94 protein-coding genes and 1 pseudogene (2 of these 95 running past the window's edge) are annotated in these 115,343 nt (G+C 31.3%); 65 read left to right on the forward strand and 30 right to left on the reverse strand.

Annotated features, from left to right (window positions below):
- From OYT91_RS06025 to OYT91_RS06110, 18 genes are all read left to right on the forward strand, one after another.
- Nucleotides 1-1,049: the 3' portion of an HNH endonuclease family protein gene (locus tag OYT91_RS06025; RefSeq protein ID WP_281239913.1), read on the forward strand. It extends 34 nt beyond the left edge of the window; 1,049 of the gene's 1,083 nt are visible here — the last part of the coding sequence; its start codon lies beyond the left edge, outside the window; its stop codon occupies nt 1,047-1,049.
- Between the two features lie 1,342 nt (nt 1,050-2,391).
- Complete coding sequence (locus OYT91_RS06030; RefSeq protein ID WP_281239914.1) at nt 2,392-2,988, forward strand: hypothetical protein; 597 nt, start codon at nt 2,392-2,394, stop codon at nt 2,986-2,988.
- Nucleotides 2,989-3,152: 164 nt separating this feature from the next.
- Nucleotides 3,153-3,818 carry a hypothetical protein gene (locus tag OYT91_RS06035; protein WP_281239915.1) on the forward strand — a complete coding sequence of 222 codons (666 nt, stop codon included), beginning with the start codon at nt 3,153-3,155 and terminating at the stop codon, nt 3,816-3,818.
- Between the two features lie 4,022 nt (nt 3,819-7,840).
- Entirely contained in the window at nt 7,841-8,680 is an 840-nt protein-coding gene (locus tag OYT91_RS06040) for a DUF4339 domain-containing protein (protein ID WP_281239916.1), read from the forward strand.
- 204 nt (nt 8,681-8,884) lie between these two features.
- Nucleotides 8,885-9,772, forward strand: a complete 888-nt coding sequence (locus OYT91_RS06045) for a toxin-antitoxin system YwqK family antitoxin (RefSeq protein ID WP_281239917.1) — start codon at nt 8,885-8,887, stop codon at nt 9,770-9,772.
- Nucleotides 9,773-9,922: 150 nt separating this feature from the next.
- Entirely contained in the window at nt 9,923-10,195 is a 273-nt protein-coding gene (locus tag OYT91_RS06050; RefSeq protein WP_281239918.1) for a hypothetical protein, read from the forward strand.
- On the forward strand, nt 10,180-10,656 hold the full coding sequence (locus OYT91_RS06055; protein WP_281239919.1) for a macro domain-containing protein: 477 nt from the start codon (nt 10,180-10,182) through the stop codon (nt 10,654-10,656). Before OYT91_RS06050 ends, OYT91_RS06055 begins: the two co-directional genes overlap by 16 nt.
- Nucleotides 10,657-10,854: 198 nt before the next feature.
- Nucleotides 10,855-11,493: a hypothetical protein gene (locus OYT91_RS06060; RefSeq protein ID WP_281239920.1), complete on the forward strand. Its 639-nt coding sequence runs from the start codon at nt 10,855-10,857 to the stop codon at nt 11,491-11,493.
- A 45-nt stretch (nt 11,494-11,538) separates the two neighbouring features.
- Nucleotides 11,539-12,531: a T9SS type A sorting domain-containing protein gene (locus tag OYT91_RS06065; RefSeq protein ID WP_281239921.1), complete on the forward strand. Its 993-nt coding sequence runs from the start codon at nt 11,539-11,541 to the stop codon at nt 12,529-12,531.
- 245 nt (nt 12,532-12,776) lie between these two features.
- Nucleotides 12,777-13,259: a hypothetical protein gene (locus OYT91_RS06070; RefSeq protein ID WP_281239922.1), complete on the forward strand. Its 483-nt coding sequence runs from the start codon at nt 12,777-12,779 to the stop codon at nt 13,257-13,259.
- A gap of 162 nt (nt 13,260-13,421) precedes the next feature.
- Nucleotides 13,422-14,078, forward strand: a complete 657-nt coding sequence (locus OYT91_RS06075; protein WP_281239923.1) for a hypothetical protein — start codon at nt 13,422-13,424, stop codon at nt 14,076-14,078.
- Between the two features lie 183 nt (nt 14,079-14,261).
- On the forward strand, nt 14,262-15,113 hold the full coding sequence (locus OYT91_RS06080) for a tetratricopeptide repeat protein (protein WP_281239910.1): 852 nt from the start codon (nt 14,262-14,264) through the stop codon (nt 15,111-15,113).
- 147 nt (nt 15,114-15,260) lie between these two features.
- Entirely contained in the window at nt 15,261-15,926 is a 666-nt protein-coding gene (locus OYT91_RS06085) for a hypothetical protein (RefSeq protein WP_281239924.1), read from the forward strand.
- Between the two features lie 178 nt (nt 15,927-16,104).
- Nucleotides 16,105-16,716: a hypothetical protein gene (locus tag OYT91_RS06090; RefSeq protein WP_281239925.1), complete on the forward strand. Its 612-nt coding sequence runs from the start codon at nt 16,105-16,107 to the stop codon at nt 16,714-16,716.
- Between the two features lie 161 nt (nt 16,717-16,877).
- Nucleotides 16,878-17,588, forward strand: a complete 711-nt coding sequence (locus OYT91_RS06095) for a DUF3761 domain-containing protein (RefSeq protein ID WP_281239926.1) — start codon at nt 16,878-16,880, stop codon at nt 17,586-17,588.
- Between the two features lie 175 nt (nt 17,589-17,763).
- Entirely contained in the window at nt 17,764-18,249 is a 486-nt protein-coding gene (locus tag OYT91_RS06100) for a hypothetical protein (protein WP_281239927.1), read from the forward strand.
- An 852-nt stretch (nt 18,250-19,101) separates the two neighbouring features.
- Nucleotides 19,102-20,208 carry an adenine-specific methyltransferase EcoRI family protein gene (locus tag OYT91_RS06105; protein ID WP_281239928.1) on the forward strand — a complete coding sequence of 369 codons (1,107 nt, stop codon included), beginning with the start codon at nt 19,102-19,104 and terminating at the stop codon, nt 20,206-20,208.
- Between the two features lie 2 nt (nt 20,209-20,210).
- Entirely contained in the window at nt 20,211-21,293 is a 1,083-nt protein-coding gene (locus OYT91_RS06110) for an HNH endonuclease family protein (RefSeq protein ID WP_281239929.1), read from the forward strand.
- Between the two features lie 1,095 nt (nt 21,294-22,388).
- Here the strand turns inward: OYT91_RS06110 and OYT91_RS06115 are convergent.
- Genes OYT91_RS06115 through OYT91_RS06125 form a run of 3 tightly spaced genes read right to left on the reverse strand, consistent with a single transcriptional unit; the run spans nt 22,389 to nt 23,771 of the window.
- On the reverse strand, nt 22,389-22,883 hold the full coding sequence (locus tag OYT91_RS06115; RefSeq protein WP_281239930.1) for a hypothetical protein: 495 nt from the start codon (nt 22,881-22,883) through the stop codon (nt 22,389-22,391).
- Nucleotides 22,884-22,906: 23 nt separating this feature from the next.
- Nucleotides 22,907-23,611 (reverse strand): N-6 DNA methylase, encoded by a 705-nt coding sequence (locus OYT91_RS06120; RefSeq protein WP_281239931.1) that lies wholly within the window; start codon nt 23,609-23,611, stop codon nt 22,907-22,909.
- Entirely contained in the window at nt 23,595-23,771 is a 177-nt protein-coding gene (locus OYT91_RS06125) for a hypothetical protein (RefSeq protein WP_281239932.1), read from the reverse strand. Before OYT91_RS06125 ends, OYT91_RS06120 begins: the two co-directional genes overlap by 17 nt.
- Nucleotides 23,772-24,541: 770 nt before the next feature.
- Between OYT91_RS06125 and OYT91_RS06130 the strand changes: the two genes are divergently transcribed.
- Nucleotides 24,542-24,952, forward strand: a complete 411-nt coding sequence (locus OYT91_RS06130) for a hypothetical protein (RefSeq protein WP_281239933.1) — start codon at nt 24,542-24,544, stop codon at nt 24,950-24,952.
- A gap of 1,068 nt (nt 24,953-26,020) precedes the next feature.
- Here OYT91_RS06130 and OYT91_RS06135 read toward each other — a convergent pair.
- Nucleotides 26,021-26,191, reverse strand: coding sequence for a hypothetical protein (locus OYT91_RS06135; RefSeq protein ID WP_281239934.1), 171 nt, complete (start codon nt 26,189-26,191; stop codon nt 26,021-26,023).
- Nucleotides 26,192-26,581: 390 nt separating this feature from the next.
- On the opposite strand from OYT91_RS06135, the gene OYT91_RS06140 reads away from it, so the two are divergent.
- From OYT91_RS06140 to OYT91_RS06185, 10 genes are all read left to right on the forward strand, one after another.
- Nucleotides 26,582-27,133 carry a GNAT family N-acetyltransferase gene (locus OYT91_RS06140; protein WP_281239935.1) on the forward strand — a complete coding sequence of 184 codons (552 nt, stop codon included), beginning with the start codon at nt 26,582-26,584 and terminating at the stop codon, nt 27,131-27,133.
- Between the two features lie 800 nt (nt 27,134-27,933).
- Nucleotides 27,934-28,266, forward strand: coding sequence for a hypothetical protein (locus OYT91_RS06145; protein WP_281239936.1), 333 nt, complete (start codon nt 27,934-27,936; stop codon nt 28,264-28,266).
- A 333-nt stretch (nt 28,267-28,599) separates the two neighbouring features.
- The gene (locus tag OYT91_RS06150) at nt 28,600-28,899 is read left to right on the forward strand and encodes a nucleotidyltransferase family protein (protein WP_264563944.1); all 300 of its coding nucleotides are present in this window, start codon (nt 28,600-28,602) and stop codon (nt 28,897-28,899) included.
- Nucleotides 28,892-29,245 (forward strand): HepT-like ribonuclease domain-containing protein, encoded by a 354-nt coding sequence (locus OYT91_RS06155; RefSeq protein WP_264563943.1) that lies wholly within the window; start codon nt 28,892-28,894, stop codon nt 29,243-29,245. The genes OYT91_RS06150 and OYT91_RS06155 overlap by 8 nt, the downstream gene beginning before the upstream one ends.
- A 160-nt stretch (nt 29,246-29,405) precedes the next feature.
- A complete protein-coding gene (locus tag OYT91_RS06160; protein ID WP_281239937.1) occupies nt 29,406-29,873 on the forward strand; it encodes a hypothetical protein in 468 nt (155 codons plus the stop codon).
- Nucleotides 29,874-30,052: 179 nt separating this feature from the next.
- Nucleotides 30,053-30,631: a hypothetical protein gene (locus OYT91_RS06165; protein ID WP_281239938.1), complete on the forward strand. Its 579-nt coding sequence runs from the start codon at nt 30,053-30,055 to the stop codon at nt 30,629-30,631.
- A gap of 631 nt (nt 30,632-31,262) precedes the next feature.
- Complete coding sequence (locus OYT91_RS06170; RefSeq protein WP_269222598.1) at nt 31,263-31,733, forward strand: hypothetical protein; 471 nt, start codon at nt 31,263-31,265, stop codon at nt 31,731-31,733.
- Between the two features lie 145 nt (nt 31,734-31,878).
- Nucleotides 31,879-32,148, forward strand: a complete 270-nt coding sequence (locus tag OYT91_RS06175; protein ID WP_269222599.1) for a hypothetical protein — start codon at nt 31,879-31,881, stop codon at nt 32,146-32,148.
- Complete coding sequence (locus OYT91_RS06180) at nt 32,145-32,612, forward strand: macro domain-containing protein (protein ID WP_269224624.1); 468 nt, start codon at nt 32,145-32,147, stop codon at nt 32,610-32,612. Before OYT91_RS06175 ends, OYT91_RS06180 begins: the two co-directional genes overlap by 4 nt.
- 193 nt (nt 32,613-32,805) lie before the next feature.
- The gene (locus OYT91_RS06185) at nt 32,806-33,042 is read left to right on the forward strand and encodes a hypothetical protein (RefSeq protein ID WP_281239939.1); all 237 of its coding nucleotides are present in this window, start codon (nt 32,806-32,808) and stop codon (nt 33,040-33,042) included.
- A 476-nt stretch (nt 33,043-33,518) separates the two neighbouring features.
- Here OYT91_RS06185 and ltrA (OYT91_RS06190) read toward each other — a convergent pair whose 3' ends face one another.
- Nucleotides 33,519-34,781, reverse strand: coding sequence for a group II intron reverse transcriptase/maturase (gene ltrA / locus OYT91_RS06190; protein ID WP_281239940.1), 1,263 nt, complete (start codon nt 34,779-34,781; stop codon nt 33,519-33,521).
- A 1,359-nt stretch (nt 34,782-36,140) separates the two neighbouring features.
- Between ltrA (OYT91_RS06190) and OYT91_RS06195 the strand changes: the two genes are divergently transcribed.
- Nucleotides 36,141-36,578 carry a hypothetical protein gene (locus OYT91_RS06195; RefSeq protein WP_281239941.1) on the forward strand — a complete coding sequence of 146 codons (438 nt, stop codon included), beginning with the start codon at nt 36,141-36,143 and terminating at the stop codon, nt 36,576-36,578.
- 143 nt (nt 36,579-36,721) lie between these two features.
- On the opposite strand, the gene ltrA (OYT91_RS06200) is transcribed toward OYT91_RS06195, so the two are convergent.
- Nucleotides 36,722-37,984 carry a group II intron reverse transcriptase/maturase gene (ltrA, locus tag OYT91_RS06200; RefSeq protein WP_281239942.1) on the reverse strand — a complete coding sequence of 421 codons (1,263 nt, stop codon included), beginning with the start codon at nt 37,982-37,984 and terminating at the stop codon, nt 36,722-36,724.
- A 939-nt stretch (nt 37,985-38,923) separates the two neighbouring features.
- Between ltrA (OYT91_RS06200) and OYT91_RS06205 the strand changes: the two genes are divergently transcribed.
- The 14 genes from OYT91_RS06205 to OYT91_RS06270 all read left to right on the forward strand — a co-directional run bounded on the left by OYT91_RS06205 (nt 38,924) and on the right by OYT91_RS06270 (nt 54,272).
- Nucleotides 38,924-40,189, forward strand: coding sequence for a MutS-related protein (locus OYT91_RS06205; RefSeq protein WP_281239943.1), 1,266 nt, complete (start codon nt 38,924-38,926; stop codon nt 40,187-40,189).
- Between the two features lie 306 nt (nt 40,190-40,495).
- Nucleotides 40,496-41,047 (forward strand): hypothetical protein, encoded by a 552-nt coding sequence (locus OYT91_RS06210; protein WP_281239944.1) that lies wholly within the window; start codon nt 40,496-40,498, stop codon nt 41,045-41,047.
- Nucleotides 41,048-41,270: 223 nt separating this feature from the next.
- The gene (locus OYT91_RS06215) at nt 41,271-41,612 is read left to right on the forward strand and encodes a type II toxin-antitoxin system RelE/ParE family toxin (protein ID WP_281239945.1); all 342 of its coding nucleotides are present in this window, start codon (nt 41,271-41,273) and stop codon (nt 41,610-41,612) included.
- Between the two features lie 2 nt (nt 41,613-41,614).
- The gene (locus tag OYT91_RS06220; RefSeq protein ID WP_034100191.1) at nt 41,615-41,905 is read left to right on the forward strand and encodes a type II toxin-antitoxin system RelB family anti-toxin; all 291 of its coding nucleotides are present in this window, start codon (nt 41,615-41,617) and stop codon (nt 41,903-41,905) included.
- A gap of 686 nt (nt 41,906-42,591) precedes the next feature.
- Complete coding sequence (locus OYT91_RS06225) at nt 42,592-43,083, forward strand: phosphoribosylaminoimidazolesuccinocarboxamide synthase (protein ID WP_281239946.1); 492 nt, start codon at nt 42,592-42,594, stop codon at nt 43,081-43,083.
- A gap of 190 nt (nt 43,084-43,273) precedes the next feature.
- Nucleotides 43,274-43,864 (forward strand): hypothetical protein, encoded by a 591-nt coding sequence (locus tag OYT91_RS06230; RefSeq protein ID WP_281239947.1) that lies wholly within the window; start codon nt 43,274-43,276, stop codon nt 43,862-43,864.
- A 2,449-nt stretch (nt 43,865-46,313) separates the two neighbouring features.
- Nucleotides 46,314-47,075: a hypothetical protein gene (locus tag OYT91_RS06235; RefSeq protein ID WP_281239948.1), complete on the forward strand. Its 762-nt coding sequence runs from the start codon at nt 46,314-46,316 to the stop codon at nt 47,073-47,075.
- Between the two features lie 165 nt (nt 47,076-47,240).
- Entirely contained in the window at nt 47,241-47,723 is a 483-nt protein-coding gene (locus OYT91_RS06240) for a cbb3-type cytochrome c oxidase subunit I (protein WP_281239949.1), read from the forward strand.
- 198 nt (nt 47,724-47,921) lie between these two features.
- Nucleotides 47,922-48,401 carry a hypothetical protein gene (locus OYT91_RS06245; protein ID WP_281239950.1) on the forward strand — a complete coding sequence of 160 codons (480 nt, stop codon included), beginning with the start codon at nt 47,922-47,924 and terminating at the stop codon, nt 48,399-48,401.
- 189 nt (nt 48,402-48,590) lie between these two features.
- Nucleotides 48,591-49,181, forward strand: coding sequence for a hypothetical protein (locus OYT91_RS06250; protein WP_281239951.1), 591 nt, complete (start codon nt 48,591-48,593; stop codon nt 49,179-49,181).
- Between the two features lie 194 nt (nt 49,182-49,375).
- Nucleotides 49,376-49,759 carry a hypothetical protein gene (locus OYT91_RS06255; protein WP_281239952.1) on the forward strand — a complete coding sequence of 128 codons (384 nt, stop codon included), beginning with the start codon at nt 49,376-49,378 and terminating at the stop codon, nt 49,757-49,759.
- A gap of 1,360 nt (nt 49,760-51,119) precedes the next feature.
- Entirely contained in the window at nt 51,120-51,785 is a 666-nt protein-coding gene (locus tag OYT91_RS06260; RefSeq protein ID WP_281239915.1) for a hypothetical protein, read from the forward strand.
- A gap of 1,218 nt (nt 51,786-53,003) precedes the next feature.
- Nucleotides 53,004-53,600: a hypothetical protein gene (locus OYT91_RS06265; protein WP_281239914.1), complete on the forward strand. Its 597-nt coding sequence runs from the start codon at nt 53,004-53,006 to the stop codon at nt 53,598-53,600.
- 144 nt (nt 53,601-53,744) lie between these two features.
- Nucleotides 53,745-54,272: a hypothetical protein gene (locus OYT91_RS06270; protein WP_281239953.1), complete on the forward strand. Its 528-nt coding sequence runs from the start codon at nt 53,745-53,747 to the stop codon at nt 54,270-54,272.
- 108 nt (nt 54,273-54,380) lie between these two features.
- Here the strand turns inward: OYT91_RS06270 and OYT91_RS06275 are convergent, their stop codons facing one another.
- On the reverse strand, nt 54,381-54,872 hold the full coding sequence (locus tag OYT91_RS06275) for a thermonuclease family protein (RefSeq protein WP_281239954.1): 492 nt from the start codon (nt 54,870-54,872) through the stop codon (nt 54,381-54,383).
- Between the two features lie 97 nt (nt 54,873-54,969).
- Between OYT91_RS06275 and OYT91_RS06280 the strand changes: the two genes are divergently transcribed.
- The 9 genes and pseudogenes from OYT91_RS06280 to OYT91_RS17780 all read left to right on the forward strand — a co-directional run.
- Nucleotides 54,970-55,773, forward strand: a complete 804-nt coding sequence (locus tag OYT91_RS06280; RefSeq protein ID WP_281239955.1) for a hypothetical protein — start codon at nt 54,970-54,972, stop codon at nt 55,771-55,773.
- Nucleotides 55,774-55,841: 68 nt separating this feature from the next.
- Nucleotides 55,842-56,294, forward strand: a complete 453-nt coding sequence (locus OYT91_RS06285) for a DUF5675 family protein (RefSeq protein ID WP_281239956.1) — start codon at nt 55,842-55,844, stop codon at nt 56,292-56,294.
- 12 nt (nt 56,295-56,306) lie between these two features.
- Nucleotides 56,307-56,570, forward strand: coding sequence for a hypothetical protein (locus OYT91_RS06290; protein ID WP_281239957.1), 264 nt, complete (start codon nt 56,307-56,309; stop codon nt 56,568-56,570).
- Entirely contained in the window at nt 56,560-56,802 is a 243-nt protein-coding gene (locus OYT91_RS06295; protein ID WP_281239958.1) for a hypothetical protein, read from the forward strand. Before OYT91_RS06290 ends, OYT91_RS06295 begins: the two co-directional genes overlap by 11 nt.
- A 1,310-nt stretch (nt 56,803-58,112) precedes the next feature.
- On the forward strand, nt 58,113-60,242 hold the full coding sequence (locus OYT91_RS06300) for a leucine-rich repeat domain-containing protein (protein WP_281239959.1): 2,130 nt from the start codon (nt 58,113-58,115) through the stop codon (nt 60,240-60,242).
- A 191-nt stretch (nt 60,243-60,433) separates the two neighbouring features.
- Nucleotides 60,434-61,033, forward strand: coding sequence for a hypothetical protein (locus OYT91_RS06305; protein ID WP_281239960.1), 600 nt, complete (start codon nt 60,434-60,436; stop codon nt 61,031-61,033).
- Nucleotides 61,034-61,038: 5 nt separating this feature from the next.
- On the forward strand, nt 61,039-61,302 hold the full coding sequence (locus tag OYT91_RS06310; protein WP_281239961.1) for a hypothetical protein: 264 nt from the start codon (nt 61,039-61,041) through the stop codon (nt 61,300-61,302).
- A 13-nt stretch (nt 61,303-61,315) separates the two neighbouring features.
- Entirely contained in the window at nt 61,316-61,792 is a 477-nt protein-coding gene (locus tag OYT91_RS06315) for a hypothetical protein (RefSeq protein ID WP_281239962.1), read from the forward strand.
- Nucleotides 61,793-62,050: 258 nt separating this feature from the next.
- Nucleotides 62,051-62,161 (forward strand): annotated as a pseudogene (locus OYT91_RS17780) (YkvA family protein); the annotation flags it as partial.
- Between the two features lie 241 nt (nt 62,162-62,402).
- Here OYT91_RS17780 and OYT91_RS06325 read toward each other — a convergent pair.
- The 19 genes from OYT91_RS06325 to OYT91_RS06415 form a co-directional block, all read right to left on the reverse strand.
- On the reverse strand, nt 62,403-63,476 hold the full coding sequence (locus OYT91_RS06325) for a hypothetical protein (RefSeq protein ID WP_281239963.1): 1,074 nt from the start codon (nt 63,474-63,476) through the stop codon (nt 62,403-62,405).
- Between the two features lie 144 nt (nt 63,477-63,620).
- Nucleotides 63,621-64,388: a nucleotidyl transferase AbiEii/AbiGii toxin family protein gene (locus OYT91_RS06330; RefSeq protein WP_281239964.1), complete on the reverse strand. Its 768-nt coding sequence runs from the start codon at nt 64,386-64,388 to the stop codon at nt 63,621-63,623.
- A 3-nt stretch (nt 64,389-64,391) separates the two neighbouring features.
- Nucleotides 64,392-64,679 (reverse strand): DUF6922 domain-containing protein, encoded by a 288-nt coding sequence (locus OYT91_RS06335; protein ID WP_432419417.1) that lies wholly within the window; start codon nt 64,677-64,679, stop codon nt 64,392-64,394.
- Nucleotides 64,680-64,922: 243 nt separating this feature from the next.
- A complete protein-coding gene (locus OYT91_RS06340) occupies nt 64,923-67,475 on the reverse strand; it encodes a tetratricopeptide repeat protein (RefSeq protein ID WP_281239966.1) in 2,553 nt (850 codons plus the stop codon).
- Nucleotides 67,475-70,456 carry a hypothetical protein gene (locus OYT91_RS06345; RefSeq protein WP_281239967.1) on the reverse strand — a complete coding sequence of 994 codons (2,982 nt, stop codon included), beginning with the start codon at nt 70,454-70,456 and terminating at the stop codon, nt 67,475-67,477. Before OYT91_RS06345 ends, OYT91_RS06340 begins: the two co-directional genes overlap by 1 nt.
- Before the next feature lie 18 nt (nt 70,457-70,474).
- Nucleotides 70,475-72,031 (reverse strand): reverse transcriptase domain-containing protein, encoded by a 1,557-nt coding sequence (locus OYT91_RS06350; RefSeq protein WP_281239968.1) that lies wholly within the window; start codon nt 72,029-72,031, stop codon nt 70,475-70,477.
- A 442-nt stretch (nt 72,032-72,473) separates the two neighbouring features.
- A complete protein-coding gene (locus OYT91_RS06355; protein WP_281239969.1) occupies nt 72,474-75,503 on the reverse strand; it encodes a type I restriction endonuclease subunit R in 3,030 nt (1,009 codons plus the stop codon).
- Nucleotides 75,496-77,736, reverse strand: coding sequence for a DUF262 domain-containing protein (locus OYT91_RS06360; RefSeq protein WP_281239970.1), 2,241 nt, complete (start codon nt 77,734-77,736; stop codon nt 75,496-75,498). The genes OYT91_RS06355 and OYT91_RS06360 overlap by 8 nt, the downstream gene beginning before the upstream one ends.
- Before the next feature lie 2 nt (nt 77,737-77,738).
- A complete protein-coding gene (locus OYT91_RS06365; RefSeq protein WP_281239971.1) occupies nt 77,739-79,607 on the reverse strand; it encodes a DUF262 domain-containing protein in 1,869 nt (622 codons plus the stop codon).
- 6 nt (nt 79,608-79,613) lie between these two features.
- A complete protein-coding gene (locus tag OYT91_RS06370) occupies nt 79,614-80,405 on the reverse strand; it encodes a restriction endonuclease subunit S (RefSeq protein WP_281239972.1) in 792 nt (263 codons plus the stop codon).
- Nucleotides 80,402-82,168, reverse strand: coding sequence for a type I restriction-modification system subunit M (locus tag OYT91_RS06375; protein ID WP_281239973.1), 1,767 nt, complete (start codon nt 82,166-82,168; stop codon nt 80,402-80,404). The genes OYT91_RS06370 and OYT91_RS06375 overlap by 4 nt, the downstream gene beginning before the upstream one ends.
- A gap of 136 nt (nt 82,169-82,304) precedes the next feature.
- Nucleotides 82,305-87,440, reverse strand: a complete 5,136-nt coding sequence (locus tag OYT91_RS06380) for a DEAD/DEAH box helicase (RefSeq protein WP_281239974.1) — start codon at nt 87,438-87,440, stop codon at nt 82,305-82,307.
- Nucleotides 87,440-88,219 (reverse strand): hypothetical protein, encoded by a 780-nt coding sequence (locus OYT91_RS06385; RefSeq protein ID WP_281239975.1) that lies wholly within the window; start codon nt 88,217-88,219, stop codon nt 87,440-87,442. Before OYT91_RS06385 ends, OYT91_RS06380 begins: the two co-directional genes overlap by 1 nt.
- Nucleotides 88,220-88,299: 80 nt before the next feature.
- Complete coding sequence (locus OYT91_RS06390; RefSeq protein WP_281239976.1) at nt 88,300-90,027, reverse strand: hypothetical protein; 1,728 nt, start codon at nt 90,025-90,027, stop codon at nt 88,300-88,302.
- Nucleotides 90,014-91,483 carry a hypothetical protein gene (locus tag OYT91_RS06395; RefSeq protein ID WP_281239977.1) on the reverse strand — a complete coding sequence of 490 codons (1,470 nt, stop codon included), beginning with the start codon at nt 91,481-91,483 and terminating at the stop codon, nt 90,014-90,016. The genes OYT91_RS06390 and OYT91_RS06395 overlap by 14 nt, the downstream gene beginning before the upstream one ends.
- Before the next feature lie 469 nt (nt 91,484-91,952).
- Nucleotides 91,953-94,052, reverse strand: coding sequence for a VapE domain-containing protein (locus tag OYT91_RS06400; RefSeq protein ID WP_281239978.1), 2,100 nt, complete (start codon nt 94,050-94,052; stop codon nt 91,953-91,955).
- A gap of 97 nt (nt 94,053-94,149) precedes the next feature.
- Nucleotides 94,150-94,431, reverse strand: coding sequence for a helix-turn-helix domain-containing protein (locus tag OYT91_RS06405; protein WP_281239979.1), 282 nt, complete (start codon nt 94,429-94,431; stop codon nt 94,150-94,152).
- 89 nt (nt 94,432-94,520) lie between these two features.
- Nucleotides 94,521-95,420, reverse strand: a complete 900-nt coding sequence (locus OYT91_RS06410; RefSeq protein WP_281239980.1) for a hypothetical protein — start codon at nt 95,418-95,420, stop codon at nt 94,521-94,523.
- Between the two features lie 302 nt (nt 95,421-95,722).
- Nucleotides 95,723-96,940, reverse strand: a complete 1,218-nt coding sequence (locus tag OYT91_RS06415) for a site-specific integrase (RefSeq protein ID WP_281239981.1) — start codon at nt 96,938-96,940, stop codon at nt 95,723-95,725.
- Between the two features lie 1,533 nt (nt 96,941-98,473).
- Between OYT91_RS06415 and OYT91_RS06420 the strand changes: the two genes are divergently transcribed.
- The 10 genes from OYT91_RS06420 (at nt 98,474) to OYT91_RS06465 (ending at nt 108,144) form a co-directional block, all read left to right on the forward strand.
- Nucleotides 98,474-98,959: a hypothetical protein gene (locus OYT91_RS06420; RefSeq protein WP_281239927.1), complete on the forward strand. Its 486-nt coding sequence runs from the start codon at nt 98,474-98,476 to the stop codon at nt 98,957-98,959.
- A gap of 174 nt (nt 98,960-99,133) precedes the next feature.
- Nucleotides 99,134-99,745: a hypothetical protein gene (locus tag OYT91_RS06425; RefSeq protein ID WP_281239925.1), complete on the forward strand. Its 612-nt coding sequence runs from the start codon at nt 99,134-99,136 to the stop codon at nt 99,743-99,745.
- A gap of 161 nt (nt 99,746-99,906) precedes the next feature.
- Complete coding sequence (locus OYT91_RS06430; protein ID WP_281239926.1) at nt 99,907-100,617, forward strand: DUF3761 domain-containing protein; 711 nt, start codon at nt 99,907-99,909, stop codon at nt 100,615-100,617.
- Between the two features lie 206 nt (nt 100,618-100,823).
- Nucleotides 100,824-101,207 carry a helix-turn-helix domain-containing protein gene (locus tag OYT91_RS06435; RefSeq protein WP_269222574.1) on the forward strand — a complete coding sequence of 128 codons (384 nt, stop codon included), beginning with the start codon at nt 100,824-100,826 and terminating at the stop codon, nt 101,205-101,207.
- Nucleotides 101,159-101,563, forward strand: coding sequence for a hypothetical protein (locus OYT91_RS06440; RefSeq protein ID WP_281239982.1), 405 nt, complete (start codon nt 101,159-101,161; stop codon nt 101,561-101,563). Before OYT91_RS06435 ends, OYT91_RS06440 begins: the two co-directional genes overlap by 49 nt.
- A 50-nt stretch (nt 101,564-101,613) precedes the next feature.
- Nucleotides 101,614-102,783: an alginate lyase family protein gene (locus tag OYT91_RS06445; RefSeq protein ID WP_281239983.1), complete on the forward strand. Its 1,170-nt coding sequence runs from the start codon at nt 101,614-101,616 to the stop codon at nt 102,781-102,783.
- Nucleotides 102,784-103,300: 517 nt separating this feature from the next.
- A complete protein-coding gene (hemG, locus tag OYT91_RS06450; RefSeq protein WP_281239984.1) occupies nt 103,301-103,828 on the forward strand; it encodes a menaquinone-dependent protoporphyrinogen IX dehydrogenase in 528 nt (175 codons plus the stop codon).
- Between the two features lie 381 nt (nt 103,829-104,209).
- Nucleotides 104,210-105,292 carry a glycine cleavage system aminomethyltransferase GcvT gene (gene gcvT / locus OYT91_RS06455; RefSeq protein ID WP_281239985.1) on the forward strand — a complete coding sequence of 361 codons (1,083 nt, stop codon included), beginning with the start codon at nt 104,210-104,212 and terminating at the stop codon, nt 105,290-105,292.
- 7 nt (nt 105,293-105,299) lie between these two features.
- Nucleotides 105,300-107,345, forward strand: coding sequence for a S41 family peptidase (locus OYT91_RS06460; RefSeq protein WP_281239986.1), 2,046 nt, complete (start codon nt 105,300-105,302; stop codon nt 107,343-107,345).
- 88 nt (nt 107,346-107,433) lie between these two features.
- A complete protein-coding gene (locus OYT91_RS06465) occupies nt 107,434-108,144 on the forward strand; it encodes a YebC/PmpR family DNA-binding transcriptional regulator (protein WP_269222567.1) in 711 nt (236 codons plus the stop codon).
- A 95-nt stretch (nt 108,145-108,239) separates the two neighbouring features.
- Here OYT91_RS06465 and OYT91_RS06470 read toward each other — a convergent pair whose 3' ends face one another.
- The 3 genes from OYT91_RS06470 to OYT91_RS06480 form a co-directional block, all read right to left on the reverse strand.
- Nucleotides 108,240-109,196, reverse strand: coding sequence for a LamG domain-containing protein (locus OYT91_RS06470; RefSeq protein WP_269222566.1), 957 nt, complete (start codon nt 109,194-109,196; stop codon nt 108,240-108,242).
- Between the two features lie 418 nt (nt 109,197-109,614).
- Entirely contained in the window at nt 109,615-110,655 is a 1,041-nt protein-coding gene (gene capA, locus OYT91_RS06475) for a cysteate synthase (RefSeq protein ID WP_269222565.1), read from the reverse strand.
- Nucleotides 110,656-110,728: 73 nt separating this feature from the next.
- Entirely contained in the window at nt 110,729-112,789 is a 2,061-nt protein-coding gene (locus OYT91_RS06480) for a S9 family peptidase (RefSeq protein WP_281239987.1), read from the reverse strand.
- Between the two features lie 139 nt (nt 112,790-112,928).
- On the opposite strand from OYT91_RS06480, the gene OYT91_RS06485 reads away from it, so the two are divergent.
- Nucleotides 112,929-113,249 (forward strand): YbaB/EbfC family nucleoid-associated protein, encoded by a 321-nt coding sequence (locus OYT91_RS06485; RefSeq protein ID WP_281240366.1) that lies wholly within the window; start codon nt 112,929-112,931, stop codon nt 113,247-113,249.
- A gap of 172 nt (nt 113,250-113,421) precedes the next feature.
- Here the strand turns inward: OYT91_RS06485 and OYT91_RS06490 are convergent, their stop codons facing one another.
- Nucleotides 113,422-114,447, reverse strand: a complete 1,026-nt coding sequence (locus OYT91_RS06490) for a threonine aldolase family protein (protein WP_281239988.1) — start codon at nt 114,445-114,447, stop codon at nt 113,422-113,424.
- 180 nt (nt 114,448-114,627) lie between these two features.
- Between OYT91_RS06490 and prfB the strand changes: the two genes are divergently transcribed.
- Nucleotides 114,628-115,343 (forward strand): peptide chain release factor 2 gene (prfB, locus tag OYT91_RS06495; protein WP_281239989.1). Its coding sequence is split into 2 segments (ribosomal slippage): nt 114,628-114,690 and nt 114,692-115,343, totalling 1,098 coding nucleotides; it runs 383 nt beyond the window's last position; the frame shifts between segments, so codons are not numbered across the junction.

A 115,343-nucleotide genomic window follows, 5' to 3' on the forward strand; every position in this document is an offset into this window, starting at 1 on the left:
AACTAATTCAAAATTATGAAGACAATAACGAAAATGGTGTTATAGGATATGATGGAAAATTAGACATTCGCCCTCCATATCAACGTGAATTTATCTACAAAGACAAACAACGAGAGGCTGTAATTGATACAATTACTAAAAATTTTCCACTAAATGTAATGTATTGGGCAGTTCGTGAAGATGGTAATTTTGAAGTTATTGACGGACAACAAAGAACTATTTCAATTTGTCAGTTTGTCTCAGGTGAATTTGCCTATATGTTTAGATTTTTTCACAATTTGCAAAAAGATGAACAAGAGCAAATCTTAAACTACAAATTAATGGTTTATTTATGTAGCGGTACTGATAGCCAAAAGTTGGAATGGTTCAAAACCATCAATATTGCAGGAGAAAAATTAACTGAACAAGAATTGCGTAATGCCGTTTACTCAGGTAGTTGGGTATCTAGTGTAAAACCAATCTTTAGTAAACGTAATTGTCCCGCTTTTGGTTTAGCAAGTGATTATATGACTGGTAGTCCGGACAGACAAGAATACTTGGAAACAACTATAAAATGGATTTCAAATGGAAACATTGAAGTTTATATGTCCAATCACCAACACGACCCTAATGCTAACGAAATTTGGTTGTACTTTCAATCTATAATAAATTGGGTAAAAGCTACTTTCCCTAAGTATCGCAGAGAAATGAAAGGTATTGGTTGGGGCTTTTTATATAACGAATTCAAAACTAAAAACTTTGACCACAAAAAACTCGAAGAAGAAATTGCAACTTTGATGCAAGATGAAGACGTTACCAACAAAAAGGGAATTTACGAATACGTCTTAACTAGAAAAGAAAAATTTCTTAATATTAGAGCTTTTACTGACAATCAAAAACGTGAAGCCTATGAAAGACAACAAGGTATTTGCGTGAAATGTGGAGAACATTTTGAATTATCAGGAATGGAAGCAGACCACATTACACCTTGGCACGAAGGCGGAAATACTTCTGCCGAAAATTGCCAAATGTTGTGCAAACACGACAACCGAATTAAAAGCGGAAAATAGGAATAAACAAGAAGTCCAGCCACCAACACACGCTACAACGGATTTGGGCAATTGGCTTAATGGAAAGTTGGTTTTGTATTTGGAAGATTTGGCAAATCCGAAGATAAGGCTTAATTTAGTCCCAAACCCGCTGTAGCGCGAGAACGTTACTGGCTAGTTGCGAAATAAGAAGGAAAATTTCGATAAAAACAGCTTTTATAATTCTATTATGATGACAAGAAATAGTCGTTCGGAAACTTGATAAATTTGAATTTTAAAGTCTGAAATACTAAAACTTGAACTTGAACTTGAGTTTCGAAGCTTCTAAACTGAATCTGATAAGCGAAGCGTGAATTTCGAACTTGAGTTTCGAAGTTTCTAAACTGAATCTGAAAACATAATCTGAATTTCTAACTTGAGTTTCGGAGTTTCTAAACTGAAAAGTAGAAGTTTAAGGTTGGATTTTTTTTAAATTAAAAATGGGTTTTTACCAAAAAAACAAGAATGAAATTAATGCCGAATTTGGATTTAAAATTGCCAATATTAGGCTGAAAATCGAATATAAAATGGAATAAAATTAGCTGAGATTAAGGCTAGAATTGGGTTTTGTGCCAGCTAAAAATTGGAATAGAATCGGGTTTTAATTGGAACATCAGCTAGAAACAACCAGCCAGTAACACACGCTACAAGCAATTTGGGGATTTGGCTTAATTTAAAAATGGTTTTGTATTTGGAAATATTTGGCAAATCCGAATAATGGGCTTAATTTAGTCCCAAACTGCTTCTAGCGCGGGGACGTTACTGGCTAGTTATGCCGAAATTACGCAGGTAATTTCGATTTGGATTAAAGTTTGCAACTCGCAGAAACTTAAAAAGCAGAAGCGTGAAAGTTGGGATCGCCAACGGAAACTTGAAAAGTTGAAACCTGAAAAGCGAAAGCGTGAAAATAGAAACTTGCCAACAGAAACTTGAAAATTGGAATCTGAAAAGCAGAAACTTGAAAGTTGAAACTTCCCAGCAGAAACTTGAAAAGCAGAAACTTGAAAAATTTTGTGCGGAAAATAAAAAGTGACTAATTGAAAATAATACGCCGAAAATTACAAGCTAAAAAACAGAAACTTGAAAGTTGGATTCAGCCAACAGAAGCGTGAAAAATTTGCGCTTAAATTGTAATTTCGACAAAATAACCAGCCAGTAACACACGCTACAAGCAATTTGGGCATTAAGCTTAATGGGAAGTTGGTTTTATATTTGGAAGATTTGGCAAATCCGAAAAATGGGCTTAATTTAGTCCCAAACTGCTTTTAGCGCGGGGACGTTAGCGGTAATTAGCCGAACGAAACGAAAATTTAACAACATAATAATGATAGAAGAAATAATTTTTAAATTACAACTAATACAAATAGATTTTTTTACAGCTTTTGGATTATTTACTTTCCTATACTTCATTTCCTCAATCTTTATTAGAAAACCTATTGTCAAAAATATTGATGAAGAATCTAATCGCTTTATTTCCTTCATTGGAATACTATATTTATTATTATGGATTATCGGAATATTTGTTGAATTAAATATTTTAAACCAAGAAGACAAAACCGAATTTTTAAACAGAATGTTTGGAAAATATTGGTTTGGATTTTGGATTCAACCTTTACTTTGGGTATTAATCACCCAATTATTGCGATTCAAAAGTATTAGGAAAAACATTTTTTTACGAATATTATTTAGTGTTTTATTGATGATATCAATAGAAAGAATGATTATAATAATTACATCGTTTCATCGTGATTATCTCCCAAGTTCTTGGACAATGTATAATGAAGTTGGAATTTACCCTTCGAATTTGGTGCTTTCATTATTTCTAAAAATCATTGTGTTTTTAGTTTTCGTCGGAATATTTTACTCAATCAATGAAAAAATAAAAAATTTTAAACTACGCAGAGAAAATAACTACCGCTAACACACGCTACAAGCAATTTGGGTATTAGGCTTAATTTAAAATTGGTCTTGTATTTGGAAGATTTGGCAAATCCGAATAATGGGATTAATTTAGTCCCAAACTGCGTGTAGCGCGGGAACGTTAGTGGTAACTCTAAAGAACGACACGTGAAACTATTCAACCTTATGAAACAACAGAAAATAGATTTGACACCTGAACAGACAATTAGGCGTTTGGTTGACTATATGCCTGACTTTTATAAAACCCATAAACAATTCATCAATTGTGTTGAGTATTTAAATCATAGAGAATGGGAACTTGCACTTGAAAGTTTAATAGAACTAGCGGACGAAACTGAGCATTATTTTTCAGAAGAGTTTTGGTTTGGACTTGCAGACTCTGCCGAAAAAATGCGTTTGTCTGATAAGGCAGATTATTGCAGAAAGCAAATCAAAAAAAACGAACAACATATAAAAACAACGACACCATTTGGTTGGACAACTATAAAATATGATGACACCCTTTTTCAACACCACATTTCGGAGAAGCTTAAAGAAGAATGGTCGACAACAAGACGTGAAAAGGATAACGTTCACGAGTTCCTAACAAAAGAAGGAGTTCATTTAAAATCTCAAGGACGAAGCGGATTTTTATATATTTCTGAAAAAGGAAAAATTGCCGAAGTTGAATTTGAATTAGGAATTAATGGGCTTATTCTTTATTTCAACAGTTTGACAAATTGGTCTTTACCAACAAAGCAAATATTAATGGCTGACGAGAAACAGAAAATAAAAATTGATATTAATAATTGGGCACTAAAGACAAAGAACGCAATCGAGTTTGATGACTAAGAAAAGAGCTACCACTAACACACGCTACAAGCAATTTGGGTATTAGGCTTAATTTGAAGTTGGTTTTGTATTTGGAAGATTTGGCAAATCCGAATAATGGGCTTAATTTAGTCCCAAACTGCTTGTAGCGCGGGGACGTTATGAGCTAGTTGAAAAATGAAAATTTCGGTTTAAATCAGGTTTTTAAAAGCCATTTAGTTGCGCTGAAAATCGAAATACAGAAACTTGAAAATTGGATTTTTAATTGGAAACTTGAGAAGCTGAAACTTGAATATTGGAGTTTCTAAACGGAATCTGAATTGCAAAACTTGAAATGCAGAAACTTGAATTTCGGAGTTTCTAAACTGGATCTGAAAAGCGGAACTTGAAAATTGGAGTTTTAAATTGGATTGCAAAAACTGAAACTTGAATGTTGAAGTTTCATAGAAAATAAACAGAAACAATCGTTTTGGTTTTTAAACTGAAACGAAAAAAGGGAATAAAATTTAGTCGAGATTTGGGCAAGAATTAGGTTTTAAGTCGGCCAAAATTAGGCTAAAAATCAATTAATAATAAGGAATATTTGCTAGAAACAACCAGCTCATAACACACGCTACAAGCAATTTGGGTATTAGGCTTAATTTGAAATTGGTTTTGTGTCAGTAAGATTTGGCAAATCCGAAAAATGGGCTTAATTTAGTCCCAAACTGCTTTTAGCGCGGGAACGTTATGAGCTAGTTGAAAAAAGTGCATTTCATTTAAAATCAGTCTTTTAAAAATTATTTAGTTGCGCAGAAAATAAAATTCTGAAGCTTGAAAAATGGAGTTTTTAATTGGAAGTATATCACGAAAAGCAAAAAACACAGTTTGATGTTTAGAATCTGAAATGCAGAACTTGAATTTTGGAACTTCTAAACTGAATCTGAAATTGAAGGTTTGAAATTCGGAACTTGAAAAGCAAACTTGAATTTCGGAGTTTTAAACTGAATCTGAAATGAAGAACTTGAAAAGCGAATTTGAATTTCAGAGTTTTTAATGGAAATAAACAATCGTTTTGATTCTCAAATTGAGATGAAAAAATAAGAATGAAAATTGGCTGAAATTTAGATTCGAATTAGTTTTTAAATTTGCCAATAATTGGATGAAATTAGATTAAAAAAGGGAATGAAATTAGCTGAGATTTGGGCAAGAATTGGGTTTTGTGCCTGCCGAAAATTGGTTTAAAATCGATTAATAATTAGGAATATCAGCTAGAAACAACCAGCTCATAACACACGCTACAAGCAATTTGGGCAATTGGCTTAATTTAAATATGGTTTTGTGTCAGTAAAATTTGGCAAATCCGAATAATGGGCTTAATTTAGTCCCAAACTGCTTTTAGCGCGGGGACGTTATGCGGGAGTTGAGCGAAAAAAAAACATTTCAGTTAAAATTACGTTTTAAAAAAGAATATAGTTACGCTGAAAATCGAAATAAAGAAACTCAAAATTGGAGTTTTAATCTGGAATTTGAAAAGCTGAAAATAGAATTTTGGAGTTTCTAAACTGAATCCTAAATGTAAAACTTGAAATGCAGAAACTTGAAAAGCAGACTTGAATTTCTGAGTTTCTAAACTGAATCTGAAAAGCGGAACTTGAAAATTGGAGTTTTAAATTGGAATGCAAAAACTGAAACTTAAATATTGAAGTTTCATTGAGAATAAAAATAAACAATCGTTTTGATTATGAAATTGAAACGAAAAAAGGGAATAAAATTTAGCTAATATTTAGACAATAATTTGGCTTTTAATTTGCCAATAATTGGATGAAAATCAATTTTAAAAAGGAATGAAATTAGCTAGAATTTGAGCAAGAATTAGGTTTTGTGTCTGCCAAAAATAGGCTTAAAATCGATTAATAATTGGAACTATCGGCTAGAAACAACCCCCGCATAACACACGCTACAAGCAATTTGGGTATTTGGCTTAATTTAAAAATGGTTTTGTATTTGGGAATATTTGGCAAATCCGAAAATAGGGCTTAATTTAGTCCCAAACTACTTGTAGCGCGGGAACGTTATGCGGGAGTTGAGCGGAAAAAAAACATTTCAGTTAAAATTACGTTTTAAAAAAGAATATAGTTACGCTGAAAATCGAAATACAGAAACTCAAAATTGGAGTTTTAATCTGGAATTTGAAAAGCTGAAAATAGAATTTTGGAGTTTCTAAACTGAATCCTAAATGTAAAACTTGAAATGCAGAAACTTGAAAAGCAGACTTGAATTTCTGAGTTTCTAAACTGAATCTGAAAAGCGGAACTTGAAAATTGGAGTTTTAAATTGGAATGCAAAAACTGAAACTTAAATATTGAAGTTTCATTGAGAATAAAAATAAACAATCGTTTTGATTATGAAATTGAAACGAAAAAAGGGAATAAAATTTAGCTAATATTTAGACAATAATTTGGCTTTTAATTTGCCAATAATTGGATGAAAATCAATTTTAAACAGGAATGAAATTAGCTAGAATTTGAGCAAGAATTAGGTTTTGTGTCTGCCAAAAATAGGCTTAAAATCGATTAATAATTGGAACTATCGGCTAGAAACAACCCCCGCATAACACACGCTACAAGCAAGCTGGGGATTTGGCTTAATTTGGAAATGGTTTTGTATTTGGAAAATTTGTGTTTAACCGAAAAAATACGCATCTTTAACCCCAGCCTGCTTTTAGCGCGGGGACGTTATGCGGGAGTTGAGCGGAAAAAAAACATTTCAGTTAAAATTACGTTTTAAAAAAGAATATAGTTACGCTGAAAATCGAAATACAGAAACTCAAAATTGGAGTTTTAATCTGGAATTTGAAAAGCTGAAAATAGAATTTTGGAGTTTCTAAACTGAATCCTAAATGTAAAACTTGAAATGCAGAAACTTGAAAAGCAGACTTGAATTTCTGAGTTTCTAAACTGAATCTGAAAAACGGAACTTGAAAATTGAAGTTTTAAATTGGAATGCAAAAACTGAAACTTAAATATTGAAGTTTCATTGAGAATAAAAATAAACAATCGTTTTGATTATGAAATTGAAACGAAAAAAGGGAATAAAATTTAGCTAATATTTAGACAATAATTTGGCTTTTAATTTGCCAATAATTGGATGAAAATCAATTTTAAACAGGAATGAAATTAGCTAGAATTTGAGCAAGAATTAGGTTTTGTGTCTGCCAAAAATAGGCTTAAAATCGATTAATAATTGGAACTATCGGCTAGAAACAACCCCCGCATAACACACGCTACAAGCAATTTGGGTATTTGGCTTAATTTAAAAATGGTTTTGTATTTGGAAATATTTGGCAAATCCGAATAATGGGCTTAATTTAGTCCCAAACTGCTTGTAGCGCGGGAACGTTATGGGTAAATTGCGAAGAAAATCAGATTTTTAAAGGCATTTAGTTGAGAAGAAGTCGAAATTCATAAACTTTGAAACTTGAATTTTATGTTTAGAAGCTGAAAAGCAAAACTTGAAATACAGAACTTGAATATTGGAGTTTCTAACCGAATCTGAAATATAGAACTTGAAATTGAAAACTTGAGTTTCGCAGTTTCTAAACTGAATCTGAAATACAGAATATGAAAAGCAAACTTGAATATTGGAGTTTTAATGGAAATAAACAATCGTTTTGATTCTCAAATTGAGATGAAAAAATAAGTATGAAAATTGGCTGAAATTTAGATTCGAATTTGGCTTTTAATTTGCCAATAATTGGATGAAAATCGATAATAAAAGGGAATGAAATTAGCTGGGATTTAGGCAAGAATTAGGTTTTGAGCCTGCCAATAATTGGTTTAAAATCGATTAATAATTAGAAATATCTGCCAGAAACAATCTACCCATAACACACGCTACAAGCAATTTGGGTATTTGGCTTAATTTAAATATGGTTTTGTATTTGGAAGATTTGGCAAATCCGAATAATGGGCTTAATTTAGTCCCAAACTGCTTTTAGCGCGGGGACGTTAGTGGCAAGCAATCGAGAAATTGAGAAAAAAAGAAACATAAAATAATACTAAATGAAGAAATTCTACATTATGAATGGACAAAACCAAGAAGGTCCATTTGAAATTGAACAACTAAAATTATTAAACATAAAAAAAGATACTCCTATTTGGTTTCAAGGAATTGAAAATTGGACAACTGCAGAAAAAGTTGAAGATTTGAAATCGATATTATCAATAAATACAACTCCCCCAAAATTTGAAAATCCAATTCAAAATAATTTTTCAACAACTCCGCCGAATTATTACAATTCTTCCAATTATAATAATCAAAATTATAATTCCCAAAATGATTATCCGAAAAGTAATTTAAAAAGAAATCTATTAATTGTTGGTGTAATATTAATAGGTTTAGCAATAATAAGCTTTTTATCAAGCAGTTATCAATCTAACAGTTATGACTCAGAACCGTATAATGCAGACGAAACTCAAAACAGTGCTGTTTCAGCAGAAGAAACCGAAAGACAAAGAATAAATGAAGCAATTACTAAAAAGAATATGAATTTTAGAAATAATTGGCAATCTTATTTAACTGCAACAACAAACCAATATCAATATAGAGAAATTGGTGGAATTTTTAATCTAGCTGTTATTTTCACTAATAATACTGATTGCAAAATGGATGAAATTAAAGTAAATGTAAATTATATAAAAGATAGTGGCGGTATCTATAAAACTGAAACTGTTGTTTTCTATAACGTTTTACCTGGAACACAACAGACGGCACAAGCGCCGGATAGTGAAAGAGGTACATCAGTTGAATTAGAAATTTCGCAAGCATATTCAGATAAAATGAATTTTTATTATCCAAGTGATAGTGGTAATTATAAAGACCCATACTTTTATAAACAATAGAAATAGAAAACATCACACATATTTTGCCAGCCACTAACACACGCTACAAGCAAGCTGGGCAATTGGTTTAATTTGAAAATAGTTTGTATTTGATACATTTGTTTTTAACCGAAAGATTACGCATCTTTAATCCCAGCCTGCGTGTAGCGCGGGAACGTTAGCAGTAATTGAACCGCAGAATCAGAAAATAACAACCTTAAAAATATGAAAAAAACACTTTTAACATTAGTAATAATCTCATTTACAAATTTTTCATTCAGTCAACAAATAGAAAAACTTGATTACTGTAATTGCATAGAAAATATCGAGAAGAACTCCCCTATTTATGATGGGAAATATGAACGAATTTGTAAAGAAAAAACAACAGATGTTGGGAGTTTTAAAAATGACCTTCCAGATGGAGAATGGATTTCATATAATTATAAAGGCGGATTAATAAATAAAATAAATTATTCCGAGGGTAAATTAAACGGTTTGTTTGAATTATATTTTCTTAATGGCAAAGTACAATTTAGCGGTAATTTTATAAATGGTAAAAAAAATGGTGCTTGGAAATATTATAATGAAAAAGGAATTGTCATAATTGATGGCGAATATGAAATGGATAAGCCTATTAATTTATGGACTATCAAAGACAAAAAGGGAAAAAAAATAGTAGCACAGTACGATTACGCAAATTCAAAATATATCGTAAATGAAGTAGATGAAAAATTTAAATTTAAAGGTTCAGCACTTTTAGGAGGAGCATCGTTATCATACGATTTATTTATTGAAAATGCAGAAGTTCCAAGAGATTTTTGGGATACATATGCGGATTTAAAATATTTAGCAAAATTTAAAATTGAAGAAAATAGTTCAAGTACATTTATTCTTGATGAAGTAAATGAAAAAAGTTCAAATATTACAATTACGTTTGGTAGTAATGTCCAAACTGACCCTGCCAGTCAATTACATAAAATTGAGCATAGCAGATTATCTAAAAAATTACTTTACTATAAAATATCGGAAGCGTTAAGCGTCTTGCCTCCTTGGGTTTATAAAGGTGAAAAAGAAACAAAAATTTACATTCCATATCAAGTAAATATCAGGTAAATCAACTACTGCTAACACACGCTACAACGGATTTGGGCAATTGGCTTAATGGAAAGTTGGTTTTGTATTTGGGATGATTTGGCAAATCCGAAAATAGGGCTTAATTTAGTCCCAAACCCGCTGTAGCGCGGGAACGTTAGCAGTAACCCTATGACAGAACTATATTATAAAAGACATTTTAATGAAAATCGGATTGAAAAATCCGAAACTTGGGGAACTTGTATTTATTATTTTGAATCCAATCAGAAAGGAGAAATACTTCGACAAATTGAAATTTATGAGAATGGCAAAAGATTAAAATACAGTGAAGAATTTATTGAAGACGAATTTGGATTTCTTGCTGACCAAACAATTAATCTTTTGGAATTTGAAGAATACGCAATAAATAAAAATGATTTTGAATATCAATGGACAATGAAATAAATTATCTTATTGGAGATGCCACACAGCCGAAAATAACTGACAATAAAATCATTGTACATATTTGTAATGATATTGGAGCTTGGGGAAAAGGTTTTGTAATGGCAATTTCTAAACGTTGGAAAGGACCGGAAAAAGAATATAGAAATTGGTTTAAAAATCAATACAATTTTTCACTTGGACAGGTACAATTTATAAAAGTTGAAAATGACATTTGGATTGCAAATCTAATTGGACAGCATAAAATATATAAAGACGAAAATGGCAATGCTCCTATTCGCTATGACGCAATAAAAGTGGGTCTTAATAAAGTTGCAGAATTTGCAAAAGAAAATAATGCGACCGTTCATATGCCTAGAATCGGTTGTGGACTTGCAGGCGGAACTTGGGACAAAATAGAACCCATTTTGAAAGAAACTCTATTGAAAAATGAAGTCGCAACTTATGTTTATGACATTGCGTAAAAAAGGGCTACTGCTAACACACGCTACAAGCAAGCTGGGCAATGGGTTAAATTTGAAAATAGTTTGTATTTGATACATTTGTTTTTAACCGAAAGAATACGCATCTTTAATCCCAGCCTGCGTGTAGCGCGGGAACGTTAGGCGTCAGCTTAACAGTGCAGACAACGACAAATCTATAAAAACAACCAAAATTATACGATGGAAGAGCTTACAGACAAACAAATAAAGAATCGTTGGGTTGACATCAAAAAGCATATTAATGAACGACAGCTTTTAGCTTATAGAGTCGGAATACCTCTTGAAAAATGGGATATATATATGCACTCAATTCCATCCACAGAAGAAATAAATAGAATATATTTATGCATCCAAGAAGACAGAATAAATAAAACTTTAAGAATAAAAGAAGGACTTTCTAAAATCGTAGGATATAGAGAATCTGTTGAATTTAGCCGAAAAAGCGGAGTTTCAAGCACATCTATTCGTGAAATAATAGAAGGTAAAAAAATAATGGCAGGCTACGATATTATAAATAAATTAGAACTCTTTTTAAATTCAGTAATAGAAGACTTTGAATTATCAATCGAAAACCCACTAACTCTAAAAAGTTACTCACAAGATTATATTGGAGATATTGCATCTGAAATAAATCGAATAGCAGATGGATTGAAACATTATTGTTTTAGGCTGAGTGAAATGGCTCGAAAACAAGAATCTGAATCAGGTTGGGATGGGAAGAAAATTGAACCATCAAATCATTTAGACTACTCAATAAAGAATTTAACTGAACTTAAAGAGAAAATCGATACTTTTTGGAAAGTATATATAGAAAAATAAAACAAGCATAATCTATTAAAATCTATAAAAAAACAGAATATTAAAATGAAAAAAACTACCCTAATTTTATTACTTATATTTACAATTACAAAAATGAATGCTCAATTAGTTACGGAAGAAATTAACTTTAATAATTTTACATCAACAACTAATAATGATTTATCGAATAAATTTGTACAACCAATAACTTATGGTTATACCCAAGTTTCAGATGGAAATAATGGTTATTATTTAACTACAAGTCTACAAGGAACAGCTACACAACCTCTAAAATTATGCTCAAGATTCAACGGAATCGATACTGAAACTATGCTTATTTCAATAGACTATAAAGTTGAAACCTATCCAACAGTAATCTCAAATGTTTATAATTCTGTTGGTCTTTTTATTGCAAAAGACAATGGAGAAACTATTTTATCTTCGGCTATTTCAAATACCGTTAGTGACCCTTATGGAAAAATTTTATCTATCAATGGATTGTCTAATCCAAATTCAACTTATAATCCTTCCATTTTTGGTAATAATTTTATAAGTGGAAATTGGTATAGATTAGTATTTGAATTAACTAAAATTGCTACAAGTAAATTTTCTGTTTCTTCTAAAATTTATGACATTGGAACAGATGGTACATTAAGTCCTGTTTTAAAAGTAACAAATACAAAAGAAGGCTTTAACTATAATTTCAGTTCAACAAATAACATAAATATTCATATAGTTGGTGGTTATTGGGGAGACGTCAAGTATCTTGATAATTTTAAAGTTTATGGTTTTAAAAATGGAAGTAATTGTTCAAATTTATCAAACGATGATTTTCAAATAGAAAACAATATATTGGTATATCCGAATCCATTTAAAAACCAAATAATTATAAATGAAGAAGTTACAAAAATAAATATCTATAATTTAAATGGTCAATTAATTTCAACTCATTCAGATATAAATAAGGAAATTCGTCTTGACAAATTAGCAAATGGAACATATATTTTTGAAATATTTTCAAGTAAAGGTGTCCAAATAAAAAAAATTATAAAACAATAATTGTAAATAGCAAAAATTTGTAAACTAATCTAAAACTTAATAAAACTTGCTAAATGAAAAAGCCGCACGCCTAACACACGCTACAAGCAATTTGGGGATTTGGCTTAATGGAAAAATTGGTTTGTATTTGGAAGATTTGGCAAATCCGAAGAATGGGCTTAATTTAGTCCCAAACTACTTGTAGCGCGGGAACGTTAGTGGCAAGCTTACGTGAAAAGCAAGAAAACAAGAACTTAATCCAATAAATGAGAAAGCTTATTAAAATATTAGTTGGAATAATAGCAGTCTATTTTTTGGCTGTACTTGTATTTGCTTACGAAGAAAACTACAGAGAATTAATCCGAAATCTATTTCAACAATTAACAGAAAATAAAATTTCATTTAAGAATTATGGAAAGTATTTTCACTTTGCAAGTGGTGAATTTATTTCAGCATTTTTAATTTTTATAATTTCAATAATTTTATTGTTAAAAAGGCAAGAAAATAGACAACGCATAAAAAATATTTCACTTGGCACGTTGCTTATAATAATTTCGACAATTATTTTTTGCTACATAGATGCTAATGGAAAATTAATTGAATGTACTGCTTGTGACGATGGAAAAAGAGTTTTGGCTTTTAATGATTTAAACTATGATTTGATATTTATTTCAAGTTTAATCTTTGGAATTTTACCAGCAATTGTAACAGAAATCAGAAATCGCAACAGAAAAAAAGCCAGCCACTAACAGCCACTACAACGGATTTGGGCATTTGGCTTAATGGAAAGATGGTTTTGTATTTGGGATGATTTGGCAAATCCGAATAATGGGCTTAATTTAGTCCCAAACCCGCTGTAGTGCCAGAACGTTAGCGGTCAGGCAACCGCAGACACTAAGAAAACAAAGACAATGAGAAATATTTTGATACTAATATTGGTAGCTTTTCTTTTAACAAACTGCAATAATTCCCAAACAAAAATTGTGGACAAAGATGAAAGGCTTGAACTTGTTCCTGAACAAAACAAACACGCTAGATTATTAGCTAAAGTAATTGAAAAACTCAAAACTAAAAATTGTGATTTTTTAGAACCTGACACTTCCCTTTGTGGAATAACATTAAGAAATTCTATAAGTGCAGACAAAGTTATTGGAACAGATAACAAAACTGATGAAAGAGAGCAATATCATTTTTATTCTCTAATGAATGCAGAAACGCTTACACTAACACAACATCCGGGTGATGGGAAAAATCAAATTTCTATTTTTAGTATTTCATATTCTGACAAAGCTGACCACAGATACAAACAACTAAATTTTGATACCTTTCAAACAGAAAAAGGAATTAAACTTGATTTGACAAAAGAACAAGTTGTTGAAAAACTTGGTAATTGCTATACTGTGGTTGATAGCACAAAAGACCGTCTTGAGCTTTATTACAGGATTGAAAATCCAAAAGACAGCAAAACAAAAATTTTAGAAAGTAACAATATGCCTATTTATTATGCAATATATACTTTCTGCAAAAACAAATTGAGATATTATGAATTTGGATTTGAATATCCGTAAAAAAATGCCCGAACCGCTAACATCTACTACAACGGATTTGGGTAATTGGCTTAATGGAAAATTGGTTTTGTATTTGGGAAGATTTGGCAAATCCGAAAATAGGGCTTAATTTAGTCCCAAACCCGCTGTAGTAGAGGGACGTTGGCGGTTATATTACCGCAGAACTTTAAAAAACAACATTTTATGAAATATATTTTAATCCTTTTTACATTTTTTTCAATTAGTTTAAATGCTCAAAATATTTTAAAGTTTGACAAAACAAACGTTCAATGTGAAGATAAGTGGATTGCATACCAAATGGAAAAAGATAGTACTTATACATTAGGATTTATTTATATCGATTCACAAGCAGGATTAACATTAAACTATGAAGGAAAATTTAAAATTGAAAAAGATGGTAAATTTATTCTAATAGATAGTGAAACTAAAAATGAAGTAGGTTTTATAAAAGCAAGGCTTCAACCAAACAGAACTGCAATAGCTGAAATTCCTGAAGCAAAATTTAAAGAACTAAATATTGAAAAAACACCTAGTTGGTTAAAAACATATAAAACTGATGAAAATTCTGTCGAAAGATTATATCGTTGGGGTTATATGTATAATGGCTGGAACGAATGCGAGAAGGCTTTAACTTTTTTAGAAAAAGCAGATAAAATTAATCCGAAATTTAAAGGATTACAAACTGAATTAGCATTTTCTTATAATGCTTTACAGAAATTTGATAAGGCAGAAATATCATTAAAAAAAGCAATTATAGAAAATCCAGAAGACTGTTATACTTATAAAGAATTGGCTTATACTTATACAAAACTTTTGAATTTTGAAAAAGTAGCAGAAACTTATTCAACAATGTCTAAAATTTGTAAGGAACAAAATTTCATTCAAGAAACTGCATATAATTTAGCATATGAATATTTTAAAACAAAAGATGTAATTAAGTTTAATAAGTGGAAAAGTGAGGCTGAAAAATGGTCTAAATCTGAAAATCAGTACACACAAAACTTAAATAAAATGGAATCTGAATTAAATAAATAAAAAATACAACCGCCAACACACGCTACAAGCAATTTGGGTATTAGGCTTAATTTGAAATTGGTTTTGTATTTGGAAGATTTAGCAAATCCGAAAATAAGGCTTAATTTAGTCCCAAACTGCTTGTAGCGCGGGGACGTTACCAGCAATATGAAAAAAAACGCACCTAAATACACGATAATTCTATTTTTTATTTCATTTATTTCTTGTTTTAGTCAGGATAATAAAAGAATAGAACTTATTAAAGCACCACAATCTTTTGAAAATATTGGCGAAGCAGAAGGAGATTTAGACAAAGATGGAATTGCTGAAAAAGTTATAGTCTATAATACTAAAAAAGAAACTGATTTCGGAACTGAAAGACAAATATATATTTACAAAAAGAATATTGATAAGTGGGAATTGTGGCGAAAATCTATTGGAGCAATACAACCAAGTGAGCACGGTGGTCCGATGGGAGACTCATTTGAGGGAATTTCAATTGAGAGAAATTGTATTGTAATTTATCATACTGGAGGAGGTAGGCAAAAATGGAGCTATACACATAGGTTTAGATATCAAAATGAGGATTTTTACTTAATCGGAGCAACTGTTAATTTTGGTTCACCTTGCGACTATTGGGAAAATTTTGACTATAACTTATCAAGTGGCAAAATTAAATACGAAAAGGAAACAGAAAATTGTGAAAAGAACAGTTCGAAAATTGAAAAAAAGGAAATAAACAGAAAACTAAAATCTTTACCGAAAATGGATGGTTTCAATCCTGGAGATAATGAATTAAAGTTTCCAAATTCTGAAATCACAATGTACTATTAAAAACATACTGCTGGTAACAGCCACTACAACGGATTTGGGCATTGGGCTTAATGGAAATATGGTTTTGTATTTGGGATGATTTGGCAAATCCGAAAATAGGGCTTAATTTAGTCCCAAACCCGCTGTAGTGCCAGAACGTTATGCGATACTTGCCCAGAAAACCTAGAAAAAGACATCTATGAAAAATAAAATAATCTATTTAATGTTTTTACTAATTGGTAATTTTTCCTTTTCTCAAACAAATGAATTTTATAAAATTATATTTGAAAATGAAGAGAATTTTAGCATTATTAAAATCTTAAATGGTAAAATTCCTAAAAAATTTATTATAGTTGATTCAACAATTACATTTTATCCTAAAAGTTTTTGGCTAGATATAAATTTGAAAGATGAAAAAGTTTTAAAAGAAATTGAAGAAGACGAACATCATCCTTACAATAATGTTTACATATTTTCTACAAATAAATATGATAATTTATTTAATGACAATGAAAAGAAATATTTAAGCCAAGCTTGTCAAAATGTGAAGTCAAAAAAAATTAAAATATTAGAGAAAAAATATTTTACAGTTAATAATACTAAAAAAACAAAAGGCTTTTACTTTTTGATTAGCGAACCTATTTACACTTCAAATAATAAATTTGCTTTCATAGAAGTAGACATTAAATCCAAAGGCGTTTTTTTGGGAGAAAAGACAGATGACTATTTTGGAGTTTTAAAAATAATCTTTGAAAAAGGTGAAAATGGAATCTGGAAACAAATTGGAAATTATGAACATCTCGTATTATAGCATCGCATAACACACGCTACAAGCAATTTGGGGATTTGGCTTAATATGAAGTTGGTTTTGTTTCAGGAAGATTTGGCAAATCCGAATAATGGGCTTAATTTAGTCCCAAACTGCTTGTAGCGCGGGAACGTTAGTGGCAAGCTTGCCTAAAATGCGAAAAAATGGATGAAGAAATTCAAAATAAACTAAATAAATATTGCATCATCAATAGAAAATATCACCTTCTTGATGAAAAACAATTTTTATCAATGTTTTCTAATATCAAAATTGAACACTTAAAAAAAGCTTGGGAATATAGTTTTGTAGAAATTCAGAATAAAGAAATAATAACAAGTTATGTCGAATTACAAAAAAATAGAAAAAAAGAATTCTCAAATAGATTGCGAAAATTCAATTTTAATAGTTCTGACTTATATTTCTATCTAAACAGTGAATTTGATGTAAAGGAATTATTATTTGATGATGAACATTTCGAAAGACGTATAAGAAATGCATTAGCCAAAAGACATCAAATAATTATCAAAACAGAAATTAAAAAATTAAAAAGGCAAGAGAAATTAAGAGAAATTAAGGATAAAATAATATCAACAATAGCGATAACTTTCATCCCTATACTTATTTTTGCATTACTCTTTGTTTCAAGAATTAGAGATGGTTTTACTTCTGTTGATATTTTAACTGAACGAATATATGAACGTGAAATATATGAATTTGATGGTTCAATCTGCAGAGATGGAAAAATAAGTCATTCACAAGGAAGAGGAACTTGTTCTTGGCATAATGGTGTTTATCGAAAATTTCATAAAGGACAACATAAAAAATCAAAAAAAGAATCTAGAATAGAAGCACAAGAAAGGTCGTGGATTGAATAAAAAGCCTGCCACTAACACACGCTACAACGGATTTGGGCAATTGGCTTAATGGAAAGTTGGTCTTGTATTTGTGATGATTTGGCAAATCCGAATAATGGGCTTAATTTAGTCCCAAACCCGCTGTAGCGCGAGAACGTTGGCGGTTATTTTCGCTCGACAAAATGAAATTTATAAAATGAAAAAATATCTAATCAAAATATGTTTATTATTTACTATTGCTTTGTTTTATAGTTGCTATGGAGTCAACGCAGAAACATCTGAAATTGGAGATGCATATTATACTTGTCGAGATAAAAATGCTTGGAATGAAATCTCAAATGAATTTTCTACAAATCAAATTAAAGACTCAACATTTTTAGAAGGACTAAAATATGTTGAAAATCATTTTTTGAAACCTGATTATATTATTTATTTTAAAAGTAATCCAAGGGAAATTGTGGGGATTTCAAATGAAGTAATAAGAGTTGCATTTAATCCTAAAATATTCAATGGTCCAATTGATGGTTTAACACCACAGTTGTCCGATAAAGAACAAGTTCGTATTAGAAATAGAGTTTTAAAACTATTGTATAAATATGAATGTCCGAAAGGTAAAAGGCAAATATTAAAAGCTTTGAAAGAACCAGCGATTTTTGGAAAAGAATATTACGAAAATAAATAAAAAACAACCGCCAACACACGCTACAAGCAATTTGGGTATTAGGCTTAATTTGAAATTAGTTTTGTATTTGGAAGATTTGGCAAATCCGAAAATAGGGCTTAATTTAGTCCCAAACTGCTTGTAGCGCGGGAACGTTACTGGCTAGTCGCGAAATAAGAAGGAAAATTTCGATAAAAACAGCTTTTATAATTCTATTATGATGACAAGAAATAGTCGTTCGGAAACTTGATAAATTTGAATTTTAAAGTCTGAAAAACTTGAACTTGAACTTGAACTTGAGTTTCGAAGCTTCTAAACTGAATCTGATAAGCGAAGCGTGAATTTCGAACTTGAGTTTCGAAGTTTCTAAACTGAATCTGAAAACATAATCTGAATTTCTAACTTGAGTTTCGGAGTTTCTAAACTGAAAAGTAGAAGTTTAAGGTTGGATTTTTTTTAAATTAAAAATGGGTTTTTACCAAAAAAACAAGAATGAAATTAATGCCGAATTGGGATTTAAAATTGCCAATATTAGGCTGAAAATCGAATATAAAATGGAATAAAATTAGCTGAGATTAAGGCTAGAATTGGGTTTTGTGCCAGCTGAAAATTGGAATAGAATCGGGTTTTAATTGGAACATCAGCTAGAAACAACCAGCCAGTAACACACGCTACAAGCAATTTGGGTATTTGGCTTAATTTAAAATTGGTTTTGTATTTGGAAGATTTGGCAAATCCGAAAAATGGGCTTAATTTAGTCCCAAACTGCTTTTAGCGCGGGGACGTTGGTGGCAAGACTAACGGAAATTCGGGGCTAAAACAACTGTCCAACAAAAGAAAACCGTCAGAATTGTCACCGTAAAACGGACAATAATGGCGGTAAAAACCAAGAATGAGCGACTAACAGAAGCTAAAAATAATAAAAAAGACGAATTCTACACACAACTTTCAGACATCGCAAATGAACTGAAACATTACAAAAAACACTTTAAAGACAAAGTGGTTTATTGCAATTGTGATGACCCGAGAATTAGTAATTTCTTTCACTTTTTTTCTCACAATTTCGAGAAATTTGAACTCAAAAAATTAATCACAACTTGCTTCCAAAATCAAGAACGTGATTTATTCAGCAAACATAATTCTGAAAATGCAATTTATCTCGAATACAACGGAGATAAAAATGGGAATTTCGTTCCCGATATTGACGAAATTGGAATAAAACCATTAAAAGGCGATGGCGATTTTCGCAGTAAAGAAAGTATCGACTTGCTAACGCAAGCCGATATTGTCGTTACAAATCCGCCTTTTTCTTTGTTTCGTGAATACGTTGCTCAACTTATCGAACACGATAAAAAATTTGTCATTATCGGACATCAAAATGCAACCAAATACAAAGAAATTTTCAGACTTATAAAAGACAACAAAATTTGGTTGGGTAACGGTTTCAAAGGTGGTGCGGGTCATTTTATCAACCAACATTACGAAGATTACGCAACTGCAACCGACAGAAAAGAAGGAATGATTAGAGTTTCAGGCGTTCATTGGTTTACAAATATTGACCTTAACAAACGCCACGAAAATTTAATTCTGTACAAGACTTATAACGAAATCGATTATCCAAAATACGATAATTATGATGCAATTGAGGTAAGTAAAACTAGTGAAATCCCAATCGATTATGACGGTGTTATGGGAGTTCCAATTACATTTTTGGACAAATACAATCCTGACCAATTTGATATTGTGGGAATGACTTCGGGCAGAGATGAATTTGAAGCTACGCCAACAAAAAAGTACATCAACCCAAAGCAACACAACGAAAACGGTACAATTATCAACGGAAGTAAAGCAAACACAAGCTCAACAATTCTATATAAAACCAAACCCGAAGGCGTTTATTACACAGCAGATAATGCTGATGGTTATTTAAAAGTTCTTTACACAAGGTTTTTGATAAAAAATAAGCAAATACAAAACTAGCGATGAACATAGAACTCAAAGAAATTACAATACGAGAACTAACTGAAAATTACGAAGACAACAACGAAAACGGTGTTATTGGATATGATGGAAAATTAGACATTCGTCCACCCTATCAACGTGAATTTATCTACAAAGACAAACAACGTGAAGCAGTAATTGACACGATTACAAAAAACTTTCCGCTAAATGTAATGTATTGGGCAGTTCGTGAAGATGGAAATTTTGAAGTTATTGACGGACAACAAAGAACTATTTCAATTTGTCAGTTTGTAACAGGCGAATTTGCATATAATTTTAGATTTTTTCATAATCTACAAAAAGACGAACAAGAGCAAATTTTAAACTACAAATTGATGGTTTATTTGTGTAGTGGAACGGATAGCCAAAAATTGGAATGGTTTAAAACTATCAACATTGCAGGCGAAAAACTAACCGAACAAGAACTGCGAAACGCAGTTTATTCGGGAAGTTGGGTATCTAGTGCAAAACCAATTTTTAGTAAACGAAATTGTCCTGCATTTGGTTTAGCAGGCGATTATATGGTTGGAAGTCCTGACCGACAAGAATATTTAGAAACCGCCATCAAATGGATTTCTAATGGAAACATTGAGGTTTATATGTCTAATCACCAACACGACCCAAACGCAAACGAAATTTGGTTGTATTTTCAATCTATCATTAGTTGGGTAAAAGCGACTTTCCCAAAACATCGCAGAGAAATGAAAGGAATTGGTTGGGGATTTTTGTACAACGAGTTTAAAACTCAAAACTTCGACCACAAAAAACTCGAAGAAGAAATCTCAACTTTGATGCAAGACGAAGACGTTACCAACAAAAAAGGAATTTACGAATACGTTTTAACTCGCAAAGAAAAATTTCTAAATATTCGAGCATTTACCGATAATCAAAAACGTGAAGCCTACGAAAGACAACAAGGAATTTGCGTGAAATGTGGCGAACATTTTGAACTTTCGAGTATGGAAGCCGACCACATTACGCCTTGGCACGAAGGCGGAAATACTTCTGCCGAAAATTGCCAAATGTTGTGCAAACACGATAACCGAATCAAAAGCGGAAAATAGGAATAAACAAGAAGTCCAGCCACCAACACACGCTACAACGGATTTGGGCAATTGGCTTAATGGGAAAATAGTTTTGTATTTGGGATAATTTGGCAAATCCGAAGATAAGGCTTAATTTAGTCCCAAACCCGCTGTAGCGCGAGAACGTTAGCGATTATTGCTCCGGTGACGAAAAACCGCTGAATTTAATCGGGTATTTTAATTTGGAAAAAGTTTTACAAAAGCTGAAACCGAGTTGACCGAAATCAGATCCGAAAATTGAAACTTAATTGTTGCGGAAGTAAAAAATGTGAACCGCTTTTCGGACAATCGAAGGCGGAATTTTTTTGTCGATTTTTTTTGAGGTTTAAATAAAGTTTGCCGAAGCTAAACTTGCTAAACTGAACTTGCTAAAGCGGAACTTTGGTAGCGGAAAATAAAAAATGGAAATTCATACGCAATTGGAATGGATTATTGTAATCGATAATCAGATGTGCTTAACTAGCGTGTCACAACAATCGCTAACACACGCTACAAGCAATTTGGGGATTTGGCTTAATGGGAAAATTAGTTTGTTTCAGAAATATTAGGCAAATCCGAAAAATGGGCTTAATTTAGTCCCAAACTGCTTTTAGCGCGGGAACGTTAGCGATTATTGTTCCGTTGAAATCGAGTAATTTACGTTAATAAGAAAGAAAAAAATGGAAACTAATCTACTCCTACTCTGCCGACAAAAATCGAACGGAATTGATTGTGGATTTTGAAAGTCGAGTTTCAAAATGGAATTTGAAAGTCGATTTTTTTTGCGGAATTTTTTGGTCGATTTTTTTTGAGGTTTAAGAGGAATTTTATTCTCCTGATTTTTGGATTGCTTGAAAGTGTTTTCGGGACGGATTTTGAAAGTGGATAAACTTCCACAATTGGAATGGATTATTGGAATCGATAATCAGAGGTGCTTAACTAGTGTGTCACAACAATCGCTAACACACGCTACAAGCAATTTGGGTATTTGGCTTAATTTGAAGTTGGTTTTGTATCAGAAAGATTTGGCTAATCCGAAAATAGGGCTTAATTTAGTCCCAAACTGCGTGTAGCGCGGGGACGTTGGCAGTAATGCTACGAAACCGAAGATAGACGCCTTTTGTCCCTATATTTTTTTTGACTAATTCTGTTTTTGTCTGAATTATTTTGCCTCCAGATTTTCGCTCTTAAAATACATAACTCTTTGTTTTTTTCGTACCAGTTTCTAGCTAGTAAAGCTTGATTTTTTTTGTCAATAACTCTGGTTGAGTTAATATTTTCTTCACAGTCTTTACAACAATAATACAGATAAGAAAATTTATATACTTTTGAATATCTTTCTCTAAATAGGAAAGAATTTTTAAACTCTTTGCATACGTTGCATTTTTTTTCAAAATCTTGAATATTTCCTTTTTCACGTTGTATTTCACCTGTAAAAATTCTGTATTCAGAATATATTTCATTGACTATTTCTTTTTTTAAATCTAATGGATTTTTTGCAAAAGCATTATAAAAAAAATCGTGAATTTCTAAAGTTTTATGGTCTAAATTTCCAAAAATAGAAATGTATTTATTTTTTGTAAATTTCAATAAATCATCGTGTTCCTGCTGTGTCATACGTCAAAAAGTGTTAATGGAAAATTCTCAACCAAAACAGGCTCTTCTTCTTCTACTTTCTCAGTAAATAAATAACGCCTGCATTCGTCAACCGATAACGGTTGCACGCCCAAAAGCGTTTCGGGCATATAAATCCTCCATCCTCCGTATATTTCAAGCGAAAGGCAATTCATATAAATTACAACTCCAGATAGTCCGAACATTACGAAATTTAGAACCGACATTAAGCAACAGCGTTTGTCTAAATCCTGCCCAACATAAAAAAAATTGAATCGGTTGTTTGGATTTTTCATTGCGTGGGCGATAAGGTTTCTTGAACTCCCGCATGAAGGATCATTTACCGTTTGTGTTTCTTCTTTCAGATTGTCATTCGTAAAATAAGCCATAAGATTACAAATCGAAGTTGGTGTAAAAAACTGCCCCATTTTAGAATTGCTTTGTCCAAACTCCTCGAAGTAATTTCCTAAAAAGTCTTTCCATTGAACAGATATGTTTTGCTTTTCGTGGTCTAAAACTAATCCACCTAATGCGTTGGCGAAACCTTTCAATTCTTCTTCGTTGTATTTTTTTGCTATATCCAAATAAATATCCTCGCTCTTTCCAAGGGAGTAGGCACATACTGCCATTCCCAAAAAATCATCAAAAACTTGGCTTTTATGGTGGCGGTTAGATATTTTATTTAATTCACTTGCGAATAACATAAGGTGGATTTTTAATTAAACAATCGTGTTTGTGTTTTTCAACGTAATCGACAATTTTTTGAGGCGTTTTGTAAACTAATAATTTGACAGCCTCCAAAAGAAAAGCACTACTGCCAACACTTGCTAAACAAGATTCGGGCAATTGGTTTAATTTAGACATAGTTTTGTATTTGTTTTTATGGTTTTTTAATTAGAGGTTCAGGATTTATCAGTCCCGAACCTCGTTTAGCAAGGGGACGTTATGAGCTAGTTGAAAAAAGTGCATTTCATTTAAAATCAGTCTTTTAAAAATTATTTAGTTGCGCAGAAAATAAAATTCTGAAGCTTGAAAAATGGAGTTTTTAATTGGAAGTATATCACGAAAAGCAAAAAACACAGTTTGATGTTTAGAATCTGAAATGCAGAACTTGAATTTTGGAACTTCTAAACTGAATCTGAAATTGAAGGTTTGAAATTCGGAACTTGAAAAGCAAACTTGAATTTCGGAGTTTTAAACTGAATCTGAAATGAAGAACTTGAAAAGCGAATTTGAATTTCAGAGTTTTTAATGGAAATAAACAATCGTTTTGATTCTCAAATTGAGATGAAAAAATAAGAATGAAAATTGGCTGAAATTTAGATTCGAATTAGTTTTTAAATTTGCCAATAATTGGATGAAATTAGATTAAAAAAGGGAATGAAATTAGCTGAGATTTGGGCAAGAATTGGGTTTTGTGCCTGCCGAAAATTGGTTTAAAATCGATTAATAATTAGGAATATCAGCTAGAAACAACCAGCTCATAACACACGCTACAAGCAATTTGGGCAATTGGCTTAATTTAAATATGGTTTTGTGTCAGTAAAATTTGGCAAATCCGAATAATGGGCTTAATTTAGTCCCAAACTGCTTTTAGCGCGGGGACGTTATGCCTAATGCTAGAAGAAAAATAAATGACAACAGAATTTCCACATACAGAAGAAATAAAAGCTATTCTAAAAGACAAAGCTGACTTTGTCAGGCAGGACGGACTGAACTATTTAATTCCAAAGTGGAAACGATTTACAGACAATTATGCGGACAATGAAGAGTTGATTTATGAATGGCTAAACGAAATGGATGCAAGAAAAATAATTGACGAGATACTTGTTATACTCCCAAATACAGAAAGTGCTAAAATAACAGAAGTGCTAAAAGCAATTGACACTAAATTTATTGAAAAGACTTTTGAAATTAATGAATGTGTTTGGAGTGATAAAGTTGAAAAAGAGAACAAATACGACAGACAAAAAAATTGGTATTACTATAGAGTGAATCAAAATTTATTTGAAAGCGAAGTTGGACAATTTACCAAACGACAATAAAAGCACTAGGCATAACAGCCACTACAACGGATTTGGGCAATAGGCTTAATGGAAAGATGGTCTTGTATTTGGGATGATTTGGCAAATCCGAAAAATGGGCTTAATTTAACCCCAAACCCGCTGTAGTGCCAAGACGTTAGTGGCAAGCTCGAAGAGAAACAGACGTAAAAAATTGAATTACAAAAAGTTAAATATATTCAAAACTTTCAAAATGTAAGTTTGAAGAGCGAAGCTTTGAAATTAAATAGAAATATAAAAATTGATGTTTAGCTAAAAAATGTAAAAAGTGGAATCTGAAAAGCAGATACTTGAAAGTTGGAACGTGCCAACAGAAACGTGAAAATTGGAATCTGAAAAGCAGAAACTTGAAAGTTGGAATGTGCCAACAGAAACGTGAAAATTGGAATCTTAAAAGCGGAACTTGAAAGTTGGAATGTGCCAACAGAAACGTGAAAATTGGAATCTGAAAAGCAGAAACTTGAAAGTTGGAATGTGCCAACAGAAACGTGAAAATTGAAACCTAAAAAGTAGAAACGTTAAAGACGGAATTTGAAAAATAGATGTTTAATAGTTGGAATTTGAAAGTAGAAACTTGAAAATTAGAACGCTGAAAGAGCCAGCCACTAACACACGCTACAAGCAATTTGGGCATTTGGCTTAATTTGAAGTTGGTTTTGTGTCAGGAAGATTTGGCAAATCCGAAAATAGGGCTTAATTTAGTCCCAAACTTCTTGTAGCGCGGGAACGTTATAGGGCAGTTGAGCCGATTACGCAGATAAAATAATTAGAAAATAAGCATTTGTTTCCGCCGAAAGTTTATAAAGCAGAAGCGTGAAAAGTTGGATTTTACCAACAGAAACTTGAAAAGTTAAAACCTGAAAAGTTGAAACCTGAAAAGCAGAAGCGTGAAAATTAGAATTTGACAGCTGAAACTTGAAAGTTATGCGTAATTTGAATTAACTAACAACAAAAAGTTTAAATGGAATACTGGCTAAAACATTTATTTTCATATTTTTTGACATCTGTTTTAAGTAACATTATTTTTGTAATCTATCTAAAAACAACTAATTATTCTGGAGGCGAAATTGGAATGGCGCCATTTATAACAATGTTGAATGTAAGCATAACATTTGCTATTTCGTTAGTAATATTAATTTGTCTAAGAATATTTCGTGTTAAAGTTTCTATTTTTATAAGTTTAGCAATTTTTAGCTTGGTGTCAACTTCAGTTCTTTTCACTTATTTTAAAATAAAACCATTTGAAGGGTATCTATCAGATGTTTACTTAATGGCTTTATTGAGTGTAATTGTTGCTAGCTTATTAACTTGCTTAATTTTTTTAATTAAGAAAAACATCGCGTAACTTAGATGCTACACGAAACGTTGGAATTTAACCGCAGAAACTTGAAAAATTAGATTTTGCCAACAGAAGCGTAAAAGTTTTGTGTGAAAATCGTAATTTCGATAAAACAACCGCCCTATAACACACGCTACAAGCAATTTGGGTTTTAGGCTTTATTTGAAATTGGTTTTGTATTTGGGAGATTTGGCAAATCCGAATAATGGGCTTAATTTAGTCCCAAACTCCGTGTAGCGCGGGGACGTTAGCTGTGATTTTAACCAACGACAATGCTAAAATTTAAACATCAAATATTAGAACTTAAAAATCAAAAACTTGTAACAATTAGACAAGCTGAAATTGACGATGCCGAAAAATTACTTAATTGTATAAAAACATATATTCCTCAAAGTGATTACATTCCAAAACTTGGACAAGAAATCAAAATGACAATTGAACAAGAAAAGGAATGGATAAACTCTTTCTTGACAAATGATAATTCTTTGCTTTTAGTCGCAGAATATGACAATGAAATAATTGGAAATATTGACTTAACTGGAAATCGGAGAAAAATTATGGAACATACAGCTGTTATTGGAATGGGAATATTAAAAGAATGGAGGAATTCTGGACTTGGTAGGATATTATTAAAATCGACAATCGAATGGGCTAAACACAATTCGATTGTAGAATTGATTTGGCTACAAGTTTATACAGAAAATGAACTAGGACTAAATCTATATCGAAAAATGGGATTTGAAGAAAGTGGAATAATAAAAAACTTTTTCAAGCAAGATGGCAGATATTTTGACAATTTAACAATGACAATGAACGTGAAATAAAAACCACAGCTAACAGCCACTACAACGGATTTGGGCATTGGGCTTAATGGAAAGTTGGTTTTGTATTTGGAAGATTTGGCAAATCCGAAAAATGGTCTTAATTTAATCCCAAACCCGCTGTAGTGCCAGAACGTTGGCGGTAATTGCGACATATTTACTCTTAAATTGAACCCTTCAGCTAATGGAATAAAGTAAAAATATGGATGAATATCAGAAAAGCATAAATGGTAAATAATTATTTTCAGAACATTAAAGAGGCATTAATAAAAAAATTGCTTTTTAAACTTAAAATACAATAACTATGAACTCTGCGAAAAAACAGAAAATAATTTTAATAGTAATTCCGTTGATATTTATTGCTAGTCTCTACTGTAGAAGTGATGTTTGCTATGTTGAAAATTACTATTTGATAGCTACATTTACTACTATTCTATTAATAGCAAGTGCTATTAAATTAAAACTCAATAAGCTGTTTACAAGATTATATTTATCCCTTATCTTTTTTTTGTGGGTTTTACTTTCCCTTACTGTATACGCCTATTTCACTCAATTCGTTCAACATTATACGCCATGTAATTGGGTATTTAGACTTTTTTTTGAATAAGTAAAAAAGTAACTACCGCCAACACACGCTACAAGCAATTTGGGGATTTGGCTTAATTTGAAGTTGGTTTTGTATTTGGAAGATTTGGCAAATCCGAAAAATGGGCTTAATTTAGTCCCAAACTGCTTGTAGCGCGGGGACGTTAGCGGTCAGCTTGAAACCGAAACGGAGAATATAAAATTAAACAAATAGAAAAATGATTGAAGCACTTGTATCTGGATTAATATTAATGATTGTTAGCGGAGTTGCTTTTATAGCATATAACCATCCAGATTTTTATGAAAGAAAGATAAATGCTGTCTTATTTTTTGTGTTTTCAGTTTTTATTTGTTTAGTTATTTATAATTCAACTCTTGAAAAATCTTTTTCTTTAATTGAAAAATACATTCCAAAAGAAAAAAGAAGTATTGCTTATAATTTATTATTAGAAAGTAAAATTTCCGACAAATATGTTTATGGTGGATATTTGGTTATTACTTTATACTTGTGTTTTCTTGGTCTATTGAAAATAATTAGAAATAAGACTTAGAATAAAACCAATTAGAAAAGTGATAATGCAGAATTTTATTAAATCAATTTTATCTTTTTTTTTCATAATTAAATAGTTTTAAAAAATGCTTCCGACTTTGAAATGGCGCGGAAGCAAAACCGAAATTCAGTGAATAAAAAAGCCGAACCGCTAACACACGCTACAAGCAATTTGGGTATTAGGCTTAATTTGAAATTGGTTTTGTATTTGGAAGATTTGGCAAATCCGAAAATAGGGCTTAATTTAGTCCCAAACTACTTGTAGCGCGGGGACGTTGGCAGTAATTATTCGACGAATCCGATTTTAAAAGATATTTTTGTTTAAATTTGTAGTATGGGAATTATTGACAATAATATAGATAACTTAAAAAAGCTTTGTGTAATATACAATGTGGAAAAAATGTATCTATTTGGTTCATCCCTGAATTCCAGCTTTAACGAAAAAAGCGATGTTGATTTATTAGTTAAGTTTAAGCAAATTGAACTTTCAAAATATTTTGACAACTACATAAACTTCAAAGAAAAATTAGAGTCTTTATTTGGTCGAGAAGTTGACCTACTTGAAGAACAGACTTTAAAAAATCCAATCTTAATTAAATCAATCGACAATTCAAAAGAACTAATTTATGGATGAAAGGATTCTTAAATGGTTGTTTGATATAAAAATGTCCATTGATGAAATAAACGAGTTCTTCCATAATGAAGAGAAAGATTTTTTCAAATATCGAAGTAACTTAATGCGTAAAAGAGCTGTTGAAAGAAATCTTGAAATTATTGGCGAAGCAATCAACCGAATAATTACTCGAGATGATTCTTTTGTTGATAAAATATCAAACGCAAAAGCAATTATTGGACTCAGAAATCATGTGATTCATGCTTATGATAATGTTTCTGACGAGAATATTTGGTCAATCTTAATCAATCACTTACCGAAATTGAAAATAGAGATTGACAATTTAATCCAAAAAGAAGAAAAATAACTACTGCCAACACACGCTACAACGGATTTGGGCAATTGGCTTAATGGAAAGTTGTTTTTGTATTTGGGATGATTTGGCAAATCCGAAAATAGGGCTTAATTTAGTCCCAAACCCGCTGTAGCGCGGGAACGTTACCAGCAATGCAAAAAAAACGAAGTAAATGAAGTGGTTTAAAAGGTTAATAATAAGCGTTTTAATATTATTATTTTTCTGTATCTTACTTTATAAACCCGATGGAATCAATTTAGAGGGGAATTGGGAAGCTAAAGAAATAGTATTAGATAACAAGAAAATATATCCAGATTTATTAGCTACTATTATAGATTTTCCGCCTCAAATTATAATTAACGGTTGGACAAAATCAATTACAATTCCAGTAGAGAGAAATAATATAAGTGCAAGTTTACAATATGTTGAAAGTATAAAAGGAAACTATAAAATAAAGTTATCTTCAAGTGAGAAATCATTGAATGGAACTTTTGATTTAATAGTCGATACCTTAGATATTGGACCACAAGCTTATATTGTAAATGTAAAATTAAAGTCAAACAAGACATTAATACATTTTCAAAGAACTGTAATTATTCCTCCTTGGAAACCACCATTTCCGAAGAGAGGTCAAGTATAAATAAATGCACAGCTGGTAACAGCCACTACAACGGATTTGGGCATTTGGCTTAATGGGAAAATGGTTTTGTATTTGGGATGATTTGGCAAATCCGAAAATAGGGCTTAATTTAGTCCCAAACCCGCTGTAGTGCCAGAACGTTGGCGGTCAGTTTAGCCGAACGAAACGAAATTAAAAGTATGAATATAATCGAAAAATATAACATCGAAATTTTTACTGATAAAACTTATGAAGTTGGTTCTGCTGAAAATACAAATAAATATGATTCTGAATATTTAGAAGCTGAAAATAAATACAACTCAACTTTTGTTGGTATAAAAATATACGAAAACAAACAATTAATAAAAAGTGCAATTATTGGCTCCGAAGGCGGAAACTCAGGAATAAGCGAAAACTCAAAAATTATTGAAAAAAACAGAATTTTAATATGCTGTGCTGATAAAATATTCTGTTTATCGTTTCCTGAATTAAACCTTTTATGGAAAACTAAAGCAGACCAAATAAGTTGTTTTGAAATTTTTAAAAAGGATAATTTTTATATAGTTCACGGAGAAACAGAAATTTCAAAGTTGGATGAAAACGGAATGATATTGTGGCAGAAAGGTGGAGCTGATATATTTACTACGATTAGTGGAAAAGATGATTTTGAACTAAACGAAAAATATATAATTGCTACAGATTGGGAAAACAGAACTTATAAATTTGATTATGACGGAAATGAATTTACAGATATGAAACAATTTCCTTGGAATAAATAAAAAACCGAACCGCCAACACACGCTACAAGCAATTTGGGGATTTGGCTTAATGGAAAAATTGGTTTGTAATTGGAAGATTTGGCAAATCCGAAAGATAACGCTTATTTAGCCCCAAACTTCTTGTAGCGCGAGAACGTTAGCGATTATTGTTCCGTTGAAATCGAGCAATTTACGTTAATAAGAAAGAAAAAATGGAAACTAATCTGCTCCTACTCTGCCGGCAAAAATCGAACGGAATTGTTTGCGGATTTTGAAAGTCGAGTTTCAAAATGGAATTTGAAAGTCGATTTTTTTTGCGGACTTTTTTCGCCGATTTTTTTTGAGGTTTAAGAGGAATTTTATTCTCCTGATTTTTGGATTGCTTGAAAGTGTTTTCGGGACGGATTTTGAAAGTGGATAAACTTCCGCAATTGGAATGGATTATTGGAATCGATAATCAGAGGTGCTTAACTAGTGTGTCACAACAATCGCTAACACACGCTACAAGCAATTTGGGGATTTGGGTTAATTTAAAGTTGGTTTTGTGTCAGGAAGATTTGGCAAATCCGAAAATAGGGCTTAATTTAGTCCCAAACTGCTTTTAGCGCGGGGACGTTAGGCAACATTATAACAAAATCAGGAAACATAAGAAATGAAGAAAACAATAAAATTATTATTAATTACTTTACTTGTTATATTTTGCTCTTGTGAATCCTATACAGCTTCGTCCATAATTAATTCTTCTGAAAGGAATCTTTATCTAAAAATACAATACGATAAAGATACTATTGAAAAATATTTGGGAATAAAAATACAAAACGATGAAGACACAATTAAAAAATTCTTAGGAGGAACAGACCCTTTTAATGCATTATTCGTCGAAGAAAATTCACAGAAAGATATGTTCATAAAAGTAGACTCTTTGAATTGCTTAATAGATGTTAAAATTACACCGAAAGATACTTTTGAAATCTGTGTAAATCGTGGTTCAGAACCAATATTTGAATACATTAAAAATATTAAGATTTTTGGCAAAGACACCATTTTACTGCAAAACAGAGAAGAAATGCAAAAAGTTTTTCAAAAAGAAAGAACAGGAAAATTTGAACTTATAATTAAATAACGTTGCCTAACAGCTACTACAACGGATTTGGGTAATTGGCTTAATGGAGAGTTGGTTTTGTATTTGGGATGATTTGGCAAATCCGAAGAATGGGCTTAATTTAGTCCCAAACCCGCTGTAGTACCAGAACGTTACCAGTAACCCTATGACAACATTATATTACAAAAGACATTTTAACGAAAGTCGGATTGAAAAATTCGAAACTTGGGGAACTTGTGACTATTATCTTGAATCAAATCAGAAAGGAGAAATACTTCGACAAATTGAAGTTTATGAAAATGGAAAAATATTAAAATATAGTGAAGAATTAATAGAAGATGAGTTTGGATTTCTTGCAGACCAAAAAATCGACCTTTTAGAATTTGAAAAATTCATTATAAACAAAAAAGACTTTGAATATCAATGGGAAAAGTGATCAATTATATTGTAGGTGATGCTACAAATCCGAAAATAATCGGTAATAAAATCATTGTCCATATTTGTAATGACATTGGAGGTTGGGGAAAAGGATTTGTAATGGCAATTTCTAAACGTTGGGCAGAACCTGAGAAAAAATATAGGGAGTGGTTTAAATCACAAGACAACTTCTTACTTGGACAAATACAGTTTGTAAGAGTTGAAGAGGATATTTGGATTGCAAATTTAATTGGACAGCATAGAATAAATATAGATGAAAATGGTAATGCTCCAATTCGTTACGATGCGATAAAAATTGGACTTGAAAAAGTTGCCCAATTTGCAAAAGAAAATAATACATCTGTCCACATGCCAAGAATTGGTTGCGGACTTGCAGGTGGAACTTGGGATAAAATAGAACCGCTAATACAGGAATCTTTACTGAACAATGAAATCGAAACTTATGTTTATGACATTAAGTGAGTAAAAGGGCTACTGGTAACAGCCACTACAACGGATTTGGGCATTGGGCTTAATGGAAATATGGTTTTGTATTTGGATGATTTGGCAAATCCGAAAAATGATCTTAATTTAATCCCAAACCCGCTGTAGTGCCAGAACGTTAGTGGCAAGCGCCCGTGTGAAAACCAGAAAATTCAGGAATCTAACGCAACAAATGAGAAATTACATAAATATATTAGAAGAAATTGACGCAAAACTCAAACATACAGAATTTGAAAATTTTAGAATTGAGATTGAAATTCCATTTCGTAATTATTGTTCAGCGCTTGAAATTTGTTATGAAGTAAAGTCTAAAATGCAGAGTTTTGAACAGAAAAATAAAAAAATAAGAACCATAATTGGAACTCAAATTGATGAATTTTACGAATATTGTAAATTCAATAAAATTTAACGAATAATGTATATCAGCGAAAAACATATAATTTACATTTATCCAATTTTGTTCATACTATTAGTTTTACCTATATTGCTAAAATCACGAAAAGTAAATTTATTTAATAATTTCACCTTTGACAATTTAGTAGTAATTCTAAATAAATCTATTAAACATCAATTTTATATTGGAATAGTTGCCTTAATAATATCATCTATTATCGACAAAATATTTTATGGAAATATAAACAGATAAGGAAATATTTTTACTGCCCTATTTATAGAAACAACTTATTATTATATTGTATTGGGAATATTTGTGTATTTACCAATTGTTGGCTTTTTAAATTTGATTAATTTTGGAAAACAGAAATTGAAAAACAGAAATAACTGAAGCGAAAAGTCGAGTAGGTAAAGGGGAATCTCACCCCTAAACCTCTCACAGAACCGTACGTGAACCTCTCGATTCATACGGCTCTTCTTAATTCAAGTCTTTTAAGGTCTGAAGCCTTCGTATTGCCAATGTTCAAACAGGTTTGGAAAGTCTCTTGATAACTTTTGAAGATATTTATACCCTACGTACCAAGGTTTCCTTCTGAAACGACGGTATTTGTTTCGTATCCATTTGGTCAGGCGAAGATGCAGAACCTTGAAAAGTTTCCGCATTTCGCTCATTCGGAACTTGCCATAGTAATTTATCCAGCCTCGGAGTTTGAGCCTTAGTAGTTCCGCAATTTTACTTATCGGAAATTGAACCCATCGATGAAAATTCATTTCTTGGAGTTCTTTGACTATTCTGCTCCTACTCTTTTGGCTCATTGCAGGCGAAAATCCTAATCTGATTTTCCCCCGTTCTTTCACTACTCGTGGCTTAAAGGTGTAACCTAAGAAGTCGAACTTTTGATACCTTACCTTAAATGGTGGTTGGCGTTTTTGATTGCTTCGGCAATAGACGATTTTGGATTTCTCTTGGTTTAATTCCAATTTGCAATCTCGCAATCGCTCTTTTATTGACTGCATCAACCCTAACGCCTGCTTGATACTCTTGCAGTGAAGCACAATATCATCTGCATACCTTTGGAAAGGTGTAGTTGGACTTGTTTGGGTTATCCATTTATCAAACACTATATCCATAAAGATGTTGGCAAGTACAGGACTGATTACTCCGCCTTGTGGCGTGCCTTTTCCCTCTGGGTGTTTGATGGTTCCGTCTGCTAGCTGAACTGGTGCATTGAGCCAGCGTTTTACATACATCAAAATATGTTTCTCTTGCGTGTAAAACTGTACTGCTTTTAGCAATAATTCGTGATCAATGTTATCGAAAAACCCTTTGATGTCCAAATCAATTACCCAACTGTATTTCATACTGTTGATACGGCATTGCTCTAGGGCATCGTGTGCCGATTTATTTGGTCTATAACCAAAACTGCTCGGATGGAAGTGTTTCTCTACTATTTGCTCCAATTCGGTAGCAATTACCTGTTGGGCAACTCTATCGACTATGGTAGGAATACCCAATGGACGCATTTTTCCATCGCTTTTGGGTATCAAAACTTGTCTGACGGCTTTGGGATAGTAACTCCCACTTGCCATTCTATTCCACATTGGGTACAGATATTTGCGAGTGTTTTTGGTTACTGCTTCGATGGTTACTCCATCTACTCCACTAGCCCCTTTGTTGGCTTTTACTCTCTTAAAAGCTTCTTGTACCTGCAACTTACTTATCGGTTGCGACTTGGGTTGTTCATTAAAAATCATCCTTAAATTGCTTTAAGTTGTTATACAATAAATCAACTAATTAAGTGAAGTCCTTCGCTCGCAGGGTCATTACTCCTACTCTCTTGGATATTTTCGCTACTACGACTTCATCCGTCCCAAGAACTAAACATTGCTACTTTCTGCCTTTTCCGCTCTGGGATTTTTGACATTTTTGCTTGTCATTTTAGTCTTGGTTCTCCTGTTCCCTACTAGAGCCTGGTTATAGTTCTTGCCCTCTTTATGCCGTGTGCCATGTAGCCAGTAATCAGGTTTTCCGCTACACTCTGTCTCGCTGGGTCGCTGACCCCATAGATTTTGACACAGTAAAAGTTATTTTCGACACCTCAATAAGGGTTTGCTTGCGCTCAACTCCTATAACCGCACCATACAGCTACTCAACATACAAACGTTGGCACTGCTTTGACCTTGACGCTCAATACCAAATTCTCTTTAAATCAGCACCTCAAGGCGGTTTGAAAACAACTCCTGAAAGTCCTATCCGATAGTCCAATTCTTTACTTGTAATCCTTTGTGAGACCTCCACGCTTCTTGGCGTGGCTCGTTTCTGAACACTCATAAAGCCTATCATCTCTAATAAAGTTATGTTGCCTTTTCAAAGAACTTTTATATCTTCGTATCCTAAGGCAACGCAGGACACACAGCCAGCCACTAACACACGCTACAACGGATTTGGGCAATTGGCTTAATGGAAAAATTGGTTTGTATTTGGAAGATTTGGCAAATCCGAAAATTGGGCTTAATTTAGTCCCAAACCCGCTGTAGCGCGAGAACGTTGGTGGCAAGTTGCGCCGAAATTACGCAGGTAAATCCAATTTGAAAATAAACAGTTTTTTCCGCCGCAAGTTTTCAAAGTAGAAGCGTGAAAATTGAAACCTGCCAACAGAAGCGTGAAAAATTGAAACTTGGAAAGCGGAAGCGTGAAAATCGGAATCTGACAGTGGAAGCGTAAAAACAGAAACTTAAAAGTAGTTCGTCTAAAATTGAAAACTGAAAAGCAGCATTATGAAAGTTGGAACTTGCCGTTGAAACGTGAAAAGCAAAACTTGAAAAACACTGCGCCTAAAATTGAAAGCTGAAAAGTAAAAGTGTGAAAATTGGAATCTGAAAAGCAAAAGCGTTATAACTTTGCGGTTATTCGTAATTTCGACAGAACAACCAGCCACCAACACACGCTACAAGCAAGCTGGGCAATTGTCTTAATTTGAAGATAGTTTGTGTTTGATGCATTTGTTTTTAACCGAAAGATTACGCATCTTTAATCCCAGCCTGCGTGTAGCGCGGGGACGTTATGTGATAGTTTGCCAAAAAACCGCAGAAAAAGAATAATAGTAATTGAATATGAAAAACATTCTAGCTCTAACAATTTCGCTAATCTTAGTGTTGATAAATGGTATTATTGGTCATTTTTTCCCACCAAATGGAATTGATTTTACTATAATATTAATTCCAACAATAACAGCAATTATTTGTTTTGCTTCCGAAAATCTGAACTCAATACTTAAAAGTTTATCTGTATCTTTTTTAGTAATCGCAAATGACATTTTAATAAAATTATATTCGGGTGGAACTCACGATTTGGAAGGATTGGAATGGATTCACTTTTTTATGTATTGTGGAATATTAATCGGTCTAATAATTTTGTCGATAAACGTTATGAAAAATAAAAAAGAAAATCTCTACATAAAAATTTTATCGATAATTACATTTCCCTTTTTAATTTATATTTACTTACAATTTTTCTATCAATTAGGATTAGGAAGAAAGTATCCGATTTAAGCTGAAAATTATGATGTTAATATTAAAAAGGAAGCATAACTAACGAGAAAGTCGAGTAGGTAAAGGGGAATCTCACCCCTAAACCTCTCACAGAACCGTACGTGAACCTCTCGATTCATACGGCTCTTCTTAATTCAAGTCTTTTAAGGTCTGAAGCCTTCGTATTGCCAATGTTCAAACAGGTTTGGAAAGTCTCTTGATAACTTTTGAAGATATTTATACCCTACGTACCAAGGTTTCCTTCTGAAACGACGGTATTTGTTTCGTATCCATTTGGTCAGGCGAAGATGCAGAACCTTGAAAAGTTTCCGCATTTCGCTCATTCGGAACTTGCCATAGTAATTTATCCAGCCTCGGAGTTTGAGCCTTAGTAGTTCCGCAATTTTACTTATCGGAAATTGAACCCATCGATGAAAATTCATTTCTTGGAGTTCTTTGACTATTCTGCTCCTACTCTTTTGGCTCATTGCAGGCGAAAATCCTAATCTGATTTTCCCCCGTTCTTTCACTACTCGTGGCCTAAAGGTGTAACCTAAGAAGTCGAACTTTTGATACCTTACCTTAAATGGTGGTTGGCGTTTTTGATTGCTTCGGCAATAGACGATTTTCGACTTTTCTTGGTTTAATTCCAATTTGCAATCTCGCAATCGCTCTTTTATTGCCTGCATCAATCCCAACGCTTGCTTGATGCTTTTGCAATGTAGCACAATATCATCTGCATACCTTTGGAAAGGTGTAGTGGGACTTGTTTGGGTTATCCATTTATCAAACACTATATCCATAAAGATATTGGCAAGTACAGGACTGATTACTCCGCCTTGTGGCGTGCCTTTTCCCTCTGGGTGTTTGATGGTTCCGTCTCCTAGCTGAACTGGTGCATTGAGCCAGCGTTTTACATACATCAAAATATGTTTCTCTTGCGTGTAAAACTGTACTGCTTTTAGCAATAATTCGTGGTCAATGTTATCGAAAAACCCTTTGATGTCCAAATCAATTACCCAACTGTATTTCATACTGTTGATACGGCATTGCTCTAGGGCATCGTGTGCCGATTTATTTGGTCTATAACCAAAACTGCTCGGATGGAAGTGTTTCTCTACTATTTGTTCCAATTCGGTAGCAATTACCTGTTGGGCAACTCTATCGACTATGGTAGGAATACCCAATGGACGCATTTTTCCATCGCTTTTGGGTATCAAAACTTGTCTGACGGCTTTGGGATAGTAACTCCCACTTGCCATTCTATTCCACATTGGGTACAGATATTTGCGAGTGTTTTTGGTTACTGCTTCGATGGTTACTCCATCTACTCCACTAGCCCCTTTGTTGGCTTTTACTCTCTTAAAAGCTTCTTGTACCTGCAACTTACTTATCGGTTGCGACTTGGGTTGTTCATTAAAAATCATCCTTAAATTGCTTTAAGTTGTTATACAATAAATCAACTAATTAAGTGAAGTCCTTCGCTCGCAGGGTCATTACTCCTACTCTCTTGGATATTTTCGCTACTACGACTTCATCCGTCCCAAGAACTAAACATTGCTACTTTCTGCCTTTTCCGCTCTGGGATTTTTGACATTTTTGCTTGTCATTTTAGTCTTGGTTCTCCTGTTCCCTACTAGAGCCTGGTTATAGTTCTTGCCCTCTTTATGCCGTGTGCCATGTAGCCAGTAATCAGGTTTTCCGCTACACTCTGTCTCGCTGGGTCGCTGACCCCATAGATTTTGACACAGTAAAAGTTATTTTCGACACCTCAATAAGGGTTTGCTTGCGCTCAACTACTATAACCGCACCATACAGCTACTCAACATACAAACGTTGGCACTGCTTTGACCTTGACGCTCAATACCAAATTCTCTTTAAATCAGCACCTCAAGGCGGTTTGAAAACAACTCCTGAAAGTCCTATCCGATAGTCCAATTCTTTACTTGTAATCCTTTGTGAGACCTCCACGCTTCTTGGCGTGGCTCGTTTCTGAACACTCATAAAGCCTATCATCTCTAATAAAGTTATGTTGCCTTTTCAAAGAACTTTTATATCTTCGTATCCTAAGGCAACGCAGGACACACAACCATCACATAACAGCCACTACAACGGATTTGGGCATTGGGCTTAATGGAAAAATGGTTTTGTATTTGGAATGATTTGGCAAATCCGAAAATAGAGCTTAATTTAGTCCCAAACCCGCTGTAGTGCCAGAACGTTAGCGATTATTGCTCCGTGGAAATCGAGAAATTTACGTTAATGAGAAAGAAAAAATGGAACCTAATCTGCTTCTAAGCTACTGACGAAAATCGAGCGGAATTAATTGCACCCAACGGGTTTAAGCATATTATAAAACATTAATTATGAATGACATTCAAGATTTAAATATAAAAAAAGAAGTATTACCTATTTTTGATTATTCTCTAAATTCATTCACTAGAAATAAAATCCTTAATTTATTAGAAACATCTCTTATAAGCGAAAGTCAAATTATTGAACGGCAAGATATTCTTAAAAGTTTCATTACTAATATTGAGCTATTTAAAAAATATTCATATGCTGTTCTATATCTAAATGAAGTTCATTTTTTTCTAAATAATTTTAAAATCGAGCAGGTTGAAAGGAAATACCTTTTGTTTTTTAGCCCTAGTACAGACGAGATGTTTTTGAACAATAAAATCCATCAATTAATATTGTTTTTACATAGGCTTGAATCTATTTGCTTTTTAAGACTTAATTTAAGAGATTTCCCTGAAACATATAGAACCGATTTAAAAAGAATTTTAACTTTTCTTTCTTTTTTCCAGTTAAATAAATATGAAAAAATTATTAGAGAGAAGAAGTGGAAAAATAAGGATAGTAAAGAAATAATAGCTATAATTTTAAAACAAAAGTCAGAAAATAGTATCCAAACTTTTTGGCAAGATCTTTTTTTGTTTGAAAGCTATTTATCTATTAGTAGAGCTATTGTCGATAAAAACTTTGTTTTCCCTACTTTTGAAAAAAACAGTATAACTCTTAATGATTTTTATCATCCGCTAATTAAAAATCCGATTAAATATAGCTTTACATCTTCCACTAATATTATTATATTGAATGGACCAAACATGTCAGGAAAATCAACTTTCTTGAAATCCGTTAGCTTATGTGTATATTTAGGAAATCTTGGTTTTGGAATTCCAGCATCAACAGCGAAAATTCCATTTTGTACTGATTTTTCAATAGGAATTAGTAAGCGTGATGATATTTTAAGTGGTTACAGTCTTTTTATGACAGAAATCATGAGTCTTAAAAATATTCTTTTGAAAGCAGTCGAAGGAAAAAGATGTTTTGTTGTTTTTGATGAACTTTTTAGCGGAACAAATATTGAAGATGCCTTGGAAATATGCACCACCACAATAAATGGTGTTAGTTTTTATTCTAATTCATTTTTTTTTATTTCTACACACATTCAAGAACTAAAAAATCTTACTAGTACTAATATTTCAACTTATTATTTAGACTGTGAGATAATTAATAATACACCTACTTTTACATATAAACTAAAAAAAGGGTGGTCAGAAATTAAGGTTGGAAGAATTTTATTTGAAAAAGCAGGTTTAAATAAACTATTAAATTCTAAAATTTAATCTATAATCAATTGGAATGGATTATTGGAATCGGTAATCAGAGGTGCTTAACTAGTGTGTCACAACAATCGCTAACACACGCTACAAGCAATTTGGGTATTAGGCTTAATTTGAAGTTGGTTTTGTATTTGGAAGATTTGGCAAATCCGAAAATAGGGCTTAATTTAGTCCCAAACTACTTGTAGCGCGGGGACGTTGGCGGTCATTCTTGCCGAAAAACGCGAAAATAAAATCAAGAAATATAAATTTATAAAAAAGTTTAAAATAAAAATGAACCTAAAACTATTAATCAAAATAAACGTCATAATGAAAATATTGATTCTTATTTTCTTACTTCAACCATCTAATCTTCTTTTCGGACAAACTTCTAAAAATGAAAATCTTGTATTTTGGAGTTCGACAAGAAAACTAACAACTGACGACTTTGTAATTAAAACAAAGAACGGAGAAACTAATCCTTCCTTTGCTCAATTTTCTGTAGACTATCAAGTTAGTGGATTTGATTTTATGACAAAAAACTTCAATAAAAAAGTTCGTAACTATTTCATTAAATCTGCTTCTTGGATTGATACAACATCTAATGTTTCAAATTCACTTCGTTACGAACAAACACTTTTTGATATGTGCGAAATCTATACTCGACAGTTTAGAAAAGCACTAAAAGAGAACAGAAAGAAAATTGCTTCTGGAACACAGTTCGTCGACGAGTTAAATCAAAAAGTAATGACTGATTTTGCTAATCGCAGAGTTGTATATAACGGAGAGTCAAACTTCGGACAAATCTCAGAAAAACAGACAGAATGGGAATTACAGATACAAAGTGAACTGAATGAATTAAAAGAGTTTGCAAACGAGTGATAAATAAAAAAGAACGAACCGCCAACACACGCTACAAGCAATTTGGGTTTTAGGCTTAATTTGAAGTTGGTTTTGTATTTGGAAGATTTGGCAAATCCGAATAATGGGCTTAATTTAGTCCCAAACTACTTGTAGCGCGGGAACGTTGGCAGATATAGCCCCGCGCCGAAAATAAACAACGAAAAATTTGCAAATAAAGTAACTTTTAAGTTACCTTTGAAAAATGAAAGTACGTGAAGTTATAGCATATGAAAATCACTTTGAAAGTTTTCTCTTGGAACAACCAAAAAAAGTTCAAGATAAAATATTCAAAATAATTGAAGCTATCGAAACTTTAGAAAGAGTTCCTTCAAACTATTTGAAATCAATGGAAGGAACAAACGGCTTATATGAAGCACGAATCCAACTTGGTTCTAATATTTGGAGAGTGTTTTGTTTCTTTGATAATGGGAAACTTGTAATTCTATTAAATGGCTTTCAAAAGAAAACGCAGAAAACTCCAAAAAATGAAATTGAAAAAGCTTTGCGTTTAATGACAAAATATTACAACGAAAAATCTAAATAATTATGGAAACTAAAAGTTGGAAAGAAATTAAAAATGAAGTTTACGGCGAAAAAGGAACTGTAAGACGTGATGAACTTGAAAGAGAATTTCAAGGTTTTAAGATTGGTTTGCTTTTGAAAAAAGCGCGTGAGGAAAAGCATTTGACACAAACTGAATTGGGCGATTTAGTTGCAAAAAAAAGAGAATATATTTCTAGAATTGAAAATAACGGAAGTAATTTAACTCTTAAAACTTTATATGACATAGTTGAAAAAGGACTTGGAGGAAAAGTAAAAATCCAAATCGAAATATAAAGCTACATCTGCCAACACACGCTACAAGCAATTTGGGTATTAGGCTTAATTTGAAGTTGGTTTTGTATTTGGAAGATTTGGCAAATCCGAAGAATGGGCTTAATTTAGTCCCAAACTGCTTGTAGCGCGAGAACGTTACTGGAGACTAGTGCGAAATTACGCAGATAAAAACAATCGGAAAATCGAGATTCTAATACGCAAGAAATGCAGAAGCTTGAAAGTTGGAAATTATTTGTGGAAACTTGAAAAACTGAAACTCGAAAATTGGAACTTAGTTGCAGGCGAAAGCGGACAATCGAAGCGCCTATGAAAAACTGAACGACTGAACTTTGAAATTTCTAGCGGAAAGTAGAATCTGAAATTGGAGTCGAATAACGAAACGTGCCGAAGCTGGAAAAATAGAATATATAAACTAAAAACTGAAACTTGAAAATCCGAACTTGCCGAAGTGAAACTAAAAATTGATACTTGATAAATTGGGACGAACTAAAGTAATTCCGCCCAAAACTAGCCTCCAGTAACACACGCTATAAGCAATTTGGGGATTTGGCTTAATTTAAAGTTGGTTTTGCGTCAGAAACATTTGGCTAATCCGAAAATAGGGCTTAATTTAGTCCCAAACTGCTTTTAGCGCGGGGACGTTAGCCGTCATTATACCAAAAATCGTAAAAAATCAACTTTACAAAATGGAAAACGAAAAAACATTCAGAACTAAAACAGGATTTTGTCATATTTTATCAGACAAAATAATTTTGACAAGAGACGGAATAATTGGAAATGTTGCGAAAATAACTGTCGGAAATGGAATCTCTAGAACCTTATTAATTTACTCTACAATTTCAATTTTCTTACTATATTCAGCTTATTCAAGTTTACAAAAGGGAGAAAATGTTTCAGTTTTATTCTTTGGCTTATTAGCAATATTCTTAATTTACGGAATTATAAAAAGTATTAATAATTCTGCAACTCCAATAATAGAAAGAAGTAAAATAAAAGAAGCGAAATTTATAAATGCAAAAGTTGGACTAACACGTTCAAGATTTGAAATTTTGTTTGAAGACGAAAATGGAAAATTAAAAAAGCGTTTGATAATGCTTCCAGGTTCATTAAACGACGGAACAAACGAAACAGAAAAAGCGTTGACGATAATGAAAAGTGAAAGAATATTAGCATCTTAAGGAAATAACGCCGGCTAACACACGCTACAAGCAAGCTGGGCAATTGGCTTAATTTGAAAATAGTTTGTGTTTGATACATTTGTTTTTAACCGAAAGATTACGCATCTTTAATCCCAGCCTGCGTGTAGCGCGGGAACGTTGGCGGTAATTTTGCCTCAGAATCGAGAATTAAAGAAACAATTTCAAACTTATGAAAAAGATTATAGCAATTATTTTTTTTTCTTTAATATCTTGTAATAACATAGAATACAATTCTTTAGAACCTGAAAAAACAGAAACCGAAAATTTATTAAAAAAAATAATTCCCAACAAAAATTATGAATATTGGGAAATTAATTATGTTTATGGTCTTACTCCAAAAGTAATATTTTCTCGAGGGAAAAAAGAACTTAAAAAGACTTTTAAAACTGAAGGAATATCGGGTGGATTCTTTATTGGTTGCCAACCTGGATATTGCTATTATACAATTAACTTTCTTGAAAACGGAAAATGGAATTCTTTAAAAGACAAAGAAGAATTAGCAAAATTCATTAGTAAAATAGACAATGTTGAGGAAGCATTTTTAATTGCACGAATTAATGATTATGATATAGATTCTAATAATAAAAATGGAAATTCTTATGCTCTAACTAAAGATGGTTATAAATTAAAGGTCATGAAATATAACAATTGTCCAAAAACAAAAGAATCATTTTTAATCCTAGTAGACTCAAATGGAAAGATAAAACAAACGGAGAATTTAGGCTTTTATTTGAAAACTAAAGACTGTATTGTGTACTAAAAAAACTACCGCCAACACACGCTACAAGCAATTTGGGTATTTGGCTTAATTTAAAAATGGTTTTGTATTTGGAAATATTTGGCAAATCCGAAAATAGAGCTTAATTTAGTCCCAAACTGCTTGTAGCGCGGGGACGTTATGGGTAAATTGCGAAGAAAATCAGATTTTTAAAGGCATTTAATTGAGAAGAAGTCGAAATTCATAAACTTTGAAACTTGAATTTTATGCTTAGAAGCTGAAAAGCAAAACTTGAAATACAGAACTTGAATATTGGAGTTTCTAAACTGAACTTGAAAAACAAACTTGAATTTCGTGGTTTCTAAACTGAATCTGAAATGCAGAATTTGAAAAGCAAACTTGAATTTCGCCGTTTCTAAACTGAATCTGAAAAGCGAACTTGAATATTGGAGTTTTAATGGAAATAAACAATCGTTTTGATTCTCAAATTGAGATGAAAAAATAAGAATAAAAATTAGCTGAAATTTAGATTCGAACTTGGCTTTTAATTTGCCAATAATTGGATGAAAATCGATAATAAAAAGGAATGAAATTAGCTAGAATTTGGGCAAGAATTAGGTTTTGAGCCTGCCAATAATTGGTTTAAAATCGATTAATAATTAGGAATATCTGCAGAAACAATCTACCCATAACACACGCTATAAGCAATTTGGGTATTTGGCTTAATTTAAATATGGTTTTGTATCTGGAAGATTTGGCAAATCCGAAAATAGAGCTTAATTTAGTCCCAAACTGCTTATAGCGCGGGGACGTTATAGGGCAGTTGAGCCGAAATTACGCAGACAAATCCAATTTGAAATTAACAGTTGTTTCCGCCGAATGTTTTCAAAGCAGAAGCGTGAAAATTGGAAGCGCTAACAAACGTTGGAAAATCGGATTCTAACGACAAGCAAATGAAAAACTGATGTGTGAAAATCGAACTTTGCCAACAGAAGCGTGAAAAGCAGAAGCGTGAAAAGTAGAACTTGCCAAGAGAAACTTGAAAAGCAGACTTTAAAGAAAGTGAACAGGAGAAGCAAACCTATAATTGGGACTCTCCTACTCTAACGGGAAAAAGTGTGAAAGCTTGAACTGGCCAACAGAAGCGTGAAAAATTTGCGGTTTAATAGTAATTTCGACTAAACAACCGCCCTATAACACACGCTACAAGCAATTTGGGGATTAGGCTTAATTTGAAATTGGTTTTGTATTTGGAAGATTTGGCAAATCCGAATAATGAGCTTAATTTAGTCCCAAACTGCTTGTAGCGCGGGAACGTTACTGGCTAGTCGCGAAATAAGAAGGAAAATTTCGATAAAAACAGCTTTTATAATTCTATTATGATGACAAGAAATAGTCGTTCGGAAACTTGATAAATTTGAATTTTAAAGTCTGAAAAACTTGAACTTGAACTTGAACTTGAACTTGAGTTTCGAAGCTTCTAAACTGAATCTGATAAGCGAAGCGTGAATTTCGAACTTGAGTTTCGAAGTTTCTAAACTGAATCTGAAAACATAATCTGAATTTCTAACTTGAGTTTCGGAGTTTCTAAACTGAAAAGTAGAAGTTTAAGGTTGGATTTTTTTTAAATTAAAAATGGGTTTTTACCAAAAAAACAAGAATGAAATTAATGCCGAATTGGGATTTAAAATTGCCAATATTAGGCTGAAAATCGAATATAAAATGGAATAAAATTAGCTGAGATTAAGGCTAGAATTGGGTTTTGTGCCAGCTGAAAATTGGAATAGAATCGGGTTTTAATTGGAACATCAGCTAGAAACAACCAGCCAGTAACACACGCTACAAGCAATTTGGGTATTTGGCTTAATTTAAAATTGGTTTTGTATTTGGAAGATTTGGCAAATCCGAAAAATGGGCTTAATTTAGTCCCAAACTGCTTTTAGCGCGGGGACGTTACTGGCTAGTTATGCCGAAATTACGCAGATAATTTCGATTTGGATTAAAGTTTGCAACTCGCAGAAACTTAAAAAGCAGAAGCGTGAAAGTTGGGATCGCCAACGGAAACTTGAAAAGTTGAAACCTGAAAAGCGAAAGCGTGAAAATAGAAACTTGCCAACAGAAACTTGAAAATTGGAATCTGAAAAACAGAAACGTGAAAGTTGAAACTTCCCAGCAGAAACTTGAAAAGCAGAAACTTAAAAAGTTTTGTTCATAAATAAAAAGTGACTAATTGAAAATAATACGCCGAAAATTACAAGCTAAAAAACAGAAACTTGAAAGTTGGATTTAGCCAACAGAAGCGTAAAAATTTGCGCTTAAATTGTAATTTCGACAAAATAACCAGCCAGTAACACACGCTACAAGCAATTTGGGTATTAGGCTTAATTTAAATATGGTTTTGTATTTGAAAGATTTGGCAAATCCGAATAATGGGCTTAATTTAGACCCAAACTGCTTTTAGCGCGGGGACGTTACCTGCAATTACAAAAAAATGGAGAAAAAAGAAATATCAGTTAGCGTTTTAAAATCGATTTTTGGAGCAATTCCGTATGGTGGAGCGCTACTTGATGAATTATTCTTTGAATATAATGGAAGATTAAAGCAAAATCGATTGAACAAATTCATAGAAATTTTAGCCGAAAATTTTACTGAAAATACTGAAATTGACTTAAATAATATAAAAACGGAAGATTTCAGTGATTTGTTTGAATCAATACTAAGAAGAGTTGTTCAAACCAAATCAGAATTAAAATTACTGCGTTTTAAAGATATTTTAATTGCAGAATTAAAAAAACCTTCTGAAAGTATAGAATTAATAGATCATTACCTTGATTTAATAAGTAATTTAACCGAAGAAGAAATTACTATACTTTATAATCACCGATTTTTTACGACAAAATATGAAGAAGAAATCGATGCTATGAATTTATTGAAAGGCAATCTTCATTCATTGGAAAATCAATTAGAAAAAGAATCAATAATTATTGGCGAATCTGAAATTAGAAAACAACACGATGATATAAAAGCAGAATATGAAAAAAAGAGAGAATATATACTTTCTTTTGGTAAATTTAAGAAAGCTGATTTTTACAATTTACCTGAAAATAAATTTATGTTTTATAAACAAAGACTTTTTTCAAAAGGACTTTTAATTGATAACCCAATGAGCAGAATTGGTAGTCTACCTTTTTGGCATATGGGAATAACCGAATTTGGAACAGAATTCATTAACTTCATAAAAAATCGCCAATAGTAACTGCAGGTAACACACGCTACAAGCAATTTGGGTATTAGGCTTAATTTAAATATGGTTTTGTATTTGGAAGATTTGGCAAATCCGAATAAGGGGCTTAATTTAGTCCCAAACTGCCTGTAGCGCGGGGACGTTAGGAGATAGCCGTGCGTAACGAAGAAAAAAATGAGTAAAATTTTCATGAATTTAAGAAATATTAAAATATATAATTTATTCTGGTTAGTTGCTTTAATAATACTAGTCATCGGATTAATTCAGACTAATAATGAAGATACAACTTTCGATATAAATATTCATGACACATATTTTGTAATTGCCCATTTCTATATTGCTCTTTTTTTGAGTTTAACTTACTATCTGATAGGACTTGGATATTGGGTTGTGCAAAAAGCTATGAAGAGAAAACTAATAAATGTATTGACGATAATTCATTCCGTAATTCTTAATGGAAGTTTTTTAGTTTATTGGTTAGTAATTGGTTATAGTAAAGCTTTTTTTGAAACTCCTTTTCCCCTATTCGACAATCATCAGTTAATTAACCAAACACTTGTAATTCTATCTATATTGATATTATTTGTTGGACAACCAATTTATATTATAAATTTAATAATTGGAATTTTTAAGAAACAGAAAAAGGCCATCTCCTAACACACGCTACAAGCAATTTGGGTATTAGGCTTAATTTGCAGTTGGTTTTGTATTTGGAAAATTTGGCAAATCCGAATAATGGGCTTAATTTAGTCCCAAACTGCGTGTAGCGCGGGAACGTTAGGCGATATTTGACCGTAAAACGCAGAAATTATTATTAATAGAAAAAACCAACTAAAATAAATAAAAAAATTAAAAATGAAAATACCTACATTCTTTATACTATTATTCCTGATGGTAACTAATTCTTATTCTCAAGAAACTTCAAAAACTAAAGATATTGATGTTATAGTAAATTATATTAATCAATCAAATTATCAAACTACTAGAGACACTATAATTCAAGATAAACCAGAATATGGGTTAAAAATGAAAACATATTTAACTATGAAAGTTGATGCAAACCAACTTAAGAAATACGAGAATTTTGCTTATACAAACATGACTCTAGATGGAAAATCTCATGAAATAACAACATCTACAACATTTTATTATGATGAAAATAAATTAATAAAAGTTGAAGAATATATGATTGAAGGTAGTGATAAAAAAGTAATGGATTGGTATTACTCTGAAGATAAACCTTTGTACTACACCTTAAAATCTGATAAAGCTGAAGAAAGAGCAACGTTGTTATTAAGTATGTCTGATGCAATGTTAAAACAAATAAAAAAATAAAAAACATCGCCTAACACACGCTACAAGCAATTTGGGGATTTGGCTTAAGGGAAAAATTGGTTTGTATTTGGAAGATTTGGCAAATCCGAATACTGGGCTTAATTTAGTCCCAAACTGCGTGTAGCGCGGGAACGTTATGTGATATTTTAGAAAAAACAAGAGAATTTAGTAAAAACAATAAATATATAAATGAAAAAAATTTTAGCACTGATATTTTTAGGATTAAATCTAAACGCCAATTGCCAAACTGTGGGAGTCGAAAAGACATTTTTTAGCATTCAAACTGGACTTGCAGGAATTTGGATAAATAACGAAACCAAACTTTCTAATAGTATTGCATTAAGAAGTGAAATTGGAATTGAACATGATTTTTTTGTTGGCGACCAATATGATGGAGCTGGATTTATTTTACAACCAGTTTTGACTTTAGAACCTCGATATTATTACAATTTAGAAAAGAGAAATTCCAGAGGAAAAAAAACATCTAAAAACAGTGGTAATTATCTTTCTTTAAAAACAAGTTATCATCCAGATTGGTTTGTATTAAATTTAGATGAGAATATTACAAAAACTGCAGACTTATCTATTATCCCAACATGGGGAATTAAGCGTCAAATAGGATCAAATTTTACTTATGAGACAGGTTTAGGTTTAGGCTATAGAATAGTTTACCTAAAACCAAACTACTATAATGGCAGTTCACAGAATGTAGATGACGTATCTACAAACAGGAATCAATATACTCCTTATTTACATTTAAGAATAGGATATACATTTTAATACGTATAAAAAACATCACATAACAGCCACTACAACGGATTTGGGCATTGGCCTTAATGGAAAAATAGTCTTGTATTTGGGATGGTTTCGCAAATCCGAAAATAGAGCTTAATTTAGTCCCAAACCCGATGTAGTGCCAAGACGTTGGCGGTAATGCGCACGTATGAGTCAAGAATCTAACGCAATTTTCATCAATGAAATACATAACAAAGACTTACGACTTATTATTAATTGGAATCTCATTTTTTGTTTTTCTAGTATCAATCGTGACCGACACCATTGACTATTATTTTTATAATAAATTTTATGAAGGATTTTCAATGGTTATTTCAACGACAATTTTCGCTTTTATAAATCTGCTAATTTTAATCATATTCACTTTACGCAAAGACTATAAAAGTCTTCGAGTGCTAGGTTTAATAAATCTTTTTGTATTCATTACGGGATTTTTAGGTTTTAAAATTCCATTGATTATTTTGCCTCTAATTTTAAGCTATGGGATTTATTATATTGTGAAAGAAATCAAAGACAGAGTTAAAGAAGAGCAGAAATCTAAAATTATTGAAACAGAAAATTAGCACTACCGTCAACACACGCTACAAGCAATTTGGGCATTAGGCTTAATGGAAAAATTAGTTTGTATTTGGAAGATTTGGCAAATCCGAAAAATGGGCTTAATTTAGTCCCAAACTGCTTTTAGCGCGGGGACGTTACTGGCTAGTTATGCCGAAATTACGCAGGTAATTTCGATTTGGATTAAAGTTTGCAACTCGCAGAAACTTAAAAAGCAGAAGCGTGAAAGTTGGGATCGCCAACGGAAACTTGAAAAGTTGAAACCTGAAAAGCGAAAGCGTGAAAATAGAAACTTGCCAACAGAAACTTGAAAATTGGAATCTGAAAAGCAGAAACTTGAAAGTTGAAACTTCCCAGCAGAAACTTGAAAAGCAGAAACTTGAAAAATTTTGTGCGGAAAATAAAAAGTGACTAATTGAAAATAATACGCCGAAAATTACAAGCTAAAAAACAGAAACTTGAAAGTTGGATTCAGCCAACAGAAGCGTGAAAAATTTGCGCTTAAATTGTAATTTCGACAAAATAACCAGCCAGTAACACACGCTACAAGCAATTTGGGCATTAAGCTTAATGGGAAGTTGGTTTTATATTTGGAAGATTTGGCAAATCCGAAAAATGGGCTTAATTTAGTCCCAAACTGCTTTTAGCGCGGGGACGTTATGAGCTAGTTGAAAAAAGTGCATTTCATTTAAAATCAGTCTTTTAAAAATTATTTAGTTGCGCAGAAAATAAAATTCTGAAGCTTGAAAAATGGAGTTTTTAATTGGAAGTATATCACGAAAAGCAAAAAACACAGTTTGATGTTTAGAATCTGAAATGCAGAACTTGAATTTTGGAACTTCTAAACTGAATCTGAAATTGAAGGTTTGAAATTCGGAACTTGAAAAGCAAACTTGAATTTCGGAGTTTTAAACTGAATCTGAAATGAAGAACTTGAAAAGCGAATTTGAATTTCAGAGTTTTTAATGGAAATAAACAATCGTTTTGATTCTCAAATTGAGATGAAAAAATAAGAATGAAAATTGGCTGAAATTTAGATTCGAATTAGTTTTTAAATTTGCCAATAATTGGATGAAATTAGATTAAAAAAGGGAATGAAATTAGCTGAGATTTGGGCAAGAATTGGGTTTTGTGCCTGCCGAAAATTGGTTTAAAATCGATTAATAATTAGGAATATCAGCTAGAAACAACCAGCTCATAACACACGCTACAAGCAATTTGGGCAATTGGCTTAATTTAAATATGGTTTTGTGTCAGTAAAATTTGGCAAATCCGAATAATGGGCTTAATTTAGTCCCAAACTGCTTTTAGCGCGGGGACGTTAGTGGTAACTCTAAAGAACGACACGTGAAACTATTCAACCTTATGAAACAACAGAAAATAGATTTGACACCTGAACAGACAATTAGGCGTTTGGTTGACTATATGCCTGACTTTTATAAAACCCATAAACAATTCATCAATTGTGTTGAGTATTTAAATCATAGAGAATGGGAACTTGCACTTGAAAGTTTAATAGAACTAGCGGACGAAACTGAGCATTATTTTTCAGAAGAGTTTTGGTTTGGACTTGCAGACTCTGCCGAAAAAATGCGTTTGTCTGATAAGGCAGATTATTGCAGAAAGCAAATCAAAAAAAACGAACAACATATAAAAACAACGACACCATTTGGTTGGACAACTATAAAATATGATGACACCCTTTTTCAACACCACATTTCGGAGAAGCTTAAAGAAGAATGGTCGACAACAAGACGTGAAAAGGATAACGTTCACGAGTTCCTAACAAAAGAAGGAGTTCATTTAAAATCTCAAGGACGAAGCGGATTTTTATATATTTCTGAAAAAGGAAAAATTGCCGAAGTTGAATTTGAATTAGGAATTAATGGGCTTATTCTTTATTTCAACAGTTTGACAAATTGGTCTTTACCAACAAAGCAAATATTAATGGCTGACGAGAAACAGAAAATAAAAATTGATATTAATAATTGGGCACTAAAGACAAAGAACGCAATCGAGTTTGATGACTAAGAAAAGAGCTACCACTAACACACGCTACAAGCAATTTGGGTATTAGGCTTAATTTGAAGTTGGTTTTGTATTTGGAAGATTTGGCAAATCCGAATAATGGGCTTAATTTAGTCCCAAACTGCTTGTAGCGCGGGGACGTTAGCAGTCATAGCTCCTTGAAATCGAGAAATTTACGTTATAAAAAACAATAAAACAGAAACTAATCTTGCGTTTAAACTGCTGACAAACTAAACGCAATTGAAACGGATTTTTGAAGTCGAGTTTCTGAATGGATTTTGAAAATCGAGTTTCTTGTGGCTTAACTTTGAAGATTTTTTTCGTCGATTTTATATCGTATTTCAACAACTTATGCTGTAGCCGAAGATTTAGCCCTTTTCTTATGTTTAGAAAACGGATTTTGAAAATGTCAATTCATTCGCAGTTGGAATGGATTATTAAAATCGATAATCGGAGGTTCTCATATTGCGTGTCACTACGCCTGCTAACACACGCTACAAGCAATTTGGGTATTTGGCTTAATTTGAAGTTGGTTTTGTATCAGAAAGATTTGGCTAATCCGAAAATAGGGCTTAATTTAGTCCCAAACTGCTTTTAGCGCGGGGACGTTATGAGCTAGTTGAAAAATGAAAATTTCGGTTTAAATCAGGTTTTTAAAAGCCATTTAGTTGCGCTGAAAATCGAAATACAGAAACTTGAAAATTGGATTTTTAATTGGAAACTTGAGAAGCTGAAACTTGAATATTGGAGTTTCTAAACGGAATCTGAATTGCAAAACTTGAAATGCAGAAACTTGAATTTCGGAGTTTCTAAACTGGATCTGAAAAGCGGAACTTGAAAATTGGAGTTTTAAATTGGATTGCAAAAACTGAAACTTGAATGTTGAAGTTTCATAGAAAATAAACAGAAACAATCGTTTTGGTTTTTAAACTGAAACGAAAAAAGGGAATAAAATTTAGTCGAGATTTGGGCAAGAATTAGGTTTTAAGTCGGCCAAAATTAGGCTAAAAATCAATTAATAATAAGGAATATTTGCTAGAAACAACCAGCTCATAACACACGCTACAAGCAATTTGGGTATTAGGCTTAATTTGAAATTGGTTTTGTGTCAGTAAGATTTGGCAAATCCGAAAAATGGGCTTAATTTAGTCCCAAACTGCTTTTAGCGCGGGAACGTTAGCGGTAATTAGCCGAACGAAACGAAAATTTAACAACATAATAATGATAGAAGAAATAATTTTTAAATTACAACTAATACAAATAGATTTTTTTACAGCTTTTGGATTATTTACTTTCCTATACTTCATTTCCTCAATCTTTATTAGAAAACCTATTGTCAAAAATATTGATGAAGAATCTAATCGCTTTATTTCCTTCATTGGAATACTATATTTATTATTATGGATTATCGGAATATTTGTTGAATTAAATATTTTAAACCAAGAAGACAAAACCGAATTTTTAAACAGAATGTTTGGAAAATATTGGTTTGGATTTTGGATTCAACCTTTACTTTGGGTATTAATCACCCAATTATTGCGATTCAAAAGTATTAGGAAAAACATTTTTTTACGAATATTATTTAGTGTTTTATTGATGATATCAATAGAAAGAATGATTATAATAATTACATCGTTTCATCGTGATTATCTCCCAAGTTCTTGGACAATGTATAATGAAGTTGGAATTTACCCTTCGAATTTGGTGCTTTCATTATTTCTAAAAATCATTGTGTTTTTAGTTTTCGTCGGAATATTTTACTCAATCAATGAAAAAATAAAAAATTTTAAACTACGCAGAGAAAATAACTACCGCTAACACACGCTACAAGCAATTTGGGTATTAGGCTTAATTTAAAATTGGTCTTGTATTTGGAAGATTTGGCAAATCCGAATAATGGGATTAATTTAGTCCCAAACTGCGTGTAGCGCGGGAACGTTATGCGTAATCTTACAGAAAAAAATGAGTGAAACCAAAGACCTTAAATATTCTATTAATTCAGAAAATCATTTCCAAGGAATTCCTTTTTTTAAAAAATTAAAAACGGTTAGTTTTCTTAGATTTGACAATCAAGTTGCTGAATTTTTAATTGACAAAAAACATTATTCCGTCAATTTCCAAAATTCAGAAAAAATAGAAATTTATTGTGAAGATAAAATTGGAACAGAATTTAAAATAACGGATGTAGCAGAAAATCGAACTTGGATTTTTTCTAATCCAAATAAAACCTTTTCAATTTTTAAAAAGTCACCTGATTATTTGATAGAATCTTCAAACATAAAAATTGACATTGACATTAGAAATAATTCACTGATTTACTTAATTGAAAATAACATTATTGGAAGAATTGAAGACAAGAATATTCTTTTTAAAAATGGAACTAATAGAATAGATGTTTTCGATGAAAAATATGAAAGAATTTTGATTTCAGCTTGTTGCGTGGAATTAATACGTTATCACATACTGAAATTTTATGAACCTAATGAATAAAAAAGACTACGCATAACACACGCTTATCCTTAATGCGCCTGTGAACGGCTTATTTTATTGGTACTCACGAAAATTACAATCCATTTAGTACAACATAGGTACAACAAATCAGAACCTTTTTACAAGGCCATAAATCCCTATTTTATTAAGCTGGGCTTGACGGTTCATGGCCTGATATTCTGCAAGTTTACCACAATAATATTGATGGGTTGCCTTGGCATACCCATTTTGCAAAAGCAAATCATTCAAACATTCTCCACTGGGTAATAGTACATATCCCAATTGTCTGTTCCAATAGTCATACTGATTATCCTGTTCCGTAATGATCGTTACGGTCGTTTTAGGCGGTGCAACCGACAAAACGAAGTTCAGGGATTGCAAACCAAATTGCAGCAGTAATTCAGCAGGTAAACTGCTTTTCTCCTCGTCCTCTTTCATCTTCCTATTGATTTTTACTTCTGGCGCATCCAAGCCATAAAGACGGATTTCTTTTTTCATTTGAGTGAAACGATGGCTAATGATGATGCTATCTCCATCAAGCACTTCTTCGATTTGCCAATGAGTCTCCACTGTGTACGGTGCTTTTGCTTTGTATTGCATTGATTTACAGTTATTTAAGTATTGTTTATTCAAAGATAGTAATTGAACTTTGTTGAAGCAATTGCAAGTAAATATTAACTTTTAAAAATTAGAAAAAATGGCAAGACAGAAAGGTGTTATCAAGTACGTTGGAACTCTTGGAGATATCCGACATTTCAAAATTAAAGGACAAGAAGGCTACTTCGCCGGAATGGTTGGCGGTCCTACAAGCGAACAGGTGAACACGGCACCGGAATTCGAAAGAACCCGTGAAAACATGAACGAGTTTGGCGCCAGTGCCAAAGCCGGGAAATCAGTTCGCTCTGGTTTATCTCAATTGATGAAACAAATGTCCGATAGTCAAGTGACTGGGCGTTTGACTTCGATTATGAAGAAAATCAACTTGGAAGACCAAACCGAAGCGAGGGGTTACAGAAAAATTGAAATCTCCACCCAACGCAATTACCTAAAAGGTTTTGAGTTCAACAAAAACAGTTCTTTGAATGGTATTTTAAATGCTCCGTATTCCTTGACTCACACCGTTGACAGAGAAAATGGAGAATTTGTAATTCCTGCTTTCAATCCTGTGAATTTGATCAATGCACCATCGGGAACCACACATTTCCGTTTGATTACTTCACTTTCTGTGGTAAGTGATTTCGAATATAATGCTGCCACAAACAGTTACGACCCTATGGATCCAGATTTGAATGAGGCAAACGATATTCAGTACAGTGACTTTTTGGATTTGTATGCTCCGGTTCCGGACACCACAATTTCAGCCACTTTACCAGGTGGAATTGTTCCAACGGTAAATACAACCGTTTTGCAGTGCATCGGAATTGAGTTCTTCCAACAAGTGGGGCCCAATTACTACTTGTTTGCAAGTGGAAGCTGCTTGAGAGTTGAGGACGCTTTTTAGAAAAAACTCCAACAAATCCCTCGCCGAAAACGAGGGATTTTTCATTTTAAACCATCAACAATAAAATTATGGAAACTAAAATAATAAGAGTTGCCCAGGGCAAAGAAAGCACATTGAGTCATTTGTACATAAACGGAATTTTTCAATGTTATTTGTTGGAAGACAAAATCAGAGAAGTGAAAATTGCTTCAAAAACTGCCATTCCTAAAGGTGTTTTTAGTATAAAGTTGAACACTTATGGAGCTAAGAACGTGGATTACAAAAAAGCTTTCGGAAAATTACATGAAGGAATGATTGAAATTTCGGGATTGCCTAATTTCAGTTTTGTGTATATCCATACTGGAAACACAATCAAAGATACAGCCGGTTGTCCGCTTTGTGGTTTTGGTTTTCAAGTTGTAGATGGTAATTTTCAAGTTTCCCAAAGTGTTGCCGCTTACAAAATGATATATCCAAAATTAGTTGCATTGGCAAAATTGGAAACGAATACCATATCCATTGAAAACAATTTTCAATTTTAAAACCATTATCAAATGGAAAACATCAATAACATAACAGTCCTTTTTGGCACACTAATCACTTTGTTACTCTCAGTTGTAGCTTATTTCATCAAACAATTACATACCGATTTCAAGAGTATGGAAAAAGATTTGGTAGAAGTCAAAACGATGGCTTTGATCATCAAAACCGAGTTCAAAAGCGGAAATGATTTACTGAACCAGAAAGTGGAATATTTAGAAAAAAGAGTAATTAACATCGAACTAACCATTTTAAAAAATCAAGATCATGAAAAATAAGAATTTGAATTTAGCTGAAAGAGTAAAAGCACCAACTCCAAAATGGTTTAAAGTCCTTCGTACTGTTGGAATTGCTTTGGCATCCGTTGGTGGAATAATCATCGCCTCTCCTATTGCCTTGCCTGTGGGATTGGTTTCAGCTGCTGGATATTTAGTCCTGGGCGGAAGTATTATTTCTGTGGTTTCTCAAACTGGAGTTAAAACCGAAGAACAACCGCAACAAAGTAAGTAAAAAAGTAAAAACTAGTTGTAAATGCTCCTTAATTGGGGCATTTTTTGTTTTTAATCATTTTAATTGGTCAATTGCTTTACTTTTTATCGATTTATTTAGGTGGGCGCAATGTATGGCACTTATGTATTGTTTTGCTTTGGAATGAGGTGCAATCGGGAACCTGATAGCTTTCGTAAAATGCAAAGTGTAATCGGGAGAACCATTTTCTTTTCTTTTAAAATTTTTCAAAAGAAAAAAAGAAAAAAAAGAAAGTCGTCGTATTAGTGGAGGTTTCAAAAGAAGTCAAGTTTTTTTGAAAAAATACTACCCCAATAGTTCTTAAGAAGCGGAAACGTCATCGTATAATCGGGAGTTGTTATGGAAATGTGAGGGTGGAGATTTTATCAAAAACCCGTAGGGCTTGAACTTTACTTTTTGAAACCGGAACTTACCTTTACTTTCTTTTTTTTATTTTTTTTTCGGAGACGGGTGTTGTTGTTTAGCACTTTTCGGGGGAGTTCTTATGAAAATGGCAATCAAACACCCCCAAGCACCGCAGAAAATAATAATTGTAGCGATAGCGGAAATTATTGTTTTACGAGGAGCGCAGTGGCGGGGTTGCGGCAATCGAACAGCCACCCTAGACCGAGAACGAAACGTAGTCCCGCTTTTTCTGCGGGACGAAGTGGAGAGAAGGGCTAGGAGCGTGAAACGGCGGGGAAAATAATATAATCAGCCCCTTTTCGGGGCGTTCCTTGATTTAGGGCAAAGCTCGCTTCTCCTGCGTTCAGAAAAAGCGGTTGAAAAACAACAGCTCTATCTTCAGAGTAATGTTCTGATTTACGGAAAACGCAGGAGAAGGGAGTGGTGCCAACCCCGATGGCTGTGCGAAGGAGCAACCGCCGAAAAAATAAGGGGCGACAGACACAATACTGCTGGAATGCAGTGGAGCGTAGTTTACGGAGCGAAACGGAATGAAGCTGTATTGTGGATGTAATAGCCCCGACGAACGTAGGAAGCGACCGTGTGAAGACGAGGAACGAAACAGCGCAAAAAAAAGAGCTGCTTTCTTGCTAAGCTGCTCTTTTTTTTTGTGCTGTGAAGTGCCTGTGGAACGGAGGAAGAAGGCTTTTTCTGCCGACGACCGACTGGAACAGCCGAGCGGAACAAAGGAAGCGACCGGAGAGAGACCGCTTGATTGCCCGTGACGTTTATAACGAAATGTTGTTTTATAGAAACTGTTTTTTTTGATTGACGCTAAAGCTGCTGCATAAATTTCATATATTCGTTTAAAACATAAATAGTAAAAGATATAAAAAGAAATAAAAAACATGAAAAACTTATCCCTACATAATATTAAATGGCACAAAGCATATCTTGTCCAACAAGATGAAGAAATTTCTTTAGTTGAAAGTGCACTTGATTTAGAAATGCACGAATATTCAATTGAAAACAAGGATGAAATAATACTTTTTGATTTGGACAACAAGGTAATTATCGAAAAATTTGAAAAAATTGAAAGTGTGAGACTTGATAATCATTTACCTATATCATTAAGTTTTAAGGGATTTGATCCAAATGTCAATTCTAAATTTACAATACCAAAATCTGTTGAGAACTTATATATTGATGGAGGTGATTATATGTCTAAGATGATGTCAAAATCTGATGAATCCTTGAAAATTTGGAACGATTTTGTGTATAATACACAAACATGGAAATTCATTACTACATTGGAAGAAAGATTCAAAATCGAAGCCGATCAGCGATCTTGTATAAAAAATATTAAATCTCTTAATTTGAATTCGCCTATTCAGCATTTATTAGCTGAAATTGCAGAATTAAATATTAGTGAACTTTCCCTTCGCTGGATTTATATATCAGAAACAGAATTTGATCTGATTCATAAATTTAAAAATGTTCAATCTTTAGATTTAGCTTATATATATAATGATGAACTCTCTAGGGTGAAATTCCCACCGAACTTAACTTTTTTAAGAATTTATGGACTTACGATTGAAAGTTTGACAGATATTAATGTAGAAGACTTAAAATTAGAATCATTAGATCTAGAGGGAAACACAATTATTGATCTTTCTACTATTTCAAAACTTCCAAATACTCTCGAAGATTTAAATCTAAAAATGAATCATATAAAAGAGTTTACGATAGCGGATTTACCTGAAAACTTAGAATATCTTTTTTTAGATGATAATCTAATTGGAAATACTCTTTTCGAAGGAATAAATAAAGATGTCACTAACACTACGATTAAATATTTATCCCTTTCCAATAACGTATTAAAAGTAAATAATTGGTTGCTTCAACGGATAACAGAAACATTTCCAATGCTGGAATATATAGAATTATCAGGAAATGAAATTTGTGATATTCCTGAAGAGTTATTACTAAATGATGAAGAGAACTCCAGTATTGATAAAATAAATTATTGGATGGAATTACAAGATTATCAGCATCCTAAATTATATTCAGAATTAAAAGACTCTTTTAATTATTATGATAAAACTAACAGTATCATATTAAAATGGAAACACAAATTATTGCCTTCAAAAATAATACTATCAGACATTCAGGCTCAGTTTAATAATTATTTAGGTGAAATGAAAACATTTGATCTATTTAGGGAAGGATTATATTGTGATATTGATCACGATAAAATTTCATTAGTAATAAGAGAAGAAACTGAACCAGAGAACAGTATTATTCTTGAATTATACGCTGCCAATAGAGAGGCATTCAATACTTATTACTATAAATACTGTAGTGAAATTAATCGTTTAGTGAAATTAAACACGCACCACCATATTTTACCGGTAGCAAGCTTTGCAGAAAAATGTGAAATTTATGAGAAGTTTTTCAAATTTGTATTTCACATAGAAAAACAAATCAAAAACAATTTCATTCTGCAGCCTAACCAAGGAGAGGATCTATTGTTGGTAAACAACAAAAATGATAGAAATGATTTATATAAAGAGCTCAAGGATGTTGCATTTATTATCGTAACAGGAAAGAGCGCTTATTCTTATGTAATTGACGATAAATTTGTAATAAGTAATGTTGATTTCAAATGTGCTAAATTTAAATATTTCTATAATTTGACGCTTAGAACTTCTGAAGAAAAGCAAGACTATGTAAATAGTATTACAAATAAATATTTAGGGTACAATAGTTTTGAGGAAGCTATTGTTTTTGCGGGTGGCGATATAACACAAAAAATTACTGTATATTTTAATCCAAACTATTTTTATGAAAAGTCAAACAATATTTTTTGTAAAAACAAAAAAATTGAAATTAATGAACAATTGTTGGTTGCTCCAGAAAGCGGTTCTAACCTACTGAATGTTACTTTTAAAGAAGGAAGTCTTTTTTTAAAATATAGAGTTAATCCTGAAAAAGTCAAAAAAGAAAAAAAAGCGGATAAGCCTAAATCAATTTCTTAGGATATATAGGCCACGAATTAAAATCCCTCAACGAACATGCGTTTGTTGGGGGATTTTTTTATTTCCACCCACCCATTCTCTTAGAAAATCTTTCTACAAATATGAAATTGTACACCCCTGAACAAAATTAAAAGAGGTGCATTGCCGTCATAAATTTGTCTCACAATAAAGAAACAAACACACTTTTAAAAATGCAGACAACAGGAGATTCGGAACATACAGTATTATTTCTGAAAGAAGAAGACAGACAAATTAAGAAGATCTATTCTAAAGAAGTATATCAATTATTAGAGGAAGCTTATAGAGATTGTGGAGGTATAAATAAAGGAAGTGGATTTAAAAATGCTGAAGAAATGATTGAGAAGATCCCTTCTTGGAGATTAACATTCAGTGATGAAAAATTAATCACAGTGATGATGTTTAAAGATAAAGGGAAAGGATTAAAAATGGTTGCTTATGCTCCTTTAAAGGAAATTGATCCAACAATACGAAAATCAGACTTAGATTTCATGTTGAGTAATTCACATGCAGAGTTATCAGGTGCCCTCCTAATCATAGTCTTAAAACATTTAGGGTCAAAATGGAAACAGTACATCCTTAATGTAAATAAAATTTTTAATACCGAAGAAGTTATCAATTTGAAGAAATACTGTTCGAAAAATCAAATTCCTAAAAACAGTGAAGAAATCTACACGAGACTGAATAAAGACTGGACAACGCTTCTTGAGGAATGTTATTTAAGAAAAATCGGAGATGAATTTAAAATGAAAGTATTAATTGGAAAAATATAATGCCTATGGTAAAAATCTATCAAAAAGTATTAGAACATGCTAAAGGGGATCTCGGTGAGGACGGTAAAAGAAATGTTGAAGAATTGATTGATTTTTTAAATCTGGAAACCAAACTAAAATTTCCAAAGAACAGCATAGCAATTTACACAATAATACGACAATCCTATAATTACTATATGAACAAAAACGAGATTAAAAATGCTATACAAATCCCGGAAACCTATCAACCAGCAGGGTATGTATGGAAAGTAAAAAACAAGTATCAATAAATTAAAGAATATTATGATGACAGAATATAACACTCGCATTACGCACATAATTACTATAGAAGGAGAGCGATTCCAAATATATCATAAGGAAAGAAGACTATATGCCTTCGTAGATTGGAAAGGGGCACGAGAAAGCCTAATAAAGATAATGTTAAAGAAAATATATGAGAAAACAGGGAATGAAACTGCGTATATCAGTTTCAAAATGGCTAATCCGATGAGAATATCAAGGCTAGGTAATTTTTTCATTGACATAAGAGCGGAAATAATGTACCGCGGAAGAAGTCTAGGATCAGTAGAAGCACTTGGCTTAAACAAAATATTTGTGAATCATTACATAACAATCCAAGAAGAAGAAATAGATTTTAAAAGAAAAATGGATTTTGAATTTTCGAGAAAAAACAAATTAATAGTTGTCGGTAATAAAATTCGATCCCATTTTGATTTTAGTTTTACTGGTTACGCAACACGTTATATATCAATACATTAAATAAAACAACCTTTAATACAATTAATTAAACAATCTAAAAGAAACACTATGAAAAATTTCAACGAAGAAGACGCAAGAAATGAGTACAAAAAACGTCAATCTAATTTTACAACGGATGATATTAATAAAATTCTTGACAAAAGCGAGGAGTTAAAGTCAACATTTCAGAAACAAGGTAAATTGGCAAAATTCTTTAACGATTTTAAATTATTATTTTCAATGATTAAAGATTACAGCTGCGGAAAATACACTGAAGTTCCATGGTATATTATTGCCGCGATTGGGGCAGCCTTATTGTATGTGCTATCGCCAATAGATCTAATCCCTGATTTTATCCCAATTATTGGATACCTAGATGATGCCGCTGTTTTTGCTTTTTGTCTTAACCAAGTTCGTTCCGAAGTCGACAAATATAAATATTGGAAAGCATGTAACTCTTAAAGAACTTTTGGAGATATTGTTCTCTCAGCATTAAGGGTGGTATTTTACCATCACTAACTGTAAAAGGCTTCGGTTTTATAATCGGAGCCTTAGCTTTTCAACTTAAACACTTTATGTGATAGTGTTTTTTTGTTGCTTTTTTATTTTCATTTTGATATATAATACTGATTTATTGGGCGTCTAAAATATCATCGCGTTTATTAATTAATGGATCAAGCCAATCCGCTTTATCAGTTGCCCACTTTATCCATTCTTGCTTTTCCGGTGTTAGGCTATTTGTATTAACTGCATGTTGTTTTACGGCTTCAATATATTGCCGAATTAAAATTGTTTTGTTGTGTTGCTCTGAGAGTGCAACCAATTTATTGAATTTGGTGATTTCTTCGTCTTTGCGTTTTTTGATTTCTTCCTTACGCTTTAATTCGGAATCATATTGCAATCTCCATAAACGTGATGCTTCTTCTTGCTTTTTCTTTTCTTGGGCATAGATTTCAAGTTTCGCAACTATCCGAGCTAAAAGTTCTTCGATTTTTACTTTTCCGTCACGCCATTCTTTTTCTCCTGAATATTTACCGATTTTTAATATTAACTCACCCGTTGGAATATATTCTGAAAAACCATGCGGTGTTGTGGCAGGTATTCTTTTCGTTGCTTCCCGTAAGTCAAAATCAATATAAATACCATCGATCAAGATACAAGTATCATGATTTTCTTTAGCTATAGTATGACCTCTATAACGCAACAATTTGGTAAGTGTATCCATAAAACGTAATGACCTTTCACGATGCTTATCACCTACTCTGATTGGATAATGTAACTTTTTGTATTTATCATAAAATACGTTCCCTTTACTTTCATTCCAATAATCCTTGGTTTGAATGGTTAATATGTCTGGTTTTTCTATTTTATCGGGAACTACTAATGGCGCTTTTAAATCATTCTCAATTTCTTTGGTTCTTATGGTTAATGGAGTTTGGTCAACATTTACTGGATTCCCCTCTTCTCTTATTGTCAAGACAATTTTATCCACTTCATTGGATATTGGATGTAGTTCCTCTCTTTTAAACGGTTTATTAAATTTGAGTTTTGACCAATAACCACCATCAGGCATAGGAATCTCAAATTGCTTACACAATTTTTTAATGCCATCATTTGAAAGTGCATATTCTTGAGTTAGCTTTGATACTGGCGTTGACCATACTATATCATATAATTCTTTTCTAGTTAATTCGTTAGTTTCCATAAAAAAACACCTCTTTAAAAGATTGAATTAAAGGTACAAAATGTTGTTTGAAAAATGAAATTAACGAAATGAAGCAAACAAAGATGTGAGTTTAGGAACACTTGGACTAAACGAGGATTTTGTGAAGCTGAATGAGATAATGATTTATTTAATTTTTATTCCTTTTGGTCCAGGGAAATCTTTGCCTAAATAGCTGTACAGTCGTCTTACTTTTGAACGCCAACTTATTTTTGCTTCAATCCAAGTTTTGCTTCCCTCGATGATTTGTATTGTATCGTTTGTGTGTGATGGAAACTTTGAATAATCGGAATTATCATCAAATTTTAATAATAATTCTGGATTGTCAATAGGTGTTTTGTTCTTACTTAAATCAAATATTGTTTTATCTTCTTCTTTGTTGAATTTAAGTGTTTTAACTTTTAAGTCTTCATATAAATCGATTAGTGAAATTGTATCGGTTATGAAGTCTAAATCATAAATGTCTTTTTTGGTAGAACGGTTTGAGGTGCTGATTAATTTGAATAAACCAATGTCTCTTTTTGAAAGTAAACTTATTCCTTGATTTACTTCTACCTCGAACAAATTCTTCATATTTTGAAGCATTTCCACTTTTATGGTTACACCATCTTCTAAATCAAGAAAGAAACGCAGAAAGCAATATTGGTCATTAATATCACAAGGATCGTCAAAGCTTTTTGCTTTTGTACCAAAGTAGTTTTTGACTTCATTTTCGATATTTTTAAATCCTTCTTTGCCAATTATACCATCGTAAAAGAAATCAATATCATCAGAAACTCTATGATTGAATTGTAATGCTAGATTTGTACCACCACCTAAAGTAAATTTTGATACTGTTGGTAATGTTTGTAATTCTATAATGGCTTTAATTATTGCTGGAGTAACTGCCTTCATAAATTATAGCGAAAAACGAAGAAATGGCTTTACATTGTATCTTTTTGCAACACTGATACAAACTTTGTTACTGATATTCTCTGTTGTTAATTTTAAGTATTTAACAATATCTTTAGCAGAATATAGTGTCTCTAATTTTTGAATATCTGTTTCAAATGTATCTGGAGTTGTTGCAAACAAAGCTCTTGGGATAATAATAGACTTATCTTTAGAAAGATTAAGTTTACTAGGATCCATATCCCAAAATAAGTGTTTGGGAAAAACTGTTGCTATGTTTACTGACTGTTTCACTATGCAAAAATACTGAATTTAGAGTTATATGGTGCACTAATGTAAAAAAGTTTAACTTCTTCGATTTTAACGACTTAATAAAAATAAAAAATTAATAGATTTAAAAAAACAATTTTTAATCAATATTGCTTTCTTAAAATGAAATTAGCGAAATGAAGCAAACAAAGAATTGATGCTAGGAATACTTGGACTAGGAGCAATTTTTGTGCAGGTGAATGAGGTAATGAATTTATAGACTATAATTTAGACCATATTTTTCTTCTTTAACTCATATACTTTCCATCTTTCACCATTGAAAACAACTTTTGCATCAACATTACAATTTTGATCTATTTTGCTATGTTCAATAATCTCTTTAGGTACATAATAATCTTCAATGAAACCAAAATCAGGAGTTAAATCTATTTGATCTTCATATTCCAAATCTTCCCAATCGATAGATGATCCATATTTTCTATATTTCAATTTTAGCAAACCTGATATTTCCTTTCTTAAAGTAGAAGAAGTTTCTTCTGTTTTTTCTATTTCAATATATTTATACGAAATTTTATTTCTTTTTTTATCCAATTTATGTACCAATCTCAATTGAATAAAATCACCCACACTTGGTAAAATTTGCGTCTCATTGAATCTAACAATTCCTTCAACTCTATTATTAACTACGTAATGAAACAATTGTCTTTCATTATTTATGCTATCCACAACTGCCAAATGTTTTGTGAAATTTTCAATGATATCATTTTTCTGGCATTTATGTACATCTCTTAATTCAACCCTAATTTCTTCTTTAATTTTCTTTTGAAATTTTTTGGCTTTAATAAAATCTCCAATTACTAAAGATAAATTTCCGTCTGGAAAAAACATTTCTTTATTGTCACTTGAAATAGCATGAATAATTTTTCTTTCTATATTTATGTAATCTACGATTGCAATTACATCTTCCAAAATACTCCATTTTGCATTATCTGATTTTTCAGCAATAAGTGGAATATAATCATACTTGAAATGATTTATTTTAATTTTATCTTCGACTAATTTATTATGAAGTTTAAATTTTATGATTTCGCCTATTTGTGCATTTCTCAATATGTTAAAACGATTGGTACTTACCGATAAATCAATTAGGTTGCCATTAGTAAAATTTAGTTTTTCTTTGTTTTTATCATTCTTCCATTTTTCAGTCAGCACTAATTCTGTCCATTTGATATCTTGATATGCAAAATCTTCAGCTAATTTTATTTTCTCATTATATAGTTTAGAATTATCTAATTTTTCAGTACTATTATCTTTTACCAATGAATGGAGCAAATGGTATTTTTCAGATAACTTCCAACCTTTTAGCACTCTATTTTTTTCATAAATATTAAGTTCAATGCCAGCTTCCTCAATATTATTCAGTTTAATTAAGTTATCAGCCAAATCTAATCTGATATCTCCTAAAAAGCTTTCATCATTTTGCAAGCGAATAGCTTTTGATAACATTCCAACAGTTAAATCTAAATCGCGATCTTCTAAAAATTGTGAAAATTCGTGCCACATATAAGCTTGGTCTCCTAATTCAAGAATTAGCGTTTTATAAATTTGAATTGCCTCTTCTGAATTATGATTTTTAGCTAATAAAATTGCATATTCTCTTTTAATCCAAATGTCTTTTGGAAATTTTGAAATTGCAGTTTTAAAAGCATTTATCAATAATTCTAAATTATTAAAATTCCCTCCAGCTTTAATAAGTTCAAATGTTTTTTTTAAAGCTTTTATTGCTGTTGGTTTATAAACTTTATCTTCTTTTTTAACTTCTTTCCAATCGCTTTCAATAAAATTTTCTGGATTCCAATTTTCAAAAAATTTTAAAAATCTCCATTCTTCATTTTCATTCATTGAAAACATTGCTGAGTTCAAAATTTTTGAATGTATTTCTGAACCAATTTGCCCTTTAAAAAGTGCATTGTATTCGTCATAAAATTTCCAAACTTCTTCTTTTCTATATTCTTTATCAGCACTATAAATCTTCCAATAAAAAGGGTCTCTAAGTAAATCTAATATCTTTATAGCTGAAAGGCTTGGGACTTTTTCTATTAAAACATTAATATCTAATTGGGACTTTTTATCAATGAATTCTCTAAATATTCTAGAAATTAAAGATGGATACGTTTTACCATCATTATGACTTTCATATAAATCTTCTCTTCGTAGATTTTTCGGATCCCAAAGTAAAAAAAAGTTATATAGATTAAAGTCGGAATGTTCTTTAGAAAAATGCAAAGCAAAATTTAAAAAGATTGAATGTAACAGTGATGTTTTTTCGTTTTTTAGATTCATATAATCTCTCATCAACGAACGTACTTCTACTGAAGGGATATTATTTTCCTCTGCTTTGATGTAGCGATAAATAACCCAACCGAAAGCTTCGTGATGGACTTCAAGTAACTCATTGTTAGCTAACATTGCTTTCATATTACTTAAAGCAAGTTTATGATTACCATTTTTACTTAAATTGTCAGATTCTTGAATTTTAGTATAATTTATGTCAATTTTAGGTTTTAAAAATGCTATTTGATTACTAATAATATCATCAATATCAGTAAAATTTATTGCAATCAATTCATTAAAATATTGTTGTGCCTGATTTAGACTATTTTGACTTAATGCCAATTTACACAGGTCTATTAATGGCCATGCCAAAGCATTTTGAGTCCAACTATCATGTGGGTCAATTTGATAGAGTTTTAATGCCATATCAAGAGCTTCTTGTATTTTTCCTTCTCTTCTTAATTCGAAAACTGTTCTTGTATCCATTACATCAACCAAGATTTTAATTTATCTCCCAAATCTTCTTTTGTTTTTTCAGTTACAATAATTGAATTAATAAATCCTTTCGTTTTTTGCGAAACACTTGTTCCATACCATACTTGAAATTTTATCTTATCTGAACTATTTACAGCCATGAAAATATCGTGATTGTTATGGCTTTTTTCTAATTTAAGTTTGAAATTATTTTCTTTTAATTTATTAAACCATTTTGAGTAAATATCTTTTCTAAAATCCTTAATACTTTCTAAAGAGTTGTTCTGACTTTGATTTACATCAGTAGTAAATAGATTTTTAATAAGTTCTTCAATCATGCTTTTATCATCATTTTCTAACTTATCAATTCTAACATTACTTACTGAAAATTGGTCTCTTTCTCCTTTATTATCAATATTCAAAATACAATTCTTGTCAATAGCTTGAGGAATAGAAAAAATAATTTTAGTTAAATGATCTGATTTTTTTTGAACGTTTTTAAGTATATATCCTTTTAACTCTAATTGGTTTGTTAGTAAATCAATTGCTCCAATTACATTTTCATTGGTAACTTCTTCTAATTTTTCGGAGCCAACATATTTTAATTCATAGTTTTGAAATTTCAAAAGACTATTTGTTGCATTATTATTTTGATTCGTCTTATTTAATTCGTCTTTAAATTCACAATCTTGAAATGGATTAATTTCTTTTGGATTGACTACATAAACAAAGTTTTCTGTTGTTGTTATTGCTGTATATAGCCATCTAAAATATTCTGCATTATTAATTCCTTTGCTTTCCCCTTGATTAGTGTTTATTATTGTTTCCTTGAAAGAAGACCCTAATCCTTTATGAACAGTCAAAGCCCAACCATAATTCATAAATACTGCATTTACAAGTACATCTTTTTCTCTTAAAAGATTTGAAAGTCTTCTATTAAATTTAGAGTAGTATCTTGGTAATATTTGTTTTCTTACTTTATCAGAAGTACTTATTTTAGTTTTTTTATCCTTAGGTAAATTGTATTCTTTTGCGATAATTTCTAAAGCTTCTTTTTCTTCTTTGGTTAGATTAATATATTCAGTATCTAGTTTTAAATTTCTAAATTCCTCACTATCAATAAATGGAAATTCCTTTTTAAAATCATTTAGCCTGTTATTTACAAAAACTCGAAATGCTATTTTTTCATTATTTGAAAGTCCATCATCACTAATGAAATAATTCTCTAGTAACCATATATCGGTATCAGGAGTTCCTTGTAAACTCAAACACTTAACATTTATATTAATGAAGTTTAAATTTATAGGTATTGGACTTTGTTTGATTGTAATTGAAATATTTACCGAAGATTTAATTTCATTTAACGAAAAATACATTCCATTAATTACTTTTTTAGGTTGGTTAAATCCTGTATCATCTGGAATTGTAACATTGTTATTTGCTACTAATAAATCACCTTTAGCAAGTGCTTTCCCGTTGTTTAAACAATTATTTTTAATCCACAAATTAGTAGTCTTTGCATCTTTTTTAGAATACATGAGAACTGCTTCTTTTGGTTCTGAAGATTTAGGCTGACTAAACCATTTTTTCAGATTACTTTCAATTTCAGGCTTACTGATTTGGATTAAATTATTTTCATTCCAATTATATTTCAACTGATTGAAAATGGTGTTTTCAATACTATTTGCCATACAGTAACGTAAGTTTGAAATCCCATTAGTAGCAGTTTCTTCAAGGGGGCTTCTGTAGTGTTTAATACTACCTTCAAAAAGCTCTGATAATGTGTCTATATTTAAAGCTGTATCTTCATTTTTACCAAATGATAATGAATAAGGATCTCCAATACAAATAATTTTTCTAGTGTTTTTTTCAAGATTTAAAAACTTAAAAATATCCTCTAATAATCTCCCACTGCCAAAACGCAATAATTCCGACTGATTTAAACTTCTGTTTACAAGGTGTGCTTCATGAATAATTATTAATGCCTTTTCATCAATATATTCATTTGATTTTATTGGAATTATTTCAAGAAGTTTTGATTCTGCACTATCTTCGTTTTCATCCTCTTCTTCATTGTTTGTTTGGTTGTTTCCACCATAAATAGCTTTATAAATACTATCTGCTTGATTTCTGGTTCTATCAGTGATTTTCTTGCAAATTCTTGCTGAATGTCCCCAAAGTTCTATTTGTGGAATTCCAAAGTTGGTTGTTTCTGTAATTAAATATTTCATCCAATTATCACGACTTTGAACATCCATAGATTCTAAAACAAAAACACCATTATTTTCATCTTGTAAAAAATTAGTCAATTCAATTTCTACTTCTTTTTCAATCTCATGAATGTTCTCCTCTTTTGTAGATACTGGAATTTGTAAACTGACTTCTTCCCATTTACTGGCTGGAAAAATTACTTTTAAAGCACCGGCAATTTCTTGAGTAAACTTATTCTCACTCGCAAAATCGTATAAAAATGTAGTCAATTCTGATTCTTGAACTAACTTGTAATATCTTAAACTACCTGGTATATTATTTACAACTTCTACAGGTCCTGAAAATATATTAGCTATTGCAACTCGTGATGCATTAATACTTCCATTTAAATAAATATTCTTTTCTATAATTTCATAAAATGCCTCTCGATATGCCTTTAACTGTCTAAAAGGATTTATAAAACGTGAGCCTGCTTTTATTTCAATTCTGCTTTTATCGATACTACTTTCTGAATACCATTTTGCACTTTGAAATTCTTCATCGTTTGGAGGTAGGTTAATAATACCTTGATAATCTTTGAAATCAATTAAAATTAAACCATGATTATAGCACAAAATTGCATCTGCTCTAAACCTGTGAAAGTTATCATTGAACGGATTTCCTATAAGTACTCCATCCCAATTTCTTTGAGAAAAAACTCTTTGTAATTCTAATGCACACCTTCTGAATTGTTCATTCTCGTGTGTGTGCTCTGCTCTGTTATGTAGTATTTCTAAACTCATATTTATTTGGCTTAAAAATTATATTTTTAGTAGTTTTTCTAACTTACTCCAATGTCTTTTAGTTTGACTTTTTATCTTGTTTGGAAACTTAATTTTCTGTGCTTTTTTTGCATAAGAAATAAAATTACCCCAATCAAAATGCTGTGTTATCTCAAAATAAGACTTTGATGCATTCCAAAGATATTTGTTTCTTCTATTAGCTCCTTTATATGAAAATCTTTTTAATAATCTTGCTTTGAATAATTCACCTGAATATTTTTTTAGAGGTTTGTTTGAGAAATATTTACCTCTTTTGATGGTTCGCTTCATCTTACGATAGAATCCTGAGATACTTGCTGACTTTATCTTAGTGACAGTTCCATCAAATTCTAACCCTAAATAAATAAAATTCTTATTATAATTTATTCCATTTGCAAATTCCTGACCGCATCTTAAATTTATTGCTTGTCGTTCAAAATGAAATATTTGAGTTTTCTTGTCTTGGATTGTTAGACAACTTGTTTGTATTTTATCAGCAAACTCTTTAATCACATCATCTTTTTTATCTAATGGGCAAATTGCTACCATATCATCAGAATATCTACGGTAAATACCACCAATACTTTCAAGATATTTGTTTATTTCATTATCAAAATCAAGCATATAAATATTTGCTAATACAGCACTTATTGGAGAACCTTGAGGAATTCCAAAATCTTTAGTAATTGTATTACCAGTATCATCTTTAACGAATCTTTGTTTTTTGACAAGACTTTTTCTTTTTGTTAAGTACTCATCCTTTGTACAAAAAGCAATTGCATTTCCTTTTTTTAGGTACTTGATTTTCGAAACTCTCTTTCTTGTTATTGTTGGTTTTCCTTGTGCTGTAGTTTTTACAAAAATTCGATTTTGAAATTCTTGAAAAATATCAACCAAATCAATGTAACTGAATCTAGTGATGTTTCTATATACATTGAAATGGTCGTCGGGTAAAGGTTGATCGTGTATTCCAAGTATGGTTTTCCATTTATCTCTTAACAATTTGTGATTAAGATTGTCAAAAAAACCTTTTATATCAAAAGCAATCGCTACGAAATTGTCTTTTGGGTATTCATTGATTGATTTGAAAACATCTACTGCAAAATCTATATTGCATTTGTGTTTTTTTGAACCTATTTCGACAGGAATTTTTCTATAAGCTGTTACAACATCTGTTAAGTTTTTATCCGATAAAATTGTTTCATATTCTTTTGTCAATAACTCAGCATAATAACTATAAACTAAAGCGTCTAAATGACCTGCGTAGTATAATTCTCTTTCTTTTGGTTTTGATGCATTTCTGACTATTTTTTTACCATTTTTATAGTTAAATAGAAGCTCACCAGATTTGTTGCAATATTCTCTACGGAATTTTCTAACCTTACTTTTTTTATGGATAAGAGGCAGAAAATTATGAGTTGCTACTTTTAATGGATTTGTGATGTATGGTTCTATCCAAACATGACGGTCTTTAGCCAACAAAGGATTACCTATATGTGGATATCGTTTTAGTTTAAACCAATCCTTTTCCTTTTTTACTAATTTGTTGACTGCCATATTCTATTATTAAAGTGAAAAAAGAGGAGGTCGACGACGAAGCAGTGCTTTTACCCATTTGTAACAACAGGTGAAGAATACATGCGTTATTGATGCCTAAACATCGCTCCTTCAAGTCGGGTAATTATTATTATATCTTTACAAATTAAATCAATGAAAATGAAATCATCAACTATTTATAAGTCTATAACGGCTATATTATCTCTGACTGAACTGTTATGTTCAGCGCTGGAGATAACAGTTCTGCTCAGAGATAATTGTTATCTAATCTCTTGCATAACTGGAATTCAGTCATCACAACAGCGTTTAATGTTGCGTTAGATTGCTCTATACCAAAAAACGTATTCTCCGGCTCCTCCTCTTATTCACTAATTCTTAATTATATTCTATTTTTGTACTTATTTGCTATTTAATTTTATTGCATAAATCAAAGCTTATTATTTTATCTAAAACTTGAAGGATTATTAAAGCCTTTTTGAATTAGATCTTTTACAACCCCATACATCATTGCAGAAAAATCCTCTTTAAACTCTTTATTATCAGAATACAATTTGAATAAATCGAAGTTTGTTGTAATGTGTTTTAACAGTTCTTCGCCAACAACTTTATCACTTGTTATCCTTGCATTTTGATCGTCTGAAAATTTTATAGAATTAATTAATTCATTGTTTTTAGCAACATCGTTTGCAATACTTTCTGCCATTTGACGCACTTTATCGGCATCTTCAAATTGGGTACCGTATCTATCATTAAAAGTTTGCAAAATATTTGATAATCTATCGTTTTCTGAATCTGATGCTCCACCTCTCATTTCAGTAGGAATTGGTTTTAAATCTTCTCCCTGCTCCAAAACTACATTTGTTGTTGCTTCCAACTGTAAACGATAACTATCCATGTCAATATTATTTAAAATACCTTTTGAGAAATCGATTTGTGTTTCAGCTACTAACTTGTTTTGTAAATAATTTAAAAAGATATACAATCTTTCAAGGTATGGATTCTCAAAAGGTACTATTTGTGAAAGGAAAATATATAACCTTACATAAGTTTTTACTTTTGCTCTAAAATCATTTTGATGTTCTTCTTCTAGTTCGTCTTTGAAAATTTTAGAAGATTGATCTAGAATACTATGCAATTGGTCCACTGGAACATTAGCTACTATTTTGTCTGAGAATTCTTCTACTTGCTCTCTGCTATACACCTGAAAGTTATCTAATGCATCTTGTAAATCAAATAATTTATTTGGATCAGTTGCTTCTCCCAAAATGGTGCTTTCGAAATATGGTTTGAAAGCCTTTTCAATTTCTTCAGCTGTGTTAGCAAAATCTAAAACAAAGGTATCTGTCTTTAAAGGATGGCTTCGATTCAATCTTGATAAAGTTTGAACTGCATTAACACCTCCTAATTTTTTATCTACATACATCGTATGCAATAAAGGCTGGTCAAACCCAGTTTGGTATTTGTTAGCCACAATTAGAAAACGATAATCGCTTTTTTCAAATTCGCTAGGAATTGATGCACTTGAAAAACCATTTAGTTGTACTTCTGTCTGTCCATCAATCTCACCTGAAAATGCAACAATTGCTTTATAAGGACTATTTATTTTATTTAAATAATCATCAAAAGCTTTTTTATATTTAACTGCATTCGCTCTTGAACTTGTTACTAGCATACCTTTAGCTAGTCCGCCCATTTTTTTTGATCTGACAACATTTTCAAGGAAATGTTGAATCATTAATATTGCTTTTTTCTTAACCGCATGTTCATGGCTTTCCACATACGCTTTTAATTTTTTTTGCGCTCTCTTTTTATCGTATTCCGGATCGTCCTCTATTCTTTTTAATAGCGCATAGAAACTCTGATAGGTTGTATAGTTTTGTAATACATCTTTGATGAAGCCTTCATCAATAGCTTGTTTCATTGAATATAAATGAAAGGCGCAGAATTTTGTTTTATCGCCTTCCTGGTATGGTTCCCCAAAAAGTTCTAATGTTTTGTTTTTTGGAGTAGCTGTAAACGCAAAGTAACTTGCATTGGGTAATTGCTTACTTGATTTTGTAATTGATGCAATCAAGTCCTCTCCAGTTATCGTATCATTGTCTTCGGTAACTATTTCATCTTCATCATCTTCATTTTCATCAATATTGAATTTAAGCGATAATGTTTTGTTCAAATTTCTAACCATGCCACCACTAACACTGCTATGTGCTTCGTCAATAATTATAGCAAAGTTTATTCCTGGCAACTCTCCAATTTCATCTACAATAAATGGAAATTTCTGAATGGTCGTAATAATAATTTTTTTTCCTTCCTCTAGTGCTTGTTTGAGTTGTTTACTTCCTTCGGTAATGGCTTCAACTACGCCATTTACCTGTTGAAATTGCTTAATGTTATTTCTAATTTGGGCATCTAATACTTTACGGTCTGTAACTACAATAACGGTGTCAAAAATATTTGAATCTCCTGATTTATTATGTAATCCGACTAGCTGATGAGCTAACCAAGAAATAGAATTTGATTTACCTGAACCAGCCGAGTGCTGTATTAAATATTTCTTTCCTGCGCCATTTTCTTGTGCATTATTTAGTAAAAGCTGAACTGCTACTAACTGATGGTAACGCGGGAAAAGTAATTTTTTTTCTTTACGTGTTTTTGTTTTTCCTTTTTCATCCAAATATTCTTTTTCTTCGGTAATTAACTGGCAGAAATTTTGAAGAATATCTGTTACACTATTTTTAGTTAGTATTTCTTTCCACAAATAATCGGTTTTAATTCCGTTAGGATTATTTGGATTTCCAGCACCATTATTGTTTCCTTTATTGAATGGCAGAAAATAGGACTTTTGTCCTTTCAAATGGGTACACATCCAAACTTCTTCTGTATCAACTGCAAAGTTTACCATTAACCTGCCTAAACGAAATAATTCTTCGTTTGGGTCACGATCTTCTTTATACTGCTTTATTGCATGTTCAACATTTTGTTTGGTCAGCTCGTTTTTTAACTCAAAGGAAACAACCGGAATACCATTAATAAACACCATTAAATCCAATGATTTTTTATTGGATGGTGAGAAATACACTTGACGCATTACTGAAAACACATTGGCTTGATACAACGTATTAGCAGTTGTATTGTATGCTGAAACTGGTTTGTCGTAAAACAATTGCAATTTGGTATCTGTAAAGCCATCCGTAATTCCTTTGCGGAGTACCTCAATAATTCCCTTTGCCTGTACTTGGTCGTTAAAGCGTTTTATGATTTTTTGTTTGTATAGCTCCTTATGGTATTGCTTTAATTTTGCCATCGCTTTGGGTTGCGAGGTTTCTAAAAACTGAAACAATAGTTCGCTGTCTATACAATTGACATTGTCATACGATATATTTTCACGTTGAACATACTCATTTTCATCAACCAAATATTGAGCAATATGTGCTTCAAGTCCTTTTTCGGTAGTGTCGGTTTGTTTACTCATCTTTCAAAATGTTATTGTATAGTTCTGATGCCGTTGTCGTTTCTATTATTTTATTTTTAATTTCTTCAGGTGCTAATTCCCACAGTTTAGTATTTCTACTGATGAAGTTACTTTGCAAATTAAAAATATCTTTAGAGTTTAGAAATAAGCCATCTTGATTATCCCAATGCCTAATAGCTATATGACCTCCGTTTTGCCAAATATTAATGTCCAGAATTAAAGCATATATTATTAGTTGCTCATTTAATGAGCTTATCTGTTTTACTAAAGTAATGTTGTTATTACAAAATTCTTTTTCCTTATTTTTTAAAATCTCTTTGATTTTTAAAGCACTATTTTTGAAATAATTAAAAAATAATTCAAAGGCATTACCATCTATATTTCTAACTATTCTTCCCCAGTTCTTATAATCGTAGTTCTCTAAATAATAAGGACTTACTCTGTGTTTAAATTCTCCAAAATGTAATAAAGCTGACTGTAATGATTTGAAATCTTTGTATCCTTTTTTCTCATTAGTGTTAATTGGAAACAATTCGTGAAATTTTGTATTTATCAACATCAAATCATTTATCTCTAGAGGTTGATTAAAGTCAACTAAATGTGTAATATTTTGATTCTTGAGGTTTTTCCCTTCCAAGTTGATAGGATGGTCTTCAATTTCCCAAATTATTTCTTCAATTTGTCTTATTTCATCTGCTGATTGATTTCTTAAAAAAGTATGTTTTTGTATTTCTTCTTTTAAAAATGTCTTGACATTTTTTGATTCCTCCTCGTCATCTAATGGCTGAATAGAAATCAATTCTTGTAATTCTAATTTGTTGTTGTCCCAAACTCCATTTCGAACTATGTATTCTATTAATCCTTTTACACTTTTTACTGCTCTGATGTTATTGTTTAATCTAACATAAAACAATCTTATTACTCTAAAGGCTTCTTCAATATCTTTATTGTTTTCTTTCTTATTTAAATAGTAAAATATTGGCCAAATAAAAGCCATTCTGTTTAGTTCTATCGCTTTTTTATCATCTCCATAGTCTATAAACCAATCTGTTGTTTTATAATTAAATAAATCCCAAAATTCGGTAATTCCTTTATCTATCCAAGCTGAATAGGTGTAGTTATTTGAAAAGCTTAGTTTATTTTTAATAATCCATTCGAAATTATTAATATGTTTTTCTAGTATTGGCAACTTAATCAATTCGTAAATACTGGAGAATTCCGCTTTTGGATTTTCAATTTTTACAAGATATTGCTCTAAGCCTGCAATACATTTTAAAAATTCATTAAACCCATTATCAGCATTATCATTGGTTCCTTTATTGACCCAAAAAAAGTCTTGCCAATCTTCCCATTTTTTACCCCAATATTTTTTTATTCCGTCAACACTCTTTTCGCCTTCATAATCTTCTCTATTAAAAACTAATTCAACATCTACTTCTTTTAATGCTCCTAATAAATCGGCTTTTATGTTTTCGTTATTCTGAATTTGCTCACCACGAGCATTCATATAAATGTATAATTCTTCTCCTTGTTCGCTGATATTAGTATCGAAATACCAACAATCCACATAGTCCAGTATGTAGTTTAAAAAGTTTTTTGAGTTTAGGCTTTTGGTTTGAACGAAGTTATTTATTACAACATAATTATTGATTATGGATTGTATAGTTTTATCATTAGCGTACTCACTGTAATACCAATATTGAGTAGTTAATTTTTTGTTGAAATCGGCATTAAAATCAATTGTTTCCTCAAAATCATTATCTAAACAAAAACGAATGAAATTTTTAAAGAAATCGTGTGAACTTTCTCTAACCTTAAAGTCAATTTTTAGCTGACTATCCTTAAAATATTTTTTTTCGAAATCTGCCTTATCATCTGTTGCAATAAATAAATTCAACAATAAAAGATAGACAGTTGTTACTCTTTGTTGTCCATCAATTAAAAAATATTTCCCTTTGTACTCAGCATCATTATAGGCATAAATAAACCCAATATTAGAGGCGTATTGTTGTTTTTTATAGTAATTAATGAATAGGTTTTTGATTTCTTCGTTATCCGCAGTAACATTAATTATTTCAGTATCAAACTTTACATAATCACTCAATAATGAATTCATCAATCCTTCAACCTGTTCTTTTTTCCAAACATAATCTCGCTGAATTTCGGGAATAACAATTTGTTCTACCTCACGATTGACAAATAACTCTTTTATAGTATATTTTCCTGGTTTCATTATTAGTTATTTGTTCTGAGTTTGGTAATTACATTTTCTATGTACTTAAAATGTTTTATTGCATCGTCATTGGTCCATTTAATTATGCTATCTGAATTGACATTAATTTTATTAAATATTTCAAATGTATGTTTAGGAACAAAGCTGCCACTTTGAATCATTTCATTGACATTATCTCTTTTTAATTTAAACATAGCACATCCATTAGAACTGTTGTCTGGAAGTGCCAATAAACTCATATTTCCTAAATTATTTACCCAGGTTTTTTGCAAAGCTTTGTAATACACTTCCTTTTCATCATCGGTTCTTTCAGGTAAAAGCAATACTCGTTTTACTTCCTCAATATTTTCATAGTCTTCCCCAATCATTTTTAGTATATCTGATTTTTCTTCTTCAGATAGTATTTGAACTTTACCACGCCACATTCCTTCCGGACTTTGAGGGAAAATATGCTCAAGTGACCATTTGTTATTTTTTCTAAAATTGTAATAATCAAACCGTATTTCAGTTTTTTCTTTGACAGTTTCAAAAACGCTCAATGCTAATAAAACCCTATGAATGTCAATATTGTATTCACTGCCATATTTAAGTAGGTTTAAATCTGATAGTAGAAGTTTATTTCTTTCATTTATTAAGTTAGCCAATAGTTCTTCTTTAGATAAATAGAGGTTTTTGCTAACAAAACTGATTTTATTTAATCGGCTTCCTTCCTCAAAAAAGAGATACCCCATTAAGTTAAAAACAGAATCCTTTTGGTACCAATCTTTTAGTATTGAATAAATTTCTTTTAATTTCAGTAATAGTTGAAAACTGGCATCATTATTTTTGGTTTCTTTATGAAAATAATTGAACAAAAGATATTGATTGTCTTTTATGTCAGTGTCCTTATGAAATGTCATAGAAAGTAATAGTAATAACAATGCTTTTTGATGCGTTATTGGATCTTTTGTGTTTTGAAATTCTTTGCTAATGGTTTTGTTAAAGCTTTTTTCGTCAATGGATTTATTGTCATTTGAAAAGAAAAAGTGCTTTACTTTTTTATCATTAACCCAGGTTGTTATTTCATCCCATTGTCTTCCTAGAGCGGTTCTTATTTCAAGTATTTCTCTATAATGTTTTTGCTTTACTTGTTCTGAGGTTGTGCGTGCCGCTTTGGTAAGCAATAAGCCTTTGATCAGTTCTGCTTCTGTAAGTCCTACTTTGTTGCTGTTTAGGTTTCTAAAAACGCGTTCACTGTCAATGTGTGGTTCTATTTCGTTGACAATGATTTTTACATAGTTGAGAATAAATTTATTGAATTCATCTAATTCTGTTTGAATTTGTTCTGGTTCTAAAAAAGTATGAATATATTGTGCGGCACTGTGTAGGTAAAAAATATCTTGCTTATTAATGTTATTTCCATTGATGCTAATACCGGTTTCATTATGCCAATTGGCAGCCAAGAATATTTCTAGTTTGCCGTTGTCGTAGATATAATTCTTGAAGAAATCTTCTCGGATGGCATAATCTAATTTTCCTTTGGCAATATTTTTTTGGCTTTTTAAAATTAAAGCAATAACTGAAAGTAAAATAGAAAAAGAGGTAAGTCGTTGTTGTCCATCTATTACTTCTAAATGTTTTTCTTTATTTATCTTTTTTACCGTAATGTATTGCATATAATACTCTTTACGGCTGCTGTTTTTTGCACTAACGAAGGCTTCCCATAAATCGGTCATAAGGATTTGGATGGCATCGGTAGGTTTTTTAGATGCCCATTTGTAACCTCGCTGGTATGCAGGAATATGGTACTTTCCAGCATCATATTGCCCCAAACACCCTTCGCTGGGATCGGTACTGAAAATATTTTTTATACTAAAAACTAATTCTTTCATCTTAATTTACTCTATTTCCATTCCCTCACTATCTTCTTCTACCTTATCTAGTTCTTCTTCTTCTTCATTTAAATAATTAAATTTTTCCAATTCATTAGCTTCGAAATTTAACTCAGGTATTTCATAATCTCTAACATCTATTTTACCTGTAACAAGATTAAAAATTAAGGTATTAATATATTCTTTAAGTAATCCAGTTTTTGGATTCGTTTTACCAAAAATGACATTAGTATACTTTATTAAATTTTGAATTTGTTTTTGTTTAAATTCAATGAACTCAACTATTTTATTTTGTTCTTCTAAAGAAGGTACAACACAATGTATATTGTAAAACTTATCAGAATACAAACGCAACCTACTTTCAATAATACCAGTTGATTTTCTTTTAAATTCTGCTTTATAAGTTTCTGTTTTAAAAAGATACTCGAAAAATTTGGGATTATAATCTTTTCTAAATTCATAAATGCAATAAGCAGGACTAATAATTCCCTCATAATTAGAAATTGCCATTGAACCATTCCATGCCAACATAATATTATTAACTAATTGATTAATCTTAACAATTTTATATCCTATTAAAGAAGATGCATTTGTTAAATTATCATTTTCATTTTTCTTCTTATCTCTTTTAAGCTCAACACCAGTATATTGTGAAAGTGATAACAAATCTTCTAATCCAGATTCTGATTTATTAGAAATTTCATATAGAACATGTTTTACTTTCTTTATTTCCCATCCTATAGGCATTTCCGCTATTAAAGAAATGTTTGTTAATTTTAATTTTTCTCTTTTTCTCATTTTAATAAAGCATTTAATAAACCATTACTTTTTGCTTCTAATATTTCTATGTCTTCAATTATTTCATTTAGATTCCTATAACTATCTTCGTTATGAAAATATTCTAAAAAATTTATTGAATAACCAATTTTAATGGACTTTAAATCAGGTTTTGCATTTGGAGTATATTTAAGGATTTCTTCTTTACAGTATTTATCAATCTCATTAATCAATGGGATAAATTCCACATCTTTAAATTCCACATCTTCATCAAAATCTTTATTAGAATGTTTAACTTTTAATGAATAATAACCGAACTCTTTATTTGAAAATATTTGAGAAAACTCATTAATTTCATTATTCAAATACATATTAACAATTGAATCAATATGATCTTTTGTAAGTTCACTTTTTTTGTTCCCTAAAGCTTTAGTCATTTTATTATAAAACGAATCACCTTTTATTAATTGTACTTTATTTTCCCTAAACTTATCTTTATTATTAGAAAGTATCAAAATGTAAGTTGGTTGTCCAGTGTTATAGAAAATATCTAATGGTAATGCAATAACAGCTTCGAGTAAATCATTTTCAAGAATATATTGTCTAATGCCACTTTCACTTGAACCCGCATCACCAGTAAACAAAGCCGAACCGTTATGAACTGATGCTATGCGACTACCACCATCCTTAGGATCTTTCATTTTAGACAACATGTGTAGCATGAACATTAATTGTCCATCATTACTACGAGAAGTTAAGCAAGTGGTTTCTAAATCTCCTTTAAAATTTTTAATAGGTAAATTAAATCGTTTGTCGTTAATTTCTACTTTCTTGGTGCTACTTACATTTAAATTATCAATGTCCTGCTTCCAACTAGTGCCATAAGGGGGATTAGTAAGCATGAAATTGAATTTTAAATCAGGATCAAAACCATATTCACTTAACGTAGAACCAAACTTTATTTTATCAGGGTCTTCTCCTTTCAACAACATATCTGATTTACAAGTAGCGTACATTTCACCAGTGTTTTCTTGACCGTATAAGTGAAAAGAAGCCTTTGATTTTATTTCCCCTTCTGGATTTGTGGCGAATAATTTTGATTGCGTTAGCATGGCACCTGAACCTGCACAAGGATCATACACCAAAAATGTGCCTTGTTGTATTTTATCTTTTACCGGAAGATATACCAAGTGTGTCATTAACTCAATGATTTCTCTTGGTGTGAAGTGTCGTCCAGCAGCTGCATTTGTTTTTTCGTTGAAACGTCTAATCAAATCCTCGAACATATAACCCATTGCCATAGGCGAAATTTTATCCGGGCTTAATTCTACTTTAGGACTGCAAAACTTTTCAATCAATGAAAATGTGATGTTTGTACTCTCAAAGGTTTCCAGCTGATTTCTAAACTTGAATTTTGTAATAATGTCTTGGACATTTTCTGAAAATCCGTTTAGATAATCCAGAAAATTGTCATCAATATTTTTTGGGTCAGCCAACAACTTCTTCATGGTGTATTTGGAAGTATTGTAAAATGCTAGACCTGAACCGTGTTGCTCACTGGTTAATAAACCCGAAAGGTTGTCTATTTTATCTTTGAAATCGTCAAAGGTTTTTTGCACTTTGTCTTTTGATGGTTCTAAAGCCAAATCCAAACGACGTAAAACGGTCATGGGTAAGATTACATCTTGGTATTGGTTTTCGAGAAACTTATTAATTAAAACATCATCGGCAACGGTCCAAATGAAGTTGATAATGGGTTGTAAGCTTTGTGTATTTAGGCTCATTTATTGAATTTAATAGTATGTAAGATTATCATTATTTTCAGAAATAATGTATTATGGGTAAATATACAATAAAGCAATCTAATGTAATTTGAGGAAAACCGTAACCTACAATATTTTTATTAACTTTTTACTTTTTTTAAAAATCCATAGGATTAAATAAGTTATAATTATTATGCCCTATCAAAGATTGAATATAAAAGTCACTCCATAAAGGATGTGTAACTAGAGATTTAGCTCCATCATGATGTAAAATAATATAATTATTCTCTTGAAATTCCAATTTTGCGTTAAGTTTATTTTCAATTAATTTACTTAAATAGTCTTCAAAAAACGATAGCCAATATTCTTGACTATAATTCATCACAGATTCATTATCACTGCAAAGTCTAGCTAAATCTAAAGCATATCTCCAGTTGAGTAAATTATGATGATTTTGATTGTAATAATCTCTCAAGCAATCATAACAAGAAGAAAAACAGCTTATATGATCTTCTTTAATTAAACCTTGATAAATAACTCCATTAGAAAGTAGATTAGAAATAAAAACTTCATTTGCCTTATCCTTATCTGTTTCTCCATTTAAAAAATTTGTATATCCGGCACCGTTTTCGGCTGTTTCTACGATAAAAACTTCATGATTCCTTGATTGAGGAGAAATTCTGTAACCAATATTAAATTCATTACTTTCAATATCTAATGAATGGCAAATAGATTTTCTTATCAAGTAACCAAAAGAAAGGAAAATAGCTTTTTGAAAAACATCATTATTATTTAATTCTAATTGATTATTAACTTCATTGACAGAAAGGGTTAATACTCCTGTTTTTTTTGACGCTAACAACGCATAATTCTGCTCGTTTTCGACAATTTTATTTCTATCTTGAAGCAGTTCTTTAACAACCCATTCGTTAGAATTCTTTATGTTACCCATAAAGAAAAAATCACCATTATTGTCATTAATTTGATGTACTATGCCTTCATCCGGTATTATATTAGATGAAATTAATATGTTTTTTAAATTTACTTTTTTCTTTAAATCCGAGTTTGGATCTAAAGTGACTTCACCAGCTCTTGCATTGAATTCAAATCGACCATCAAAATCTTTTATATTACTATCGTACTCAACCAAATAACCTTTTGGTGTTATTGCGTTAATCTTGGTGACAATACCTTGGATACATTGTGTACATTTAAAATTATCTGGTAATTTAGTGTAAATTGTTTTGCAAATTGTACAGGTGTATATATCATTTTCACTAAGCCCTCTGCCATCGTGGGGAACTACACGACCATTTTTATTTTTATAATCAATCACCCCAATACTTTTTAGGACTACCTTATCTCTAACGATTTCACTTCCAGGAGCAAATTCAGAAATAGAAAGTCCCAAATTTCTTGACACGATATTAGTTGTGTTTAATTTATCAGGATATTTTGTGTATAAATTTCTTAATTGAGTAGGGAAACCGAACATTGGTAGCAAACCTGCATTTGCCAATTTTTCGCTTAAATCTTCATGTGGGAAATTCACTTTATCATCACACGCTTTATCAATGTTCTCAATAAGTTTTAAAACATGTTGGTCATATATTTTTTCTTCAGATTCTAACAATTTTGTTCCAATCTTGAATACTTTAATTATATCTAGAATTTCAGGTTTATTAGTTAAAATGTATTTATCAATAGCTGTCTTATTATTTTTCCAATCCCAATCTTTCCCAAAATTTCCATGAACACTTTTAGAATTAACTTCTAAAGTTGAAAAGGCTTTATTTAAAATTTCTTTATTTACAAATCTTAATAAAATTTGTTCTCTATTCATTTCCAAATAAGGATCTGATGGCGTTGATGACACCATTCTATGCGATTCATTGTAATGTGTTTGATCGTGTGAATTACCCTTAGCAATGGTTAAAGCAATGGAAACGGGGCTACCTCTACGACCTGCACGACCGACTCTTTGTTGGTAATTAAAACGTTGTGGAGGCACATTTCCCATCATTACAGCAGTAAGTGAACCAATGTCGATACCCGCTTCCATTGTTGTAGTTACACTTAACAAATCTATTTCTTCAACTAGATTATTTTCGGACTCCATCATTCTACCTTGGAATAATCTTTGGCGTCGTCTTCCTTCCGCTGGGTCTGTTTGACCTGATAACTCTTCACAATGCAATCTTCTAATTTTGAATTTGTCTTGTTTAATTATGTGTAAATAATAATTGTTTTCTAAAATTCTGTTTACATCTTCATCAATAGCTAATTCTAATGAAGTATTACAACAATTGGTACATGCATTTTGAAAATTTATTATTTGAATATTGCTGCATACTTTGCATTTATACGTTTTTTCTTTATCCGTTTTTAAGACAAAATTTAAATTTTTACCCGTTAGAATAAATTTATTGTTCTTATTTAGTTTGTTCTCACTTAAAATTTCAAGAAAATTTTCTTTGAAAGGATTTTTGTATCCAACAAAATCCAAACACTTTCTTGCATATTTCCACACCTTAAGTGGAATTGAATCCCCTGAATTTCTATTGTCAGTAGATTCAATTCTGTAAGATTCGCCTAATAACTTTATACAATTCAAAACGAATTCTTTGTCATAAGGTAAAACTCCATTTAAAATTGGGCTTATATAACCAATATTTAAAGCTTCGAAAGAGCGTCTATTCCCTGCTAAAAGGCCTATAATTATTTCATTTCTAAGCGATGATACCGTTTTATCATGTAGGTTTTGGTCGCTATATTGTTTGAAATAATTTACCTCAAAATCAGCTTGATTATGCCAGTTATCTTTATGGCTATCTAAAGATAAAGAGTCTTTTGGACCGCCAGGATTGGTTCCTGTATGCAAAATTTCATAGGCCGTTTTAGTAACCAAGTCGTCTAAAGATATCCCTATATTTTTATTGTTATTAATTTCTTTTTTTAATTCTTCCAAAATTAAAGGATCTTCATCGTCAAAATATGCGTCAATTTTATCATATAGATCGGAAATTTGGCTGTTGCCTTTTTTATACTCCCGCAACTCTTTCCGCTCTTCTTTTGAAATGCTTTCTTCTACATATTTAATCAACAAATCATAAACTTGTGAATTACTTTCAATTTTTGAGAGTAAAAATGAACGCACCATATCCTTATAATGATCCATTTCAATTCCAGCAGATAGTTTCGCTGCCGCTTGACGACTATCTGAAAACAAGACTAGTTTGGCATTCTTTTCGTCTTTCTCTGCTAATGTTCTAACTAAAATATCAGCCATCAATTGGTTTACTTTTTGCACCCCTGTATAGTGCCTATGAATTGGTGTTAGGGAATTTACATCAACTTTATCATCTCTTAGTTTTGCTCCACAACAAACGCAAATATTTGGATATGGTGACTTATATGAAGAATCCGGTCTAAATACCAAGGCATTGTTGTCTATTCTTTTATACAAATATTCACTACTCTGATAATCAATATTTATAAATTTCCAAGTTTCAAAATCTTTATTATTCTCTAAATCCTCAATACTAATTTTATCTTTTACATTATTATAAATCACTCTATTGACATATTTGTCTTTATCAATAGAAAAGTTTTGCAACATCTGAAATGTTGATTTTACTTCTTGATTTTCTTTCTTAATCCATGAGTTTAAATAAATCTCACCACATTGACGGCAGTTTAGTAATTCTAAAATGACAGAACCACATTGACATTTATTTTGTGGTCTTTTGTATAATTTACCAATATTTCTACCTTCAAATTTAAAATCATGATCTACCTCTGAACAAAATGGATTAGAACAAGCCCATAATCCATCCACATTTCTAAAGAACAAATGTGCTCGTAGTGGTTGCAAAGTGTTTCCTTTTTCATCTTTTAGATCTGTTAAAAGATATAAAATGTTTTCAAAAGCTCCTATAGCTTCCTCGTTTGTATTTTTAGGAAAAATTAGATTGGCAACTTCATTTGCCTCTTTTGGTTTCTTTAAATAAAATCTTAAAGTGTTTAATAAATTATGTTGCTGAAATATTGATTGAATTTCTTCTTTTGAATATTCATTAATTTTTAGAAAATCATTTGCATTTAAAGCAATTGGGATCTCTTTTACTTCATTTATATTTTCATCTTTTATTATAGAAAACTTTTCATTGATTTCTATATCAGTTAACCCAAAAAAACCGGCAATGAATTTCTTCACTCTTTCGCTTTCTTGCATAGATGCACTCGAACAAAGAAATTGTAATTGTTTAGAATTTGGTTTTAAACCTAATCTATTTAATAATAATCTAAGTAAATAAGCTACTTCTGTTCCGCTAGTACCACGATACGAGTGAAGTTCATCGATTACTAAATGAAAAATATTGTTTTCAGATTCTTCTAACCATTCTTTTGTTGATTCAAAAATATTATTCTCATCACTTCTCATCATCATAACATTTAGCATGCTATAATTGGTTATTAAAATGTCAGGTGGAGCGTCTTGAATTGACCAACGATCACATAATTCTATTTCAACATCCGTATTTGGAATATCATATAAATAGTCTTCATCAATATCATCGTTTTCTGAAACGAATTTTTTAATAGAATCCCATTCTTTTTTGATTTTTTTTAATTCTTCTTCATTTTTTTTAATAACGGCTTTCTTATCTCTATCACCAGAAGTAGGGGTTAATGAAGTGTACCTAGAGAATGTTATGTAATCTTTATTTAAGTTGCTATCAAACCAATTGACAACATTTTCTGAAGACAATGATTTTCTTAATCTACGCATTTGGTCTTCTGCAAGAGCATTTAATGGATATAAAATTAATCCTCTTAAAGCTGCAGAAGAAGGTTTTCCAGAATTTGTATTTTTAATTTTTTCGCTTATGATATCATACATTAATGGAAATAAAAAACATTCTGTTTTTCCAGAACCAGTACCAGTAGTAACAATAATGTTTTTTCTATTTACAACTGCTTCTTTAATTGACTGAAACTGATGAGAATACAATTTACTTTCCACAGAGCCTCTATTTACAAATAGACCATTGGAAGCAAACTCAGCAAATTTTTCGTTTAATGAGAGTTCCTTACAAATCTCATTTAATGACTTATATTCTTTATACTTTGGAGTAAACTCAATTATTGGATATTTTGTAATTGTATCACCCGTATTGAATAATTGGCTACGTTCATCTTCTAGCCTCTTATTACTAAAAAACAAACTCGTATCTATATATTTTTTATATGTTTCTCGTAATTCTCTCCAAGTGTTAAATACATTTTCCATTATTCTAAGGTGTAATTTAAATTAAGTATTTTACTTATTTTTAAAAATTGCTTTAATTCAATTCTAAACTGATTATTTACAGGAATATCACCCGTTTCCATTATATGATTCAGCAACATAATTTTATACAGATATGCTGGATAAGTGTAATATGATTTTAACTTTATTTCACCAGATAATTTGCTATACTTAAACAATGATTTATTGCCATTAATAAGTTTTAAAGTGTTTACTTTTTCATACTCATCGGGTTCAATTAAGAAGTATTTGTTTTTAAATAAAAACAAATACTTGAAGTAATTTCCATTATAGAGGTAACATTTGTATAGTTTATTGTTTTCTATAATATCATTACTTTTTTCCCATTTACGCTTTTCCGAATTGTACTTTTCTAATTTAGTTATTTGACCTAAATCATTATAAATAACTGGCTCCCAATTTTTTACAATTAATTTAACTGAATGCAATAGATCAATACTATCATTTAAAACAAAAACCATTTTATTTACATCATAATCAAGTATATTAATATTTGCGTCTTCAAAAATAGTTAAGCCTAAATATTGTTGTTTAATCAAATGATTGTTGCTTTTTAAAATCTCTTCAGGAAAATTTATCCCTATTGTGTAGTTGTGTTTTGTATTTGTAATTATTGAGGTATTCGATAATGAATATCTGTTTTTTTCCACTTTATCAATAATCCCAAGATTTAATAATTGAAATAGATAATGAAAATTTAACTTGTTATTTTCAAAATCCGAAATGTTATTTGAAAGCAATCTTTTTATTCGATCAAATGATAAGCTCTTTTCGCCAATATTATAATTGTAAACGAATATGTTATATAACAGCCCAACCATTACATAAAATAATTGTCTGAATAATCAGGATATTGATTGTTTACTTCAAGTTTAGCTAAATTTAAACCTACTTCAGCATTAATTTTTTGATATGAATAATCTAAAGTATGTGGTAAAAAAGCCCATTTTTTAAATGTGGATTTGTTTATAGGAAGTCCAAAATCATCAATCTCAGAATCAACAGCTATAAGAATAACAATTAGATTATCAGGCCAATTGTTTTCGGTTCCAGGTATTTTAGTCCTTATCTTATTTCTAATATCTAAAATTGGTTTACCATAGCATTCAAAACTAGCCACATTGAAGTCTTGCAAAATGAAAAAATGCAGTATTTCTTTATTTGCGATTGCTCTTTGACAAATTATACTAAATCCATTTTCTTCAAGATATTTATATTTTAACCAATCTGCATCTGCATTTTGAATCATTATTTCATAACTTCCTAAATGTTGAATTGAATTAAGAGTTAATTCAATTGAACTTCCAATTAAAAAGCGATTTTCTTTTAATATGTATAGCGTATCTTTTATTTCCGCTTTTGACGAAATTTTAGATTCCAACTCATTATAAAAATCATCTAAGTCAATAATTGACGATGAATTATTTGATGAAATAATTTCATAATAATTTTTAACAAATTCATTTTTAACTCCTACACTGCCATTATTTATTCCTGCAGCTAACTGAATAGAAAGAATTAAATCCTCTTTTTTATTTGTAATATTTTCAAGTTCCTTAACTAAACTTTCTTGCTGACTTTTTATTTTTTCTAATTCTGCGTGTTTTTCATTTAATTCTAATAAGACTTTGTTTTTACTAACTTCTTTTATTTGAATATTCTTTTCAATTTCTTTCAAAGTTTCTTCTTCAAATCTTTCTTTATTTTCGATAATAATTTTATTGACTAATAAACCCCATTCATCCTGTTTATAGCTTATTTTTTTGAGTTCTTCATATGATAATTTTAAATCTGATAAATATTCTGAAGCTCGTTCTAATCTAACGTGATCCAAACTTGAATTCCCTCTATTAAGCGATTTTATATTATCATACGTTTTAGTTATCATATTGATCTCAGCTCTATCAATAGATAATTGACTTTTTAAAAAACCCATTAATTGATCAACTGTCATACAATCCATTACATCAATTTTAATTTGAGGTTCTTCTAATAAATAACTGAATTTAAAATTTTCAACCTGTATTAAATTTTCAATATCATATTGAAATGAATGAACAAACGTATCTTTTTTGGGTTGAATTTTTCCATTAGTTGTCTTAAATGGACCAAATATCTTTTCATTATCACAAAAATAAAAATTACCAAGTTCCTCTTTAAGATAATCCTTCGATTCAAAATAATTATTTAGTTCTTCTAGATTGATATAATTCGTTTTTAAATAATCGCTAGGAACATCTATGATAAGACTTCCAGTTTTTTTTATAGATTTTAAATGAACATAATAATTTCTTCCTTCAACTATTTCTGAATTAATGTTTCCTGGAATAATTTCAACTAATTGATTAATTGCACCATCTGTCAAAAATTTGAAAATTTTATCTGAAAAAATTTTCGAATCAGTTTTAAAATAATCTTTAATAGTTTCTTCGTCATTAATAAAATCTTTATCTCTTACAAAAGCAACAACTTTACAATTGCCACCTTCTCCAAGACCAAATTGATTTCTATCTAAAATTATCGAGTAAATCTTTTTAATACTTTCCATTCCTGCTGTTTTCTATTGCTTTAAATAATTGACTATCCGAATTAATTCTAATACCATTAATAGTTTTAATCCAATTTTTTATCGTTAGTGTTTCGATCATGACATTATCTTTATACTTCAATAGTAAGCCACTAATACAACCAGTTTCTTCATTTTTATAGTCTAAAGAAGAAAATTCTAATGAATTCGTTTTATCATTTATGGGATAATTTAAAAGAGGCAATTCAACTAATTCAAAGTTATAATTACTATAACCATTTATCCTTATTGTGTATTTTCCAACTCTATTCATCTCATTTATATCTATTATTTTTTTATTATAATAAATATTATAGCGAATATCTTCTTTCAAATGAATTTTAGGTGGATTATTGACAAAATACTTTTTCTCACCAGACACTTTAAATCCCTTTAATTCAATTGGATAATCGCTAATTACTTTATTTTTTAAAAAATCGGGTAAATTGTCTGAATTTTTTATTTTAAAAATTAAAACATTATGTTTCTGGTTCTCATAATCTAAAGGTAAAAAGACACTATTTGATGCTCTTATCTCCTTTTGATTAGCAGCGGATTGATATATTAATAATATGTTATTATCGTTTAAAGAAATAGAGTTAACCGACTCAAATTCATTAGGATAATTTTTATTTTCTTTAAAAATCATGAACCTTTTATTTCTGACTAAAGAATTTAGGCTGTCCAAAATATTATAATATTCATCATATAACAACAATTCACTTGGACTAAATTTAATAATGTAGTTTTCGTTTGAAATACTATTATTAAAACTCAAAATTTCATTTTTAATCATCCAATCATCTGAACAATAAAAATCAAAAATTTGTTTTAATTTTATTTTTAGTTCAATTTCTGACCATTGATTATCATTTTTTGTATTGTTTTCTCTACGAAAATTATTTCTGAAATTTGATATTTCATTAAGATAATATTTCTTAAAGTCTTCAAAAGAAATAGATTCAAACCCGTTATTAATTACAGTAAAAAAAGAACTATATTCTTTTAAATCCTCATGATTCAATACAATTTGTGATTTAGGGAATTGTGTGAATCTTCCAGCATATCTTGTTATTTCAGGTAAGATAATTTTAATGCTCTTATTTTTAAAAAATGCACGAGCACTTAACCAAATTTTTTCTTGAACTTTAAATTCAAAATCAAAATCTTCAGAAAAAAAGGAATTTAATTCATTAGCATCTATAACACCTATCAAACCTGCAAAACGGACTTTAAAATTAGCAGCCGTTATACCGTTCTGATTTTGCATTTTGAATGCAGCTAAACATTGCAAAGCAACTAAACCAAAATATTGAGGAATACCTTCTTTTTCTTTTAATAGATAAGACCAGCTTTTGCAATTAATTTCTTTAAAATCATATAATTTTATATTATATTCAGCAACAAACCCATCAATCTCACTTATTGGAATTGACAAAGAATTTATTTGATTAGGAATACAATTATTGATGTAATAGTAATAAACCCAGAGATTAAACTTGCTATATGATGTCATTTAAACTTGTAAGAAAAAGTGTTTTTGTAAATATAAATAAATGAACTGGAAAAAAAATGCGGAAAACCGTAAAAGGAAGAATAATAGTGTAAAAAAGTAAAAATAAATGTAGGGTGTAGGGTGTAAGGAAAAAACGGGTAAAACATTTTTTATTTTTTAGGAATAAAAAAAACTGATTAATATGGCTGTATTGGCGCAAACTAATCCGACTACTTTACCAAAATGCGTTGCTATGGTCTTATGTTGCCTGAAAGTATGAAAAGATGAAAAATAAAAAATGTTTGTATTGAAATTTGGTTACACCCCTTACACCCTTTTTTTAGAAGGCAGGTTTTTGGGAGTAGATTGCAGAAAAAAAGTGGAAACTTTTGATTTCCACTCTGTTTAAAATTTAGTTTTCTGTTTCGGATTTTTTGTTTGTTTCATCTACTTCTTCATAGGAAAACTCTTTTAGAGCATACACTGGACTGCCTTTTCTCATTAGCCTTACAAAGTTGTGTTTCTTTAATGCTTTGCCAATTTTATTTATTGTTCCATCATTCAAGTTGATCTTTGCCCTTTCAGCTAATTTAGCACCAATTTGTGAGGCATTTAGAAACAATGAGGCATTTTCTCTTTCGCAAGGTTCAAACCACGTTAAAAGCAATTCTTCCTCTGGGCTGTGCAGTTGATATTGTTCGTTATTCTCGGTGATAGATTTTATTTCTTCCTGGTCAAACCAAAACCTAAAACCACTTTTGAAAAGAAACAAAGCTTGTGAAAACGCAAGGTTAATATCTACATCGTGTTGGTATTGAATTCCTTCCAATTCAAAACAAAGAAATCTTCTACTTCCTGTACTATCGTTTAAAAACTGGGCTGTGTTGACACTTCCGGCAAACGATGCCCTTCTAGGCATTGTTTCGTTGTTGTGTCCATAAGCTTTTCGCATTCTGATTTGGGTTTTTGTGATGATTTCTTTGAGTGATCCAATTTCGGAACGATTTAGATTCTCGAGTTCGTCCAGATTAATCAACATACATTCCGCCAGTTGTACCAAAGTATCTTTGTTGTTTGGGTTTATGGTTCCGGAAAATAAATACTCTTTCAATTGTTTTGGAACCAATCTTTCAACCCAAGTTGTTTTTCCCAATCCTTGTTTGCCACTGAATACAATGACTGTATGATTGATTACCTTTTCATCTAACACACAACCGACCATAGCGACTAACCATTTTTTGAAACATTGTTGCCATAGTTCCTGCTTTGTGGTCGTGATTGTGTTGGCTAATTCAGTAATGTAATCGGTTTTTTCGTCATAAGTTGGTAAGTTGAAAAAGTAATCTTCAAATGGATTGAAGAGCTGACAGAAATCAGAATAAAGCAAATTTCTTAATGAAGATAAATTGGTTTTAATTCGACCTTTCAAACATTCTCGAAGCATTGAGTTTTCGATGAAGTCATTCATTACGTTCCATTTCTTTTTTCCAAAATATTGAAACTCTAATTTTCCAGAAACAATGTTGTGTCGGAAGATGTATCTTTCTGATAAAAAAATTTCTAAACGATCTATTTGAGTTCTTTTTGGTTTGTCTTCGTCGTCTTCATCCTCTTCGGTTGTTGTTGGTTTTGGGTTGGTAGTTGTCGGTTTCTTTTGTTTTTGGATATTTTCGTTTTTAGCGAATTCGTGTAAATTACCATAGGCACTTTTGACCGCTTGAGTTACTTCTTTTTCGTCATAATTAAAATCCGTCTGTATGAAACTTAAAGCAGCTTCCATTGGAACTGCTTTTCGATTCATATTACAGGCTAATTGATGCACAAAAACATTACGACTACCATTCACATATTGCACTTTTTTTTCAGTGAATTTTATGCAGTGATGATAAATTTGTTCCAAGTTTAAAGTTTGAGGTTTCAAGTTGGTTGTCATGGCTGTTTCGGCTGCATCTAAAGGCATCTCGACTGCGCTCGATGTGACAAAGGTTTTAGCGTGTTCATTTAGATAAAGATTTTCATCTGAAGAATAAAAACACAATCGGGTTACATCTTTCCCCGATTTGTCTATTTCTAGTTTTAGCAGATTTTCATAATAAGCCTGTACCAAAAGAAAAGTTTCTTTGTGATTGACTTTATCAGAATTGACTTTGACTAGAATTTTTAATCCGTTTCCAGATGGGCTGATAAAACTGGCATAAGTGAACTCAGATTGATTGGCCAGATGCGAAGCGTTTTTCAAATCGGCTGCACTTAATTTGTCAATGTCCAAAATAATATAATTGGAATATTCGGCCAATAAATCGACTTTTCTACCGTCAATAAATTTCCCTGAAGGGGTGAATGCCGGGAGTGATTTTTTGGCTTTTTCGTAGGCTTCCATTTTATTTTCTGAAAGGGACTTTCGGAGATACACGATCGCGTGTCTGTATCTTCCCGTTTTGATTTCCTGAAGGATTTCGGGAATGGATTTGTGTTCTATGACTTCGTTGAAGTTCTTGAATATGGTTACCATAAGTTAGTGATTGGTGAAAAGTGAGTAGTGAAAAGTTAATCCCATTTTGCGGGGCTTGCAGTCGCAAGCCTCGCAAGTTCCGTTGCAGCTGTTCATTTTATTTGACTTTGAATGATTTGTTGTAATGCTCGGTAAGTAGTTTTTCAACGTCGGACAATTTGTAGTAGATTTTGTTTCCCACTTGGCTGAATGAAATTTTACCTTCGTCTCTCCAGGTTTGTGCAGTGCGTTTTGAGATTTTCATCAGTAAAAGGAATTCCTGATTGTCCAGGAAGGTTTCCTTTTTTGGATCTGCCTTTGTGGAGATTTGACTTTGGATCGTTTCCAATTTTGTCATTAGTTCTGTGAACTGGTCTTTTGTGAAGATAATTGCTTCCATAATAAAATGTTTTAAATTGTTATGGGGCAAATGTGAGAAGAGTAAAAAAGTCTTTTAGTCCCAAAATAGTCCCGCGGGACTATTTTGTTTTAGAGCATCTTGTCTATGTCTATTCTTTTGTGGGGTTTCGGACGTTTATCGCCTCTTGATGGTTTCAGTATAGTTTCGACGGTTAGGGGACTTATTTCGTTTCCGTCTTTATCAACGAATGTATTTACAATCCATGAGATCAAATCATTTGTATTTCCATCAATATAGGATTTTCCATCAACGAACAATTCCCGATGCAATTGGTAAAATACATCCACTAACTGATTTATATTTCCATTGAATTGCATTTTATTGAATTGTAAATAATTAGAATTTACAATTGGTTTTCCAGATTCAAAATCAGTTTTTAGTTTTTGCAAAGCATAAATTTGTTTTATCTCTTTGCGGCATTGATCATCATAAAACGGAATTTTTTGATTGATAAAATCAATATTGGTTTGTTGGTATTCAAATTGCTCCTTGGTCAAAATGATTATTTTTTCATTGTCACAAGGGATAATTGCCAGTTGTTTTTTAAGTTCATAAAACGAAAAATGACGATCCTCATTTTCGGCATTGATGTATTTTTTTGGGATACACTGCTTTGTGTTTGGAACTCTCGAAGATTGCAATTCCAATTGTTTTTTTTCAATTAAATGAAAGATTTTGTTGCATCTGAATAAAGCCTTTTTGGAATTGAAAAGCTCCTCGTTTCTGCAAATCAGTTTTTCTAATTTGTTCAACCATTTGCAAGGTTCATCAAGAAGATTGATTTGGTAATTTATGAAATCTGAATAATTGGAAAGCGGTAATTCAAAAAACTTATTCAATAAACCATTGCAATAGTTCTGAGTAGTTATGGTTTCATCAAGAATAATATCAAATTGTGAATTGGTAGATTTTGAGGTTTTTGCAACTACCATTTCTACGAATGAAACTGTTAAAACTGTATACTCCATATATTACAAGCGAATTAATTATTTTATAATTTTTAACGTTTTTTGAAATTCGAAATTTAATCTCTCTCACTTTCTCTTACAAAACATAATCTTCTTGTTTTCAAGTAGCTTGCCGCTTTATTTTAAATGCGTTTCATACAAAAATCCTTCATTCGTTTGCGCTAAATTATATATAACTGAAAAATAGCATCAAAATGATTTCATAAACTTTTACTAATTATTTCATAAGATTTTAACTACTCTAATCGAGTGCTTGATTTTATTGGGATTACAGTTATTTCTTATATTGAAATTGACTTGTTTTAAAAAATATAATTGTCAACGGCTTTGTCTAATTCTTCGCTAATGATTTTGGCGTAAATCTGTGTGGTACTGATGTTGGTGTGGTCCATTAATTTGGAAACGTGCTCTATTCTCATACCATTATTTAAAGCATTTGTCGCAAAACTGTGTCTTGATAAATGGAATGAAAGCGTAAAAGGCAGCTCCATTGTTGTACCCATTCGGTTGAGTTGGAAATTGGCAGAATGATTTTCTTTTTGTGATAAAAAATAACGCGCTTCTTCGTTCTGATTGTATGTTTTTTTATCAGTGATAATCGGGAAAATAAAATCATCTGGCTCAGCATCTTTTTTCATGTATTTATTCAAAATATCAATCGCCACTTTGCCTATTTTAAACTGATGCAATCTTCCCGTTTTGCGAATTACTTTTCTTATTCTTTGTTCTTCAATGCTATAATTCGAATATTGCAGCTCGATAACATCGCTAAAACGTAATCCTCCGGCGTAAATTGAGAAAAGAAACAAATCTCTCCACAAATCGGCTTTCTTGCCTTCTTTTAGATCTAAATCGGTTAATTTTTGGATTTGGTCTTTGTTTAGGAATACTCTTTTTTGAGTATCTTTTTTCAAGGACAGTTTACTAAACGGATACATATATTCTGGAATTATGTCTTCCCGGATTGCTTCCTTGAACATTATGGACAAAATCATAATTGAAAAGTGTCGTGTCGTTCCTCCATTTTTCAAATCAGTTCCCATATAAGCTACATAATCTTTGAGAACCGTTACGGTAATATCATCAAAATACAAATCACGATTCCCTATATATTTTTCAAATTTTTTGATGTATTGTGTGTAGCTTTTATAAGTAGAATAAGAAATATCGCTTTTTATTTTTTCACAACGTGCATAAGCATAATCAAAAAAGTTTGCCACTGATTTACCCTTAATGGCTTCTTTTAACTTCTTGATGGAAACCGTTTTTACTTTTCGTTCCATATCGGCAACCTGACCTTCAGCATTGGCAATCTTTTGAGATAATGCAGCGTTCATCCTTGCGCTGTTGGAATGGTTTTTCTTTACTTTCTGCTTTACTTCATCCCACTCGTTTTCTTTCAGCTTTACTCCCGCAGTGATAAATTTCGTTTTTCGGTCTTTTATAATTCGGATGTACAATGGGCTGTGTCCTGTTTGGTCTGCCTGTTGTGTTCTTAAAATTAGTTTAACTGATGCCATACAATTAGGATTTTAGAAATGTTGTACTATATTTGTAAAGTAATGCAAAAGAGTGAAAGTGTTGTAAATACAAGGTTTTCAATCGGGTGCATCGTGATACGAAGGTACAACAATGGGTACAACAATACAAGTATTTCGTTGCTTTTTGATGCATTATTTTGAACTTAAAATTTTAATAAAGTCAATAAATACGGTACTTTAAGTGCAATTTGGAACTGACGATTATAAAATGAAGATAACACACGCTACAAGCAAGCTGGGCAATGGGCTTAATTTGAAGATAGTTTGTGTTTGATACATTTGTTTTTAACCGAAAGAATACGCATCTTTAATCCCAGCCTGCGTGTAGCGCGGGAACGTTATAGGGCAGTTGAGCCGAAATTACGCAGACAAATCCAATTTGAAATTAACAGTTGTTTCCGCCGAATGTTTTCAAAGCAGAAGCGTGAAAATTGGAAGCGCTAACAAACGTTGGAAAATCGGATTCTAACGACAAGCAAATGAAAAACTGATGTGTGAAAATCGAACTTTGCCAACAGAAGCGTGAAAAGCAGAAGCGTGAAAAGTAGAACTTGCCAAGAGAAACTTGAAAAGCAGACTTTAAAGAAAGTGAACAGGAGAAGCAAACCTATAATTGGGACTCTCCTACTCTAACGGGAAAAAGTGTGAAAGCTTGAACTGGCCAACAGAAGCGTGAAAAATTTGCGGTTTAATAGTAATTTCGACTAAACAACCGCCCTATAACACACGCTACAAGCAATTTGGGGATTAGGCTTAATTTGAAATTGGTTTTGTATTTGGAAGATTTGGCAAATCCGAATAATGAGCTTAATTTAGTCCCAAACTGCTTGTAGCGCGGGAACGTTACTGGCTAGTCGCGAAATAAGAAGGAAAATTTCGATAAAAACAGCTTTTATAATTCTATTATGATGACAAGAAATAGTCGTTCGGAAACTTGATAAATTTGAATTTTAAAGTCTGAAAAACTTGAACTTGAACTTGAACTTGAGTTTCGAAGCTTCTAAACTGAATCTGATAAGCGAAGCGTGAATTTCGAACTTGAGTTTCGAAGTTTCTAAACTGAATCTGAAAACATAATCTGAATTTCTAACTTGAGTTTCGGAGTTTCTAAACTGAAAAGTAGAAGTTTAAGGTTGGATTTTTTTTAAATTAAAAATGGGTTTTTACCAAAAAAACAAGAATGAAATTAATGCCGAATTGGGATTTAAAATTGCCAATATTAGGCTGAAAATCGAATATAAAATGGAATAAAATTAGCTGAGATTAAGGCTAGAATTGGGTTTTGTGCCAGCTGAAAATTGGAATAGAATCGGGTTTTAATTGGAACATCAGCTAGAAACAACCAGCCAGTAACACACGCTACAAGCAATTTGGGTATTTGGCTTAATTTAAAATTGGTTTTGTATTTGGAAGATTTGGCAAATCCGAAAAATGGGCTTAATTTAGTCCCAAACTGCTTTTAGCGCGGGGACGTTGGCGGTTATTTTCGCTCGACAAAATGAAATTTATAAAATGAAAAAATATCTAATCAAAATATGTTTATTATTTACTATTGCTTTGTTTTATAGTTGCTATGGAGTCAACGCAGAAACATCTGAAATTGGAGATGCATATTATACTTGTCGAGATAAAAATGCTTGGAATGAAATCTCAAATGAATTTTCTACAAATCAAATTAAAGACTCAACATTTTTAGAAGGACTAAAATATGTTGAAAATCATTTTTTGAAACCTGATTATATTATTTATTTTAAAAGTAATCCAAGGGAAATTGTGGGGATTTCAAATGAAGTAATAAGAGTTGCATTTAATCCTAAAATATTCAATGGTCCAATTGATGGTTTAACACCACAGTTGTCCGATAAAGAACAAGTTCGTATTAGAAATAGAGTTTTAAAACTATTGTATAAATATGAATGTCCGAAAGGTAAAAGGCAAATATTAAAAGCTTTGAAAGAACCAGCGATTTTTGGAAAAGAATATTACGAAAATAAATAAAAAACAACCGCCAACACACGCTACAAGCAATTTGGGTATTAGGCTTAATTTGAAATTAGTTTTGTATTTGGAAGATTTGGCAAATCCGAAAATAGGGCTTAATTTAGTCCCAAACTGCTTGTAGCGCGGGAACGTTATGCGATACTTGCCCAGAAAACCTAGAAAAAGACATCTATGAAAAATAAAATAATCTATTTAATGTTTTTACTAATTGGTAATTTTTCCTTTTCTCAAACAAATGAATTTTATAAAATTATATTTGAAAATGAAGAGAATTTTAGCATTATTAAAATCTTAAATGGTAAAATTCCTAAAAAATTTATTATAGTTGATTCAACAATTACATTTTATCCTAAAAGTTTTTGGCTAGATATAAATTTGAAAGATGAAAAAGTTTTAAAAGAAATTGAAGAAGACGAACATCATCCTTACAATAATGTTTACATATTTTCTACAAATAAATATGATAATTTATTTAATGACAATGAAAAGAAATATTTAAGCCAAGCTTGTCAAAATGTGAAGTCAAAAAAAATTAAAATATTAGAGAAAAAATATTTTACAGTTAATAATACTAAAAAAACAAAAGGCTTTTACTTTTTGATTAGCGAACCTATTTACACTTCAAATAATAAATTTGCTTTCATAGAAGTAGACATTAAATCCAAAGGCGTTTTTTTGGGAGAAAAGACAGATGACTATTTTGGAGTTTTAAAAATAATCTTTGAAAAAGGTGAAAATGGAATCTGGAAACAAATTGGAAATTATGAACATCTCGTATTATAGCATCGCATAACACACGCTACAAGCAATTTGGGGATTTGGCTTAATATGAAGTTGGTTTTGTTTCAGGAAGATTTGGCAAATCCGAATAATGGGCTTAATTTAGTCCCAAACTGCTTGTAGCGCGGGAACGTTAGTGGCAAGCTTGCCTAAAATGCGAAAAAATGGATGAAGAAATTCAAAATAAACTAAATAAATATTGCATCATCAATAGAAAATATCACCTTCTTGATGAAAAACAATTTTTATCAATGTTTTCTAATATCAAAATTGAACACTTAAAAAAAGCTTGGGAATATAGTTTTGTAGAAATTCAGAATAAAGAAATAATAACAAGTTATGTCGAATTACAAAAAAATAGAAAAAAAGAATTCTCAAATAGATTGCGAAAATTCAATTTTAATAGTTCTGACTTATATTTCTATCTAAACAGTGAATTTGATGTAAAGGAATTATTATTTGATGATGAACATTTCGAAAGACGTATAAGAAATGCATTAGCCAAAAGACATCAAATAATTATCAAAACAGAAATTAAAAAATTAAAAAGGCAAGAGAAATTAAGAGAAATTAAGGATAAAATAATATCAACAATAGCGATAACTTTCATCCCTATACTTATTTTTGCATTACTCTTTGTTTCAAGAATTAGAGATGGTTTTACTTCTGTTGATATTTTAACTGAACGAATATATGAACGTGAAATATATGAATTTGATGGTTCAATCTGCAGAGATGGAAAAATAAGTCATTCACAAGGAAGAGGAACTTGTTCTTGGCATAATGGTGTTTATCGAAAATTTCATAAAGGACAACATAAAAAATCAAAAAAAGAATCTAGAATAGAAGCACAAGAAAGGTCGTGGATTGAATAAAAAGCCTGCCACTAACACACGCTACAACGGATTTGGGCAATTGGCTTAATGGAAAGTTGGTCTTGTATTTGTGATGATTTGGCAAATCCGAATAATGGGCTTAATTTAGTCCCAAACCCGCTGTAGCGCGAGAACGTTGGTGGCAATAATCCAGAATGCGACGTCCTAAAATAGGTTGACTAAAAATTAAACACCTTTAGCAACCAATGGAAACACCCGAAAATCAGCCTGTCCGAAGAAGAAACGGCAAACAAGTAAGTTTTGAATACAAACTTTCTGTAATTCAACAAATCAACAATGGGCAAATTTCTTTAAATTACGCTTCTAAAAAATACGATATTTCTAAAAGCACAATCGAATACTGGATGAAGAAACTAACCAATTACGAGCAAACCAATAAATCTATTAGTAAAGACGATGAAATTCGTATGCTAAAAAGTAAAATAGAAGATTTAGAAGGAATTAAAGCATTTCAACAAGAGGTAATCATTGAATTTGAGTCCGTTACTGGGGAGGAACTTTCAAAAAAGTACTTGCCCGATTGGTTAGCAAACGAAATTCAGAAAAAGAAGAAAAAGCTTTTAAAATAAAATGGATTTACGAATCAATCGGGATAAGTAAACAAGCTTATTATCAAAGAATTGAATCCTATAAAATCAAAGAAATACGCAATAACACTGTAATCGATTTTGTATTGGAAATACGCGAAAGAATGCCAGGAACAGGAACAAGAAAACTCTTAGATCACTTAAAAGAAAAGCTTGTTCAAAACAACATAAAAATGGGAGGGGATGCGCTTTTTGACTTGCTCAGAGTTAGTGGATTATTCATCAAGAGAACCAAACGTTTTCATATCACAACCGACTCTAAACACTTCTATTACAAGTCTCCTAACAACAATTGTTCCAGAAAAATAGCTTGCGAGTTACTAATGTATTTTACTTAAAGTCATGATTTCTATCAAAATATTTATGTTTATATAAAATAGAAAAGACCATGTTATATAAAAAGAAAATTATACTATTCCTTTCAATTTTAAGTATCGGAATAACAACTTCATACGCACAGCCATTTATTCATTCTGGAATTTGGGTTCACCCTGGCGCTGCTGAAAGTAAAAAGGAGCTTGATTTTGTAAAAAAACAGATTAAAGCTGGCAAAGAACCTTGGAAAAGTGAATTTCATAATATGATTCAATTTGAAATCAAAAATGGTTACACCAAAACTTCTGCCCCGAAAGATTTAGGCAAAGTAAATGAAAATGATCAAAAAGAAGATGCAAAATTAGCTTATGCAAATGCTCTTGCTTGGTACTTTACTGACAATGCAGCTTATGCAGAGCAAGCAATTAAAGTTTTCAAGACATGGTCATCTACTTTTGAAGGTTATCGTTATGCTTACCCACTGAATGAAGCAACCAATCAAAGCCAACTAGATTGTGCTTGGATTGGATCTATTTTGGGTCCAGCTGCAGAAATATTGAGAATATATCCAGGATGGTCTTCCGAAGATATTGAGAATGTTAAAACTATGTTCAGGACAAAATTTTATCCTAATCTAAATCTGTTAAATACTTGGAACGGAAATGAAGATTTAACACAGATTTATGCAATGATAAGTATTGCTGTTTTCTTAGAAGATGAAAAAGAATTTAATATCGCACTTGATAGACTAGAGAAAAGAAACCCATCTTACTTTTACCTTACCTCAGATCCCGTTTCCTCAAGAAACTATGCAACTCGAACTTTTCCAAACGATTGGTATAAACCCCAAATTATTAAAGATGGCTTAACTCAAGAAACCTGTCGTGACAACAATCATCACGCACAATTTGCGATGGCTGCTGCATTAGCAACTGCCGAAGTTGCTTGGCATCAAAGGATAGATATTTACAAAAAAAATGAAAAACGTTACATTGCAACTATGGAACTAATGGCGAAACAAGGTCTAACTGGTTCAATGCAAGAAATATGTACTAATAATGCTACAACTACTGAATTATTTGATACATGGGAGATTGGATATAATCATTATCATAACCGTATGGGTATAGAGTTGCCCTATACCAAGCTATTACTCGAATCCAAAATTCGAAACCCAAATACTAAGTCAGATTGGAATATATTTTATGAGACACTAACCCACGCAAATATTCAAGAAAATTAACAATTGAAACACTAACACGCCTCATGTATTAAGGATTTCAATGGTAAGCTAAAGATTGTAGAGCGTTTTGGCTTTTTGTGCAACTTTATATGAAAATCATACAAAATTCCATACGAATCAAACTTCAATCCATAAATGTTTAAAGATGGTAATATTTGATTTGTTTTTTTTGGGGAGTATATCGTTAAGATTAAAAACACATTATTGATTTTAAAAGCAAAAAGAGTCCGTAATAAAGTATTTCGTCAACTTTTATATAAAGTTTTAAACACAAAATACAACAAACTGATTAACTATAACTTAATGATAAAATGAAATCATGGCAAAAAACAGCAATGTGGAGCAATTAAAATTATTGCCACAATTTAAAGATCTTTTTATATCTAGGATGATTTGGCAAATCCAAAAAATTGACTTAAATTAGTACCAAACGTACCCTTTTAAAGGATTATTCAACAGCAATTTACTCTGTCAAAACCAAAAATAGAAAGATTTAATAATTAACTATAGATCTAAAATGCAAACAAAAACAATTATTATTTATTCATCTGTAGATGGTATGACCAAAAGAATTTGTGATTACATAGAGAATATTTTAATTTTAAAAAATCAAATTGTCGAAAAAATTTCGATTAATGATTTTAACCATAAAATCACAGAATTTGACAAAATCATTATTGCATCAAGTATAAGATATGGAAAACATAACCAGCAAATAGTAAATCTTATAAATGAAAACTCTGAACTTTTAAATTCTAAAAAAGCAGCATTTATTTCTGTAAATTTAGTCGCCAGAAAAGTTGAAAAAAGCAAAGCAGACACAAATCCTTATGTAAAAAAATTTTTAAATTCAATAGAATGGAAACCTACAATTGTCGCTGTTTTTCCAGGAAAATTAGATTATAAACTTTATAGTTTTACGGATAGAATTTTAATACAATTAATAATGCTAATTACAAAAGGACCTACCAATTCAAACACAGTTATAGAATATACAAATTGGGAAAAAGTAGAGGAATTTGCAAAAGAGTTTGCAGAAATTTAAAATTCGAATAGCAAATAGATAAATTAATCTACCATAAATAACAAAAAGTAAGATCCGATCAATTATATCATATTTCACTTTGCCTTCCTAAATTTTTTAAATATAAAGCAAAAAAAAACGCATCTTGTTATAAAGGACATAGTACACTTTTCATAAATAAGAATACTAAAAAGAATTCGTTTTTTTTTGTTCCATTTTAGAAATAAATAAAAAGAACATAAATTATTTAGACTTTAAAGTTACTCGCTTTTACAAAACTAAACTCTTTTCAAAATACCCAAATAAGGTCTTTAGATATAATTAAATTTCAATGTTTATTGACTTTGTCACACAAAATAAAAACTATAAATTAGCACTTTAATAATTATTATAAAAAAGACAATGAAAAATACTGCTTTAACGCACATACATGAGGGTTTAGGAGCGAAAATGCTACCGTTTGCGGGTTACAATATGCCTATTCTTTATGAAGGTGTAAATGCTGAACATGAAACGGTTCGTAATTCTGTAGGTGTTTTTGATGTGTCTCACATGGGCGAATTTTTACTTTCGGGTCCAAATGCTTTGGCTCTTATACAAAAAGTAACTTCAAATGATGCAAATACATTGACAATTGGAAGAGCACAATATTCTTGTTTGCCAAATAATGAAGGTGGAATTGTAGATGACTTAATTGTTTATAAAATAAAAGAAGAACAATATTTACTAGTTGTAAACGCTTCCAATATTGAAAAAGACTGGAATTGGATTTCATCTCATAATGATTTAGGTGTAGAAATGAGAAACCTTTCAGATGAATATTCATTATTGGCCATTCAAGGACCAAAAGCGGTCGAAGCAATGCAAACATTATCATCTATTGATTTATCTACAATTGCTTATTATCACTTTGAAGTAGCAGATTTTGCAGGTTTTGAAAATGTCATTATTTCAGCAACTGGTTATACAGGTTCAGGCGGATTTGAAATTTATTGCAAAAATTCAGAAGTAGAAACAATTTGGAACAAAGTTTTCGAAGCAGGATCTGCATACGGAATAAAACCAATTGGATTAGCGGCACGTGATACTTTGCGTTTAGAGATGGGATTCTGTCTGTATGGCAATGATATAAATGATTCGACTTCACCACTTGAAGCTGGATTAGGATGGATTACAAAATTCAATAAAGATTTTACCAATTCCGATAATTTAAAAAAACAAAAAGAAGAAGGCGTTTCTAAAAAATTAGTAGCTTTCGAAATGCAAGAACGAGCTGTTCCTAGACATGACTATGAAATAGTAAATGCTTTGGGAGAAGTAATTGGTATCGTAACTTCTGGAACAATGTCTCCTTCGATGAATATAGGAATTGGATTAGGTTATGTTACAACAGCAAACAGTGCTGTAGATAGTGACATTTATATCCGAATCAGAAAAAATGATGTTCCTGCAAAAGTAGTAAAACTACCTTTTTATAAAAAATAGCCAATCAATGAAGAAAATCACACTAGTATTTCTGTTTTTAACATTTTCTCTATTTGCTCAAAATAGTGATACTGATTGTGAAATTTTGTTCAAAATAAATAATTTGCTACAAAAAGAGCATTTTAATCCAAAGCCGGTAGACGACAGTTTATCGGCTTATGTTTTTGATGAACTCTTCCGTAATTTAGATTCTTCCAGAAACATTTTTTTAAAATCTCAAGCGGATTCTCTTTCAAAAAAATACCGCCTACAAATTGACAATCTTTTATTGAATAAAGATTGTTCATTTATAGATGCTATAAAAAAAGAATATAGAAAAGGGCTTTTAAGAAATCAGATTGTATTGGAAAAACTTAAAATCCGAACTATTAATTTTGACACATTAGATACCATTAGATTCAAGCAAAAAAGTTTTAGTTTTTACCTAAAAGAAAAAGATGTAGAAAAAGCTTGGAATAAAAAAATTAGATATGAAATATTCAATGATATTTCAAGTAAAAGTAAAAATTTAGATTCACTTAAACTCAATTTTAATTCTATGAGTTTAAAATCAAAAAAAACAATCATAGACAATAACCTATGCAAAACCAACGCTTTACTATCTAATGATAAATCTTTTGAAGACAATCTTTTTAATATCTTTTGTGAATATTTTGACCCCCATACTAATTTCTTTAGTAATGATACCAAATCTAGTTTTGTATCCACTCTTTCCAAAGAAAAACTTTCATTAGGATTAAATGTAACACTAAACGACAAAAATGAAATAATAATTGAGGAAATTGACCCAAATGGTCCTGCTTTTAAAACTGGAAAAATAAAAAAAGGAGATCAAATTATTGCTATTTCCAATCAAAAAGAGACATTGGAAGTATCTTGTTATTCTATTGAAGCTATTGCGGCTTTAATGGCATCAGAATCAAATACTCTTATAACACTAACTATAAAAAGAAATTCAGGTAAGAGTTTTAAAGTGAGTATTCAAAAACAAATTTTAAAAGATGAGGAAAATACCGTTTATAGTTTTATTATCGAAAATGAAAATAAAATAGGATATATAAAAATACCAAGTTTCTATTCTGATTTTGAAGGCGAAAGTTCTAAAGGTTGTGCTCAAGATGTCGCCAAAGAAACCATCAAGTTAATGAAAGACAATATCAAGGGAATGGTACTTGATTTAACAGATAATGGTGGCGGATCGATGGAAGAGGCCGTAAAGTTAGCAGGACTTTTTATAGATTATGGTCCAATATCAATAGTTGTTGATAACAAAAAAAGACTCTCCGTTATTAATGACCCCTACAAAGGTGTTATTTACAAAGGTCCAATTGTGATAATTATCAATGGAAATTCAGCTTCTGCAAGCGAGTTTTTTGCTTCAATAATGCAAGATTACAACAGAGCACTTTTGATTGGAAGTACTTCACTTGGTAAAGCAACAATGCAAACTATTGAACCACTTGAAAAAGGCGATTTCGATCATTATATAAAACTAACAATTAGTAAATTCTATAGAATTACAGGAAAAAGTCATCAAGCAGTTGGAGTTATTCCTGATGTACAAATTCCCACTATTTATCAGGATGTTTTACAGAAAGAAAGTGAATTTCCAACGGCTTTAAAAAATGACAGTTTAAACACACGTGTTCGTTTTACACCTTATGTAAGCGACCAATTAATAGAATCACTCGCTCAAAAAAGTAGGGATAGAATTGCTCAAAACTCGTATTTTAACTCGATTAAAACTTTTAATTCAAAAATTGATTCTGTTTTAAAAAAATCAAAAATTGAAATTCCAATGACCTTGGATGCTGTTTTTGATAACCAAAACAATTTATCAAATTTATCAGAAGAAATAAACAACTTTAAAACGGATGAATTGAATTTGAATGTTACCAATTCTGAATACAACAAATCATTATTACTCATTTATCCATCATTAATAGTATACAATAAAATTCAACTCGATAACTTAAGATCCAATCACTATCTTAATGAAGCGATATCCATAATTGCCGATTACAAAACTGTAAAACAAAATAAAACAAAATAATTATACACTATTTCACAAAAGATTATCCATAGCCTTTTGGAAAAATAAGGAATAGCTGTATTTTTGCAATTCAAAATAACAATAAGAAATGGGAAGAGCATTTGAATTCCGAAAAGGTAGAAAAATGAAAAGATGGTCAGCAATGGCCAAAGCCTTTACTAGAATTGGTAAAGATATTGTAATGGCGGTTAAAGAAGGTGGTCCAAATCCTGAGGCAAATTCAAGATTAAGAGCTGTCATTCAAAATGCCAAGGCTGCAAATATGCCGAAAGATAATGTCGAACGTGCCATAAAAAAAGCTACTGATAAAGATACAGCTAATTATAAAGAAGTATTATTTGAAGGCTATGCTCCACACGGAATAGCCCTTTTGATTGAAACTGCTACTGACAACAACAACAGAACAGTTGCCAATGTTAGAAGTTATTTCAACAAATGTAATGGAACTATGGGAACTCAGGGTTCAGTAGAATTTATGTTTGACCATACCTGTAATTTCAGAATACCTAAAGAAGGTATTGATCCAGAAGAATTAGAATTAGAACTCATTGATTTCGGTGCTGAAGAAGTTTTCGAAGACGAAGATGGCATTCTAATCTATGCTCCTTTTGGAAGCTTTGGAACTATTCAAAAAGAACTAGAAAGCAGAAAATTAGAAATATTATCCTCTGGTTTTGAAAGAATCCCACAAATCACTAAAAAATTAACCGAAGCTGAAATGGCTGACGTAGAAAAGTTGATAGAAAAAATGGAAGAAGATGAAGATGTCATGAACGTTTATCATACCATGGAAGAATAAAAACCAAATTTAAAACAAAAAAAGCTCTAGAATTCTAGAGCTTTTTTTGTTTTATATCGAAATACAAAATGACACTTTATAAATATATTTAAAACTTATTTGACTGTTAATTTTTTAGCATTTTCATTCTGGTTCAAATTCGTCACTTTCAACAAATATGTCCCTTCAGGAAGTGCACTAATATCAATATCATTTTTATTACTTGAAATTACTTTTTGACCTTGAGTAGAAAAAATTTCTGATGATTTTACGACTACTGTTTCTACTGGTGTAGCTAAAATTATTTCTTGTTTTGTTGCTGTAGTCTTTGTAGAACTACCTGTTTTCACATCAGCTATCTTATTAACCGTAGTTATTGAAGCAATCTTTTCTACAACGTCATTTGGAGCTAGAACAGAACTATATTCATAAACATTTAATACTTCTTCTGGCGACAATGCTACATCATAAATTTTCAAATCATCTATATCAGCATTAATACTAACTGATGTACCCATTTTACCAATTGTAAAAACATTCCCTGAAGTTAATTTCCTAGGGGTAATCGAAGATCGAATCAAGGTACCATTTCTATAAATTTTAGAAGTCAAACCATCAAAAGTAACCGTATAATTATACCAAGTATTTATTGCGATAGTAGTAGTAACAATAGCATCATTTGCTGGCCCCCAACTCGCAAGATTCAGATCCGATTTTGCTGTTAAAGTACTTTGCTGAACTAAACCAAAATATTGCGCATTAAAAGAAGATCCATAGCCCCAAATATAATTTGGTATAGAAATATCATTATATTTTACCCAAACAGAAACCGATCTGGCTTTATTTGAAACAGGCAAATTAGGAATAGTAATCTCCATAGGACTATTTACAATTCGAATAGCATTATTAGCATTACCAACCCTATCAGCTACAAATTTAGAAATACCTAGAAATGAATTACTATTTTCCGTATTACTTCGGTTACCATTAAAATTAAATTCTTCAATAGGTTTTGTTTGTGCATTTATCTGAAAAGTTATTATAAATGCAATTAAAAGTATATTTTTTATCATATGAATTGGGATTAAATTTGAAATAAACAATGTGGCTTTATTTACTTTTATCAAATTTAACACTACTTGAATACTAAAACCTAAACTTCTCGATAAACAACACAGATAATCGATTAATTTACAAAAAATATATTTTTTATTCAATATTATATGCAGTTCAACAGATAGTAACATTAAATACACATTGATTTAACAAAATAATCAACAATATTTTAACCTCAATATTTTAATTTAATTCAAACTTTAATAAAAAAATACAATTTTAAATATAAACCTAACAGTCAAAACATTAGATTCATTCTTATTAAAAGTCAATTATAGTAGCCATGGTTAGGTTGCTCTTTATAATAATTACGAAAACAAAAAAAACTCCAGATTTCTCTGGAGTTTTTTATTATATATATAAATTGAGTGTTATCTATTTTATAAACTCAATTTTTTGTTCTTCTTCTTCGTTTATACTATCAAAAAAACCTTGATCATTCATCCATTCATCACTAAACACTTTACTCATATAACGAGATCCGTGATCAGGAAAAATGGCAACCACATTACTTTTATCATCAAATTCACCCTCTTCAGCATATTGTTTAATTGCTTGCATTACAGCTCCAGAAGTATACCCCACAAATAACCCTTCTTTTCTAGTCACCTCTCTTGCAGAGTGGGCACTTTCCTCATCAGAAACTTTCATGAATTTATCTATGATATCAAAATCAGTCGCAGATGGAATCAAATTTTTTCCTAAACCTTCAATTCTGTAAGGATAAATTTCATCATTATCAAATTCTCTGGTCTCATGGTATTTTTTCAAAACCGAACCAAAAGCATCAACACCTAATATTCTAATGTTTGGATTTTGTTCTTTTAAATATTTTGCCGTCCCAGAAATTGTTCCACCAGTTCCGCTACAAGCAACAAGATGAGTGATTTTACCATTGGTTTGTTTCCAAATTTCTGGTCCAGTCGACTTATAATGAGCATCAACATTTAATTGATTAAAATATTGATTGATGTAAATCGAGCCTTTGGTCTCTTCGTGCAAACGTTTTGCAACATTATAATAAGAACGATCATCATCTGCAGACACATGAGCAGGGCAAACATAAACTTTGGCCCCCAAGCTCCTCAGCATATCAATCTTATCTTTTGAAGATTTTGAACTCACTGCAAGAATACAATTGTATCCTTTAATGATGCTAACCATTGCCAAACTAAAACCTGTATTACCAGAAGTTGTTTCGATTATGGTATCACCTGGAGATAAAATTCCACGCTTTTCTGCTTCTTCAATAATGTATAAAGCAATTCTATCTTTGGAAGAATGTCCTGGATTGAAGGATTCTACCTTTGCGTAGAAGTTTCCCTTTAAATTCTCAGTTACACTATTTAGTTTAATAAGTGGAGTATTACCTATTAATTCTAAAATATTATTATAAGCATTTATTTCTTCTTTCATAAAAAAATAGTTTATCTAAGAGCTTTTTTTTAATTAACCCCGATATCATGCAAATCTAACAAAAAAAATCTAATTAGTTTTCAATTTTCTCTAAATCTAATAAAAAACTATACTCTTTTGCCAATTCCTTAATCGCTTCAAAGCGACCAGATGCTCCACCATGTCCTGCATCCATATTGGTATCCAAAAACAAGAGATTATTATCGGTTTTTAAAGCACGTAATTTAGCTACCCATTTAGCTGGTTCCCAGTACTGTACCTGAGAATCATGGAGACCTGTTGACACATACATATTTGGATATTTTTGAGACAAAATATTATCGTAAGGAGAATAGGACAACATATAATCATAGTATTTTCGAATATTAGGATTCCCCCATTCATCATATTCTCCGGTCGTAAGCGGAATACTATCATCAAGCATTGTGGTTATAACATCCACAAAAGCGACTTGTGCAATAATTCCATTATATAATTCAGGCGCCTTATTAACAATAACCCCCATTAATAAACCACCGGCAGAACCGCCTTCTGCATATAAATGTTTAGGTGAAGTGTATTTTTCGGCAATTAAAAATTTGGAGCAATCAATAAAATCAGTAAATGTATTTATCTTTTTCAACAACTTTCCATCCTCATACCATTGCCTTCCCAAATCTTCTCCTCCACGTATGTGTGCAATGGCAAAAATAAATCCTCTATCCAGTAAAGTCAATCGAGTCGATGAAAACGTAGCATCCATAGAATGACCGTAAGAACCATAAGCATATTGAAGCAAAGGATTTGTACCGTCTTTCTTCAAACCCTTCTTATACACCATCGAAATAGGTATTTTAACACCATCCGCAGCTGTAGCCCAAACCCTTTCTTCGGTATAATTATTTTTATCAAATTTTCCACCCAAAACTTGTTGTTCCTTCTTTACCTCTTTGACTTTTGTCTTCATATTAAAATCAATAATCGAAGAAGGTGTTGTCATAGACTGGTAGCCGTAACGCAATATATCGGTATCAAAATCAACATTGGAAGACGTATAAGCTGTATACGTTTCGCTTTCAAAAGGCAGATAATACTCCCCTTCACCACTCCAAGGCATAATTCGTATTTTATTCAAACCATTTTCACGCTCTTCAACAACCAAAAAGTCCTTAAAAATCTCAATATCTTCCAATAAAACATCTTTTCTGTGCGCAATAACTTCAACCCAATTGGCTTTTGAAGTTTTGTTTACCGAAGTTTTCATCAGTTTAAAATTCTCGGCCTTATCTTTATTGGTCATAATATAAAAACTATCTCCATAATGATTGATGCTGTATTCCAATCCTCGAACACGTTTCTGGAAAATCTTAAATTCACCATCGGGATTATCAGCATCCAGAATTTGGTATTCTGTAGTAAGGGTACTCCCCGATTCTATAGCCAAGTATTTTCTAGATTTGGACTTCGCAATTTCCACATTAAACGTTTCGTCTTTTTCAAAATAAACTAACACATCATCTGCTTGTTTTAAACCTAATTTATGTTTAAAAATTTTATCCGAACGCAATGTTTTTTCGTCCTGATCCGAGTAAAAAATAGTTTTATTATCATTAGCCCAAACGGCGCTTCCGGTAACATTTTCTATTTTATCTTCCAAAATTTCGTTGGTTTCCAAATTCTTGATTTGAATCGTATAAATACGCCTCCCAACAATATCATAACTAAACAGAGCTAACTTATTATCAGGGCTGACACTCAAAGCACCCAATTGAAAATAAGGCTTATCCTTGGCCATTTCGTTGCAATTGAAGAGTATTTCTTCACTTGCCGAAAGGCTTTCTTTTTTTCGAGAATAAATGGGGTAATCTTGCCCTTTTTCAAAACGGGTGATGTAATAATACCCATTATACAAATAAGGAACCGACTGGTCATCTTCCTTTATTCGGCTTTTCATTTCTTCAAACAATTCAGCTTGAAAATCTTTGGTATGTGCCGTTTGTTCTTGGTAATAAGCATTTTCTTGATTCAAGTAATCAATAACCTCAGGGTTTTCTCGGTCGTTTAACCAAAAATAATTATCGATTCTTACTTCACCAAACTTCTTTAATTTCTTAGGGATTATTTTAGCGACTGGAGTTGAACTATTTTCTGGCATTGTTTGCGAGTGGTTTTAATATTTAAAATGCAAAAATAACACAAAGCGATTTTAAAACGAATTCGTTTTTTATCTTATTTAACGTAAATAAGCTTCAAATTCAGTAATTTTGCTTTTCAATAATTTAAAAATCATCAAAATGGATTTAATGGGAATGATGGGTAAACTTAGAGAAACCCAACAGAAAATCGAAGATACTAAAAAACGTTTAGACAACGTACTAATTGACGAACAAAGTACTGACAATTTATTAAAAGTGACTTTGACTGCCAATACCAAAATAAAATCAATCACAATCGATGATTCTTTATTGGAAGACAAAGAACAACTGGAAGATTACTTGATTTTAGTTTTGAACAAAGCCATTGAAAAAGCAGCAAAAATTAATCAATCTGAATTGGATGCAGTTGCCAAAATGGACATGCCAATGATTCCGGGAATGGAAGATATGTTTAAATAAAACGGGGTTAAGTTTGTTTGAATTCGTTTAAAGTTTAAATCCGTTTTATAGCAAAAAATGAATACTCTTTAAGTAAACAAAGCCCAGATCCTGTATCAGAATCTGGGCTTTGAATTTTATAATAAACAATTATTCGTATTTTATGAAAACGTCTAAAACAACTTTAAACTTTCTAGAAAACAATCTTCTGCAAGGTTTCCAAAACATAAGTATGCATCACTTCTTTATAATCCAGATGCGTTACAATCCTAAGTTTTCCATGCCCTAATGCGCTAATCAGAATGTTTTTCTCTTTTAACTTTTCGATAAAGACTTTTTCATTCAAGCCTTCACGAAGCGAAAAAATTAAGATATTCGTTTCTACTGGTTCAATTTTACCTATCCAAAGTTGGCGTGACAAAACTTCGGCAATTTCTCTCGCCCTTCTGTGATCATCGACCAATTTGGCAATATTATTATCCAACGCAAAATTACCCGCTGCAGCCAAATACCCCACTTGACGCATACCGCCACCCAATATTTTTCGTATACGCAAGGCTCTGTGAATAGTCTTTTTATCCGACAAAAGAACTGACCCAATAGGCGCTCCCAATCCTTTGGACAAACAAACCGAAATCGTATCAAACAAGGCTCCAAATTCCCTCGGATGTTGTTTTTTGGCCACAATTGCATTCCAAATTCGGGCACCATCCAAATGGTATTTTAAATTATTGGCAACACAAACCGCTTTTATTTTCTTTAATTCTTCCAGATCATAACAAGCTCCACCTCCTTTATTTGTGGTGTTTTCTACACACACCAAACTTGTCAATGGACTATGATAAAACTCAGGATCATTTATCGCACCAGCCACTTGCTCGGCGGTAATCATCCCTCGATTTCCGTCCAACAAACAACACGAAACACCACTGTTAAACGAAACACCGCCTCCTTCATAATGATACACATGAGCATATTTATCGGCAATCAACTGCTCACCAGGCTGCGTATGCAACTTAATCGCCGTTTGATTGGCCATAGTTCCAGACGGAAAAAAAAGCCCCGCTTCCATACCAAACATTGCCGCCAATCGTGCTTCAAGAGCTATTACCGTAGGATCTTGCTTGTACACATCGTCCCCCACTTCGGCATTAAACATGTATTGCAACATTTCAACCGATGGCTTAGTAATCGTATCGCTAATCAAATTTATTTCCATAATCTAAAAACTAAATCCTATTTTTGCATTCAAAACTAATGAAATTATTAGAAGCTAATCCTGCTATTCGTTACAATCTTTTCTATTTTTTAAAGAAAAAAATAGAAAAGGATTTTCACTACTATCAGGGCTAAAAAAGTGCTAACCCAATAATTTTCGAAACAAAATTACTATAAATTTATGACAACTACCGAACAAATTAAAGGTATTGTGGAGCGCCTTGGTGCGTTGAGGAGGTATCTTTGACGTTGATGCCAAACTTATCGAAATAGCCAACGAAGAAGAGAAGACTTTTGCTCCCGACTTTTGGAACAATGCAAAAGAAGCCGAAAACATTGTAAAAAACCTAAGAGGTAAAAAGAAATGGATCGAAGATTACAACAAAGCTGTCGATATGACAGACGAGTTGCAACTTGCTTATGACTTTTACAAAGAAGGAGAGCTAACTACCGAAGAACTAGATAATCAGTACGATTTAACTCAAGCTCATATTGAAGCAATAGAATTCAAAAATATGCTTTCGGAAGAAGGTGATTCTTTGAGTGCTGTCCTTCAAATTACAGCTGGAGCCGGTGGTACCGAAAGTTGCGATTGGGCCGAAATGCTTATGCGCATGTACATGATGTGGGCCGAAAAAGAAGGATACAAAATCAGGGAACTGAATTTTCAAAAAGGAGAAGCAGCCGGAATAAAAACCGTCACCCTAGAAATAGAAGGCGATTATTCTTTTGGATATCTCAAAGGCGAAAATGGAGTTCATCGATTAGTTCGTATTTCCCCTTTTGACAGTAATGCCAAAAGACATACTTCTTTCGCCTCGGTTTATGTATATCCATTGGTTGATGATACCATTGAAATAGAAATCAACCCCGCCGATATCGAAATCATTACGGCTC

This window comes from Flavobacterium praedii (genome assembly GCF_026810365.1).
In the GTDB taxonomy this organism is placed as follows: domain Bacteria; phylum Bacteroidota; class Bacteroidia; order Flavobacteriales; family Flavobacteriaceae; genus Flavobacterium; species Flavobacterium praedii.

What these genes read in the sequence shown, in the direction of transcription:
- OYT91_RS06410 (WP_281239980.1), bottom strand. Translation starts at nt 95,420, where the DNA reads ATGGAGTATACAGTTTTAACAGTTTCATTCGTAGAAATGGTAGTTGCA.
- OYT91_RS06050 (WP_281239918.1), top strand. Translation starts at nt 9,923, where the DNA reads ATGACAGAACTATATTATAAAAGACATTTTAATGAAAATCGGATTGAA.
- capA (WP_269222565.1), bottom strand. Translation starts at nt 110,655, where the DNA reads ATGAAAGAAGAAATAAATGCTTATAATAATATTTTAGAATTAATAGGT.
- OYT91_RS06370 (WP_281239972.1), bottom strand. Translation starts at nt 80,405, where the DNA reads ATGAGAAAAAGAGAAAAATTAAAATTAACAAACATTTCTTTAATAGCG.
- OYT91_RS06030 (WP_281239914.1), top strand. Translation starts at nt 2,392, where the DNA reads ATGATAGAAGAAATAATTTTTAAATTACAACTAATACAAATAGATTTT.
- OYT91_RS06055 (WP_281239919.1), top strand. Translation starts at nt 10,180, where the DNA reads ATGGACAATGAAATAAATTATCTTATTGGAGATGCCACACAGCCGAAA.
- OYT91_RS06340 (WP_281239966.1), bottom strand. Translation starts at nt 67,475, where the DNA reads ATGGATACAAGAACAGTTTTCGAATTAAGAAGAGAAGGAAAAATACAA.
- OYT91_RS06295 (WP_281239958.1), top strand. Translation starts at nt 56,560, where the DNA reads ATGAAAAATAAGAATTTGAATTTAGCTGAAAGAGTAAAAGCACCAACT.
- OYT91_RS06105 (WP_281239928.1), top strand. Translation starts at nt 19,102, where the DNA reads ATGGCGGTAAAAACCAAGAATGAGCGACTAACAGAAGCTAAAAATAAT.
- OYT91_RS06195 (WP_281239941.1), top strand. Translation starts at nt 36,141, where the DNA reads ATGAAAAACATTCTAGCTCTAACAATTTCGCTAATCTTAGTGTTGATA.
- OYT91_RS06130 (WP_281239933.1), top strand. Translation starts at nt 24,542, where the DNA reads ATGACAACAGAATTTCCACATACAGAAGAAATAAAAGCTATTCTAAAA.
- OYT91_RS06435 (WP_269222574.1), top strand. Translation starts at nt 100,824, where the DNA reads ATGGAAACACCCGAAAATCAGCCTGTCCGAAGAAGAAACGGCAAACAA.
- OYT91_RS06390 (WP_281239976.1), bottom strand. Translation starts at nt 90,027, where the DNA reads ATGGAAAGTATTAAAAAGATTTACTCGATAATTTTAGATAGAAATCAA.
- OYT91_RS06255 (WP_281239952.1), top strand. Translation starts at nt 49,376, where the DNA reads ATGAAATACATAACAAAGACTTACGACTTATTATTAATTGGAATCTCA.
- OYT91_RS06240 (WP_281239949.1), top strand. Translation starts at nt 47,241, where the DNA reads ATGAGTAAAATTTTCATGAATTTAAGAAATATTAAAATATATAATTTA.
- OYT91_RS06305 (WP_281239960.1), top strand. Translation starts at nt 60,434, where the DNA reads ATGCAGACAACAGGAGATTCGGAACATACAGTATTATTTCTGAAAGAA.
- OYT91_RS06075 (WP_281239923.1), top strand. Translation starts at nt 13,422, where the DNA reads ATGAGAAATATTTTGATACTAATATTGGTAGCTTTTCTTTTAACAAAC.
- OYT91_RS06035 (WP_281239915.1), top strand. Translation starts at nt 3,153, where the DNA reads ATGAAACAACAGAAAATAGATTTGACACCTGAACAGACAATTAGGCGT.
- OYT91_RS06480 (WP_281239987.1), bottom strand. Translation starts at nt 112,789, where the DNA reads ATGCCAGAAAATAGTTCAACTCCAGTCGCTAAAATAATCCCTAAGAAA.
- OYT91_RS06355 (WP_281239969.1), bottom strand. Translation starts at nt 75,503, where the DNA reads ATGAGTAAACAAACCGACACTACCGAAAAAGGACTTGAAGCACATATT.
- OYT91_RS06170 (WP_269222598.1), top strand. Translation starts at nt 31,263, where the DNA reads ATGAAGAAAACAATAAAATTATTATTAATTACTTTACTTGTTATATTT.
- OYT91_RS06095 (WP_281239926.1), top strand. Translation starts at nt 16,878, where the DNA reads ATGGATGAAGAAATTCAAAATAAACTAAATAAATATTGCATCATCAAT.
- OYT91_RS06120 (WP_281239931.1), bottom strand. Translation starts at nt 23,611, where the DNA reads ATGTTATTCGCAAGTGAATTAAATAAAATATCTAACCGCCACCATAAA.
- OYT91_RS06290 (WP_281239957.1), top strand. Translation starts at nt 56,307, where the DNA reads ATGGAAAACATCAATAACATAACAGTCCTTTTTGGCACACTAATCACT.
- OYT91_RS06425 (WP_281239925.1), top strand. Translation starts at nt 99,134, where the DNA reads ATGAAAAATAAAATAATCTATTTAATGTTTTTACTAATTGGTAATTTT.
- OYT91_RS06235 (WP_281239948.1), top strand. Translation starts at nt 46,314, where the DNA reads ATGGAGAAAAAAGAAATATCAGTTAGCGTTTTAAAATCGATTTTTGGA.
- OYT91_RS06145 (WP_281239936.1), top strand. Translation starts at nt 27,934, where the DNA reads ATGATTGAAGCACTTGTATCTGGATTAATATTAATGATTGTTAGCGGA.
- OYT91_RS06330 (WP_281239964.1), bottom strand. Translation starts at nt 64,388, where the DNA reads ATGAAGGCAGTTACTCCAGCAATAATTAAAGCCATTATAGAATTACAA.
- OYT91_RS06270 (WP_281239953.1), top strand. Translation starts at nt 53,745, where the DNA reads ATGAGTGAAACCAAAGACCTTAAATATTCTATTAATTCAGAAAATCAT.
- OYT91_RS06205 (WP_281239943.1), top strand. Translation starts at nt 38,924, where the DNA reads ATGAATGACATTCAAGATTTAAATATAAAAAAAGAAGTATTACCTATT.
- OYT91_RS06375 (WP_281239973.1), bottom strand. Translation starts at nt 82,168, where the DNA reads ATGAGCCTAAATACACAAAGCTTACAACCCATTATCAACTTCATTTGG.
- OYT91_RS06250 (WP_281239951.1), top strand. Translation starts at nt 48,591, where the DNA reads ATGAAAAAAATTTTAGCACTGATATTTTTAGGATTAAATCTAAACGCC.
- OYT91_RS06070 (WP_281239922.1), top strand. Translation starts at nt 12,777, where the DNA reads ATGAGAAAGCTTATTAAAATATTAGTTGGAATAATAGCAGTCTATTTT.
- ltrA (WP_281239940.1), bottom strand. Translation starts at nt 34,781, where the DNA reads ATGATTTTTAATGAACAACCCAAGTCGCAACCGATAAGTAAGTTGCAG.
- OYT91_RS06155 (WP_264563943.1), top strand. Translation starts at nt 28,892, where the DNA reads ATGGATGAAAGGATTCTTAAATGGTTGTTTGATATAAAAATGTCCATT.
- OYT91_RS06350 (WP_281239968.1), bottom strand. Translation starts at nt 72,031, where the DNA reads ATGGCAGTCAACAAATTAGTAAAAAAGGAAAAGGATTGGTTTAAACTA.
- OYT91_RS06140 (WP_281239935.1), top strand. Translation starts at nt 26,582, where the DNA reads ATGCTAAAATTTAAACATCAAATATTAGAACTTAAAAATCAAAAACTT.
- OYT91_RS06315 (WP_281239962.1), top strand. Translation starts at nt 61,316, where the DNA reads ATGATGACAGAATATAACACTCGCATTACGCACATAATTACTATAGAA.
- OYT91_RS06490 (WP_281239988.1), bottom strand. Translation starts at nt 114,447, where the DNA reads ATGGAAATAAATTTGATTAGCGATACGATTACTAAGCCATCGGTTGAA.
- OYT91_RS06465 (WP_269222567.1), top strand. Translation starts at nt 107,434, where the DNA reads ATGGGAAGAGCATTTGAATTCCGAAAAGGTAGAAAAATGAAAAGATGG.
- ltrA (WP_281239942.1), bottom strand. Translation starts at nt 37,984, where the DNA reads ATGATTTTTAATGAACAACCCAAGTCGCAACCGATAAGTAAGTTGCAG.
- OYT91_RS06040 (WP_281239916.1), top strand. Translation starts at nt 7,841, where the DNA reads ATGAAGAAATTCTACATTATGAATGGACAAAACCAAGAAGGTCCATTT.
- OYT91_RS06310 (WP_281239961.1), top strand. Translation starts at nt 61,039, where the DNA reads ATGGTAAAAATCTATCAAAAAGTATTAGAACATGCTAAAGGGGATCTC.
- OYT91_RS06260 (WP_281239915.1), top strand. Translation starts at nt 51,120, where the DNA reads ATGAAACAACAGAAAATAGATTTGACACCTGAACAGACAATTAGGCGT.
- OYT91_RS06085 (WP_281239924.1), top strand. Translation starts at nt 15,261, where the DNA reads ATGAAAAAAAACGCACCTAAATACACGATAATTCTATTTTTTATTTCA.
- OYT91_RS06280 (WP_281239955.1), top strand. Translation starts at nt 54,970, where the DNA reads ATGGCAAGACAGAAAGGTGTTATCAAGTACGTTGGAACTCTTGGAGAT.
- OYT91_RS06160 (WP_281239937.1), top strand. Translation starts at nt 29,406, where the DNA reads ATGAAGTGGTTTAAAAGGTTAATAATAAGCGTTTTAATATTATTATTT.
- OYT91_RS06430 (WP_281239926.1), top strand. Translation starts at nt 99,907, where the DNA reads ATGGATGAAGAAATTCAAAATAAACTAAATAAATATTGCATCATCAAT.
- OYT91_RS06360 (WP_281239970.1), bottom strand. Translation starts at nt 77,736, where the DNA reads ATGAAACCAGGAAAATATACTATAAAAGAGTTATTTGTCAATCGTGAG.
- OYT91_RS06445 (WP_281239983.1), top strand. Translation starts at nt 101,614, where the DNA reads ATGTTATATAAAAAGAAAATTATACTATTCCTTTCAATTTTAAGTATC.
- OYT91_RS06300 (WP_281239959.1), top strand. Translation starts at nt 58,113, where the DNA reads ATGAAAAACTTATCCCTACATAATATTAAATGGCACAAAGCATATCTT.
- OYT91_RS06045 (WP_281239917.1), top strand. Translation starts at nt 8,885, where the DNA reads ATGAAAAAAACACTTTTAACATTAGTAATAATCTCATTTACAAATTTT.
- OYT91_RS06325 (WP_281239963.1), bottom strand. Translation starts at nt 63,476, where the DNA reads ATGGAAACTAACGAATTAACTAGAAAAGAATTATATGATATAGTATGG.
- OYT91_RS06100 (WP_281239927.1), top strand. Translation starts at nt 17,764, where the DNA reads ATGAAAAAATATCTAATCAAAATATGTTTATTATTTACTATTGCTTTG.
- OYT91_RS06225 (WP_281239946.1), top strand. Translation starts at nt 42,592, where the DNA reads ATGGAAAACGAAAAAACATTCAGAACTAAAACAGGATTTTGTCATATT.
- OYT91_RS06245 (WP_281239950.1), top strand. Translation starts at nt 47,922, where the DNA reads ATGAAAATACCTACATTCTTTATACTATTATTCCTGATGGTAACTAAT.
- OYT91_RS06365 (WP_281239971.1), bottom strand. Translation starts at nt 79,607, where the DNA reads ATGAAAGAATTAGTTTTTAGTATAAAAAATATTTTCAGTACCGATCCC.
- hemG (WP_281239984.1), top strand. Translation starts at nt 103,301, where the DNA reads ATGCAAACAAAAACAATTATTATTTATTCATCTGTAGATGGTATGACC.
- OYT91_RS06485 (WP_281240366.1), top strand. Translation starts at nt 112,929, where the DNA reads ATGGATTTAATGGGAATGATGGGTAAACTTAGAGAAACCCAACAGAAA.
- OYT91_RS06090 (WP_281239925.1), top strand. Translation starts at nt 16,105, where the DNA reads ATGAAAAATAAAATAATCTATTTAATGTTTTTACTAATTGGTAATTTT.
- OYT91_RS06400 (WP_281239978.1), bottom strand. Translation starts at nt 94,052, where the DNA reads ATGGTAACCATATTCAAGAACTTCAACGAAGTCATAGAACACAAATCC.
- OYT91_RS06125 (WP_281239932.1), bottom strand. Translation starts at nt 23,771, where the DNA reads ATGTCTAAATTAAACCAATTGCCCGAATCTTGTTTAGCAAGTGTTGGC.
- OYT91_RS06220 (WP_034100191.1), top strand. Translation starts at nt 41,615, where the DNA reads ATGGAAACTAAAAGTTGGAAAGAAATTAAAAATGAAGTTTACGGCGAA.
- gcvT (WP_281239985.1), top strand. Translation starts at nt 104,210, where the DNA reads ATGAAAAATACTGCTTTAACGCACATACATGAGGGTTTAGGAGCGAAA.
- OYT91_RS06420 (WP_281239927.1), top strand. Translation starts at nt 98,474, where the DNA reads ATGAAAAAATATCTAATCAAAATATGTTTATTATTTACTATTGCTTTG.
- OYT91_RS06265 (WP_281239914.1), top strand. Translation starts at nt 53,004, where the DNA reads ATGATAGAAGAAATAATTTTTAAATTACAACTAATACAAATAGATTTT.
- OYT91_RS06165 (WP_281239938.1), top strand. Translation starts at nt 30,053, where the DNA reads ATGAATATAATCGAAAAATATAACATCGAAATTTTTACTGATAAAACT.
- OYT91_RS06275 (WP_281239954.1), bottom strand. Translation starts at nt 54,872, where the DNA reads ATGCAATACAAAGCAAAAGCACCGTACACAGTGGAGACTCATTGGCAA.
- OYT91_RS06415 (WP_281239981.1), bottom strand. Translation starts at nt 96,940, where the DNA reads ATGGCATCAGTTAAACTAATTTTAAGAACACAACAGGCAGACCAAACA.
- OYT91_RS06345 (WP_281239967.1), bottom strand. Translation starts at nt 70,456, where the DNA reads ATGAGTTTAGAAATACTACATAACAGAGCAGAGCACACACACGAGAAT.
- OYT91_RS06230 (WP_281239947.1), top strand. Translation starts at nt 43,274, where the DNA reads ATGAAAAAGATTATAGCAATTATTTTTTTTTCTTTAATATCTTGTAAT.
- OYT91_RS06380 (WP_281239974.1), bottom strand. Translation starts at nt 87,440, where the DNA reads ATGGAAAATGTATTTAACACTTGGAGAGAATTACGAGAAACATATAAA.
- OYT91_RS06210 (WP_281239944.1), top strand. Translation starts at nt 40,496, where the DNA reads ATGAAAATATTGATTCTTATTTTCTTACTTCAACCATCTAATCTTCTT.
- OYT91_RS06460 (WP_281239986.1), top strand. Translation starts at nt 105,300, where the DNA reads ATGAAGAAAATCACACTAGTATTTCTGTTTTTAACATTTTCTCTATTT.
- OYT91_RS06405 (WP_281239979.1), bottom strand. Translation starts at nt 94,431, where the DNA reads ATGGAAGCAATTATCTTCACAAAAGACCAGTTCACAGAACTAATGACA.
- OYT91_RS06065 (WP_281239921.1), top strand. Translation starts at nt 11,539, where the DNA reads ATGAAAAAAACTACCCTAATTTTATTACTTATATTTACAATTACAAAA.
- OYT91_RS06185 (WP_281239939.1), top strand. Translation starts at nt 32,806, where the DNA reads ATGAGAAATTACATAAATATATTAGAAGAAATTGACGCAAAACTCAAA.
- OYT91_RS06150 (WP_264563944.1), top strand. Translation starts at nt 28,600, where the DNA reads ATGGGAATTATTGACAATAATATAGATAACTTAAAAAAGCTTTGTGTA.
- OYT91_RS06175 (WP_269222599.1), top strand. Translation starts at nt 31,879, where the DNA reads ATGACAACATTATATTACAAAAGACATTTTAACGAAAGTCGGATTGAA.
- OYT91_RS06080 (WP_281239910.1), top strand. Translation starts at nt 14,262, where the DNA reads ATGAAATATATTTTAATCCTTTTTACATTTTTTTCAATTAGTTTAAAT.
- OYT91_RS06060 (WP_281239920.1), top strand. Translation starts at nt 10,855, where the DNA reads ATGGAAGAGCTTACAGACAAACAAATAAAGAATCGTTGGGTTGACATC.
- OYT91_RS06285 (WP_281239956.1), top strand. Translation starts at nt 55,842, where the DNA reads ATGGAAACTAAAATAATAAGAGTTGCCCAGGGCAAAGAAAGCACATTG.
- OYT91_RS06215 (WP_281239945.1), top strand. Translation starts at nt 41,271, where the DNA reads ATGAAAGTACGTGAAGTTATAGCATATGAAAATCACTTTGAAAGTTTT.
- OYT91_RS06470 (WP_269222566.1), bottom strand. Translation starts at nt 109,196, where the DNA reads ATGATAAAAAATATACTTTTAATTGCATTTATAATAACTTTTCAGATA.
- OYT91_RS06110 (WP_281239929.1), top strand. Translation starts at nt 20,211, where the DNA reads ATGAACATAGAACTCAAAGAAATTACAATACGAGAACTAACTGAAAAT.